The following is a 113995-nucleotide window of genomic DNA, read 5'->3' on the forward strand; positions in this document are numbered from 1 at the left end:
TGTTACCTGGTTCGTCCACAACGGGCCGGAATGGCCCCCGTTTTAAGAGACCGGGGATTCTAGAGAAAGCAAGCCTCTAGGTCAATTTCCAACCAGCGTTTCCTTTAAATAGATCTCCAGGCCCTTGGGGCGGATTCATCACACCACGCTAGATATAGAAATAAAGAAGGGAATTATTTAAAGCTTCTCTGTAAAGCTTATAAAAGCAAGGTTGCCACCTTGCTGTGGATAACCTGGCTAAGGCCTTGTAATTCGCCGTGTACAGAGAATGACAACTACAGGGGAAAGCGGTGGCAAGCCTGTGCTGCGCTGTCGGATAAGCTGTGTGTGGAATGGGTAGTTATCCACAGGCTGGTTATCCACCGAGTTTGCCCCCCACTTGTGCAACGACCTCAGACCCGGTTATCCACAGAGCTTATCCACCGACCGCCCGTCGTCTTTCCTTCTGTTAAGGCATTGATAAATCATGGGCGATCAGCAACCTGCATGTGGATAAGTGGACGCCTGATCGCTACAATGGCCGCTTGTTTTTGCCTCACCGGCTTTCAACTTAGGGGATATCCGTGTCAGTGGAACTTTGGCAGCAGTGCGTGGAGCTTTTGCGCGAAGAGCTGCCTGCCCAACAATTCAACACTTGGATCCGTCCACTACAGGTCGAAGCCGAAGGCGACGAGTTGCGCGTGTATGCACCGAACCGTTTCGTTCTCGACTGGGTCAACGAAAAGTACCTGGGCCGGGTCATGGAACTGCTCGACGAGCATGGCAATGGCATGGCGCCTGCGCTGTCCTTATTAATAGGCAGCAAACGCAGCTCGGCACCACGGGCCGCTCCTAATGCACCGCTGGCTGCTGCGGCCTCCCAGGCCCAAGCCGTAGCGGCACCGGTTAACCATGCCGCTGCGGTCCCTGCGCCTGCCCCGAGCAAGCGTAATACGCAAAAAGCGGCCGAGGTCAGCGAAGAGCCGTCCCGGGACAGCTTCGATCCAATGGCTGGCGCCAGCTCCCAGCAGGCCCCGGTGCGCGCCGAACAGCGCACGGTCCAGGTTGAAGGCGCGCTCAAACACACCAGTTACCTGAACCGGACCTTTACCTTCGAGAACTTCGTGGAAGGTAAGTCCAACCAACTGGCCCGAGCAGCCGCCTGGCAGGTCGCGGACAACCCCAAGCATGGCTATAACCCGCTCTTCCTTTATGGGGGCGTGGGCCTGGGTAAGACTCACTTGATGCACGCAGTGGGTAACCACCTATTAAAGAAGAACCCGAATGCCAAGGTTGTGTACCTGCATTCCGAGCGTTTCGTGGCCGACATGGTCAAGGCGCTGCAACTGAACGCAATCAATGAGTTCAAGCGTTTCTACCGTTCGGTGGACGCCTTGCTGATCGATGACATTCAGTTCTTCGCCCGTAAGGAGCGTTCCCAGGAAGAGTTTTTCCACACCTTCAACGCGTTGCTTGAAGGCGGGCAGCAGGTCATTCTCACCAGCGACCGCTACCCAAAAGAAATTGAAGGCCTTGAAGAACGTCTCAAATCGCGTTTCGGCTGGGGTTTGACGGTAGCCGTCGAACCACCGGAGCTGGAAACCCGGGTCGCGATCCTGATGAAGAAGGCCGACCAGGCCAAGGTAGAATTGCCTCACGACGCCGCGTTCTTCATTGCCCAGCGTATCCGCTCCAACGTGCGTGAACTTGAAGGCGCCCTCAAGCGGGTGATCGCTCACTCGCACTTCATGGGCCGCGACATCACCATCGAGCTGATTCGCGAATCCTTGAAGGATCTGTTGGCACTCCAGGACAAGCTGGTGTCTGTGGATAACATTCAGCGTACTGTGGCTGAATACTACAAAATCAAGATTTCCGATCTGCTGTCCAAACGCCGTTCGCGTTCGGTGGCTCGTCCGCGCCAGGTGGCCATGGCCTTGTCCAAGGAACTGACTAACCACAGCCTGCCGGAAATCGGAGATGTGTTTGGTGGGCGTGACCACACCACCGTGCTGCACGCCTGCCGCAAGATCAACGAACTTAAGGAATCCGACGCGGACATCCGCGAGGACTACAAGAACCTGCTGCGTACACTGACCACTTGATGACCACCAGCGCAGCTTATTAAGGCAAGGGACTAGACCATGCATTTCACCATTCAACGCGAAGCCCTGTTGAAACCCCTGCAACTGGTCGCAGGCGTCGTCGAACGCCGCCAGACCTTGCCGGTACTTTCCAACGTGCTGCTGGTTGTCGAAGGCCAGCAATTGTCGCTGACCGGTACCGACCTGGAAGTCGAGCTGGTCGGTCGTGTGCAACTTGAAGAGCCAGCCGATCCGGGTTCTATCACCGTGCCGGCGCGCAAGCTGATGGATATCTGCAAAAGCCTGCCCAACGACGCGCTGATCGACATCAAGGTCGATGAGCAGAAACTGGTGGTCAAGGCCGGTCGCAGCCGTTTCACCTTGTCGACACTGCCTGCCAACGATTTCCCGACCGTCGAAGAAGGCCCGGGTTCGCTGACGTGCAGCCTCGATCAGAGCAAACTGCGTCGCCTGATCGAACGCACCAGTTTCGCCATGGCTCAGCAGGACGTGCGTTATTACCTCAACGGCATGCTCCTGGAAGTGTCTGCCGGCGTCATCCGCGCTGTTGCCACCGACGGGCACCGTCTGGCCATGTGCTCGATGCAGGCCGATATCGGTCAGCCGGATCGTCACCAAGTGATTGTGCCGCGTAAAGGCATCCTGGAACTGGCTCGCCTGCTGACCGAGCCGGACGGCAACGTCAGCATCGTGCTGGGCCAGCACCACATACGCGCCACCACCGGTGAGTTCACCTTCACCTCGAAACTGGTGGACGGCAAGTTCCCTGATTACGAGCGTGTGCTGCCTAAAGGCGGTGACAAGCTGGTATTGGGCGATCGTCAGGCACTGCGCGAAGCTTTCAGCCGTACCGCGATCCTCTCCAACGAGAAGTACCGTGGCATCCGTCTGCAACTGGCCAATGGTCAGCTGAAGATCCAGGCGAACAACCCGGAGCAGGAAGAAGCGGAAGAAGAAGTGGGCGTTGAATACAACGGTGGCTCCCTGGAAATCGGCTTCAACGTCAGCTACCTGCTCGACGTATTGGGTGTGATGACCACTGAGCAAGTGCGTCTGATCCTGTCCGACTCCAACAGCAGTGCGCTGGTGCAGGAGTCCGATAACGACGATTCGGCTTACGTTGTCATGCCGATGCGTCTGTAATCATGTTCAGCAGAAGCTAGATGTCCTTAAGTCGCGTCTCGGTCACCGCGGTGCGCAATCTGCACCCGGTGACCTTCTCCCCTTCCCCCCGCATCAATATCCTTTACGGCGCCAACGGCAGCGGCAAAACCAGCGTCCTGGAAGCCGTTCACCTGCTGGGGCTTGCTCGTTCGTTTCGCAGCGCCCGCCTGTTACCGGTTATCCAGTACGACCAATTGGCGTGCACGGTGTTCGGGCAGGTGGAACTGGCAGAAGGGGGCCACAGTGCCCTGGGAATTTCACGAGACCGACAAGGCGAGTTCCAAATTCGCATCGATGGGCAGAACGCCCGCAGTGCCGCGCAGCTGGCGGAGATCCTGCCATTGCAGTTGATCAACCCGGACAGCTTTCGTCTGCTGGAAGGGGCGCCGAAGATTCGTCGGCAATTTCTCGACTGGGGCGTGTTCCACGTGGAACCGCGTTTCATGGGGACTTGGCAGCGCTTGCAGAAGGCGCTGCGCCAGCGAAACTCTTGGCTGCGACATGGTACACTTGACGCCGTTTCGCAAGCGGTTTGGGACAGGGAACTGTGCCAGGCCAGCGCTGAAATAGATGAATACCGCCGCGCTTATATCAAAGCCTTGAAACCGGTCTTCGAGCAGACCTTGAGCGAGTTGGTTGAGCTTGAGGGCCTGACGCTCAGCTATTACCGAGGCTGGGATAAAGACCGGGAATTGAGCACCGTACTGGCTGGCTCACTGCAGCGGGACCAGCAGATGGGCCATACCCAGGCTGGACCACAACGCGCTGACTTGCGTCTCAGATTGGGCGCACATAACGCCGCGGACATCTTGTCCCGGGGGCAGCAGAAGTTGGTGGTGTGTGCCTTGCGTATCGCCCAGGGGCATCTGGTCAGCCAGGCCCGGCGCGGTCAGTGTATTTATCTGGTGGATGACCTGCCGTCCGAACTGGACGAAGCCCACCGTCGCGCGCTGTGCCGCTTGCTGGAAGACTTACGCTGCCAGGTTTTTATCACCTGTGTAGACCACGAATTATTGAGGGAAGGCTGGCAGACGGAAACGCCAGTCGCTCTGTTCCACGTGGAACAGGGCCGTATCACCCAGACCCACGACCATCGGGAGTGAAGGCATTGAGCGAAGAAAATACGTACGACTCAACGAGCATTAAAGTGCTGAAAGGCCTGGATGCCGTACGCAAACGTCCCGGTATGTACATTGGTGACACCGACGATGGCAGCGGCCTGCACCACATGGTGTTCGAGGTGGTCGACAACTCCATCGACGAGGCCCTCGCCGGCCATTGCGACGACATCAGCATCATCATCCACCCGGATGAGTCCATCACCGTTCGCGACAACGGCCGTGGCATCCCGGTAGACGTACACAAAGAGGAAGGCGTTTCCGCCGCCGAGGTCATCATGACCGTCCTCCACGCTGGCGGTAAGTTCGACGATAACTCCTACAAGGTCTCCGGCGGTCTGCACGGCGTCGGTGTGTCGGTGGTGAACGCACTGTCCGAACAGCTTGTTCTCACGGTTCGCCGCAGTGGCAAGATCTGGGAACAGACTTACGTCCACGGCGTGCCGCAGGCACCGATGGCGATCGTTGGCGACAGCGAAAGCACCGGCACCCAGATCCACTTCAAGGCTTCCAGCGAAACCTTCAAGAACATCCACTTCAGCTGGGACATCCTGGCCAAGCGGATTCGTGAGCTGTCCTTCCTCAACTCTGGTGTCGGCATCGTCCTCAAGGACGAGCGCAGCGGTAAGGAAGAGCTGTTCAAGTACGAAGGTGGCCTGCGTGCGTTCGTTGAGTACCTGAACACCAACAAGACTCCGGTCAACCAGGTGTTCCACTTCAACGTCCAGCGTGAAGACGGCATCGGCGTGGAAATCGCACTGCAGTGGAACGACAGCTTCAACGAGAACCTGTTGTGCTTCACCAACAACATTCCGCAGCGCGATGGTGGTACTCACCTGGTGGGCTTCCGTTCCGCGCTGACCCGTAACCTGAACAACTACATCGAACAGGAAGGCTTGGCGAAGAAGCACAAAGTCGCCACCACCGGTGACGATGCCCGTGAAGGCCTGACCGCGATTATCTCGGTGAAGGTGCCGGATCCGAAGTTCAGCTCCCAGACCAAAGACAAGCTGGTTTCTTCCGAAGTGAAGACTGCGGTCGAGCAGGAAATGGGCAAGTTCTTCTCCGACTTCCTGCTGGAAAACCCGAACGAAGCCAAGCTGGTGGTCGGCAAGATGATCGACGCCGCCCGTGCCCGTGAAGCGGCGCGCAAGGCCCGTGAGATGACCCGCCGCAAAGGTGCGCTGGACATCGCCGGCCTGCCGGGCAAACTGGCCGACTGCCAGGAAAAGGACCCTGCCCTGTCCGAGCTGTACCTGGTGGAAGGTGACTCTGCTGGCGGTTCCGCCAAGCAGGGTCGCAACCGTCGTACCCAGGCCATCCTGCCGCTCAAGGGCAAGATCCTGAACGTCGAGAAGGCGCGCTTCGACAAGATGATTTCCTCGCAGGAAGTCGGCACCTTGATCACTGCGCTGGGCTGCGGCATCGGCCGCGAAGAGTACAACATCGAAAAGTTGCGTTATCACAACATCATCATCATGACCGATGCTGACGTCGACGGTTCGCACATCCGCACCCTGCTGCTGACGTTCTTCTTCCGTCAGTTGCCGGAGCTGATCGAGCGCGGCTACATCTACATCGCACAGCCACCGCTGTACAAGGTCAAGAAAGGCAAGCAAGAGCAATACATCAAAGACGACGACGCCATGGAAGAGTACATGACGCAGTCGGCCCTGGAGGATGCGAGCCTGCACCTGAACGAAGAAGCCCCAGGCATCTCCGGCGAAGCCCTTGAGCGCCTGGTCAACGATTTCCGCCTGGTAATGAAGACTCTCAAGCGCCTGTCGCGCCTGTACCCACAGGAACTGACCGAGCACTTCATCTACCTGCCGGCGGTCAGCCTGGAGCAATTGTCCGATCACGCAGCGATGCAGGATTGGCTGGCCCAGTACGAAGTTCGCCTGCGCACTGTCGAGAAGTCCGGCCTGGTCTATAAAGCCAGCCTGCGCGAAGACCGTGAACGTAACGTCTGGCTGCCAGAGGTCGAACTGATCTCCCACGGCCTGTCGAACTACGTCACCTTCAACCGCGACTTCTTCGGCAGCAACGACTATAAGACCGTCGTTTCCCTTGGCGCGCAACTGAGCACGCTGCTGGACGAAGGCGCGTATATCCAACGTGGCGAGCGCAAGAAGGCCGTGACCGAGTTCAAGGAAGCCCTTGAATGGTTGATGGCCGAAAGTACCAAGCGCCACACCATCCAGCGCTATAAAGGTCTGGGTGAAATGAACCCGGATCAGCTGTGGGAAACCACCATGGACCCAAGCTCGCGCCGGATGCTGAAAGTTACCATCGAAGACGCCATTGGCGCGGACCAGATCTTCAACACCCTGATGGGTGATGCGGTCGAGCCACGTCGTGACTTCATCGAGAGCAATGCGTTGGCGGTGTCTAACCTGGATTTCTGATCCAGCCACCCTGCCCCAACGAAAAAGGCCAACGCACATGCGTTGGCCTTTTTTTATGCGTGTGTCTGAATAGGGATCTAACCCCAGGCGGCTGACTCAGGTCGTATAGTCGGCATTGATGCGGATATAGCCTTCCGACAGGTCGCAACCGTAAACAGTGAAGCGGCCTTGCGCGATGTTCAGATCGACCGAGATCAACACCTCATTGCCTTGCAGGTAACCCTTCACCGCTTGCAGCCCTGCTTCGTCCAACTGTCGCGGGTAGGCCTCGGTCTCGCCAAAAACGATCCTGACCTTGTCCGGGTCAATGTCCTGTTCCGCCTCACACTTGCCAATCGCCATGGCCACACGCCCCCAGTTAGGGTCTGCACCGTGCACGGCGGTCTTGACCAGTGGCGAATTGACGATGGCCTTTGCCACGCGTTTGGCCTGGGCGTCGTCGCGTGCGCCGGTGACCTGGACCTCCAGTGCTTTGCTCGCCCCTTCGCCATCGGATGCGATCATGCGCACAAGACTAAGGGCAATGTCGTACAGGGCCTGTTCGAATTCGGCCAGGTCCACTTCACCGGCCAAGCCGTTGGCCAGGATGGCGGCAGAGTCGCTGGTGGACGTGTCGGTGTCGATGCTCAGGGCATTGAAGGTTTTGTCGATCACGCGACGAAATAGCGCATCCAGCGTCTCGGGCGCAATCTTGGCGTCGGTGAAGAAGAAAGTCAGTAGGGTCGCCATATTCGGCTCGATCATGCCCACGCCCTTGGCAATGCCCACCAGGCAGGCGTCGCCAACCTTGCGTGCAGCGTGCTTGGTGCGGGTGTCGGTAGTCATGATCGCCGACGCGCAGCGCTGGAAGTCGGCAACGTGCAAGGCAGGCACGTCCGACATAAAGGCGCGGATTTTCTCCATCGGGTACTGGCGCCCGATCACGCCGGTGGAGGCGATCACCAGTTCCTGTGGGTCGACCCCTACCGCCCGGGCGATACCCGAGCGAACCTCTTCGGCGTTGGCCAGGCCTTGGGGGCCGGTGGCGACGTTCGCGTTGCGGGCGATCACCACGATACCCCGCGCCGTATCACGCTTGGCGACTTCGCGGGATAAGGTCACGCTTGGGCCCGCGAATCGGGACTGGGTGAACATGGCGCTGATGCTGGCAGGCACCTGCGAGATGACCGCGATGAAATCGTCACGGTCGTCCTTGATGCCCAGGTTGGCAATGATGTTGCTGAAGCCTTTCGGCTGGATGTGCAGGTTGTTCATGTCAGGTCCTTCAGAGAAGTGATGCTTCCTTTGCCATGTGACGATCGGCGAGTTGCCTGCGCAGGCGCGCGATGCGGCTTTTCAATCGGCGTCAACGTTATCCGTTCGAGCGCAGCGATGCCAGCCAGAACACCGATCGGTTTCCCTAACTCGCCACCGACGCCTCACTCCCCGCCGCCACCCTCTCCAACCGATACCCATACCCATAAATCGTCAGCAACTGCCAACCTCGGTCCGCGGTCAGCCCAAGCTTATTGCGCAGGCGATAGATATGGGTGTCGAGCGGTCGGGACGAGGTCATTTCCTCGTGGGTCCAGAAGCGTTCGTAGAAATACTCCCGGGACAGCGGGCGGCCCAGGTTGGCGAACAGGCAGCGGGCCAGGCGGTATTCCCGTTCGGTCAGGCTGATGGGGATACCGGCGCGGGTGACGGTCAGTTCGGCGTCGTCGAACTCCAGATCGTTGAACACCAGCACGTCAGTGGCCGGCGCACGCTGCAGGTTATGGCGGCGCAGCACAGCGGTGACCCGGGCCTTGAGTTCGTTGGGCCGAAAGGGTTTGCTCACGTAGTCGTCGGCCCCGGCGTTGAGGGCCTGGACGATGTCGTGCTCGCCGTCGCGGCTGGTGAGCATGATGGCGGCGGGCGGTGATTCCATGTGCTCGCGCGTCCAGCGCAGCAGCGACAGGCCGCTGAGATCGGGCAATTGCCAGTCGAGGATCAACAGGTCGAAGGTTTCCCGGCGCAGTTGTCGCAACAGGTCTTCACCTCGTTCAAAACTGTGCAAGGTCCAGGCTTGCTCGCCCTTGCCGGGGATTTGTTGCAGTGTCTGTTCCACCCGGCGCAGTTCGGCCGGTTCGTCATCCAGTATGGCGACACGCATGGGACGCGATTCCTTGATCTCGGGAGTAACGGACATCTCAGGTGGCCATGCAGTGCAATGGCCCCTGTCGCTGGCTGCGACAATACCGGCTCACGGCGCCGAGGGAAAGGCAGCAGCACGCCAGCCAGCGAGTCCGCTATAGTCTTGGGCTTTCAGCCGGCGGTTTGACGCGTTACCCGTGAAAAAGATCCCTGCTTCCCATCTTCAGTCAGAGTGCTTATGAGCAACCAGCGTCGCCGTGAAAGCCGTGAACCGACCCAGGTCCAACGATTGTTTCGACAATTGGTGCGGGAGTGGTTGTGGATAAGTTTGCTGCTATTACCGCTGACGGCCCTGTTGTCGTTCAGTGCCCAGGCCACTCCCAACGGGCCAGGTGCAGCATTATTGTCGGTGTGTCTGGTGGCTTGCGTGTTGGGATTGTTGCTGCTGCGCCCGCGCCTGGCGTTATGGACGACGGTGGGTGGAATGAGCCTGGCCCTGTTGGCCAGCGTTTTGTTGGGCGCGCGAGGCTGGTGGTGGTCGCCGATGGCCAGTGTCATGGGCATGCTGTTTGGCTACCTGATCTGGAACTGGCGGCGCCTGAGCGTGGTGCTGGCCTATTTCGGCTGGGAGCTGGCGCGACTGGACTCGGAGCCTAAGGTGTTCCCGGAACGTCGCCGTGCCCCGTACACCGGCAGTGACCGCTTGCAGGGCCAGATCATGGCGCTGGAACAAGCCATGAGTCGAACGCGCGACACCCGCCGTTTCATCGCCGATGGCCTGGAATACCTGCCCGTGGCGACAATGATCAGCGACCCCCAAGGCAAGCTGTTGCTCGGTAACCGCAAGGCCCGTGATCTTTTCGGCCATGGCCTGGCCGGTGGCGATGTGCTGGAACATCTCACGCAACTGGGTTATCCGGGGTTGGCGCGTGGCGTCCAGCATCGGTTATCCACATTGCCTTTGGTGGAGTTTCGCGACACACGGGAGCGCAGCTTGCGCCTGGAACGAGCGGCCCTATTGCCTGTTGACGGTGATGCGCCGATTGGCTGGCTGTTGAGCCTTACCGATTTGAGCGCGGAGCGTGAAGCCGAGGAGCAGCGCAGTGTCATGCTGCGTTTCCTGTCCCATGATTTGCGCGCGCCCCACTCGGCGATCCTTGCGTTGCTCGATGTGCAGCGGCATGAGGCGGGCGCGAATAATTCGGTGTTTGACCAGATCGAACGTCAGGTACGTCGCGCCTTGGAGTTGACCGATGGCTTCGTGCAATTGGCTAAGGCTGAATCCGAAACCTATCAGTTCCAGCCGACGTTGTTCGACATGCTGGTTCTGGACGTGGTCGACCAGGCACTGCCCATTGCTCAGGCAAAGCGCATTCAATTGACGCACGAAATAGACAATGAAGAGGCCATGGTCAGGGCGGATCAATCCTTGTTGACCCGGGCGCTGTTCAATCTGCTGGAGAACGCCATCAAATACAGCGCGCCTGACACCCGCATTTCGCTGCAAGTTCGTTGCGCGCAGGGCTGGTTGACCTGTGATGTGGCGGACCAGGGCAAAGGTATAGGCGCCGAGGAGCTACCGGACTTGTTCAGCCAGTACCGGCGGTTTTCATCAGCTCACGGAGTGGATGGGATCGGCTTGGGTTTGTCGATGGTCAAGGCGGTGGTGGACCGTCATGACGGGCAGATCGAATGCCGCAGCGTGGTCGGTCAGGGCACAACCTTCAGCTTGCGATTTCCGTTGCTGGAAGAATAAAAGATCGCAGCCTGTAGGTGCTGCCGAAGGCCGCGATCTAGGCGCTATAAAAACTTATGCACCTTTCCGAGCGTTTTATGTGTTTATGAAATATGTATAAAAAACATATACCTACAACATAAAAGCAACGGTTTCAGGAAAAACGGTACACAGGTTATCCACAGATCTCAAACAGCGAGTTTGTCCGGGGCGGCCGGTGCTGCAGGAAGAGAACCCATCTCCCGTTGGGTCTGTTCATTCCAGGCTTGTACACGATCGTTGAGCTCGGCAATGGCGCGTGGCCCGGTCCCCTCGGCATACATCGGCGCGCCGATCACCACGGTGATAACGCCCGGTGTTCTGAACCAGCCAGCCTTGGGCCAGAATTTGCCGGCATTGTGTGCAATCGGCAGCACGGGAAGATCAGCATTCACCGCCAATGCCGAACCGCTGCGGGAGAATTTGCCGACTGTCCCATAAGGAACTCGGGTGCCTTCGGGGAAGATCAGCACCCAGACGTTATCCTTGAGCAGTTCGTCGCCCTTCTTCGCCACCTGCTTGAGCGCCGCCTTGGGGTTGTCGCGATCGATGGCGATCGGACGCAGCATGGCCATTGCCCAACCGAAGAACGGCACGAACAACAGTTCACGCTTGAGCACTTGGCTCAACGGTTCGAAATAGGCCGAGAGAAAGAACGTCTCCCAGGTGCTCTGGTGGTTGGACTGGATCACACAAGGCCGGTCAGGCACGTTTTCAGCACCTTTGACTTCATAGTTGATGCCCAGGAACACCTTGCTCAACCACAGTGCGCAACGACACCAGTACACATTGATGAAACGGTAGCGCGCCTTGAACGGCAAGAAAGGCGCGATAAAAAAACTCAGGGAGCACCACAGCAAGGAACTGGTGCCCAACAGCAGGTAAAAGAGGAAGGTTCTGATGGCCTGCAATATCGACATAGCGGCATTTACCGTTGCGGGCAATGCCCGCCTGTTCAAGCGCTTCCCGAACAATCCTTGATCAGGTTGTCTTGGGAGCTCTAGTTGTGGATAAGTTCAGCGGCAATCGCCGCCAAGTCGTCAAAAATCAAGGTGCCCACCGGCAGGGTCTTGCCCAAAGTCTTTTCGCCTTTCCCGGTCTTTACTAAAACTGGCTGACAATCGACGGCCTTGGCCGCCTCCAGGTCACCGAGGCTGTCGCCAACGAACCATACGCCCGCCAGTGCCACGTCGTAATGCGCGGCGATGGTTTTCAACATGCCCGGCTTGGGCTTGCGGCAATCGCAACCTTCATCCGGCCCATGTGGACAATAGACGATCAGCCCGACTTCACCGCCCTGCTCGGCCACCAATTCGCGTAAGCGCTCATGCATGGCCTCGAGCACCGCGATGCCGTAGTAACCACGGGCAATGCCCGACTGGTTGGTGGCGACCGCCACCGTCCAGCCGGCCTTGCTCAACTGCGCGATGGCTTCGATCGAACCGGGGAGCGGCAACCACTCCTCGACCGATTTGATGTAAGCGTCGGAGTCGTGATTGATCACCCCGTCCCGATCGAGAATCAGCAGTTTCAAGGTTTACCCCAGCAGCGAAATATCGGCGACGCCGAGGAACAAACCGCGCAGACGCGCCAGCAGCGCGTAACGGTTGGCCCGTACGTTGGCATCTTCGGCATTGACCATCACCGCTTCGAAAAACGCATCCACTGGTTCACGCAGTGCCGCCAGGCGCGCCAGGGTTTCGTTGTACTGACGGGCTGCCGCCATCGGCTGGACCGCCTGGTCAGCCTGCTGGATCGCCGAATACAGGGAGAACTCATTGGCGTTGTCGAAGTACTTGGCTTCGACGGTGGCCGCGATATTGCCTTCGGCCTTGCTCAGCAGGTTCGACACACGCTTGTTCACCGCCGCCAGGGCTGCGGCTTGCGGCAGTTGGCGGAAAGCCTGCACCGCTTGTACGCGCTGGTCGAAGTCCAGGGCCGAACCCGGCTTCAGGGCACGTACCGACAGATAGGTCGCGACATCGACGCCTTCGTCTTCATAACGCGCACGCAGGCGGTCGAAGATGAATTCCAGCACCGCATCGGCCAGGCCTGCTGCCTTGACCTTGCTGCCGAACGCATTGACGGCGAACGCCACGGCGTCGTTCAGGTCCAGATCCAGTTGTTTGTCGATCAGGATCCGCAGCACACCCAACGCCGCACGACGCAAGGCGTACGGGTCTTTGCTGCCGGTGGGCAGCATGCCGATGCCGAAGATGCCGACCAGGGTGTCGAGCTTGTCGGCGATGGCCACGGCCGCACCGGTCAGGGTGGTCGGCAGTTCAGCGCCGGCACCGCGCGGCATGTACTGCTCGTTCAGCGCCAGGGCCACGTCTTGCGGCTCGCCGTCGTTGAGGGCGTAGTAGTAACCGGCGACACCTTGCATCTCCGGGAACTCACCGACCATTTCGGTCGACAGGTCGCACTTGGACAGGATGCCAGCACGGGCCGCGCGCTGGGCGTCACCACCGATGCGTGGGGCGATGAACGCGGCCAGTTTCGAAACGCGCTCGGCCTTGTCGTAGACGCTGCCGAGTTTTTCCTGGAACACCACGTTTTTCAGACGCTCGTTGAAACTTTCCAGGGGCTGTTTCTTGTCTTGCTTGAAGAAGAACTCGGCGTCGGTCAGGCGCGGGCGAACGACTTTCTCGTTACCGGCGATGATCTGCTGCGGGTCCTTGCTCTCGATGTTGGCGACCGTGATGAAGCGCGGCAGCAACTTGCCTTCGGCGTCCAGCAGGCAGAAGTACTTCTGGTTGTCCTGCATGGTGGTGATCAGTGCTTCCTGCGGCACTTCAAGGAAACGTTCCTCGAACGAGCACACCAGCGGCACCGGCCATTCCACCAGCGCCGTCACTTCGTCCAACAGGTTTGGCGGCACAATGGCGGTGCCTTCCTGTTGGGTGGCCAGCTCTTCGGTGCGCTTGCTGATCAGCTCGCGGCGCTCGGTGGCATCGGCCAGTACGTAGGCGGCACGCAGGTCGGCCAGGTAGTTGGCCGGCGAAGTGATGCGTACGCTTTGCGGATGATGGAAGCGGTGCCCACGGGAATCGCGACCGGCCTTCTGGGCCAGGATCGTGCAGTCGATGACCTGGTCACCGAGCAGCATCACCAGCCATTGGGTCGGGCGCACGAACTCTTCCTTGCGCGCGGCCCAGCGCATGCGCTTGGGAATCGGCAAGTCATTGAGGGAGTCTTCGACGATGGTCGGCAGCAGGCTGGCGGTCGGCTTGCCCTTGATGCTCTGGCTGTAGCGCAGCTTCGGCCCGCTCTGGTCGATTTCGCTCAGGTCCACGCCACACTTCTTGGCGAAACCGAGGGCGGCTTGGGTCGGGTTGCCGTCGGCATCGAACGCGGCCTGGCGTGGCGGGCCGTCGAGGTTGATGCTGCGGTCCGGCTGCTGGGTCGCCAGGGCGGTGATCAGCACGGCCAGGCGGCGCGGCGCGGCATAGACGTGCTTGGCTTCGAAGTTCAGGCCAGCGGCTTGCAGGCCTTTCTCGATACCGGCCAGGAATGCATCGGCCAGGGTGTTCAGGGCTTTGGGTGGCAGTTCTTCGGTGCCCAGTTCAACCAGAAAATCTTGAGCACTCATTGTGCAGCCTCCAGCTTAGCCAACACTTCATCACGCAGGTCCGGGGTCGCCATCGGGAAGCCCAGCTTGGCACGGGCCAGCAGGTAGGCTTGCGCAACGGAACGCGCCAGGGTGCGCACACGCAGGATGTATTGCTGGCGCGCGGTCACGGAAATCGCCCGGCGTGCATCCAGCAGGTTGAAGGTATGGGACGCCTTCAACACCATTTCATAGCTCGGCAGTGGCAGCGGCTGATCCAGTTCGATCAGGCGCTTGGCTTCGCTTTCATAGAAATCGAACAGTTCGAACAGCTTCTCGACGTTGGCGTGTTCGAAGTTGTAGGTCGATTGCTCCACTTCGTTCTGGTGGAACACATCGCCATAAGTCACTTTGCCGAATGGGCCGTCAGCCCACACCAGGTCATAGACCGAATCCACGCCCTGCAGGTACATGGCCAGGCGTTCCAGACCGTAGGTGATCTCGCCGGTCACCGGGTAGCACTCGATGCCGCCCGCTTGCTGGAAGTAAGTGAACTGAGTCACTTCCATGCCATTGAGCCAGACTTCCCAGCCCAGGCCCCAGGCGCCCAGGGTCGGCGATTCCCAGTTGTCTTCGACGAAACGAATGTCGTGCACCAGTGGGTCCAGGCCCACGTGCTTGAGGGAGCCGAGGTACAGCTCCTGGAAATTTTCCGGGTTCGGTTTCAGCACCACCTGGAACTGGTAGTAGTGCTGCAGACGGTTCGGGTTTTCGCCGTAGCGGCCGTCAGTCGGGCGGCGGCTGGGCTGCACATAAGCGGCGTTCCAGGTTTCCGGGCCGATGGCGCGCAGAAACGTGGCAGTGTGGAAAGTGCCGGCGCCTACTTCCATATCGTAGGGCTGAAGTACCACGCAACCTTGCTCGGCCCAGTATTGCTGGAGGGCGAGGATCAAGTCTTGGAAGGTACGCACGGCTGGCGTAGGCTGGCTCACGAAATTCACCTGTTTCTTGGGCTGCGATTTAAAGAGCGGGAGTATACCCGATTCGTTCGTGCGCACGCCCCCTGGAGCCTTATGCCACGCTGCTTTTGGTGTTCCGAAGATCCTTTGTACATGGCTTATCACGATCAGGAGTGGGGCACGCCGCTGCGCGATGCGCAGGGTTTGTTCGAGTTGCTTTTGCTCGAAGGGTTCCAGGCCGGGCTGTCCTGGATCACCGTTTTGCGCAAACGCGAGCGCTACCGGCAAGTGCTGTTCGGTTTTGACGTACAGCGAGTCGCGCAGATGAGCGATGCGGAAATCGATGAGCTGATGCTTGACCCCGGCATCATCCGCAACCGCCTCAAGCTCAAGGCGGCCCGCCGTAACGCCCAGGCCTGGCTGGCCCTGGAAGATCCGGTGGCGTTCCTCTGGTCGTTCGTCGGTGATAAACCCATCATCAACCATTTCAAGAATCGCACCGAAGTGCCGGCCATCACGCCCGAGGCACTGGCGATGAGCAAAGGCTTGAAAAAAGCCGGCTTCACCTTCGTCGGCCCGACCATTTGCTACGCCTTGATGCAGGCCTCGGGGATGGTCATGGACCACACCCAGGACTGCGATCGCTACGCCGAGCTGGCAAACGGTGGTTAGAATAGCCGGCTCGCAACACGGCCCATACATTCAGGAGTGACCTGTGGATAAGTTGAAAGGCGCCTTGCTGGTTGGCGCTCTGCGGTTGTTTGCGCTGCTGCCCTGGCGCGCGGTGCAAGCGGTGGGCTCGGCCATTGGCTGGTTCATGTGGAAACTGCCCAACCGTTCCCGCGACGTGGTGCGGATCAACCTCGCCAAATGTTTTCCCGAGATGGACCCGGCCGAGCGTGAACGCCTGGTGGGCCAAAGCCTCAAGGACATCGGCAAATCCCTGACCGAAAGCGCCTGCGCCTGGATCTGGCCGGCCCAGCGTTCCATCGACCTGGTGCGTGAAGTCGAAGGGCTGGAAGTATTGAAGGAAGCGCTGGCCTCCGGCAAAGGCGTGGTGGGTATCACCAGCCACCTGGGCAACTGGGAAGTGCTCAACCACTTCTATTGCAGCCAGTGCAAACCGATCATTTTCTACCGTCCGCCCAAGCTCAAGGCGGTGGATGAGTTGCTGCGTAAACAGCGTGTGCAGTTGGGCAACAAAGTCGCCGCGTCTACCAAGGAAGGCATCCTCAGTGTCATCAAGGAAGTGCGCAAAGGTGGCCAAGTGGGCATCCCCGCCGACCCGGAACCGGCCGAGTCCGCCGGCATCTTCGTGCCCTTCTTCGCCACCCAGGCCCTGACCAGCAAGTTCGTACCGAACATGCTCGCCGGCGGCAAAGCCGTCGGCGTCTTCCTTCACGCCCTGCGCCTGCCGGACGGCTCCGGCTACAAAGTCATCCTCGAAGCCGCCCCGGACGCGATGTACAGCACCGACACCGAAACCGCCTGCGCGGCCATGAGCCAAGTGGTGGAACGCTATGTACGGGCTTACCCAAGCCAGTACATGTGGAGCATGAAACGCTTCAAGAAACGCCCGCCGGGTGAGGCGCGGTGGTATTGAAGGCCTGTTGCTTCATATGAGTGGGGCTGTAGTGAATGCAGGCTCTGTGAACACCCGAGACCCCATGTGGGAGCTGAGCTTGCTCGCGATAGCGCCCTGACAGCCACCACATAACTAACTGACTCCACCCTCCTGTGGCGAGGGGATTTATCCCCGCTGGGCTGCGAAGCAGTCCCAACCGGGCTAACGTATTCCCCCAGGCAAACCCAACGGAGGCCGAATGGATAACGGTCCAGGCAAACGCGTCATCGTCATTGGAGCGGGCATCGTAGGCGCATCCCTGGCCTACCACCTGGCGGCCAAAGGCGCGAAAGTCACGGTAGTCGAGGCCGAAGGCATCGCGTCAGGCGTGACCGGCAGCTCATTCGCCTGGATCAACACCTCACACGGCGAACCCGACCCCATCGCGCCATTGCGCGGTGCTGCCCTCCAGGAATACCACCGACTCGAAACGCAGCTCCCCGGTCTGAAGATCCAATGGAGCGGCGCCCTGTCTTACGGCGCGAGCTCAGAAGCTTCGGCAAACCGGATATCCCAATCACAGATCCGTGAGCTTGAGCCAAAACTCAGGAACCCTCCTCAATCCGCTTCGTATGCAGCAGAAGAAGGAGCACTGGACGCTGTAGCAACAACCCATGCGTTGATTGCCGGAGCCCAGGCGAGTGGTGCGAAAGTGCTCACCCAAACGCCGGTTCTCGGCTTTAGATCCCATGGCTCCACCGTGTTGGGTGTCGAAACCGCCGCGGGCGTCATCGAAGCCGATATCGTCGTATTGGCAGCCGGCACAGGCGTCGCGAAGCTAATAGACCTGCTTAAAGTTTCCCTGCCGATAGAAGCCTCCCCGGCGATTTTCATCCGCTATGAATCACAGCCCAACCTGGTACGCACCCTCATCTCGAACCCCGAAATGGAAGTGAGGCAAACCCCGGAAGGTGCGTTGCTGGCGGCCGAAGACTACCTGGACGATGCCCTGGAAAACCAACCGGCGGCGATAGCACTGCGAACGGCCAACGCCATCAAGAACGAACTCCAAGGTGTTGTCTCCCTGGATCTGCAATCGGCTCGTGTCGGATTCAGGCCCATGCCCGCCGATGGCATCCCCATCATTGGTTATCTTCCGCAGGTCGGCGGCGTCTATGTGTGCGTCATGCACCCCGGAGTGACCCTGGCGGCGATCGTGGGCCGTCTTGCCAGTGAGGAGATCATCGGCGACAAGCCATCCCCTGCCCTCAACCCCTGCCGTCCGGATCGATTTTTTCAAGCTCAGTGAGGGTCAATGGCCTAAGCTCGCCTATTCCCAAATCAGCCAAGGAAGCGTCAATGGGCATTCGAGGTAAAGACCGTCAGATCGATAACGTTGAGTTCAATGTCAGCGATATCGCGCGTAGCAAAGCCTTTTATGGAAGCGTATTCGGCTGGAGTTTCGTCGACTACGGCCCGACCTATACCGAATTCAGCGACGGTCGCCTGACCGGTGGCTTCACGACCGGTGAACCCGTGCGCCCGGGCGGCCCGTTGATCATCCTGTACGCGGATGACCTTGAGGCTACCCAACTCAGGCTCAAGGCCGCAGAGGCGACCATCAGCCGTGAAGTGTTTGCTTTCCCGGGTGGCCGACGTTTCCACTTTATCGATCCGGATGGCTATGAACTGGCCGTGTGGTCGGCTTCCTGATGATCGATTGATGACAAAGAGGCGCAAAGCCTCAATCGTGTCCATGATTAAGGGCTTGCGATGTCGGCGACGTTGGGATGGCGAAGTCAGTCCGGAGTCCGTTGGATGACCGTCCAGCCATATCGCACTTCCTCTGGTCCATTAATCAAGGAGCCACTCCCATGAACATCGACTTCACCGGCCGTCACGTCTTAGTCACCGGCTCCACCAGCGGTATCGGTTTTGCGACAGCCAAAGGCTTCCTCGAGTCCGGCGCCCAGGTGGTCATCAACGGTCGCAGCGAGAGCAGCGTCGAAGACGCGTTACAGCGCTTGGGCGCCCTTGCTTCAAGGGCCGACGGCTTTGCTGGCGATCTCAGCAACGCGTCTGGCTGCCAAGCACTGATCGCCAAGTACCCACGCTTCGATGTCGTCATCAACAACCTGGGCATTTTCAAACTGGAAGACTTTTTCGAGACGCCGGACAGCGAATGGCAGCGTTTCTTCGAAACCAACGTGATGTCGGGCGTGCGGGTTTCCAGGGCCTATGCGCCGGGCATGGTCGAGCGCGGTTGGGGGCGGATTGTGTTTGTCTCGTCGGAATCTGGCGTGAACATTCCTGCCGACATGATCCACTACGGCTTCACCAAAACCGCGCAACTTTCAATCGCTCGCGGCCTGGCCAAGCGCCTCGCCGGCACGGGCGTGACGGTGAATTCGGTGCTGCCGGGGCCGACGCTTTCCGAAGGCGTTGCGCAGATGCTCCAGGCAGACGTCGAGCGCACCGGGGACAGCCTGGAAAAGGTGGCAGCGGATTTCGTCAATCAGCACCGCAGTACCTCGATCATCCAGCGCGCGGCGCGTGTCGAGGAAGTCGCCAACATGATCATCTATGCCAGCTCGGAACAAGCCTCGGCTACCACGGGAGCGGCGCTGCGTGTTGATGGTGGTGTGGTGGATAGCATCGTTTAGGATCTTGTGACACGTTGCAAAAACGCCGCTTCCTCATGAGAGATAAGCGGCGCTTTTTCTTTTGGAAGCAACATGGGTTGATTCGACCGGCTTTCGGAACGGTGAAGGGATTGTTCAGATGACCCTGTTTTGCAGGCGATCCGAGCCACCTTCAGCTACGCGGTTTCCCATCAGTCGATCCGAGCCACCTTCGGCTACGCGGTTTCCCATCAGGCGATCCGAGCCACCTTCGGCTACGCGGTTTCCCATCAGTCGATCCGAGCCACCTTCGGCTACACGGTTTCCCATCAGTCGATCCGAGCCACCTTCGGCTACGCGGTTTCCCATCAGTCGATCCGAGCCACCTTCGGCTACACGGTTTTCAATCAGTCGATCCGAGCCACCTTCGGCTACACGGTTTTCAATCAGTCGATCCGAGCCGCCTTCGGCTACGCGTTTTTCGATCAGGCGATCCGAACCACCCTCAGCGAACGTAGGTTGAACAAAAGAAGTCGCGAACGCATTGCCGAGGGACAGTGCCAGAAGCGAGCCAACGAGAGTTTTGCTGAAAGTGTTCATGTCCTGATCCTTTTTATTCGTGAATGAAGTGAGTTAGACGGTGACGTGCAAACGGACGTCGACGTTGCCGCGTGTCGCGTTGGAGTACGGGCAAACCTGGTGAGCCGCGTCGACCAGCGCTTGAGCATCGGCTTGATCCAGACCTGGCAGGTTGATGTGCAGGTCGATGTCCAGACCGAAACCACCAGGGATCTGGCCGATGCCGACGTGTGCCGTGATCGAGGCGTCAGCAGGAATGCTGCGTTTGCTCTGGCTGGCGACAAACTTCAATGCGCCGATGAAGCAGGCCGAGTAGCCGGCTGCGAACAACTGCTCAGGGTTGGTGGCTTCACCACCGGCGCCGCCCAAGGCTTTTGGAGTGGCCAATTTCACGTCGAGAATCTTGTCGCTGGAAACAGCACGGCCATCACGGCCACCGGTGGAGGTTGCGACTGCGGTATAGAGAACGTTCATGGTGTTTCCTCTCTTGCTGATTGATTTGATCGTTTGGTTTGCGCTAAATGTTTGTGCGCTAACCAGTTGAGTTAAAGTTAACGGGCAAATAGTTTGCGCGCAAGATAAATTTTTGAAAATTTACCGATTTGTATTTAACTAGTTGATATAAAAGGAAATTTATTTTTAGGTGTCGCAGTGCTGCCTACCCGCGTGGGCCGCGAGATGAGCCAAGGGGAAGGAGGTGCTAGGGGGTATCAGCAGGGACAGCGCAGTTGCAGGCCTTCGGGGAGAGGGCGTTCATCAGCAGAATGGTGGGTTCTCGATCGTTCCCACCACGCTTCCGCCAGCCCACACATCCTTGCGCCTTTGCCTACAACAACGCCAGAACCCACCTGCTTGTACGCCCTGTCCCCGGGTTCTATTGTTTTCTGCCACTGCCCATCATCGTATTTGCCACATGAAACGGCCACGTATCAGCGATTTAAACATCAGAGTTATAGCGGTGAACGAGGCATAACATGATCCCCCATTCTATTGACGAGTTTTCCATGAAGACTTCCAAGCCCACTCCAAAGCCCTTGCTTGCAGCTCAGTACCAAGTGGAGGCCCGCCGTCTGGCTGGTTGCGCGACCAGTATTGAGCGTCAATTCTTGTCGGTTAGCCTTGACAAGGGTAAGCAGCTTGAACCGTTGGCCGAATGGCTGGTGTCAGAACCTGAGTTCTGCCGATACAAAAAGACCGCCGAATTGGCGGTCTTTTTGTTTTTTAATTCCGATTAATGATGCAAAGCCAATCCGACTAAGCAACAGCCACTCGATTCCGCCCTAGCGCCTTCGCTCGATACAGGGCCTTATCCGCATCGTTCATCAAGCTGTGAAGATCCTTATTACAGGCCTCCGTCGATGCAACGCCGAGGCTGGCTGATATGCAGTGCACGGGCTCGATCATCAAGGCTGCGATCGTATCAATGAGCCGCTCTGCAATCTGGGTGGCGACTTCGATGGAAGTGTTCGGCAGCAGAATGGCGAATTCTTCACCACCTAGCCGGCCATGGATGTCCGTTGCCCGAAACGACGAACTGATGACCTCTCCCATTTGGCGCAAAACCTGATCCCCCACCTGATGGCCGTAGGTGTCGTTGATGTGCTTGAAGTGATCCATGTCCAACATGACCGCGCATAACCCTTGCCTCTTGGCCTTACATTCGTTGTAAAGCTGCTGGGCATGCTCGAAAAAAGCCCGACGACTTTTCAGGCCAGTCAGTTCATCGGTTTGTGCGGCGCGGGTTGAAATGCTGTTCGCCTGTTCCATTTCACGGGTGAGTCGAAAGGCGATTTCCAGTGCCTGGGACATTTTGTGTGTGGCGCGGGCAGCAAATGCCGCGAACACCAAGATCGAAAGTGCCATGCCGACTTGAATCGGCGACGGTTGAAACAGCAGCCAGGCGGTGCACGGGAATAGCACCAGGCCAATGGAGACCAAAGTCATATCGCGGTAAGCCGAGTAGCAGGACACCGCGCTGACGGACATGCCGACCGTAAAGAGCATGACCAACGCCTGCGACAACAGGTCGTCCGCCGGCATGACAACGAACGCGCCACCGCCCCAAATGCTGGCGGATAACACCAGCGTGACCCAATATTTGCGCTCCCAATGTTGAGGCGTGCGCTGACTTTCGTCGCTGCGGAAATAGGCAACAAACATCGCGATACGCAACAGCGTCGAGCCGGTCAGTATGGCCAGCCACCAGAAAATAGCGCCGTGTTCAAAACGATCCCAGCACAGCCAACTCAGCATGATGGCAGCAAGGTAACTACCCAAAACCGCAGAAACGGATTGGCGAAACAGTTGCTGCAATCGGTCAGTTCGCACCTGCTCGGCTATTACAAAATCCTGGCCATTGCGCAATCTTGGGCCATCCATTTGAACCACCTGGTTATGACGCAACAAAAAAACGATTGTGGCACCCTGCCATTAGCGCAAACAACTGAATTACGCTCTTGGCCACAACCAGGTTCCAATATCTCGATTAAAACTGAACCCCGTGGCGAGAGCTTGCTCCCGCTAGGCTACAAAGCAGCCTTAACCACTGCGCGGACAAACCGCATCTTCTGTTTTACAAGGGATCGGCAATCAAGCTGGAATCAATCCGCCAAAAGAAAAACCCGACGCTTTACGTCGGGTTTTTCGTGGGGTACGACTTTTCGCTTGTCCTATCGCTTCTTCATAGCGATAGAGGTCAGCGGCCTTTGGCAGACTGCGGCCAAAAACGGCCACTCAAACGCAGCTTATTCCGACCCGCGAGTGAGTCACGGGTGCAAAAGGGATGGAGCGCAATGTTGAATGAGCGAGAGCAAGCCCGATGTGCTCATTGTTTACGGGTTACTCGACTTGCGACAGCTTGGCGTCGTCGCAACCGGCAGCACGGCACTCGCGCTCGACAGCCTTGAGTATGACGATACGTGCCTCGGTCTTCTCATTGGCACAGTCCAGGTAGAGCAGGCCATCGTTGGAACAGGCGCTGTCACGATTTTTGATCCATTGGATTTGAGCGGCTTTCACCTTTTTCTTTTGCTCCGGGTTCAGAGCACTCATCGTCTTCTTGTATTGATCGTTGATGTCCTGATCCGACTGAACCATTTTCAGCGACGCGCAATAGGTTCTGTCATAGGCGTTTCTAGGGTTATCGCAACTCATCGCAGATGCCGATGCTGATGCCATTGCCAGCAATGCCCCAACCAACAAAGACTTGATCACTCACTTCTCTCCCTGAATGCCCTCTATTCATTAGAGGTCGCGGTGGGGAATTTATCATGAGGGTTGTAGAACAATGAAGCAGATCCTATGGTTCATTCGGCCCGAACAATGGGCAAATGCTGATAGGGGTTCGGGAGCAAGTGATTGCTGAAAAGGGCTGCGTCGTTCCCGCCGTCCTCGCCGATGCGACTGCCCCGACCAAAACCGGCGCGCCAGGAACGCCTTCCTCAACCGCCCCTGCCCTCCGCCCCCCTTTTCGGACTGAAAGACAAGTAACCACCGCGTATCGAGCGAGGGGGCATCCCCGCTGGGCTGCAAAGCAGCCCCACCCACTCAGAAAATGGGCTTCTATCAGTCAGGTATCTTCATGTCTGTATTTGAGGATGGGTGCGCGCAGGGCGCCCTCGGGCGCGCCGGCTTGCTAACTCCCCGGTCTACTAACCTGCGTACAGCTACCTCCCCTTTTTTACCCTACAAAGCCATCATTTCGGACGGTTACAGGCTTTTTATATTGAAGGCCTTAAACAAAGCTTCTAAGTTCTACTTTTTTACAAAGTAAATATTCAAGTTAACAGCTCCATCAGCAGTGGGAGTACAACCTATTGTCTGATTCGCGACAGATTGTGTTGCATGTCCAGTTCCGTAGAGGAGATTGCTATCACCGTCGGTAATAACTGTACCAGGTGCCGTTGGAGCCGCCGGAGTCTTAACTGTATCCATACCAATGATACTGTCTGGCCAGGACATGGCCGAAAGAGCTAAGCAGGCGGCCTCCGGCACAAAACTGATGACCATAGCTCCCGCTGTAGAGTTCGTGCTGGGAACGGCATAAAAGCCGACTTGGCTGGTTGAGCCAAAGGGAGACGTGAAAAATCCTGCGTTGAATTGTTCTTGTGTGAAGAGGCCGGAACTATTGACGGCATCAGGTGTGAGTCCGTCAAAATTCGATTGAGGAGTGAAGTGCTGGATGATGGCGGGAACTACTGTAATAATTTCTTCTTGTGCCTTTGAAGTCTGCATTTTTCCCGAAACAACGACAAATAACATAATGGCCGCAGCGACAACAATGCCGAGGATGATTAGCCAAAGGGAAGTTTCAATCAGGGTGGCACCCCGTTGAGATTGTTTTTTCATGGGTTGCATAAAGTGAGTTCTCTCTAAAACATCACATAAATTCAGGGGCGGGCCACGTTTATACAACTTCCTGAATTGTGGACCCACCCCGATTTCAGCTATGGATTTTCGAAATAGCTGTAGGGTCCAACGGCCGGGTCATCATAGGTCCATAACGGTAACGGTGATTGAAAAACTACAATCCTCGGAAGTCTCGTATGACGTTGGGTCAACCGAAAGTACATTCTCGGCGCCAGAGAAAACACCGGACCATAGGTGACCGTGGCCTGAAAACGGGTTTTGTAGGTGTACGTGGAATATACCGCTTTCTGTATCTGCCACCTTCCAGTAAAAATTTCCCTCACATCCCGTCATAAGTCCGTCGGACTCTATGGAGAAGGTTCTCGAGTCACCGTAGGGCGCTACGTTCTGGGGGCCATAGTTAGAAGTTACTTCTCCATGCTCCATTTTTTGAGATGACGGATCGTAGGTCAGAAAGCGACGAGATAGATTATTTATCGTGCACTCCACCATGATTGCACCATCTTTTCTGCCGGGATGCGTGTGTTTTCCTTGACTCATTATCATCTCCTGAACGCGACTCAAGGGGCGACGCTAAGCACTTCCATGCAAGTACATGCGTGGCCGGTTTCAAGTAGTTACTGAACGCTGTCACCGAGTTTTGCGATGGCAGCAACGTCGAAGAGTAGTTCCAGTTGCGCGTGAACGCGTCCATCGTTTTACTTTTTTTTTGCAGCCGCCGGTGAATCAAAACGCCCGTAGCAATTGTCTTCTCCACGGAGCGGGACCAAGCCCCCGTCCACGGATTGGTCGACATTTCGAGCATAAAAAGACGGGGCTGCATTCCCACGCAGCCCCGTCTTTTTATCGCCTGTCAGATCAGAACGCCGGCAAAACCGCGCCTTTGTACTTCTCCAGAATAAAAGCCTTCACTTCCGGGCTATGCAGCGCCGCAACCAGCTTCTTCATCGCCTCACTGTCCTTATCATCCTCACGAGCCACCAGGATGTTCACATAAGGCGAGTCGCTACCTTCAATCACCAACGCATCCTTGGAAGGATCAAGCTTGGCCTCCAACGCATAGTTGGTATTGATCAACGCCAGATCCACCTGAGTCAGTACCCGCGGAATGGTCGCCGCTTCCAGTTCACGGAACTTCAGATCCTTCGGGTTCTCGGTGATGTCTTTGGTAGTCGACAGGATGTTGTTCGAATCCTTCAACTTGATCACCCCGGCCTTCGCCAGCAGCAACAGCGCACGGCCGCCGTTGGTGGCGTCGTTCGGGATGACCACGTTGGCGCCGCCTGGCAGTTCGGTAAGGGCCTTGTACTTGCTGGAGTACGCGCCCAGGGGTTCCAGGTGCACACCGGCCACGCTCACCAGGTGCGTGCCCTTGGCCTTGTTGAACTCATCCAGGTATGGCTGGTGCTGGAAGAAGTTGGCGTCCAGGCGTTTTTCAGCGACCTGTACGTTCGGCTGGATGTAGTCGGTGAAGACTTTGACCTTGAGGTCCACGCCTTCTTTGGCCAGGGCAGGTTTGACGAATTCGAGGATTTCCGCGTGCGGCACCGGCGTTGCGGCGACGGTCAGGGTGTCGGCGGCGTGGGCGGAAAACGCTGCGGCGGCAGCGAAGGCAACCAGTAGTTTCTTCATTCAGCTAACTCCTTTTGAGGCGCCTGCTCTCGGCGCCTGCCAGCGAATGGCCGGCTCATGGTTTATTGGCCGCGAGGCCTTATTTTCTAGAAAAATGTACAACCAGTTTGTCGCCCACGGTTTGCAGGACTTGGACCAGCACCAGCAGCAACACCACCGTGACCACCATGACATCGGTCTGGAAGCGCTGGTAACCGAAACGGATCGCCAGGTCGCCCAAACCACCGGCGCCGACCACACCGGCCATGGCCGTGTAGGACACCAGCGTAATCGCTGTCACCGTAATCGCGGCAAAAATGCCCGGACGGGCTTCCGGCAGCAAGGCGTTGACGATGATCTGCCGAGTCGTCGCGCCCATGGCCTGGGTCGCTTCGATGATGCCGCGATCGACTTCGCGCAAGGCGGTTTCCACCAACCGCGCGAAGAACGGCGTCGCGCCGACTACCAGCGGCGGGATCGCACCGGCCACGCCCAGCGAAGTGCCGGTAATCAATACCGTGAACGGGATCATCACGATCAACAGGATGATGAACGGCAGCGAGCGCAGGATGTTGACGACCAGCGACAGCAGCGCATAAACGCCGCGGGCTTCGAGCAACTGGCGCGGGCTGCACAGGAACAGCAGCACCCCCAGCGGCAGGCCGAGCAGCACGGTGAACAACAGCGAGCCGAACAGCATCAGGAAGGTATCGCCCGTCGCCAGCCAGATTTCCAGCCAGTCGATGTTGGAGAAAAACGAATTCAACAGGTCCATCAGCGCAGCACCTCCATGTGGACATCAGCCGCGGTGAAGCGGGCAAACGCCGCCTCCATGTCACCGCCGGTGATGGCGAGGGTCAGTTGCCCGTAGGGGGTGTCTTTGATGCGGTCGATGCGGCCGGCCAGGATGCTGTAGTCCACGCCGGTTTCCCGGGCGACGGTGCCGAGTAACGGCGCGTAGGTCGCTTCGCCCTGGAACGTCAGACGCACGATGCGCCCCGGCACGTGGGCAAAATCGTCGCGCTGTTCGCTTTCGTCGATCTGTTCGTCTTCCTGGACGAAACGCTTGGTGGTCGCGTGCTTGGGGTGCAGGAACACCTCGGCCACCGGCCCTTGCTCGACAATCACGCCGGCGTCCATCACCGCCACTTGATCGCAAACGCGGCGGATCACGTCCATTTCATGGGTGATCAACACGATGGTCAGCTTCAGTTCGCGGTTGATCTCCGCCAGCAGCTGCAGCACCGATGCGGTGGTTTGCGGGTCGAGGGCGCTGGTGGCTTCGTCGCACAGCAAAATCTTGGGCTTGGTCGCCAGGGCGCGGGCGATGCCGACGCGTTGTTTCTGGCCGCCGGACAATTGCGCCGGGTATTTCCTGGCGTGGTCGGACAAGCCCACCCGTGCCAGCAACTCGGCGACGCGCTGATCGATTTCGCTGCGGGACAATTCGCCCGCCAAGGTCAGCGGCAGCGCGACGTTGTCGGCCACGGTCTTGGAGGCCAGCAGGTTGAAGTGCTGGAAAATCATCCCGACCTGCTGCCGGAAGCGCCGCAGGCCGCTGGCGTCGAGGGCGGTGACTTCTTCGCCGTCGACGATGATCTTGCCGCCACTGGAGTCTTCCAGGCGATTGATCAGGCGCAGCAGGGTACTTTTTCCCGCACCGGAATGGCCAATCAGGCCGAAGACCTGACCGTTCTCAATCGTCAGACTGGTCGGGTGCAGGGCGGGGATATCCCTACCGGCGACCCGGTAGGTTTTATGGACGTTTTGAAACTCGATCACGTAGCGAACCTTGTGGGGCGCGTTGGAAAAGGATCAGCGGTTAGCCGGGCGCGCATTTTAGCCTGTCCGTATAGAGGTTCTTAGCATTTATTTGCGATCAGACCTGTCATTTGGCAATAACGCTATCAAAGGCCATAAAAAAGGAACACGGCCAAACGGCATCGGTCACTCATTAAGCAACTCGAAAATGCCCGGGTATCGACCTGCGGTATCGAACTCAGAGTCCTGGCCATGGCGGGGATCGCAAAGAGGAGTTATGCCTGATGAGTAACAAAAAACCCACGGTCAACAAGAGCCAACTGGCCGGGACCGATACGCTGGATCGCGGCAACACCAATACCAAGCTCGAAAGTCTGGAACAATTTCGCTCCGACGCCACCGAACAGGCCCTGCGCACCAATCAGGGTGTGAAAATCGCTGATAACCAGAACACCCTCCGGGCCGGGGCGCGCGGTCCCTCGCTGCTGGAAGACTTCATCATGCGTGAGAAAATCACGCATTTTGACCATGAACGCATCCCGGAACGTATCGTTCACGCCCGCGGCACCGGCGCCCATGGTTATTTCCAAACCTATGAAGCGCATTCGGCGCTGACCAAAGCCGGTTTCCTACAGGATCCGAGCAAAAAGACCCCGGTATTCGTGCGTTTTTCCACTGTGCAAGGGCCCCGGGGGTCCGGCGACACCGTGCGCGACGTGCGTGGCTTTGCGGTGAAGTTCTTCACTGACGAAGGCAACTTCGACTTGGTGGGCAACAACATGCCGGTGTTTTTCATCCAGGACGCGGTCAAGTTCCCCGACTTTGTCCACGCGGTGAAACCCGAGCCCCACAATGAAATTCCTACCGGCGGCTCGGCTCACGACACCTTCTGGGATTTTGTCTCGCTGGTGCCGGAATCGGCGCACATGGTGATCTGGGCGATGTCCGACAGGGCGATCCCGAAAAGCCTACGTAGCATGCAGGGCTTTGGGGTGCACACCTTCCGTATGATCAACGCCGAAGGCCGTAGCAGTTTCGTCAAGTTCCACTGGCGTCCCTCGGCAGGCACCTGCTCGCTGGTGTGGGACGAAGCCCAGAAACTGGCCGGTAAAGACACCGACTATCACCGTCGCGATCTTTGGGAGGCGATCGAGATGGGGGACTACCCGGAATGGGAATTTGGCGTACAAATCATCGCTGAAGAAGACGAGCACAAGTTCGACTTCGACCTGCTCGACCCGACCAAGCTGATCCCGGAAGAACTCGTCCCTATTACACCTTTGGGCAAGATGGTGCTGAACCGCAACCCGGACAATTTCTTTGCCGAGGTTGAGCAAGTTGCGTTCTGCCCCGGGCACATTGTGCCGGGCATCGACTTTTCCAACGACCCGTTGCTGCAAGGTCGGCTGTTTTCCTACACCGATACGCAAATCAGCCGACTCGGTGGGCCGAACTTTCATGAACTGCCGATCAACCGTGCTATCACCCCGGTGCACAACGGCCAGCGTGACGGCATGCACCGCAGCACCATCGACAAGGGGCGCACTTCCTACGAGCCGAACTCCATCGATGGCGGCTGGCCGAAGGAAACCCCGTCCGGCCCTGAGGACGGTGGCTTTGAAAGCTATCCGGAGCGCATCGACGCGTACAAGATCCGCCAGCGCAGCGAGTCGTTCGGCGATCATTTCTCCCAGGCGCGGCTGTTCTACCAGAGCATGAGCGCCCACGAGCAGGAGCACATCATCGCGGCCTACAGCTTCGAGTTGGGCAAAGTCGAGCGGGAGTTCATTCGGGCGCGGCAGGTCAATGAGATCCTCGCCAACATCGACTTGGAACTGGCGGCGCGGGTGGCGAAAAACCTCGGGTTGCCAGCTCCCACCGCCGGCACCGTCGATGTACCGAAGCCCTCGCTGGAGAAATCCCCGGCCTTGAGTCAGGCGAACCTGCTTCCCGGGGACATCAAGACCCGCAAGGTGGCGGTGCTGGTGGCCAACGGTGTCGATGGCGCGATCATCGAGGCGCTCAAAAAAGCTCTGAAGGCTGAGGGGGCTCACGCCAAGGTGCTGGGGCCGACCTCTGCGCCGGTCACCACTGCCGCCGGGAAGACGCTACCCGTGGATGCGTCGATGGAAGGGCTGCCCTCGATTGCCTTTGACGCGGTGTTCGTACCGGGCGGTGCGCAATCGATCAAGGCCTTGAGTGCCGATGGGGTGGCGTTGCATTACGTGCTGGAGGCTTACAAGCACTTGAAAGCCATCGCGCTGAATGGCGAAGCGCGGCAGTTGTTGGTGCTGTTGAAACTGGAGGCGGATGCGGGGTTGATTCCTGACGCGGATGCCAGCAAATTCCCGGCATTTTTTGCGGCGATTGCTCAGCATCGGGTGTGGGCGCGGGAGCCTAAGGCTAAGGCGATTCCGGCTTGATGAGAGTCTGAAAGAGACTCGTTGTCTGGTAGAACGCTATCGCGAGCTCGGTCCCACATGGGGTTTTGTAATCGACACAAACCACTGTGGGAGCGAGCTCGCTCGCGATGCTTTTTAAGGCTTACGAGGAGTCAGCACCATCTGCGCCGGCACGCTGCGCAAGATCTGCTTTTGCAGTTTCAGATCAAACCCGGGGTCGAGTTTTTTAACCCGCTTGGTCAGCAATGTCGCCAGCCACGGATAATCATCGGTGCGTGGCGCCTGGATGCTGACGTCACATTGGAAATTCACCACATCCGCAGCGATGGCATCCAATTGCCGACGCATTTTCTGGATATCACTGATATTGAGCGACACCGTGGTGCTTTCGGCACTGGGATCGATCACTTTGGCGACCGGTTTGGCTTCGGCGGCCTGGAGGGCGGCCTCGGCTTTTTCCAGTTCGGCCTTGCGGGCTTCGGCAATGGCGCTGTTGACCTCACCGGAGAGTGCCGGGGCCTTGGGCATCAAGGCTCGGGCGCGGCTCAGCGCGGTGGTGGCGGCGTTTACGTCGCCTTTTTGCAGGTCGATCTGGCTGCGGCGCAAGTACGCCTCGGCCAGTTGCCGTTGGTAGGGTTCCAACGACGGATCTTCGGGGGTTTGGGCCTGCAAGGCGGCCAACTGATCTTCAGCGGTGGCCAGCTCATTGCTGGCCAGGCTTTGTTCAAGCTGCGCGATGGCCGGGCCCCGGGTATCAGGGGCCTCGGTGACCGGCGGCGAACTTTGGCATGCGCCCAGTAGCAGAGAAAATGCAACAAGGAGCAGATAACGGGAGGCGAACGGCTTCATTCCTGCGACTCTCTATTTGCGCAAAAAGCGAGCAAGTCTACACCCCTCGACGAGGCAGGACAAAACTCAGCAGAAACAGCCCGGCGGCACTGACCACGATCGACGGTCCCGCCGGGGTGTCCTTGAACCACGACAACGCCAGCCCGCCGCACACCGCGAGCATGCCCAGCAGGCTCGCGCCCAGGGCCATTTGCTCCGGGGAGCGGGCGTGACGCTGTGCCGCCGCCGCCGGAATGATCAGCAATGAAGTTATCAGCAACACACCGACAATTTTCATCGCCACGGCGATGACCACGGCAATCAGCAGCATCAGCGCCAACCGCAACCCCACCACGGGCAAGCCTTCGACCCGCGCCAGTTCCTCGTGCACGGTCACGGCCAGCAAAGGCCGCCACAGCGCCACCAGTAACAGCAGCACCGCCGCGCTGCCGCCCAGGATCCACGACAGGTCGGTGGGGCTGATGGCCAACAGATCACCAAACAGGTAGGCCATCAGGTCAATCCGCACGTCATGCATGAAGCTTAGTACCACCAGCCCGAGGGACAGGGTACTGGGTGCGAGAATTCCCAGCAGCGTGTCGGACGCCAGCGGTTGGCGCTGCTGCAACGTCACCAGCAGCACCGCCAGCAACAGGCAACCCACGGTCACCGCCACCGCCGGGCTTACGTCCAGCAGAAACCCCAAGGCCACGCCGAGCAGCGCCGCGTGGGACAAGGTGTCGCCGAAATAGGCCATGCGCCGCCAGACCACGAACGAGCCCAGGGGCCCGGCCACCAGCGCGAGGGCCAGGCCTGCGAGCAGGGCGTACAACAGAAAGTCAGCCATGCTTGCAGCTATCTCCATGAACATGGGTAGAAACAGAGGAGTCGCTGACCACCGAGCCATGCAGGTCATGGGCGTGGTCATGATGGTGGTGATAAATCGCCAGGCTTTGTGCGTTCTTTCCGAACAGCTCGACGAAGGCCGGATCGCCACTGACCTGCTCCGGATGCCCGGAACAGCAAACGTGACGGTTGAGGCAGACCACTTGGTCGGTGGTGCTCATCACCAGGTGCAGATCGTGGGACACCATCAAAACGCCGCAACCGTGACGGTCGCGCAGGCGAGTGATCAGGCTGTACAGCTCGGCCTGCCCCGCGACGTCGACGCCTTGCACCGGTTCGTCGAGCACCAGCAGCTCGGGCTCGCGCAGCAGGGCGCGGGCCAGCAGCACGCGCTGCATTTCGCCACCGGAAACACTTTGCACCGGGCTGTCGATTACCTGTTCGGCGCCGACTTCGTTGAGCGCCGCCAAGGCCCGTGCGCGATCCACGCCGGGGACCAGGCGCAGGAAACGCAATACCGACAGTGGCAGAGTTGGGTCTACATGGAGTTTTTGCGGCATGTAGCCGACCCGCAGCTTCGGCTTGCGCCAGACGCTGCCGCTGTCCGGCTTGAGTAAACCGAGCACGGCGCGCACCAGGGTGGTCTTGCCGGCGCCGTTGGGGCCGATCAAGGTGACGATTTGCCCCGGCTCGACGCTCAGCTGGATGTTATCCAGCACGCTCTGCCCGGCGAACGTCACGGCCACCTGTTCGAGGCGGATCAACGCGTTGCTCATCAGGCCCCCTGGCAACCGGAACACAGGCCGACCACTTCGACGGTCTGGCTGTCGACCACGAAGCCCACGTCCTTGGCGCTGGCGACGATGGCGTCGCTGATGGACTTCTGCTCCAGCTCAATGGCGGCATGGCATACGCGGCAGATCAGGAACTGCCCCTGGTGGGCGTGCTCCGGATGGTTGCAGCCGACGAAGGCGTTCAGCGACGAGATGCGGTGCACCAGGCCGTTTTCCAGCAAAAAATCCAGCGCCCGATAGACCGTCGGCGGCGCGGCGCGGCGCCCGTCCTGTTCACTGAGCACGGCCAGGATGTCGTAGGCGCCCAGCGGCTTGTGGCTTTGCCAGACCAGTTCGAGCACGCGTCGACGCAAGGCGGTCAGGCGCAACCCCTGGCGCGCGCAGATGGCATCGGCCTCGGACAGCGCGCTGTGCACACAGTGGGAGTGATCGTGGGGACGACTGGCAAGGGGGGTAATAGGCATGGGCAGCGACGAGTTCAGTGAGAGACGTTATTATGTTACCCGTTCTCGCCTCTTCGAGTGGTCATCGTGTCCCGAATTTTTTCGCTCTTTGTCGTTTTTGTCGCAAGTTTTCTACTGATCGGCCCAGTCCAGGCCGAAGTCAAAGTCCTTACCAGCATCAAGCCATTGCAGCTGATTGCCGCAGCGGTGCAGGACGGCGTGGCGGTTCCTGAAGTGTTGCTGCCGCCTGGTGCTTCGCCGCATCACTACGCCTTGCGGCCATCCGACGTACGGAAGGTGCAATCGATGGACCTGCTCTACTGGATCGGCCCGGACATGGAAAGCTTTCTGCCGCGCGTGCTGAACGGTCGTACGCTGCCTTCTGTCGCCGTACAGGATTTGCCGGGGCTCAAGCTTCGCCACTTCGCCCAGGACAGCCAGTCTCACGCCGAGGATGACCACGACGGCGACGAGCATGATCACGACCACCGCCCCGGTTCGATCGATGCCCACTTGTGGCTGTCACCGACTAATGCACGAGTGATCGCCGCCAAAATGACGGCTGACTTGAGCGCGGCCGACCCGGCCAACGCTGCCCGTTATCAAAGCAATCTCAAGGGTTTCAACCAGCGCCTCGACGCTCTGGACGTACGCCTGAAGGCGCGCCTGGCCAGCGTCGCAGGCAAGCCGTACTTCGTGTTCCACGAAGCGTTCGATTATTTTGAGGACAATTACGGCCTCAAGCACGCCGGTGTGTTCGCCGTGGCCGCCGAAGTCCAGCCCGGTGCCCAGCACGTGGCGGCGATGCGTACGCGCTTGCAGGCGGTGGGCAAGACCTGTGTGTTCAGCGAGCCGCCCCTGCGCCCGCGCCTGGCCGAGACCCTGGTGGCTGGGTTGCCGGTGAAGTTGGCGGAGCTGGATGCACTGGGCGGCTATACCCCGGCGACGGCGCAAGGGTATGAGCAGTTGTTGGAAAAGTTGGGGAATGATTTGGCGGGGTGCCTGGAGTCGCTGTAACGCCAGACCAAACGCAGAACCCGTGGCGAGGGAGCTTGCTCCCTCGCCACAAGAGCATTCAGCTCCGCGCATGCCTGTTGTTACAGGGCGAAAGGCAACAACGCGTGAACCGTCTGCCGCTGCGCCAACCGCTGCTGGAACTCCATCGGATCGTGAATCAACACATCCTGTCCGGCGAAAGACTCGGCGGCGATCAACCGCGACAACCAGAAGCGCACGCACGCCACGCGCAGCATCGTCGGCCATAACTCGGCTTCGGCGGCGGTGAACGGTCGTAGCGCCGCATAAGCCCCCAGCAACGCCCGCGCCCGCGGGCCATCGAGCACGCCGTCGTCATCCGAACACCAGTCGTTCAAGGCGATGGCGACGTCATACAGCATCGGCCCGGAGCAGGCATTGTAGAAGTCGATCAACCCGGTCAGGTGCGTGCCTTCGAACATCGCGTTGTCGCGGAACAGATCCGCGTGGATGTTGGCCCGGGGCAGCGCCAGGATACCGACCTTCTGCCGGGCGATCTCATCCAGCGCGGCCTCAAGTAGCCGGCGGGGCTCGGCGTCGAGGTGCGACAGCAGCTTGGCGCCCTCCTCCTGCATCCAGTCCAGGCCACGATCGGTCTTGCGCTTGATCATGTTGTCCCGGGTTGCCAGGTGCAGATGCGCCAGCAACTCCCCGACCTGGGCGCAATGTTGCGCGTTGGCCTGCTTGATGTGTTTGCCCGCCAGGCGCGGTTGCAACAGCGCCGGTTTGCCCGCCAGTTCCCGCAGCGCCACGCCGTCGGTGGTGCGCAACGCGTAAGGCACCGGCAGGTCGGCGTCATGCAGCACGTCCAGCAGTTCGATGAAGAACGGCATTTCCTGCACCGGGCCACGCTCAACCAGGGTCAGGACGAATTCGCCCTGCTCCAGGCTGATGAAAAAATTGGTGTTTTCGCTGCCAGCGGCGATCCCCTGGAAATCAAGCAGGCGGCCGAGCCCATAAGAGGCGAGAAAGGTTTCCAGCTCGGGCCGAGCCAGGGGGGTGAACACAGACATGGTTAAAAACTGCTCAGTTCGGGCGCCGCGATTGAAGCGGCGCCGATTAAAGTTAGGAAACTACTTCCACTCAAAGATTTTCCAGGACGGAATTAGCATATCCGGCTGGTCCGAGCGGATGAAGTTTGCATCGGTCCCGTCTGCGCGCACCAGAAAATACGGCGGTGCGCCCTTCGGTGTGACCTTGATCGCATACAGGAAACCATTTTGGCGGTATTCCTGAATGACCTTATCCCCTTCCGTGCGAATCGTGACCTCAGGCTCTGCGGTGGGGGCATCCTCCGCGGCCATGACGGCCAATGGAACGGTTGCAAACAAGCCAGCCAGTAACAGGCGATTGAGTGTGCGCATGATAACCTTGTCCCTTTGTCGTCAACGGTCCCGCTATTCTAGCCCCGGACCCGCCGAAAAGGTTGATCCTGCTCATGAGCCAAGCACCCCTCGTCCTGGTGGACGGTTCTTCTTATCTGTACCGCGCCTTTCACGCGCTGCCACCGCTGACCACTTCCAAAGGCCTGCCGACCGGTGCGGTCAAGGGCGTGCTGAACATGCTCAAGAGCCTGCGCAAGCAGTATCCGGACAGTCCGTTCGCCGTGGTGTTCGACGCCAAGGGTGGGACGTTTCGCGATGCGCTGTACGCCGAATACAAGGCCAACCGCCCGAGCATGCCCGACGACATGCGCGTGCAGATCGAGCCGCTGCATGCCAGCGTCAAGGCCCTGGGCTTCCCGCTGCTGTGCGTGGACAACGTCGAGGCCGATGACGTGATCGGCACCCTGGCCCGCAGCAGCGCGGCGGCCGATCGTCCGGTGGTGATCTCCACCGGCGACAAAGACATGGCGCAACTGGTCGACGGGCACATTACCTTGGTCAATACCATGACCGGTAGCGCCCTGGACGTGGCTGGCGTGAAGGAGAAGTTTGGCGTCGCTCCCGAGCAGATCATCGATTATCTGGCGTTGATGGGCGATTCGTCCGACAACATCCCGGGCGTTCCGGGCATCGGGCCGAAGACCGCGTCTGGTCTGCTGGTGGGCGTCAATGGCGGTCTGACCGAGCTGTACGCACAACTGGACATCGTCGCCACGTTGCCGATCCGTGGCGCCAAGACCCTGGCCGCCAAGCTCGAAGAGCACAAGGAAATGGCTTTGCTTTCCTATGAGCTGGCGACCATCAAGACTGATGTGCCTTTGGATGTCGGCCTCGACGACCTGCAAATGGGCCAGCCGGACCACGAAAAACTCGCCGAGCTGTATACCCTGCTGGAATTCAAGAGCTGGTTCGAAGACAACCAGAGGGACGCCAAGCGCTCCGGCCAGGAGATCGTCGAAGTCAGCGACGAACAGCCGGGTGCCGCCGAGGCTAAATATGAGGTCATCCTTGATCAGGCACATTTCGATACCTGGCTGGCCAAACTCGATAAAGCGCCGCTGTTTGCCTTCGTCACCGAAACCAACGGGGGCGATGCCCAACATTCGCAGCTCGTCGGCTTGTCGTTCGCCGTTGCACCGTTTGAGGCCGCCTACATCCCGCTGACCCATTCCTACATGGGCGTGCCGGAGCAACTGGACCGCGACACGGTGCTCAAGGCCCTCAAGCCGTTGCTGGAAAACCCGAACAAGCTCAAGGTCGGCCAGCACGCCAAGTTTGAAACCAACATCCTGGCCAACTGCGCCATCGGCGGTGACCAGAACAATGGCATTTTGGTGCAAGGCATCGCCTTCGACACCATGCTCGAGTCCTACGTACTGGACTCCACGGCGACCCGTCACGACATGGACAGCCTGGCGCTCAAGTACCTGGGCCAAAGCAAGACCGATTTCCAGGACATCGCCGGCAAAGGCGTCAAACAGCTGACTTTTGACCAGATATCCCTGGAACTGGCCGGTCCTTACGCCGCTGAAGATGCCGACGTGACCTTGCGCCTGCACCAGGCCTTGCAGGAAAAACTGGCCGCCACGCCAAGCCTGGGCAAAGTGCTCACCGAAATCGAAATGCCGCTGATGCCGGTCCTGGCACGCATCGAGCGCCAGGGTGCGCTGGTCGATGCCAACCTGCTGGGCGTGCAGAGTGTCGAGTTGGGCGAGAAACTGGTGGCGCTGGAGCGTGAAGCGTTTGCCATCGCCGGCGAGGAATTCAACCTGGGCTCGCCGAAGCAGTTGGGCGTGATCCTGTATGAAAAACTCGGCTTGCCAGTGCTCAGCAAAACCGCCAAGGGCCAGGCGTCTACTGCCGAAGCGGTGCTCGCCGAACTGGCGGAGCAGGATTACCCCCTGCCCAAGGTGCTGATGCAGTACCGCTCGCTGAGCAAGCTCAAGAGCACCTACACCGATCGTCTGCCGGAGCAGATCAACAGCCGCACCGGCCGCGTCCATACCAATTACCAGCAAGCCGTCGCCGCGACCGGGCGACTGTCGTCCATCGACCCGAACCTGCAGAACATTCCGATTCGCACTGCCGAAGGCCGGCGCATTCGCCAGGCATTCGTCGCGCCCAAAGGCTACAAGCTGTTGGCGGCGGACTACTCGCAGATCGAATTGCGGATCATGGCGCACCTGGCCAAGGATGAAGGTCTGCTCCATGCGTTTCGCAATGATCTGGACGTGCACCGGGCCACGGCCGCCGAGGTATTCGGCGTTGAGCTGGAGGCCGTCACCCACGACCAGCGGCGCAGCGCCAAGGCGATCAACTTCGGCTTGATCTATGGCATGAGCGCCTTTGGCCTGGCCAAGCAGATCGGCGTTGATCGCAAGCAGTCCCAGGCTTACATCGACCGCTACTTCGCGCGCTACCCGGGTGTGCTGGCCTACATGGAGCGCACCCGCGCCCAGGCAGCCGAGCAGGGTTTCGTCGAAACCATATTCGGTCGTCGGTTGTACCTGCCGGACATCAACGCGAAAAACCCGGCCCTGCGCAAAGGCGCCGAGCGCACGGCGATCAACGCGCCGATGCAAGGCACCGCCGCCGACATCATCAAGAAAGCCATGGTGGCGGTGGACCGCTGGCTGAGCGCGTCAGGGTTGGATGCCAAAGTCATCCTGCAGGTACACGACGAATTGGTGCTGGAAGTGCGCGAGGATCTGGTCGACCAGGTGCGCGAGGAAATTCGCCAGCACATGAGCGCCGCCGCCACGCTGGATGTGCCGCTGCTGGTGGAAGTGGGTGTGGGCAATAACTGGGATGAGGCCCACTGACTCCCAAGCCCGAGGGCTTTTGTGGCGAGGGAGCTTGCTCCCGCTCGGCTGCACAGCAGTCGCAAAGGCGGGCAATGGGGTCTGCCTGGAAGAATGCTGGGGCCTGCTTCGCAGGCCAGCGGGAGCAAGCTCCCTCGCCACAGTGCATCACCGCAATTCCGGGCGCGGTGCCATTAGTTCGGAAAACGCCTAAGGCTATTTCCAAAAATAATCTGAACTAAACCGGTGAATTGCTACTCAGAGATTCTGAAAGGCTGGTGAAGCCCTTCAATGCTCCTATGTTGTGTTAAGTGTTGGCAGATATCTGGACCCCGCCCTAGCGGTCCGGAACTTGGACCCCGAACTTCCCCCTCCCCATACGAAGTCCGGGGTTTTTTTTGCCTGCGATTTGGCTTATTCCGCCTCTTCGCTGCCCTTGTCTGCCAATTCCATCCAGTCGGCCAATACAGTGTAGGCCTCTTCCAGGCCCATGCGCTTAGGCGCCGAGAACAACTGGATCGTGATCGTCTCGCCCCACCCTTTGCGAATTTCCGACTGCACTTTGAGCAGGGTGTTCTTGGCTGCGCCGTAGGTGAGCTTATCTGCCTTGGTCAGCAGGATGTGCATCGGCATGCCGCTGGCGACAGCCCAGTCGAGCATCAGCAGGTCGAAGTCGGTCATCGGATGGCGGATGTCCATCATCAGAATCAAGCCTTTCAAACTCTCGCGGCTGCCCAGGTAGGCTTCCAGATGGCGCTGCCAGTGTTGTTTGAGCGGGATCGGTACTTTCGCGTAGCCGTAACCGGGCAGGTCGACCAAACGGCGTTCTTCGTCTAGCTTGAAGAAGTTCAAGAGCTGTGTGCGACCCGGGGTTTTCGAGGTGCGCGCCAGGCTTGCATGGGTCAAGGTGTTCAGCGCGCTGGATTTGCCGGCATTGGAACGTCCGGCAAAGGCCACTTCAAAGCCTTCGTCGTCGGGGCATTGATCGACTTTGGCAGCGCTGAGCATGAAGGTGGACTGTTGGCACAGGCCAAGGATGGGGTTCTTCAGTTGCATGGGATTTCCGATGTGAGCGGCGTCGGGAATGGACGCGGCAAGCTGTGTCGTTTCCGTTTCAGTGACGCCAGTATATAATGCCGCAGATTTTGTGTGCGCTTTGTCCCAGCGTAGGATGAAGCTCACGGGAGCGACCGACCGAAATTGCGCACTAGAACGCAGCTCGCTCTCAACCCTGAAAAGGTCGTTTTATGACGAAATGGCTGCTAGCTGCCGGTGTCTTGATGCCGCTTTACAGCGCTCAGGCTACACAGGATCCGGAAGCTGTGTACAACCGTGTTTGTGGTGCCTGTCATTCCGGCCAACTCCCCATGGCGCCCCGCAAGGGCGATCAGGAAGCTTGGACGCCGAGGTTGGCGAAAGGTATGGAGACGCTGGTGCAACACGTGACCCAGGGTTTCAAGGCGATGCCGCCGCGTGGTTTGTGCATGGACTGCAGTGCCGAGGATTACCGAGCCATCATCCAGTGGATGAGCGAGTGAACCCGGTCCATAACTCTTTAACCCTTAGCCGTAGTTGGATTAGCTGATGAACAAACTGATCGTGAGTCTGCTGTTGACCTTGGGGATATCCGGTGTAGCCCACGCCGCTGGCGATGCCGCTGCCGGTCAGGCTAAAGCGGCCGTATGCGGGGCCTGCCATGGCCCGGATGGCAACAGCATGGCGCCAAACTTTCCGAAACTGGCTGGCCAGGGCGAGCGTTACCTGACCAAGCAGTTGAAGGACATCAAGGACGGCAAGCGTGTCGTGCTGGAAATGACCGGCCTGCTGAACAATCTGAACGATCAGGACCTGGCGGACATTGCGGCTTATTTCGCCAGCCAGAAGGGTAGCGTCGGCGCCGCCGATCCGAAGCTCGTGGCACGGGGCGAAGCACTGTTTCGTGGTGGCGACCTGAGCAAAGGGCTGCCAGCCTGCACCGGTTGCCACTCGCCTGACGGCAAAGGCAACGCTGCAGCCGGCTTCCCGCACCTGGGCGGCCAGCATGCCCAGTACGTTGCCAAGCAACTGACCGATTTCCGCAAGGAAGAAAGCGGCCGGACCAACGACGGCGATACCAAGCCGATGCAAAGCATCGCCAAGAAACTGAGCGATGAAGAGATCGCGGCAGTGGCCAGTTATATCCAGGGCCTGCACTAAGGCCATTGGCCGGGCGTTGCGAGGGGTGCACACCTCTTGCAACGTTAACGCTCGATTAATCTCTCGATGCGAGCATCAAAAGGGTGGCTTTGGCCGCCCTTTTTTGTGGCCGCTGCCGTTACACTAACGAACTAGAACCTGCCGCGGCCTGTCTTAAAAACAGACCTCGCGAGGTCCCCTCATTGTCCAGGAGTAAAGCATGCGTAATCTGATCATCAGCGCCGCGCTCGTCGTCGCCAGCGTATTCGGCGTGGCCGTCCAAGCCAACGCCGAGGAATCGAAGGCCCCTTACGTCGAATTGGCCAACCCCGTTCCGGTGGCGGTGCCTGGCAAGATCGAAGTGGTGGAGCTGTTCTGGTATGGCTGCCCGCATTGCTACGCTTTTGAGCCGGTTATCAATCCATGGGTCGAGAAACTGCCTAAGGATGTGAACTTCGTACGCATTCCTGCGATGTTCGGCGGCCCATGGGACGCCCACGGCCAAATGTTCCTGACCCTCGAAGCCATGGGCGTCGAGCACAAGGTTCACGCCGCCGTTTTCAACGCGATCCAGAAAGAAGGCAAAAAACTGGTCAAGAAAGAAGACATGGCTGACTTCCTCGCCACCCAAGGCGTCGATAAAGACAAGTTCCTCGCCACCTTCGACTCCTTTGCCATCCAGGGTAAGATCAAACAGGCCCGGGAGCTGGCGAAGAAGTACGAAATCACTGGCGTACCAACTATGATCGTCAACGGCAAATACCGCTTTGACATCGGCTCTGCCGGCGGTGCCGAACAAGCGCTGCAACTGGCCGACCAACTGATCGCCAAAGAGCGAGCGGCCCCCAAGGCTGCCGCCAACTAAGCGCGGCTCACGCCCATGGCCCGCTGGAGTACCGAACGCATCGTTGGTCTGCATGAACCGCAGGTCAACGAGCATCATGTCACGTCCACGGGCCTGCCTGCCGACAACCGTCTGCGGCTGCTCAGCTTCAACATCCAAGTGGGTATCAGCACCGAGCGCTACCGGCATTACCTGACCCGCGGCTGGCAACATTTGCTGCCGCACACCGGGCGCGCCGGTAACCTGCAGAAAATCGGCGACCTGTTGAAGGATTTCGACCTGGTGGCCCTGCAAGAAGCCGACGGCGGGAGCCTGAGGTCAGGCTACGTCAATCAGGTGGAACACTTGGCCCAACTGGGCGCTTTTCCCTACTGGTACCAGCAACTCAACCGTAACCTCGGTCGCCTCGGTCAACACAGCAATGGCGTGTTGAGTCGTTTGCGACCGTGGGCGATCGAAGACCATCCACTGCCGGGCCCCAAGGGGCGTGGCGCGATCCTGGCGCGTTTTGGCGAAGGTCCGGAGGCCTTGGTCGTGGTGATGATGCACCTGGCCCTCGGCGCTCGTACCCGGACCATGCAGCTGGCCTATATCCGCGAGCTGATCGGCGGATACAAGCATCAGGTGCTGATGGGCGACATGAACACCCATGCCAGCGATTTGCTGCAAACGTCGCCCCTGCGCGATCTCGGTCTGCTCGCTCCGCAACTGGAAGCGACCTTCCCCAGCTGGCGCCCGCAGCGCTGCCTGGACCATATTCTGCTGAGCCCGACCCTGACCCTCGAACGCGTCGAGGTGCTGGCCCAGCCTATCTCCGATCACCTGCCTGTCGCGGTTGAAATTCGTTTGCCGGGTTCGCTCACGGCTGACGCATTTCCCGCGCTGAGTCCTGCCCCTTGTGGATCCGATGAATGAGCGACGACGCCGACCGCTGGAGAGAGAAGTACCTCAAGAGCATTGAACAGCATGAAAAGCTCGAGCGCCGCTGGGATGCTCGGCTGGACTTGCTGCGTCGTGGCCTGGTGCGCAGTTCCCTGGCCGCCGAGGGCACTGATCGGGCAGTTGATGAATGCATGAAAGAAATGCGCGAGGTGGTGCGCACCAATGACATGGATGCCGCCCTCGCCGCCCTGTTGCCGCGCCTGGAAAAAGCCGTACTCGATTCCGAGCAGCGCCGCGAGACTCGGGTCGAGCAGATAAACACTGCGTTGACGACCCTGGTCGCACAGTTGCAGACCCTGCCGCTGCCGAAGGAAGTCAGCCGGCCACTGAAAAAGTTCTCCAAGCAGTTGGAAGACCGAGTTGGCCAGGCCCGGGAGATGCCGCTGCTGCTCAGCGAATTGAGCGGCCTGCAAGGCAAGGCACTGAGCGCGCTGGAAGCGCCCACTGAACCGAGTCGGCCCGGTCTGCTACAGCGGCTGTTTGGCGGCCAGGGCCACGAAGAAGCCGCGCCCCTGCCGCACGAAGCTACCCAGGGCGGTGTGGCGCTCATGCCAAAGCCGGCACTGCCAACGCCCGCAATACCCGAAACCGAGGCAGCATCCGTAGCACCGGCACCGGCACCAACGCCAGCCCCAGCCCCAGTCCCCGTGGTGGAGCAAGTGCCAATCGTGGAGACGCCCCCTGGACCGGTCGCCTTCATTCCGCCAATGGACGAGCCCGCTCCAACACCTGCTGCCGAAATTGTTCAGCCGATCAGCGAACCGGACGAAACAACCGAGCCGGCATCGGCCCCCGATGAACCCGCAGTACCGGTCCCTACGCTCGAGAATCCTGACGAGCTGATGCCGCAGGAGCCGCCACAGCCCCCGCCCACGACATCCAACCCCGCTGCAGAATCCGACGAGCCCCCGGTCGCCCTCGATCCGACGGTTGATGCCCATTACGCCCTGCCCGACTCACCGGAGCCGTCCTACAGCTCGGTGGCCCGGCATATTGAAGACACCCTGCTGGGCCTGCTGGGCGACCTGACCCTGCCCGAGCGTCATCGGCCCCAAGCCGAGGCCATGCGTGAGCGGCTGCGAAATGGCTTGAACTGGTACGAGTTGCTGCCGATCCTCGATGATCTGGCGGTACTCATGCTGGCAATCACCGACAGCGGCCAGCATGAGTTCGAAGCTTACCTGCAGCGGCTCAATGATCGACTTGAGTCGTTCCAGAACAGCCTGCGGGCGGCTAGCGAAGACCATGCCGACAATCTGTCGGCCTCCAGGGACATGGACACGCAGATTCGCGAACAGGTTGATGGCCTGCAAAGCAGTGTCCAGCAAGCGGATGATCTGGAGAGCCTCAAGCAAGTGCTGGAGAACCACCTCGAAGGCTTGCTCGGCACCATGGACCAGCACCAGAAGCAGCGCGATCTACGTGAGCAGGAAGTCTCGGAACGCCTCAAAAGCCTGGCCGAACGCGTCGCGCTGATGGAGCAGGATGCCCAGGTCGTGCGCGACAATCTCGAAGAACAGCGACAAAAAGCGCTGGTCGATCCACTCACCGGGTTGCCTAACCGCGCCGCCTGGTCCGAGCGCCTCGAACATGAAGTCGTCCAGTGGCAACAGCACGGTAATAGCCTGTTGCTGGCCATGCTCGACCTCGATCATTTCAAGCGAATCAACGATAACTACGGCCACCTGGCCGGTGACCGGGTGTTGAAACTCATCGCTTCGGTCCTGCGTAGACGGTTGCGAGGTGGCGACTTCATTGCCCGCTTCGGCGGGGAGGAGTTTGTCCTGTTGGTGCCCGATACGCCCCTGGCGGCTGGCGCCCAGTTGGCGGAGGCCTTGCGCGCCGCCATCGAAGTCTGCCCGTTCCATTTCAAGGGCGAGCCGGTGACGGTCACGATGTCCATAGGCATGACCGCCTTCAAACCCGGAGAACGCAGCGATCTGGTGCTCAAGAGAGCCGATCAGGCGCTCTATCGGGCAAAAAATGCCGGGCGTAACCGCGTGGAGCTGGGCTGAAAGCCAATTGTTCCATTTTGTTTAATATTGCCGCGTGAGCCAGATCATTCGCGAGGCGATACGTTACACTGTTGCATTATTCGCCAGCGCGTAACGCATTCCATCATGAAATTTTGTTCGCTCATTCTCTCCTTGCTGGTTCTGGCCGGTTGCGCGAGCGGCCCCCGGCTCGATACCCGTCACCCTTCAGTCAATCAGGACAACCGTATCCAATTCGTGGTGGTGCATTACACCTCGGCGTCCCTCGAGCGATCCCTGGCGCTGCTGACCCATGGCGAAGTCAGTGCCCATTACCTGATCGGCGACGATGAACGCGCCACTATTTATAAGCTGGTGGATGAAAACCGGCGCGCCTGGCACGCCGGGGAAAGCGAATGGGATGGACGGACCTGGCTCAACTCCAGCTCCATCGGCATTGAAATCGTCAATCCAGGTTTCATCGATACGCCCAACGGGCGCCTCTGGTACCCCTACAGCGAAGCTCAGGTCCAAGCCTTGATTGTGTTGCTCAAGGACATCACCCAGCGTAACGCGATCAACCCGCGCAACATCATCGGCCACAGCGACATCGCCCCCTTGCGCAAGCTCGACCCGGGGCCCTTGTTCCCTTGGAAGCGGTTGGCAGAAGCCGGCGTTGGCTTCTGGCCCGACGAACAGGCTGTGGCACGCCAGCAGGCCATATTCGCTGCGCAGTTGCCGAGCGCCAGTTGGTTCCAGACCGAACTGGCCCGCCTCGGCTACCCGACGCCCCAGACCGGCGAATGGGATGTGGCCACCCACCATGTGCTGGCCGCTTTCCAGATGCACTATCGGCCGAGCCGTTTCGACGGTACGCCGGACGCGCAGAGCGCGGCGATTCTGCAGGTCCTCAACCAGACAAAATAATGACGCCCGTCTGACTATCAGGGCCAAATTCAAATCAGAAGCTATAACTCATTGGTAACTTTCGGATTACCCATGATGACGGCTGCCCGCGAAACCTTGCAGAGCTGGCTCCATCGCCCTCTTTTTCTGGCGATGATGGCGGCTGCCTTGAGTACGGTGCTGTTGCTGGCGGGGAGTCTGGCTGTGGTGATGCAGCAGATCCAACAGCGTGAAAGCGATCAGATGAATGCCCAGGGCGAGCGTTTTCTGCAAAGGTTGGAGCAACTCTTCGGACAATTGCGCGAAAGTCTCGACGATCTGCGAAACCAGCCGTTGCGCGGATGCGACGATGACATGATCGCGACGTTGCGACAGGTCAGCTTCAACTACCGCTTCGTCTACGAAGCGGTGTACATCGACGGCAGCGGCGTCTGTTCCAATCGTCCGCACCAGAGCGGGTTGTCAGTGACCCGCCCGCCCGACATCCGCGGGCCGACCTACAATTACTGGCTCAACACCACCAAAGAACCCGACGAAGATCGTGCCGCATTGATGCTGGGGAGTGGCAACTTTCGGGTGGCCACTTCTCGCGGGCATTTGACCGATGTGGTCGATTTACCGCCGGGCAGCAGCTTGCTGGTCGTCCTGGATCGCGGTGAACGAGCCATTCCCGTGCTGGGGACCGACCAGTACTGGCCGCCGGCCGAGCCCTGGCCACCGAAAAGCCGCAATGCCTTGCAAGTGACGCAGAACCGGTTGATCTATCGGATGCCGACCGACAGCCCGGAATATCAACTGGTCCTGATCGCTCAGCGCAACGGTTTCCAGATTCCGGCCAATGCCTGGTGGATGCTGCCCATCAGCCTGGCACTGGGCTTGGGGATCGGGTTTCAGGTATTCCTGCTGGCGCGCCAGCGTCAGTCCATGGACGCCGAATTGCACGGCGCCATCCGGCGTGGAGAGTTGCAGGTGCTGTACCAGCCGATTTTCGACTTGAGCAGCCGCAACTGCGTCGGCGCCGAAGCCTTGCTGCGCTGGAGACGACCGGACGGTACCCTGACCAGCCCGGATTTGTTTATCCCGATGGCAGAGAACACCGGGCAGATCCGCCAGATCACCGATTTCGTGCTGCAGCGGCTGTTTGATCAATTGGGTCAGTTATTGCGGGCGAATCCGCAACTGTACATCTCGGTGAATCTGGCCGCGTGCGATGTGATGGTGCCGCGTATCGGCGAGGTGATCGCCCGCCTGCTGGCGCTGCACCGGGTGTCTGCCCGGCAGATTGCTTTCGAAGTGACCGAGCGTGGGCTGGTCGATGTATTGGTCGCCCGGGATAACCTGCAATCGCTGCGCGACGTCGGGCATCAGGTACTGATCGACGACTTCGGCACCGGTTATTGCAGCCTGGCTTATCTGCAAACCCTGCCGGTGGATTGCCTGAAAATCGACAAGGCGTTCATTGACGCCTTGGGCCACGATGCCGCCAGCAGTGGCGTGGCCCCGCACATCATTCGCATGGCCCACGCGCTGCAGCTCAAGGTGATCGCCGAAGGCATCGAGCATGAAGCCCAAGCCTCCTATTTGAGCAGCGAAGGGGTGAAGTTTGGGCAGGGTTGGTTGTTTGCCCATGCACTCAGTGCGGTGCAGCTCATCGAACTGATTACCCGCGGCCGACGCCTGCGCGGGCGACGCCTGGATGACGAAGCCTGAGCCCCTTCAGACCGCCAGTGCCATGTAGAACTGCGTACCCTGCCCCGGCCTTGAATAGACGCCCATGCGCCCGCCGTGGAGCTGGACGATCTCCTTGCACAACGCCAAGCCGAGGCCCGCGCCGCCCTTCTTGCGTCCGACCTGGACGAACGGTTCGAAAATCCGTCCCTGCTGGCTGTAGGCAATGCCTTCACCGTTGTCTTCGACACTGATGATCACCCGTTCGCCGTGGCGTCGGGCCTGCAGACGGATCTGGCCGTTGTCGCCAGTGTGACGCATGGCATTGTCGATCAGGTTATCCAGTACCCGATCCAGCTGTGCAGCGTCGGCATGCAGGTGTGGCAGCGGGCCTTGGATCGCCACGAGCAATTCGATGCCCTTGGCCTCGGCTTGCGCGGCGAACCGCAACCGGGCCGCTTCGAGTAGATCGTCGATGGAACAAGGGGCCAGGGTCAGCTTTTGCAGACCGTTCTGGTAGCGAGAGAAGTTCAGCAGGTCATTGATGAGCTGCATCAGACGCTGCATTTCTTCATTGACGGTGTTGAGCAGGTCGGCCTCGCGGGATTCTTCAGCGAAATGCACACGCTCCTGCAACAGGCCGAATGCCATGTGCATGCCGGTGACCGGGGTGCGCAGCTCATGGGAAGCGCGCAACACGAATTCACTGCGCACCCGCTCAAAAGCGCGCTGTTCGGTGACATCGTGCAGCACCATCACGGCGCCGAGGATGTGGCCCTGGGTATGGCTGACCGGTGTGAGGCTGTAAGTCAGCACCCGCGACTCGCCATCCACCTCGATGTTCAAATCGTCCGGCGCCCGCTCCTGGGTTCCGCCGCGCAGGACCAGTTGCAGTTCTTCATCCAGTTCAAGGCGTCCCAGCGCCTCGCCCAATCCCAGGCCCAGGCGCTCCTCATCCCAGCCCAATTGACGCTGGGCCACGGGGTTGAGGTGTTCCAGGTGGCCTTGGCGGTCGATCATCAGCAGGCCGTCGTCGATGCTGTCCAGTACGGCTTGCAAGCGTTGCTGGCCGGCGAGCAATTCGTCGACATTGGTAGCCTGGTGCTCACGCAGGGCCTGGGCCATGACGCCGAAGCGACGTGTCAGCAGGTTCAGCTCAGCGGCGGAGGAAACAGGTAGCGTCACCTCGAAATTGCCCTGGCCGATGTTATCTGCGGCTGCCGCCAGTGCCTCGATCGGCGCCCCGAAGCGGCGGGCGATCCCGTGGGCCGTGACGAAGCCGATGATCAATACGGCCAATCCCACCAGGCCCAGCAGTCCGGAAATCAACAACGCGCGTTCGCGGGCGCGGTTTTGGGTTTCACTGATGTTGTTCAACGCCTGCCGATAGCCCTCGATCAGGCCACTGCGCAGAACATTGAATTTTTCGGTGAGGTCCTGGATACCGGTGATTTGGGCCGGCTGCTGGCGAGACGCGGTGAAGGCTTCAAGAAAATTGATGTAGTCGGCTTTGGCCTTGGTGAAGTTCTCGACCGAGCCGGCCAGCCCCTGCTCATGGGCGATGCCCTCCTCAAGCAAACCGAAATATTGCCGCTTGGATGCCTCCAGCGCAGCCAGATCGGGTTTGTCGTCGAGCATGATCATCAACTGGTCGCCGAGCGTCTGGCGCAGCTTGAGGCCCAGGTCCAGCAGGATGAAGTTGTCGCGTACCGATTGTTCCTGGGTGTCGGCCATTTGCATCACGCTGACCAGACCCAGCACCAACCCCAGCAATGCCACGGTGATCAGGGCCGAGATGCTGAGAAACAGTCGGGTGCGCAGCTTCATCGCCAGTTTCATAAGGTGTCGCTCACAGGTTGTACTGCTTGCGTTTGCGATACAGCGTGGACGCATCGATACCCAAGGTCTTGGCCGCCTGGTCAAGGGTGTCGGCCGTGGCCAACACAGCGCCGATATGAGCCTTCTCCAGTTCATCGAGGCTCAGCGCGGCGCCGATTCGTGGCGCATTGTTAACCGGTTGCTCGGCCATGCCCAGGTGACTGATTTCGACTTTTTCCTGTGGACAGATAATGCTGGCCCGCTCGACCACGTTCCGCAGCTCCCGGATATTGCCCGGCCAGCGATAGCCTAGCAGCGCTTCGCGAGCCTCGTCGCTGAAACCCCGGGCCGGGCGCGCGTACTCCTTGACGAAACGCGCCAGGAAACGATCGGCCAGGGTCAGGATGTCTTCGGTACGCTCGCGCAGCGGTGGCAGATGCAGGGTAATGACGTTCAGGCGATACAGCAGGTCTTCGCGAAAACGCCCGTCACGCACCATGTCTTCCAGATTGAGGTTTGTGGCCGCGAGAATCCGTACATCGGCGCGGCGTGTCACCGGATCCCCTACCCGTTCATATTCCTTGTCTTGAATGAAGCGCAACAACTTTGGTTGTAACGTCAGGGGAAAATCGCCGATCTCGTCGAGAAACAGCGTGCCGCCATCAGCCTGATTGACGCGACCCAGGGTGCTCTCGCTGGCACCGGTAAACGCGCCGCGGCTGTGACCGAACAATTCGCTTTCCATCAACTCAGCGGTCAGCGATGGGCAATTGATGGTGACGCAGGATTTTTTCGCCCGCTTGCTCCAGCCGTGGATCGCCCGGGCCAACTCGCCCTTGCCGGTGCCGGACTCGCCGAGAATCAGGATGTTGGCGTCGGTGCTGGCGACCTGGCGAGCCGTTTCCAGGACGACTTTCATCGCCGGGCTGTGGGAGTCGAGGCCATCCTTGGGTTTGCGCACCTCCCCTTCGAGGGCTTCGAGCCTTGCCGATAACTGGCGCACCTCCAATTGCTTGGCGGTGGCCAGGCGCAATTGATCCGGGCTGCACGGCTTGACCAGATAATCGGCGGCGCCGGCCTGGATGGCGTCGACGGCGGTGTCGACCGCCGAGTGGGCGGTGACGATCACCACCCGCATCCAGGGCGCCTGGATACGCATTTGCGCCAGGACATCGAGCCCGTTGTCCTCGCCCAGGCGCAGGTCGAGAAAGCACAGGTCGAACACCTGGCGCTGCAGCAGGGTATCGGCCTGGGCGGCGCTGTTGGCGGTAGCGACCGTGTAGCCTTCGTCTTCCAGGCAGTAACGGAATGTACGCAGGATGGCGGACTCATCGTCTACCAGCAGAATGCGGCCTTGGTGCTCGGTGGCAGATTCCATTTTCCTACGCTCCTTAATGAATGATGATGGTTAGTGTCAGAAAAATCGGGCAAGTTGCATGGTCGTTTCTGAGGGGATATTACCCACCGAGAACCTCCCTGTAGACGTCTGACTCCTAAAAGGTTGATTTGAGTTCCTTTTTTTGTCTGACATCCGTCTCGGACGGTTCGGTTTGCTCATTCCGACATTGGTTTTCGACGGGCCATTCAAAAAAATCAAATACCCCCCCTTCGCTTCGTTCGTGCAATACGCACGACTGCCTTGAAGGCCATCGTGCAGGATGCGCCCTCAGCGTTTTACGCAGCAGATATAACTCGCTGATTTAAAACATATTTTTTCTGACAAAATTCTGGCACGACGACTGCAATGATCCGATCAACGTGGCGCTAAGGCGCCTGAACCAGATCACCACTCGGGTGGGGAGGAATTCCAGGATGAATCGTCATAGTGCCGCCCAGTTTCGAATCTCTTCCCTGCACGTCCAGCAGATTCTGTGGGCCGTGGTGGCGTTGCTGTTGACCCTTTTCGTGGGGCAGCAATTGCTGCTCTGGCATCAGAGCCAACAGCCCGAGGCACCTCTGGTGTCGGTTCAACGTGCTCCGCAAACCCATTTCAGCGCCGTCGGCAGCCTGTCGGAAATTTCCGCTTCGATGCGGATGATGGATGTCGATCAGGCACAGCCTGTGGCTGATACGCCTCGTCAGGAGCGCTGGGTGTTTTAACTTGATGGACCGGCCGTCTAGCGCGTCGGAACCATCGCTGCCAGACCCTAACTAAATAGAAAAGCGTAAGGAGAATCACCATGTTGAGCTGGGCAATTACTTTCCTGATCATTGCCATCATCGCCGCAGTACTGGGCTTCGGTGGTATCGCAGGCACCGCCACGGGCATCGCCAAAATTCTCTTTGTCGTGTTCCTGGTGATGTTCATCGCCTCCTTCTTCTTTGGCCGTCGCGGTCGAGGCTGACCATGAGCGCTTCATTTAAAGGACTGGCCGCCGCCCTGCTGTTGGGCGGCAGTGCCATGGCAATGGCTGCCAACGATGGGCAGATGCGGGCCAACCAGTTACTTGAAGCCGACCCGCAATATCGCGACACCTGGCAGCACGTTGTGAAAAAAGAAGAACGCTTGCCGGAATGGGTGATGAACCTGTCCGGCGATTCGGAGCAGATGAACGCGGTCGAGGAAGATGGCGACAAGTATCTGGTGGGCCCGTTGTGCGAAACCCAGGCGACGTGCCGCAGTAAACGCCTGATAGTCGCCTTCAGTTTTGATAAGGATGAGGCCTACGCCATGTTGGTCGAAGTCCCGGCCGGACTGCCGGCCGACAAGTCGCCGACCCGTCACGCAGACTACCGTTTCCTCGGCAAGCCTGATGAAGGTATGCAGAAACTGTTAATGGAACAACTCAAGAAAGATCCGAACTGGTACTGATGTTCGAAAACGAGAAAAGCGCCCTGCTTTTCTCTTTTGCACGGCCCGAGGAGGGTCGATGCATGACCAGGGGGCCGGGACGTTCTGACCGATCAGGGTCGGAGTGACCTACGGGCACAAGGGGTGCCTGCGAAAGGGCCGGGTCAGGTAAAAGCCGCGACGCAGGTTCGCAAAGTCACCATGGCTTGGCGAACCTGCGCAGGGCTTATGTTACAAAATGCTTGTGCCAGAGCGGCTCGCTGATTTGATCCGGGCCCGCTTGCTTGATGCGGCATATCGTCTCCCCACCCTCGATTTATCCCCCGTGCCTGGCCGTATGTCGGAGAATGCACCCACCATTTCTCCGCGGATTCGCGCTGCGACTCGCCTGCGTTGCGGCGATTGCGCACACTTGAGAAAGCAAGTCCCACTACGCTGAAATGGCCGGTTCACGGCGCTTATGCCTGCTTGAATGGCGTATTCGAAACCGCTGCGACGTGTGTTTTGTTTTTGAAATCTCATGCCGATTCGGCATAGGGTAGGCGTTTACGGCATTAGACGGCCCTCCCTTGCATCGCAATAGTTGCGCCTTTTTTCGCCCGCCAGTAAGCCGCCAATGCGCGCTCGGGGTGACCTTATACGGGGGCAGCGGCGCGAATTTATCGTCATCGGCGATCGGTTCGTGTCACTGCCCGAGTCCAACTGAAGTAAGGGTAATGATATGAAGAAGGCAAAATTAAGCCTCGCCTGGCAGATCCTCATCGGTCTGGTGCTCGGGATTGCACTGGGCGCGCTGCTTAACCATTTCAGTGCCGAGAAGGCTTGGTGGATCAGCAACGTGTTGCAACCGGCAGGCGATATCTTTATCCGTCTGATCAAGATGATCGTGATCCCGATCGTGATTTCCTCGCTGATCGTCGGCATTGCCGGGGTCGGTGATGCCAAGAAGCTCGGGCGTATCGGTCTCAAGACCATTCTCTACTTCGAAATCGTCACCACCATCGCCATCGTTGTTGGCCTGTTGCTGGCCAACTTCTTCCAGCCGGGCAGCGGTATCGACATGAGCACCCTGGGGACGGTGGATATTTCCAAGTACCAGGCCACAGCCGCCGAAGTCCAGCATGAACATGCGTTTATCCAGACCATTCTCAATCTGATCCCGTCGAACATCTTTGCAGCGGTGGCCCGTGGCGAGATGCTGCCGATCATTTTCTTCTCCGTCCTGTTCGGCCTGGGTCTGTCCAGCCTGCAATCGGACCTGCGCGAGCCGCTGGTGAAAATGTTCCAGGGCGTGTCGGAGAGTATGTTCAAGGTCACCCACATGATCATGCAGTATGCCCCGATCGGCGTGTTCGCACTGATCGCGGTGACCGTCGCCAACTTCGGTTTCGCGTCCCTGCTGCCACTGGCAAAACTGGTGATCCTGGTTTACGTCGCCATCGCCTTCTTCGCCTTCGTGGTGTTGGGCCTGATCGCCCGCCTGTTCGGCTTCTCGGTGATCAAGCTGATGCGTATCTTCAAGGATGAGCTGGTGCTGGCCTACTCCACCGCCAGCTCCGAAACCGTGCTGCCGCGCGTGATCGAGAAGATGGAAGCCTACGGCGCGCCGAAAGCCATTTGCAGCTTCGTAGTGCCTACCGGCTATTCGTTCAACCTCGACGGCTCGACTCTGTACCAAAGCATCGCGGCGATTTTCATCGCCCAGCTGTACGGCATCGACCTGTCCATCAGCCAGCAATTGCTGCTGGTGCTGACCTTGATGGTGACCTCCAAAGGCATCGCCGGCGTGCCGGGCGTGTCCTTCGTGGTGCTGCTGGCCACCTTGGGCAGTGTGGGTATTCCACTGGAAGGCCTGGCCTTCATCGCTGGTGTCGACCGGATCATGGACATGGCCCGTACCGCGCTGAACGTCATTGGTAACGCCCTGGCCGTGCTGGTCATCGCCCGCTGGGAAGGCATGTACGACGATGCCAAGGGCCAGCGCTACTGGAACTCCTTGCCACACTGGCGCAGCAAAGAGCCGCTGCCAGCGGGGGAAGTTTCCAGCCGCTGACACACATGCCCCCTGTGGGAGCTGAGCTTGCTCGCGATGGCGTTGGATCAGTCAGCATTGATGTCGGCTGACACTCCCCCATCGCGAGCAAGCTCGGCTCCCACAAGGATCTCTGTGATTCCCTGAAGCAGCAAACAAACCCCGGAGAAATCCGGGGTTTGTCGTTTCTGCCAGCCCCGCTATCATTCGCGCATCTTCCGGGGGATTTAACCGATGCTCAATGGCCTGTGGCTTGGCTTCTTTATCGTGGCAGCCGTATCGGCGCTGGCGCAGTGGTTGATCGGTGGCAATGCCGGAATCTTCGCCGCCATGGTGGAAAGCATTTTCGCCATGGCCAAGCTGTCGGTGGAGGTGATGGTCCTACTGTTCGGCACCTTGACCCTGTGGCTGGGGTTCCTGCGGATCGCCGAAAAAGCCGGCATCGTCGACTGGCTGGCCAAGGCCCTCGGCCCGCTGTTCTTGCGCTTGATGCCGGAAGTCCCGGCCGGCCATCCGGCGATTGGTCTGATCACCCTCAACTTCGCCGCCAACGGCCTGGGGCTGGATAACGCGGCCACCCCCATCGGCCTGAAGGCCATGCGCGCCCTGCAAGACCTCAACCCCAGCCCGACCATCGCCAGCAATGCGCAGATCCTGTTCCTGGTGCTCAACGCCTCGTCGCTGACACTGCTGCCGGTGACGATCTTCATGTACCGCGCCCAGCAAGGCGCGCCGGACCCGACCCTGGTGTTCCTGCCGATCCTGCTCGCCACCAGTTGCTCGACCCTGGTGGGGCTGCTGTCGGTGGCGTTCATGCAACGCCTGCGCCTCTGGGACCCGGTGGTGTTGGCCTACCTGATTCCGGGTGCGTTGGTGCTGGGTGGCTTCATGGCGCTGCTGGCGACGCTCTCGGCCACGGCCCTGGCGGGACTGTCATCGATCCTCGGCAACCTGACGCTGTTCGGCTTGATCATGCTGTTCCTGGTGGTGGGCGCCCTGCGCAAGGTCAAGGTGTATGAGGCCTTCATCGAGGGCGCCAAGGAAGGTTTCGACGTCGCCAAGAGCTTGCTGCCGTACCTGGTGGCAATGCTCTGCGCCGTGGGAGTGTTGCGAGCCTCGGGCGCGCTGGATTTTGGCCTGGACGGCATCCGGCACCTGGTGCAGTGGGCTGGCCTGGACACGCGTTTCGTCGATGCCTTGCCGACCGCGATGGTCAAGCCGTTCTCCGGCAGCGCCGCCCGGGCGATGCTGATCGAAACCATGAAAACCTCTGGAGTGGACAGCTTCCCGGCCCTGGTGGCGGCGACCATTCAGGGCAGTACCGAAACCACGTTCTATGTGTTGGCGGTGTATTTCGGCGCCGTGGGGATTCAGCGGGCGCGGCATGCGGTGGGTTGCGCGCTGCTGGCCGAATTGGCCGGGGTCCTGGGGGCGATCGGCGTTTGCTACTGGTTCTTTGGTTAACCTTGGCCCAGATCTAGGGGCGCGCCGGCGTTGCAAAACGCTGGCCTTGTTCCAGCGTCCAGTTCACCACTTCGGCTGTCAGCCGATCACTGGCCCGGCCAAAGCCTTCCACCACCGCCGGTACTTTCACGTCGTTCAACGGCTGGTGCACTTCAAAACGGCGACTGGCGAGAATACGTTGGTCGGATCCTCGCACCAGCAGCGCGTCCAGGCGAATCACCACGCTGGCCGCTGCGCCTTGGTATTCGGTTTGAAAGGCCTGTAATTGCCCGCCCAACTCGAGGTCAGCTTGCAGGTTACTGTCGGCGACACTCAACAGCCTGAGGCGTCCATCCTGGGCGAAGCCGTCGAGCAGGCGGTTGCGTAACAACTCCGGCGCCGGGTCGCTCCAGCGCGAGGCGGCGTAACTGCTGAACAGATTGCCCTGGGGAATGACCGCAATTTTCGGGCTGTTGAGGACCTCACTGGCCTGTGGGCTGGCCAGGCGCAATGACCAGCTCACCGGCGCGCCAGAGGAGACTGCGGCCTGAGTGGCGGGCAGGCGATAGATATCCGAAGGCTCGGCCTTGGGCAGGATCGAGCAACCGCCCATCAAGATAAATCCTGCCAGCAAGAGACCGGGGCGGACGAGTCGATTAAACGGTTTCATGGCGTGAACTCCTTGTCCTTGTCACTGCCGAGCAAATAGCCGCTGGGGTTGGCATCCAGGCGCCGGGAGATCCCCCGCAGGGCGCTCAGGGTTTCGCGCAGCTCACGCACGGCTGGCGCCAGGGCATTGAGGCCCTGCATGCCGTTATTCAATGAATCGCGGTTGTCGTTCAACAGTTTGTCGAGGGTTGCGGTGCTGTGAGCCAGGGACTGCATGGCCTGGCCGGCGCTGCCGAACGCCTGTTTGCCCTGGTCGTTGAGCAAGCCATTGGCATTGCGCATCAACGCCGTGGTCTGTTCCAGCGTGGCGCTGGCCTGTTTGCCGATGGACGCCAGTTGCTGCATGGCCTGGCGAATGTCGCCGCGCTGCTCGGCAATGACCCCGGTGGTTTGCTCCAGGTGTTCGAGGGTCTTGCCCAGGCGCTGGACGTTGTCCGGGGAAAACACCTCATTGGCGTTGTGCAGCAGCAGGTTGATGCTGGTCATCAAGTCGTCGCTGTTGTTCAGCAGGCGCGCAATAGGCGAGGGCGCGGCGATTATCACCGGCGGCTCACCATCGTGCCCGGTCAGCGGCGGGCTCTGGGGCGTGCCACCGCTGAGCTGGATAATCGAAGTGCCGGTGATGCCGGTCAGGGCCAATTTGGCCTGGGTGTCTTGCTTGATCGGTGTTTCACCACTCAGGCGCACCCGGGCCAGCACCCGGCGCGGGTCGTTCGGGTCCAGGCGCAGATTGACCACATCCCCGACCTTGATGCCGCTGTACTCCACCGAACTGCCCCTGGACAGCCCACTGACCGCCTCGTTGAACACCACTTCGTAATACTTGAATTCACTGTCCACGCTGGACTTGGCCAGCCACAGGCCGAACAGCAGGGCGCTGACCACCACAATGACGGTGAACAGGCCGATCAATACATGATGGGCTCGGGTTTCCATGTCAGACCTCGTTGAACTGTGTAGCGGCCGATAACGCCGCGCGGCCGCGAGGGCCATGGAAGTATTCGTGAATCCAGGCGTCGTCGGTCTCCGACACTTTGTCGATAACGTCAGCCACCAGCACTTTTTTCTGGGCCAGTACCGCCACCCGATCGGTGATGGTGTAAAGGGTGTCCAGGTCGTGGGTGACCAGAAACACGCTCAGACCCAGGGCATCGCGCAGCGTCAGGATCAATTGGTCGAACGCCGCCGCGCCGATGGGGTCGAGGCCGGCAGTGGGCTCGTCGAGAAACAGGATGTCCGGGTCCAGGGCCAGCGCACGGGCCAAGGCCGCACGCTTGATCATGCCGCCGGACAGCGAGGCGGGGTATTTATCGGCGGCCGAGAGCGGCAGCCCGGCCAGTGCCAGTTTGACGGCCGCCAGATGCTCGGCATCGGCGCGGCTGAGCCCGGCGTGTTCGATCAGCGGCAGGGCGACATTTTCTGTCACGGTCAGGGACGAAAACAGCGCGCCTTTCTGAAACAGCACGCCGAAGCGCCGTTCCACCCGCGAACGTTGCTCCTGGGACAGGCTCGGCAAGTCCTCGCCGAACACCCGCACGGAACCCTCGCTGGGCTGGTTCAAGCCGACGATGCTGCGCAACAGCACCGATTTGCCACTGCCGGAGCCGCCGACGACAGCGAGAATCTCGCCCTTGTACACGTCCAGATCGAGGTTTTCATGCACGCTCTGGCGGCCAAAGCGATTGCACAAACCACGCACTTGAATCACCGCCTCGCTGGGCGGCCGGGAAGGTTGGCTCACCATTGCATCTCCATGAAAAACAACGCGGCCACGGCATCGAGCACAATCACCACGAAAATCGATTGCACGACGCTGGACGTGGTGTGAGCCCCAACGGACTCGGCGCTGCCACTGACCTTGAAGCCTTCCAGGCAACCCACGGCCGCGATCAGGAAGGCAAAGATCGGCGCCTTGACCATCCCGACCACAAAGTGCTGCACGCCGATGTCCGACTGCAACAGCGTCAGGAACATGGCCGGGGAAATACCCAGCGACAGGGCGCACACGACACCGCCACCGATAATGCCCGAGAGCATGGCGACAAAGGTCAGCATCGGCAGCGCCACCAACAGCGCCAGCACCCGTGGCACCACCAGCAACTCGACGGGATCGAGGCCCAGGGTGCGGATCGCGTCGATTTCTTCGTTGGCCTTCATCGAGCCGATTTGCGCGGTGAACGCGCTGGCGGTGCGGCCCGCGATGAGGATCGCCGTCAACAACACGCCGAACTCGCGCAGGAACGAGAACGCCACCAAGTCCACGGTAAAAATACTGGCGCCGAAATCGGCCAGCACTGTCGCCCCGAGAAACGCGACCACCGCGCCCACCAGGAACGTCAGCAAGGCGACGATGGGCGCCGCGTCCAGGCCGGTCTGTTCGATGTGAACGACCATCGGGGTGATGCGCCAGCGCCGGGGATGAAACAGGCCACGGCCCAGGGTTTCCAGGATCAAGCCGACAAAGCCGAGTAATTGCAGGGTGTCTTGCCAGACCTTCTCCACGGCGCGACCAATGCGCGTCAGCAACTGAGTCACGACGCTGACTTTTGGCTCTTTGTCCGGTACGCAGAAGTCCGTCAGGGAGCAATAGACCGTCTGCAATAGCGCGCGCTCGGCGGCCGGCAAACTGCAATCGGGGTGTTCGGCGGATTTGCCCAGCCGCTCGGAGCCCAGCAGTTCCACCAACAACGAGGCCCCCGCGGTGTCGAGGGTACCGAGGCCGTTGAGGTCGATCAGGGTGTTATCGTCGTATTGGCCGCGCAACGAGTCGCTCAAGCGCTTGAGCTGCGTGTAGTGAGCCAGCGTCCAATCGCCGCTGACGCATAGCTTCGGCGCCGAGCCGGAGGTATCCAGTCGGGCACTGCCAGTTTGGGGGCTGGGGGTCATAAGCTCCATGCTCGTTCGGCTTGAACAGCGCTACCTAATAGCACGACCGCCATCATTTTGCTTGGGGTGCCGCAGCGCTCACATTGAACCTCAGTACACCGATCACCTGGCCATTTTCCGTCAGCACCCGCACTTGCCATTTGCCTGTCGGGTCGTCCGGGAAATTCTGTTTGTGGGTCCAGGCGCGATAGCCTTCCTTGCGCCCGCCATGAATATCCAGGGCGATCCGGTCGACTTCTTTACCGTCGAACTGCCAGACATGGTAGATCCGCTCATTGAGCCCTCGTGGTGCGTTGATGGCGGTGTAGGCGTACAGACCGGTGCCGCGAATCTGGGCCGCGCTGACTTCCTTGAGGCTGGCGCCCGGCGTGCGGTCTTCCAGTTGGGTGCTGATCGCCACTTCGGTCATCCACAGCGTGGCTGGCGGCACCCAGGAGCGCAGCACCCAGCCGGCGGCGCCAATCCCTACGGTGATGCATAAAATCGCCAGGGCGTTGCGCACGGTGCGAATCGGAAAGATCGAAGCCAGGCTCGGGAATGACAGCAGCATGGCAGTGCCCAGCGCCAGCTTGAAGCTCTGGTCGGTGGTCAGGTGCAGAATGACGGGCAGTGCGGTGAGCAGGGCGGCGAACAGCGTCAGTGTGTGCAACGCCAGGAACGCCCAGCGCCGGGGTGCCAGCCATTTGTAGTACAAAGGGTCAATGATCGAGACCAGTGCTGCCGCGGTGAGCAGGCCGGTGAAAATCAGCTGGCTGCTGTTCCAGGTGGTGGTGATGAAGAAAAACGGCAGAACGAAAAACAGGCTTTCCTGGTGAATCATCTGCGTGGCGTAACGCAACAGTGGCTGGGGAATTTCCCGTTTGAAAACCCGTGCGAACAGCCGGGTCATGCTGTTCTCCACCATCAACCAGAGCCAACTCACCAGCATCATGATCGCGATCCAGGTCGCCAGGCCCTGCTGGCGATCCACCAGCATGAAGCTGCCGAGCCCAGAGATGAAACCACCGAGCGCAATGACCCCTGGATAGCGCTTCATCAATTCAAGGAGGCGCTGGATGTAGAGCGTCAGGTTCTGCATTCGGTGGTTTCACAGTAAGTCGTAGGAAATATCCCTGACAGAGTATCGCCAGGGCAACGATGTGACGAGTGCGCTTTTGGGGCGAGGGGATTTGGCGAAACTTGGCACCGCCCTGTAGGAGCTGCCGAAGGCTGCGATCTTGTGATCTTGATCTTTCACTTGAGATTCAAGTGCCAGGGGAAAGATCACAGCCTCGTTGCACTCGTCAGCTCCTACGTCGCCGCCGCACTCGCCACACCACCAACCCGAGCAACAACAACCCCAGCAAGCCGCCCAGCCCCCAAACGAGCTCATCATCACTGAGCAACGGCTTCTCGATGCGCAGGTAACCCGGGTCCTTGAGCAGTTCGCGCAGGGCCTGGTTGGCCTGTTCCAGGCTCACCCCCTGCAAGCGCACGGCCGGGTTGGCGAAGCGACCGTCCTCATAATCACCAAGGGCCCCCCAATAGTAATCGGCCAAGGCGCTGTTGCCTTGAACCGCCCAGGTCTGATGCGCGATGGCCGCTCGCTTGATACGCATGAAACTGTCGGGGTCCAGGCCATCCTTGAGCAGTCCAGCACGCAGTTCTTCGAGCGTTTGTTCAGCTTGCGGCAAGTCTTCGCGGGCCAGGTCTGCGTTCAAGCTGAAGAAGCCGACGCCACCGAACACCTCCCGTCCCACCCACGGCCCGTAGGACAGGCCGCGGGCCAGGCGCAGCTGGCGATAGAGCGCCCAGTCCAGATAGTCCTTGAGCAGGTCAAAGGTTTCGTCGTGCTGCTGTTCCAGCACGGGCTCGGGGAACAACCAGTGCAGCTTGGCGCTGTTGCCCACCAGACCGCGGGTCAGGTTGCGCTTGGTAACCGCGCTGTATTGGATTTGCGCCAGCGCCTCGTGAACGCTGGGCTCGACCGGCTCGAGTTCGCCGTAGGTGCGTTCCAGATAGGCCGGCAGCAACCGGTCAAGATCGCCAACCACGATCAACGTCATATTGTTCGGCGCGTACCACTCCTTGTGCACCTGCTTGAGTCGGGCAAGGGTGAGGTGTTGTACTTCGGCCCGTTCCGCGCAACGCAGGCCCAATTCCACTGCCAGTTGGTTGCCTGCCTTGTTGCCCAGGTCCTGGCGGTCGAGCCAGCGTTGCAGGTGGGTGTAATGGCCGCCATCTTCGCGTTCGACCACCCGTTTGGCCGCCTCCAGGGCTTTGTCGTCGATGCGGGTGCGGGTCAACAGCGCCAGCAGCAGGTCCAGCACCTTGCGTTGATTGCTGGCTGGCGCCTCGATGACAAACGTGGTGTCGGCGTTGCTCGTGAAAGCGTTCCACTCGCCGCCCAGGGCCTGCATGCGCTCTTCGAGGCCGCCTTCGCCGCTGTCATCGACACCACTGAACAGCAAATGCTCGAGCAGGTGCGGCAGCTCCTTGTCGGCGCATTTGAAGTCATCCAGGCCGACGCCGACCACCAGGCGGATCGCCACGTGCCCGCGCTCAGTGCCGGGCTTGAGCAGCAGCTGCAAGCCGTTGGGCAGCGTATAGCCTTCGACCTGGAACCGATCCAGGGCGACCACCGGCAATGAACCGAGCAAGAGAAAGGCGAGCAACAGACAACGCATAAAGGGCTTCCTGGCGGCTTAGTGGAGGTCCATGGCGCCGGGCAGGCCGTCATCGCAAGCAAGCTCGCTCCCCATCGAATCTATGCGGTTTTTATGACAGAGGGAGCGGGTCGGCCCGCGAATGGCTTCAAGCCCAAGCCATTGTTACTGACTGATCAATGCGCCAGTCGTTCAAGGCGAATGGGTGATGTCAGAAATTTCATCAGCCGCCAGCGCACCGATCTCGGTCGTCTCCAGGACGACGTAGGCGCTGCCGCAGAACAGCGAATTGAGGCGCCGCATGTCGGCGATCAGCTCCAGGTGCAGGGAACTGGTCTCGAGGCTTTGCACGACTTTGCGCTGCAGGCGACTGACGTGGGCATGGGCCATTCGCCGTTCCTGCGCCCGGAAGCGCCGTTTCTCACGCAGCAACTGCCGGGCACTTTCCCGGTCGGCACTGAGAAACACCGACAGCCCCAGCCGCAGGTTGGCGATCAAATGGCTGTGCAGCCCGGCCAACTCTTCCAGGCCGACGTCAGAGAAGGAGCGGCGTTGTGAAGTTTTCTGTTGCTGGACCTTGCGCAGCATGCGCTCGATCAGATCGCTGGCCAGCTTCAGGTTGATCGCCAGCTCGATGATTTCCGCCCATCGACGGCTGTCCTGTTCACTGAGGTCCTCCCGGGGCATTTGCGCCATGTACAACTTGATGGCGCTGCACAGTGCCTCGACGTCATCGCTTATGCGCCGGACTTCCTGGGTGACCGCCGTCTGCTCCCCGCGCAGCACGTCCAGCATGGCTTCGAGCATGTTTTCGATCAGATCGCCGATGCGCAGGGTTTCCCGGACGGCGTTCGCCAGCGCCAGGCTTGGGGTGGCGAGGGCCGCGAGATCCAGGTGCCGGGGCGTGGCCGTGCCGTTGGTGTTCGGACGTTCCGGCAGCAGCCAGGAGCAGAGCCTGGCCATCGGCGCGACGCTGGGCAGCAGCACCAGGCAACGCACGGTGTTGTAGAGCAGGTGAAAACCGATGACCGTTTCCTGGGGGCTGAAATCCAGGCTGTCGAGCCAGCCCACCAGTGGGTCGAGTACCGGAATGATCAGCAACAGGCCAATCAGCTTGTACAGCAGGCTACCCAGCGCCACCTGGCGCCCGGCGGCGTTCTGCATGCTGGTGCTGAGGAAGGCCAGTATGCCGCTACCGATGTTGGCGCCGATCACCAGGCCGATGGCCACCGGCAGGCTGATCACTGCGGCACCGGCCAATGTCGCGGTCAACAGCACGGCTGCCAGGCTGGAATAGGAGATCATCGCGAACAGCGCGCCGACCAAGGCATCGAGCAGGATGTCGCCGGTCAGTGAGGCGAAGATCACTTTCACCCCTTGGGCGTGGGTGATGGGCGCAGCGGCTTCGACGATCAACTGCAACGCCAGGATGATCAGGCCGAGGCCGATACCGACCCGGCCCATTTGTCCGGCGCGGGTCTGTTTGCGCGACAGGAAAAAAATCACCCCGAGGAAAATCAGCAGCGGCGACAGCCACGACAGGTCCAGGGTCAGCACTCGTGCCATCAGCGCGGTGCCGACATCGGCGCCGAGCATGGTTGCCAGGGCCGGGGGCAGCGCCATCAGGCCCTGGCCGACAAACGACGTGACGAGCATGGCCGTGGCGTTGCTGCTCTGGACCATGGCCGTGACCATGATGCCGGCGACGAACGCCAACCAGCGCCTGGACATGTTCTGGCCAATGACATGGCGCAGGTTCGAGCCATAGACCCGCAGGATGCCGGTGCGGACGATGTGCGTGCCCCAGATCAGCAGGGCCACGGCGGAGAGCAAATTGAGCAGGGTCAGCATGAGGAGCCCCCTGTTAGCGTCCCAAAGGGACAAATTGACAGTGCCACATAGTTCTTTGTTGTACTTAAGCTGTAGTTGGCGAACGGTTCGAGCGCCAGCATTGCACAGCTAAAGATGGGCTTGAAACAAAACTGTCATAAAAACCGATCATCCAGGACGACAGAGATCCTGTGGGAGCGGGCTTGCTCGCGAAAGCGGTAGGTCAGTCACATTAATACCATCTGATCCACCGCCTTCGCGAGCAAGCCCGCTCCCACAGGGTTTGCATCCGGCGACTTTCCTGCGCGTATGAAAAAGGGGCTCCAAGAGCCCCTTCATTCAATGCCCGGCAGCCTTACTGGCCCGGTACATCCTTACGCAGTTTCACCGGATCCTGCTGCTTGCGCTTACGCGCCATGGCCGTGCGCATCTTGATGTTGATGGCTTCCACCGCCAGGGAGAACGCCATGGCGAAGTAGACGTAGCCTTTTGGCACGTGCACGTCGAACGACTCGGCAATCAGCACCGTACCGACCACCAGCAGGAACGACAGCGCCAGCATTTTCAGCGACGGGTGCTTGTCGATGAACTCGCTGATGGTGCCCGAGGCCAGCATCATCACCAGCACGGCGACGATAATTGCCGCCACCATCACCGGTACATGGGAGACCATGCCGACGGCGGTAATGACCGAGTCCAGGGAGAACACGATGTCGATGATCGCGATCTGGATGATGGTGTAGATGAAGTTACCACCCTTGCCCGAAGGCTCGTCGTTGGTTTCATCTTCGCCTTCCAGCGCGTGGTACATCTCCTGGGAGCTTTTCCACAACAGGAACAGGCCACCGAAGAACAGGATCAGGTCACGACCGGAGATGCCCTGGCCGAACACTTCGAACAAATCGTTGGTCAGGCGCATGACCCAGGTGATGGACAACAGCAACAGGATCCGCGTGATCATGGCCAGGGCCAGGCCGAAGATCCGGGTGCGTGCCTGCATGTGCTTGGGCATGCGGCTGACCAGGATCGAGATCATGATGATGTTATCGATGCCCAGGACAATTTCCAGGGCGGTCAAGGTAAAGAAGGCAACCCAGATTTCCGGGTTGGTCAGCCATTCCATGTGAGTTCCTTTGAGCGAGTGTTAGGCCGCGCCACCGAAGGCAGCGCAGCGGGCATTGCTTTTATAGAGTGCTGAACAGCGGAAAAATCCCCATCAGCAAGGCGGCGAACATTATGCACAGGCAAACCAGTACTGCCCACTTCAAGGTGAAGCGCTGGTGATCGCCGAACTCGATCCCGGCCAAGGCTACCAGCAGGTAAGTGGACGGCACCAGTGGGCTCAACAGGTGGACGGGCTGGCCGACGATGGAGGCACGGGCCATTTCCACTGCCGTGATGCCGTAGTGACTGGCCGCTTCGGAGAGCACCGGCAACACACCATAGTAAAACGCGTCATTGGACATGAAGAACGTGAATGGCATGCTCACCAGCGCCGTAATCACCGCCAGGTACGGGCCGAGGAAATCAGGAATCACCGCCAGCAGGCTTTTCGACATGGCATCGACCATGCCGGTGCCGGACAGGATACCAGTGAAGATACCCGCTGCGAAAATCAGACCGACCACCGCCAGCACGCTACCGGCGTGGGCCGCGACGCGGTCTTTCTGCTGTTGCAGGCAAGGGTAGTTGACGATCATCGCGATACTGAACGCCACCATGAACAGCACCGGCAGCGGCAACAGGCCAGCGATCAGGGTGCACATCAGGCCCAGGGTCAACGCACCGTTGAACCAGATCAGCTTCGGACGACGGGCGTCCGGGAACTGGGAAACGCTGATTTCGCTGTGGTCCATGTCGTCACCGACCAGGTGCAGTTCACCCAGACGGGCGCGCTCGCGCTTACCGTACATGTAGGAAATCGCCAGGATCGCCGCCACACCGGCCAGCATCGCAGGAATCATCGGAACGAAGATGTCGGACGGATCGACATGCAGTGCACTGGCCGCCCGGGCAGTCGGACCGCCCCAGGGGGTCATGTTCATCACGCCACCGGCGAGGATGATCAGGCCAGCCATGATGCGTGGGCTCATGCCGATACGGCTGTAGAGCGGCAGCATCGCGGCCACGCAGATCATGTAAGTGGTCGCGCCGTCACCATCGAGGGAAACGACGAGCGCCAGAACGGCGGTGCCGACCGAAACTTTCAGCGGGTCGCCCTTGACCAGTTTGAGGATCTTGCGCACGGCCGGGTCGAACAGGCCGGAGTCGATCATCAGGGCAAAATAGAGAATTGCGAACATCAGCATCACCCCGGTCGGGGCGAGCTTGGTGATGCCTTCGAGCATCATCGGGCCGATCTTCGGTGCAAAGCCACCGAACAGGGCGAACAGAATCGGGATGATGATCAGGGCGATCAGCGCGGACAGGCGCTTGGTCATGATCAGGAACATGAACGTGATGACCATGGCGAAGCCAAGGAAAGTCAGCATAGGAAATACTCCAGGCGTGGCGCGGCGGGCAAAGGCGAACCAGACAGGTCAGCGCAGGACGCTAAGCACGGGACGGACGGATGGAGTTGACGCGATGGGAGAGGTAGCAGCGGACATCAGAATCACCATTGTTGTTGTTAAAAGGGCCGAACGAGCTTTCAACACTCGCTTCTGGCCACCGGTCTTTTGCCGGTAGTGGGGGCGATCCTAATCGCGCAAGCTTTCAGCCAGCTTTCGCGGCTGGCGATGCTGACGGTTGGGCCAGCCTTTGTGCCGAGCGGGAGCAAGCTCCCTCGCCACAAAGGTAAGTCAGGGATTTGCTTTAAACACCGAAAGATCCAACGGCCGCACCGCGCCCATCCAGATCGCATGCTCGGTGTGGTCCACCAGGTCATCGCCGGTATCCGGGTGCATGAAAACCACCAGGCCTTTGCGATTGAGCGCCAGCCACGGCAAGACCACGCCGATGTACTGCGGATCGAACGCCAGCTGACAGCTCCAATCCGGGTGCGGGCCGACCGGGCGTTGGTGGACGCGGCCCATTTTCAGTGGGAACAGTTGCGAGGCTTCCTCGCACAGCGCCCGCGCCTGGTCGATCGTGGTCGCGTCGAAATACACGTGGGCGTGGTAGCCCTTGATCCGCTGCATCTGTGACTCCTCGAAAACAGGCCGAACCCTCTTGGTTTTCCGCAGGTCAGAGCCTTTACACGCGGGAAAAAAGGAAAACAGCCATGAAAAACGCCGAAACCCCGGTCATCAAAGTGGTGCTCTATGGTGCCATGAGCAGCCTCGGCAGTGCGTTGATGGCTGAAATGCTGCGGCGCCAGCACGAAGTCATCGCCATTCTCGATGATCTTACCGCCCTGGCTCCGCGCCCGGGCCTGCGGACCAAGACCGGAGACCTCTATGACCCGGAACGGGTCAAGCAAAGTGTCGCCGGCGCCAGCGCCGTGGTGTGTCTGCTGAACGCGCCGGGGTTGCCGATGAACAGCGAACAAGTGGAGCGCACATTGATTCCGGGGCCGGTGGAGCAAGTATTGGCGGTGGACTCGCTGATCGCCGGAATGGAAGCGGCGACTATTCCCCGGCTGTTCCTGGTCGGCGACTTTGTCGTGCTTGATGAAGAGCAGACGGACGACGATTTGCAGCGCCATGCCGCCGAAGAAGTGCTCGATGCCCTGAAGAACAGCACGTTGCAATGGACCTTGATCAATGCACCGTACGCCGTGCCAGGCCTGGGCATCGAGCATTTCAGCCAGGTCAGCACCAGCCTGGAACCCGGCATGGCCGAATCCCTGGAGCGACTGAATCGAGTGGCGGTCGGCATTGCCGATGAGCTGCACTTGAACCTGCATGTGGGGCAGCATGTCAGCTTCGTGGCCACCAACTAGCTGTGAACATCCCCCGTGGCGAGGGAGCTTGCTCCCGCTGGGCTGCGAAGCAGCCCCAAAAGACGGTTACACACTCAAGTCCCCCGCCACGGGCTCAAACAGCAATCGACGGCAACGGCAATCCCGTGAGCGATTCGGCACTGTTGGCCTGTTCTTCCATCAACCAGTCCACGAACAGCCGTATCAACACCCCGCGCCGTTTACGCTGGGGTAAGACCACGTAATAGCCCAACCGTGACAGCACCGTTTCAGCGATTGGACGACACAAGAGGCCCTGGGCCAATAAGTTATCCACAAGGTGGCGCCAGCCGATTGCCACGCCTTGGCCGCCAATCGCCGCCTGGATAAGCAAGGTGTAATTGTCGAACCGCAGCTGTCCGGGGGCGGGTGGCGAGGTGATGCCCAGCTCACGGAATACGCCACTCCAGTCGAACCAGTTGCTGCTGTTTTCTCCACGCAGATGCAGCAGCGGGAATTCCGACAAGGCTTGGGCCGGCAAGGGCAGGGGGCGCTCCTTGAGCAACAGCGGGCTGCACACCGGAAAAACTTCTTCGCTGAACAGCCAGCGACTTTCGCCCTGTTTGAAGCGTCCGTCGCCGAACAGCACGGCAACGTCGATATCCGTGCGCAGCATATTGTGGTTGCGCTCACTGGTGACGAGGCTGACGTCCACCTGCGGGTTGGCCGCGTGAAACCGGTGCAGTCGCGGCATCAGCCAATAGGCGGCGAAAGCGAAGTCCGTGGCGACCTGCAGCACCTCATGCTGATGCTGGGCGGTGATCGCGTTCAGCCCCGCGTCGATACTCTGCAAGCCGGCCTGCACCTGCTCGAACAGGATCGTCCCGGCCTCGGTCAGTTCGATGCCACGGTAGATGCGATCGAACAATCGCGTGCCCAGTTGCTCTTCCAGGCGTTTGATCTGCTGGCTGATGGCCGGTTGCGTGGTGCCCAGCTCAACCGCCGCCGCCGTAAAGCTGCGATGGCGGGCCGCTGCTTCAAAGGCACGGAACAGGTCCAGGGACAGGTCACCCAAGGCTTCATACATAAGCTGTGCTTATCCTAGTCATTACCTTGCATGGGCTTTACCCCAAAAGGTGGGGGCTACATGCTCAATCGCAGCAATGTCGCATAACTGTCTACTATGGAATGCCGCGAATACATGAAGCGCAAGAACATTCTTTTCATCATGGCCGATCAAATGGCCGCGCCAATGTTGCCGATCTACGGTCCTTCGCCTATCAAGCTGCCCAATCTGTCGCGCCTGGCCGACCAAGGCGTGGTATTCGACGCGGCTTATTGCAACAGCCCGCTCTGCGCACCGTCACGCTTCACCCTGGTGAGCGGCCAGTTGCCCAGCAAGATCGGCGCCTATGACAACGCGGCGGATTTCCCCGCAGACGTTCCGACTTATGCCCACTACCTGCGTCGCCTTGGCTACCGCACGGCGTTGTCCGGCAAGATGCACTTTTGTGGGCCGGACCAGTTGCACGGCTATGAAGAACGCCTGACCAGTGACATTTACCCGGCCGATTATGGCTGGGCCGTGAATTGGGATGAGCCCCACGTGCGGCCGAGCTGGTACCACAACATGTCTTCGGTGTTGCAGGCCGGGCCCTGCGTGCGCACCAACCAGTTGGATTTCGATGAAGAGGTGGTGTTCAAGGCCCAGCAGTACCTGTTCGACCACATCCGCGAGGACGGTGACCAGCCGTTCTGCCTGACGGTCTCCATGACCCACCCACACGACCCGTACACAATTCCCAAGGCGTTTTGGGATTTGTATGACGACAACGACATCCCGCTGCCGCAAACCCCGGCGCAAACCGAACTCGACCCGCATTCCCAACGCTTGCTGAAAGTCTACGACCTATGGGGCAAGCCGCTGCCTGTGGATAAGATTCGCGATGCTCGCCGCGCGTACTTCGGCGCCTGCAGCTATATCGACAGCAATGTCGGCAAGCTGCTGCAAACCCTGGAAGACACCGGATTGCTGGACGACACCATCATCGTGTTCTCCGGCGATCACGGGGACATGCTCGGCGAAAAAGGCCTCTGGTACAAAATGCACTGGTTCGAAATGGCCGCTCGCGTACCGTTGCTGATCAGCGCACCGGGCCAGTTCGCCAGTGGCCGGGTCAGCGCGGCGGTGTCCACCGCCGACTTGCTGCCCACCTTGGTCGAACTCGCTGGCGGCACGCTGGAGCCAGGGCTGCCCCTGGATGGCCGCTCGTTGGTGCCGCACCTGCAAGGGCAGGGCGGGCATGACGAAGTGTTCGGTGAATACATGGCCGAAGGCACCATCAGCCCATTGATGATGATTCGCCGTGGGCCGTGGAAATTCATCTACAGCGAAGATGACCCGTGCCTGCTGTTCGATGTACGCAACGACCCCAAGGAATTGGAAGATCTCAGCCAATCACCCGAGCATCAATCCCTGTTCGCCGATTTTCTCGCCGAGGCGCGGGACAAATGGGACATTCCGGCCATTCATCAACAGGTGCTCGCCAGTCAGCGACGTCGCCGTTTCGTCGCCCAGGCCCTGGCCTTGGGCACACTCAAGAGCTGGGACCACCAGCCACTGGTGGATGCCAGTCAGCAATACATGCGCAATCACATCGACCTCGACGATCTGGAGCGCAAGGCCCGTTATCCACAACCCTGCCAAAACCAATAACGTAAGGGCAAGCACATGCAAAAGTTATCCACAGTACTGACCGCTGGGCTGTTGGCATTGAGCAGTGTTTCGGCGTGGGCCGAACAGAGCTGCGAAACGGTAAAAATGGCCGACCCGGGTTGGAGTGACATCGCCGCGACCAATGCCATCACCGGTTTCCTGCTCGATGGCATGGGTTACAAGGCCAAGGTCGATACCCTCGCGGTGCCCATCACCTTCGGCGGCCTCAAGGACGGCCAGGTGGACGTGTTCCTGGGTAACTGGATGCCGGCGCAGCAGGGCTTCTATGACAAGTTCGTCGCCACCGGCGATGTCACGCAACTTGCCAAGAACCTGGACGGTACGGAGTTCACCCTGGCGGTTCCGGACTACGTCTGGGACGCGGGTGTGCATAACTTTGCCGACCTGAACAAATTTGCCGACAAGTTCGACAAAAAAATCTACGGCATCGGTTCAGGTGCCCCGGCGAACCTTTCCCTGAAAGAAATCATCAAGACCAATGATTTCGGCATGGGCGAGTGGAAACTGGTGGAGTCCAGCGAACAGGCGATGTTGGCGGAAGTCTCCCGGGCCGTGAAGAAACAGAAGTTCGTGACCTTCCTCGGCTGGACGCCGCACCCGATGAACGTGCAATTGAAAATGCACTACCTCAAGGGCGGCGAGAAGTACTTCGGCGACACCGGCAGTGTTTATACACTGACGCGCAAAGGTTATGCACAGGCGTGCCCGAACGTTGGCAAGTTGTTGACCAACCTGAGCTTCACCCAGGAAATGGAAAACAGCATCATGGCCGAGGTGGTGAACAACAAAGTCAGCAACGCCGATGCGGCCAAGGCCTGGATCAAGGCTAACCCGACGGTGTTGGATAAATGGCTGGACGGCGTGAAGACCCTCGATGGCAAGGATGCGTTGGCGGCGGTGAAAGCCAAGCTCTAGGCATAACAGCGAGCGGCTTTTGTGGCGAGGGCGCTTGCTCTCGCTGAAGCTGTAGGCGCTGCCGAAGGCTGCGATCTTTTGATCTTTCACTTGAGATTCAAGTGTCTGGGGAAAGATCGCAGCCTCGTTGCACTCGACAGCTCCTACAGTGCAGTCCAGCGGGAGCAAGCCCCCCTCGCCACGGGGGATCGTTCACCTGATACTCTTGCGCCAAACCCCACCCTTGAGGCCCCATGGCATTCCCCACTCGCCATTCACTCTTCCCTTTCCTGAGCTGGCTGCCGCGACAGACTCGGGCCAGTGTCGGCCGTGATCTGATCGTAGGCCTGAGCGGTGCGATTCTCGCGTTGCCGCAGTCTATTGCCTACGCGCTGATTGCCGGTTTGCCGCCTGAATACGGGCTGTACGCGGCGATTGTCCCTGTGCTGATCGCCTGCCTGTGGGGGTCGTCATGGCACCTGATCTGCGGTCCTACGGCGGCGATTTCCATCGTCCTGTATGCCAGCGTCAGTCCTCTGGCCGTGCCCGCCAGCGACGACTACGTGACTTTGATCCTGCTGCTGACGGTGTTGGCCGGTATTTTCCAATGGCTGCTGGGGCTGTTGCGGTTCGGTGCGCTGGTGAATTTCGTTTCGCACTCGGTGGTGCTGGGTTTCACCCTGGGGGCAGCGGTGGTGATTGCGCTGGGGCAGTTGCCGAACCTGCTGGGCCTCGACCTGCCGAACGAAGCGACGGCGTTGAAAGGTTTGCTGATGTTGCTCAGCCATATCCAGGCTGTGGATAAACCGTCATTGCTGCTGGGATTGGGGACGCTGGTGCTGGGTGTCGTGCTCAAGCGGTTGCTGCCGCGCTGGCCGAGCCTGTTGATCACATTGGTGATCAGCAGCCTGGTGGTCTGGCTGTGGCCGGCGATGTTCGGCCATGTGGCGCTGGTCAGCGCCTTTGCCGGGCGCCTGCCACCTCTCACGCCACTGCCGCTGGATCTGGAGCTGATCCTGCGCCTGCTGCCCGGTGCCGTCGCGGTGGGCATGCTCGGGCTGGTCACCAGCCTGTCTATCGCCCGTTCGCTGTCGGTACGCTCCGGGCAATTGCTCGATGCGAATCAAGAGGTGAGGGCGCAGGGGCTTTCCAACATCATTGGCGGATTTTTCTCTGGATCCTTGTCGGCCGGTTCCTTTACCCGTTCCGGCCTCAGCTATGAAGCCGGGGCGTGTTCACCCCTGGCCGGGGTGTTCTCGGCCCTATGGGTGGCACTGTTTGCGGTGGCGGGCGCGAAACTGATCGCGCACATTCCGATCCCGGCCATGGCCGGCAGTATTCTGCTGATCGCCTGGGGATTGGTGGACCATCGCGGTATCCGGGCGTTGTACCGCGTGAGCCGCGCCGAATTCGTGGTGATGAGCCTGACCTGCCTGGCTACGTTGCTGCTGGAGCTGCAAACCGCAATCTATGCCGGTGTGCTGGCCTCGCTGTTCTTTTACCTTAAGCGCACTTCACAGCCACGAGTACAACATTCCCATGAAGGGGAAGCAGACATCCTACGGGTTGGCGGCTCGATCTTTTTTGGTGCCAGTCATTACTTGCAAGTGCGCTTGCAACGGCTGCAAGCGCAGCGGGTGGTGATTGATGCCCAGCAGATCAACTTCATCGACTATTCAGGGGTGGAAATGCTCCACCAGGAAGCCCGGCGCCTGCGCAGCCAGGGGCGCAGCCTGACGTTGCGCAGGGCCCGGCCGCATGTGGTGGAGGAGTTGAAGAAGCTGGAAGGGCCGCAGAACTGCCCGATCCTTTTCGAGGACTGAAAAGCTTCAGATGAATGCAATTTGTGGCGAGGGTTTATGTGGGAGCAAAGCTTGCTCCCACAACAGCTTAAAGTGCTAGCTGACGGCGCAGTTCGGCCAGTACCGGCGCAGTGTCCGGGCGAACCCCGCGCCACAGGTAGAACGCTTCGCCCGCCTGTTCGGCCAGCATGCCCAGGCCATCCATCACCACCGCAGCGCCTTGTTCCTTTGCCCAACGGCAGAACGAGGTCGGTTCCTTGCCATACATCATGTCGTAGCAAACCGTCTTGCCGGGCTCGATCAAACTTCCAGCAACGGGCGGTACATCCCCTGACAGGCTGGCGGATGTGGCATTGATGATCAGGTCCACCGGCTCTTGCAGCCAGTCAAAACCACTGGCCGACACCGGGCCCAGGTCCGCAAACAACTCAGCCAGCAATTCGGCCTTTTCCACCGTACGATTGGCGATGATCACCGAGGCTGGCGCTTCAGCCAGCAGCGGCTCCAAGGCACCACGCACCGCACCGCCGGCCCCCAGCAACAGGATGCGCTTGCCCTTGAGGCTAAAACCCGCGTTGACGGTCAGGTCCCGAACCAGCCCGGCGCCATCGGTGTTGTCGCCCAACAGGCGACCGTCGGCCAGCTTGCTCAACGTGTTGACCGCCCCCGCCCGCTGCGCCCGCTCGGTCAGGCTGTCGGCCAGGCGGAAGGCGTCTTCCTTGAACGGCACGGTGACATTTGCCCCACGGCCCTCGCGGAAAAATTCCCGCGCGCAACCGACGAAATCATCCAGGGGCGCCAGCAGCGTGGTGTAGTCCAGCACTTGCCCGGTCTGTTCGGCGAACAGGCGGTGGATCAATGGCGACTTGCTGTGGCCGATCGGGTTACCCATTACAACGTAGTGATCCATGGAAAATCCCCGTTCAGGCTGTCGCCAGCCAATCGCGATCCTGCAGGAAGTATTCGGTCAGCCGTGCCTCTTCGCTGCCCGGTTCGGCTTTCCAGTCGTAGCCCCAGCGCACTTGCGGCGGCAGCGACATGAGGATCGACTCGGTACGCCCGCCCGATTGCAGCCCGAACAGGGTGCCGCGGTCGTAGACCAGGTTGAATTCCACGTAGCGCCCACGGCGGAACTCCTGGAATTCCCGTTGTTTGGCGGTGAACGGGTCATGCTTGCGGCGACGCATGATCGGCAGGTAGGCATCGATGTAGGCATCGCCGATAGCGCGCATGAAGGCGAAGCTGGTGTCGAAATCCCACTCGTTCAGATCGTCGAAAAACAGGCCGCCGATACCCCGGGGCTCGTTGCGATGCTTGAGATGGAAATAGCTGTCGCACCAGGCCTTGTAGCGCGGATACACCTGCGGGCCGAACGGCGCACAGGCCTGCTCGGCAATGCGATGCCAATGCACACAATCTTCCTCCACGCCGTAATAAGGCGTCAGGTCGAAGCCGCCGCCGAACCACCAGACCGGTTCTTCGCCTTCCTTTTCAGCGATGAAAAAGCGCACGTTGGCGTGGGACGTCGGCACATGGGGGTTATGCGGATGGATCACCAACGATACACCCAAGGCCTCGAAACCACGCCCGGCCAATTCCGGCCGATGGGCGCTGGCCGACGGTGGCAGGCCGCTGCCGAAGACGTGGGAAAAGTTCACGCCGCCTTTTTCGATCACCGTGCCGTGTTCGATCACCCGGGTGCGACCGCCACCACCGGCAGGCCGGGTCCAGGCATCTTCGACAAAACGAGTGCCGCCGTCCTCGGTTTCCAGGGCGGCGCAGATACGGTCTTGCAGGTCGAGCAGGTAGGCTTTCACGGCCTCGGTGCGAGTGGACATGACATCACCTTGATCAGGACTACGCTACGCGGCGTACAGTGGGCCGGTGGCAAATGGGCGCACAGGATACCACCGCACTTGCCCATGCCACAGTTGACGAAGGTCAAGCTTAGGAGTCCGATAGAAGGCTTGGTAAAAAGTCCTGCGACAAGGAGAGAGTGAAGATGGCCAAACGTATCCAGTTCAGTTCCCACGGTGGTCCCGAAGTGCTTGAGTATGTGGGTTATCAGCCTGCCGAGCCGGGCCCGCAGCAGGTGCGTGTCAGCAACAAGGCGATCGGCCTGAACTTCATCGACACCTATTACCGCAGTGGGCTTTACCCACCTCCGACGCTGCCATCAGGCCTGGGCGCCGAAGGCGCGGGTGTGGTCGAGGCGGTCGGTAGCGACGTCACGCGGTTCAAGGTGGGTGACCGGGTGGCCTATGGCAGCGGTCCGCTGGGCGCCTACAGCGATGTGCATGTGTTGCCCGAGGCCAACCTGGTGCATTTGCCCGAAACCATCAGTTTCGAACAGGCCGCCGGGGTGATGCTCAAGGGCCTGACTGTGCAGTACCTGTTGCGCCAGACGTATGAACTCAAGGGTGGCGAAACCATCCTGTTCCACGCCGCCGCCGGTGGCGTGGGCTCCTTGGCCTGTCAATGGGCCAAGGCCTTGGGCGTGAAGTTGATCGGTACCGTCAGCTCGCCGGAAAAAGCCGCCATCGCCAAGGCCCACGGCGCTTGGGAAACCATCGACTACAGCAAGGAAAACGTCGTACAGCGTGTGCTGGAGTTGACCGACGGCAAGAAAGTGCCGGTGGTGTACGACGGGGTCGGTAAGGACACCTGGCTGACCTCGCTGGACTGCGTGTCCCCCCGTGGCCTGGTGGTGAGCTTCGGCAATGCCTCCGGGGCGGTGGATGGCGTGAACCTGGGGATTCTCTCGGCCAAGGGCTCGCTGTACGTCACCCGACCGACCCTGGCGACTTACGCCAACAATGCCGAAAACCTGCAACGCATGGCCGACGAGCTGTTCGGGATGATCAGCAGCGGCAAGATCAAAGTGGATATCAACCAGCGTTATCCCCTGGCGGAAGCGGCCAAGGCCCAGGCCGAGTTGTCGGCACGGCGCACGACTGGCTCGACGATTCTCCTGCCCTGATTTAAAGGTTGCTAAAGAACCTGTGGGAGCAAGCTCGCTCCCACAGTGGTTTTGTGCAAGATGCAGAAGGTGTGTTCGGGCTCAGTCCGGCCGCACCACTTTCCCGGTCGCCAGGTCACGAATCACGCTGGGGTTCCTGCGTCCACCCAGGTTGCCACCGAGCACCAGGTCGATCTGCCCACGGAAATACTGCTCGACGCGAATCCGCGTGCGCGCTGCCGGGCGGCCCTGGGGGTTGGCCGAGGTGGACACCAGCGGCCCAACCAGTGAGCACAAATCACGTACGGTCGGGTGATCGCTAACCCGCAGTGCAACGGTGTCGTGCACGCCGGTGATCCATTCCGGCAACAGGTTCTGGTGCGGCACCAGCCAGGTATTGGGCCCCGGCCAAGTGCTGGCCATGCGGTCCATCCAGGTTTCCGGGAAGTCTTCGAACAGAAAGTCGAACTGGTGGATGTTGTCAGCCACTAGAATCAGACCCTTGTCAGGCAGCCGTGACTTGATCGCCAGCAGACGCTCCACCGCTTCCTCGTTCCACGGGTCGCAGCCCAGGCCCCAGACCGCCTCGGTTGGATAGGCAATCACCGCCCCGGCGCGAATTTCTCGCGCGGCTTGTTGCACACGCCAACTGTTGACCATGAAAGACTCTCCGCAACACAAATAAGGCTGTGCGCAGTTTACCGATCTTCCCCATAAAACCTAGCGCGCAAACCAGCGCCCGTTGTCACAGGTGGCGCGTCCTTCCATTTCCAGCTCGGTCAGCGCCGCCAGCACTTTGGGCAAGCCCCAGCCACTGGCGTCGGCCAGCGCCTCGCTGCTCAGCGGCGCGGCATGCAGCAGGCGCAGCAGCGGATGGGTCACGGGCTGAGGCTCCGAGGCCGGCGGCAACCGCTGCCAACCGCGCAGCGCTTCGAGGATGTGCTCGACGGTTTCCACCAGCGCCGCGCCGTCGCGGATCAATTGATGGCAGCCCCGGGCGCCGGGGTGATGAATCGACCCCGGAATGGCATACACCTCGCGGCCTTGTTCCGCCGCCAATCGCGCGGTGATCAGCGAACCGCTGGCGACGCTAGCCTCGACCACCAGCACTCCCAGGGACAAGCCACTGATGATCCGGTTGCGCCGTGGAAAGTTGCTGGCATGGGGTGGCGCGTCCAGGGGGAACTCCGATAACACCGCGCTGCCCTGGGCGGTCATCGCGTCCGCCAGCCGGCGATTGCGCTGTGGATAAAAATTTTCGAGCCCGGTGCCCAACACGCCGATGGTCTGCCCGCCGACGTCCAGCGCTGCTTGATGAGCCGCCGCGTCGATGCCCAGCGCCAGGCCACTGGTAATGACAAAACCGGCCCCGGCCAGGCTTCGGGAAAATGCCGCCGCGGTATCCATGCCTGGCCGCGATGCGCGGCGACTGCCGACCATCGCCAACTGTGGTTTTTCCAGGAATCCGGCGTTGCCGGCAACGAACAGCAGCGGTGGCGCATCGCTGATCTGGGCCAGCAGCGCCGGGTAGTCAGGCTGGTCCCACATCAGTAAATGCTGGTCCGAACGCTCAAGCCAGGCCAGTGCATGGGCGGCGCCGTCACGCACATCCGGGTTACGCCGGGCTTCGGCACACGCCGCCGGCAACCCCAGCGCGCGCCATGCGCTGGCCGGTGCGCTGATGGCTTTGGAGGCAGAGCCAAAGGCCTCCATGAGGGTCATGAAACGTTTGGGCCCCAGTTCCGGCAAACGGTGCAGGCGTAGACGGGCCTCCAGTTCCGCAGGGGAAACCGAAGCAGATTCAGGCAATGGCATGTGATCATCCTTGATCGTTATAAGCCCCGTTAAAACGGGAACAAGCTGTGGATAACTCTGTTGGTAACTTGTGAGAACAGCTAAGGATTACGCACCTTGTCGAGCACCGCCAACGAGCGCGAGGCGTACAGCACCAAGCCGTAGCTGAGCTTGTCGTAGGTGCGGAAAACCATCAGCAGGCCGGCCCGTTCATCCGGGATTTTCACCTGCTCGCCGGTGATGCGGTCGCGCACGGTTTCGCCGGTCTTCATCACCGCCAGCACGTTGCCTTCAGCCAGCCCGTCCCGGCGCCCCTTGTTCAGGGTAACCACATCCAGCGCACCGATCTGGGTCACGCCGCGGGGTACGTCAAGGATCAGCCCATTGATCGGCGACTTCGGCGCGCTAGGCATGAACGTCGAGTTGATCGAGCGCTCTTCGCCGCTGAACAGCCGGTCACCGAGGCGCACCTCCTGGGTGGTGCGTTGCAGGGCCAGGGTGGTGACGTCGCCTTCGGTGGCGACCACCTCGCCGCTGCCGATGTCGTCGGCGTTGACGCCCAGGAACTCCTTGGTCTCGGGGTCGGTGTAGACCTTGCCCTGGCGGAAGATACCGTACGCTGGCTGGCTCGCGTCGAATGGGCCACGGGCAAAGACCCGATCCCCCATGCCGCTGAGTACCCGTTCGGCATTGCCGGCAACGATGTACGGCGCTTTATTGAAGTCCTCGGCCTTGTCGACGATGCGGTTGCTCAACAGAAAGCTGTTGATGGCTTGCAGCGGGATGCTCGGGATGGCATCGGCCACTGGCGAGCTGCGGATGCGTGGCGACAGCTTGATGGTGCCCCGCGAGGCACCGCGATTGAGGGTCAGGCGCGGCTGGCCGTTGACGTAGACCAGTGACAGGGTGTCGCCGGGGTAAATCAGGTTGGGGTTTTCGATCTGCGGGTTGGCCTGCCAGAGCTCCGGCCATTTCCAGGGTTCGCGCAGGTATTTGCCGGAAATGTCCCACAGTGTGTCCCCCGTCACCACCGTGTATTGCTGGGGAAAACCTTCCCGAAGTTGCACTTGCCCGTGCGCGATACCGGCCGAGGCCAGGAGCAGCAGGGCGAGTAGTGATTTCCTCATGCGGTGAATCCCTTTATTATGTGCGTTCGCGTAAAACGCCAGAGCCCCCGTGGCTCGCTCCGTTTCACACAGAGCAACGTTTTACAACGGTAGCCTGCATCCCAAGACACGCCAGGCCAGCCACCCGACTTTACCTCACACGTGCATTTATCAAGCTTATGGCCATTTTGAACATTCTCGAATTTCCGGACCCGCGCCTGCGCACTATCGCCAAACCAGTGGCCGTAGTGGACGACGAAGTGCGTCAGTTGGTCGATGACATGTTTGAAACAATGTATGAAGCGCCAGGCATCGGCCTCGCCGCGACTCAGGTCAACGTGCACAAGCGTATCGTCGTGATGGACCTCTCCGAAGACCGCAGCGAGCCGCGGGTGTTCATCAACCCCGAGTTCGAAACCCTGACCGACGAGATGGGCCAATATCAGGAAGGCTGCCTTTCGGTGCCGGGCTTCTATGAAAACGTCGACCGCCCGCAGAAGGTCAAGATCAAGGCCCTGGATCGCGACGGCCAACCTTACGAACTGATCGCCGAAGGGTTGCTGGCGGTGTGCATCCAGCACGAGTGTGACCACCTCAACGGCAAGTTGTTCGTCGATTACCTGTCTACCCTCAAGCGTGACCGGATCAAGAAGAAACTGGAAAAACTTCATCGCCAGAATGCTTGATGCCCTCCTTACAAAGGCTTGCTGCGGCAAGCCTTTTTCTTTTGCGACTGCTTTGTAAATGAGAGCCTCCCATGACTGAGCCACTGCGCATCGTCTTTGCCGGCACCCCCGAGTTTGCCGCCGAACATCTCAAGGCCCTGCTCGCCAGCCCCCATGAAATCATCGCGGTCTACACCCAGCCGGATCGGCCGGCCGGTCGTGGGCAAAAACTGATGCCCAGCCCGGTCAAGCAACTGGCCCTGGAGAATGGTCTCCAGGTGTTGCAGCCGCCGACTTTGCGTGATGCCCAAGCCCAGGCCGAACTGGCGGCGCTGAAACCGGACTTGATGGTGGTGGTCGCCTACGGCCTGATCCTGCCCCAAGTGGTGCTGGACATCCCGCGCCTGGGTTGCATCAACAGCCACGCCTCGCTGCTGCCGCGCTGGCGCGGTGCGGCGCCGATCCAGCGCGCCGTGGAAGCCGGCGACGCGATGAGCGGCGTCACGGTGATGCGCATGGAAGCCGGCCTGGACACCGGGCCGATGCTGCTCAAGGTCAGTACCCCCATCAGCGTCGAAGACACCGGTGGCAGCCTGCACGACCGTCTCGCACTGATCGGCCCGCCGGCCGTGGTCCAGGCCATTGCTGGCCTGGCCGCCGGTACGCTGGAGGGCGAAGTGCAGGATGACCACCTCGCCACCTATGCGCACAAACTGAACAAGGACGAGGCGCGCATCGACTGGAGCCGTCCGGCCATCGAGCTGGAGCGCCTGGTGCGCGCCTTCTACCCATGGCCGATCTGCCACAGCACCTTGAACGGCGAAGCCCTGAAAGTGCTGGCGGCCAGCTGCGCCGAAGGGCAGGGCGCCCCCGGTGAAATCCTCGGCGCCAGCAAGGACGGCCTGGTCGTGGCCTGTGGTGAGCAGGCGTTGTGTCTGACGCGTCTGCAATTGCCCGGCGGCAAGGCGCTGAACTTCAGTGACTTGTTCAACAGCCGCCGTGAGAAATTTGCCGTAGGCACGCGCCTGGGCCAAGCGGTGGACGCCTCATGAACCCGCGTCTGGCCGCCGCCAAGGCGCTTGCTGCCGTCCTCAACGGAAAAGCCTCACTCAACAGTTCCCTGCCGACCCAGCTGGACAAGGTGGAAGACCGCGATCGCGGTTTCACCCAGGACCTGGCGTTCGGCACCGCCCGCTGGCAGCCGCGCTTGTCGGCCCTGGCGGCCAAGCTGTTGCAGAAGCCCTTCAAAGCGGCCGATGCCGACGTCGAAGCGCTGCTGTTGGTGGGGCTCTATCAGTTGCTCTACACCCGCGTTCCCGCTCACGCCGCCATTGGCGAAACCGTGGGCTGCGCCGATAAACTGAAAAAGCCCTGGGCCAAGGCCCTGCTCAATGCCGTGTTGCGCCGTGCCCAACGGGAAAGCGAAACCCTGCTGGCCGAGCTGGAACACGATCCAGTGGTGCGCACCGCCCACCCGCGCTGGTTACAGAAATCCCTGAAAGCTTTCTGGCCCGAGCAATGGGAAGCCATCTGCGCGGCCAACAATGCCCATCCACCGATGATCCTGCGGGTCAACCGCCGCCGCCATACGCGCGATGCCTACCTGGCCTTGCTCGGCGAGGCGGGCATCCCGGCCATCCCGTGCCAGTACAGCCGCGACGGTATCGTGCTGGAAACCCCCGGCGATGTGCGCGCGCTGCCGGGCTTCGCCGAGGGCTGGATCAGCGTCCAGGACGAAGCTGCCCAACTGGCCGCCGACCTGCTGGAACTGGCGCCCGGTCAACGGGTGCTGGACGCCTGCTGCGCACCGGGTGGCAAGACCTGTCACATCCTTGAGGTCGAGCCAAAACTGGCCGGCGTGGTGGCGGTGGACCTGGAAGCCAAGCGCCTGGTGCGGGTCAAGGAAAACCTCGAGCGCCTGGGCCTGGAGGCCGAACTGATCGCCGCCGATGGTCGCGACACCGCGACCTGGTGGGACGGCAAGCCGTTCCAACGTATCCTGCTGGACGCGCCGTGCTCGGCCACCGGTGTTATCCGCCGTCATCCAGACATCAAGCTCACCCGCCAGCCGGACGACATCGCCGCACTGGCGGTGCTGCAGGGTGAATTGCTCGATGCCCTGTGGCCGACCCTGGAAGTCGGCGGCATGTTGCTGTACGCCACCTGTTCGACGTTGCCGACCGAGAACACTGAAGTGATCGAAGCCTTCCTCGCTCGCACCCCGGGCGCCCGGGAGCTGGACATCGCCAGCCAGGCCGGCGTGAAGCAGCCCCATGGCCGCCAGTTGCTGGCCCAGGAGGGCGGTCATGACGGGTTCTACTACGCCAAACTGATCAAGATCGCCGCCGCACGCGGTTAAAACCGATTCGATAGGAGTGACTGGATGAAAATCATCATCCTCGGCGCAGGACAAGTCGGCGGTTCGCTGGCAGAGCATCTGGCCAGCGAAGCCAACGACATCACCGTGGTCGACACCGACGGCGACCGCCTGCGGGACTTGGGCGACCGCCTCGACATCCGTACCGTACAAGGGCGCGGCTCGCTGCCTACGGTGCTGCGCCAGGCCGGTGCCGACGACGCCGACATGCTGGTAGCCGTGACCAACAGCGATGAAACCAACATGGTCGCCTGCCAGGTCGCCCACACGTTGTTCCACACCCCGACCAAAATCGCCCGGGTGCGCGAAGCGTCCTACCTGACCCGCGCCGAACTGTTCGACAACGAAGCGATTCCGGTGGATGTGCTGATCAGCCCCGAGCAGGTGGTGACCAATTACATCAAGCGCCTGATCCAACACCCGGGCGCTTTGCAGGTGATCGACTTCGCCGAAGGCAAGGCCCAACTGGTGGCGGTCAAGGCTTACTACGGCGGGCCGCTGGTGGGTCAGCAACTGCGCCAGCTGCGCGAGCACATGCCGAATGTGGAGACCCGGGTCGCGGCGATTTTCCGACGTGACCGGCCGATCCTGCCCCAGGGCGATACGGTGATCGAAGCGGACGACGAGGTGTTCTTCATCGCCGCCAAAGCGAACATTCGCGCCGTCATGAGCGAAATGCGCCGTCTCGACGAGAACTACAAGCGCATCGTGATTGCCGGTGGCGGGCAGATCGGCGAGCGCCTGGCCGAAGCCATCGAAAGCCGCTACCAGGTCAAGATCATCGAGATGAACCCGGCACGCTGCCGCTACCTCTCGGACACCCTCGACAGCACCGTGGTGTTGCAGGGCAGTGCCTCGGACCGCGACCTGTTGATGGAAGAGAACATCGCCGACGCCGACATCTTCCTGGCCCTGACCAATGACGACGAAGCCAACATCATGTCGTCGCTATTGGCCAAGCGCCTGGGGGCGAAGAAGGTGATGACCATCATCAACAACCCGGCCTACGTCGACCTGATCCAGGGCGGTGACATCGACATCGCCATCAGCCCGCAACTGGCGACCATCGGCACCTTGCTTGCCCACGTGCGCCGCGGCGACATCGTCAGCGTGCACTCCCTGCGCCGTGGCGCGGCCGAAGCGATCGAGGCGATTGCCCACGGCGATGCCAAGTCCAGCAAAGTCATCGGCAAAGCCATCCGCGACCTCGGCCTGCCGCCAGGCACCACCATCGGCGCGATCATCCGCGACGAAGAAGTGCTGATCGCCCACGACGACACCACCATCCAGACCGGCGACCATGTGATCCTGTTCCTGGTGGATAAAAAGCACATTCGTGATGTCGAGAAGCTGTTCCATGTGGGGTTGAGCTTCTTCTGATTCAGGCTTTGCGGTGGCAGTAATGGCCCCATCGCGAGCTTGCTCGCGATAGCTATCTAGCAGCCAACTGATCAACCCCTGACACAACCGATAAGGACGCCGCCATGCTCGACTCCCTGGAAAAAATGCTCGCCAAGGGTGTGGATAACTCCCTGCTGCGCTTCGGCCTGGGCAAGGGTTACCTGGACCTCGGCGAATTCGCCCGGGCAGCCGAACACCTTCAGCACTGCGTCGAATTCGACCCCAAATATTCGGCGGCATGGAAACTGCTGGGCAAGGCCCACCAAGGCCACGGCGACCTACCGGCGGCCCGCCACGCCTGGGAACAAGGCCTCGAAGCCGCCCGAGCCCACGGCGACAAACAAGCCGAAAAAGAAATGACCGTGTTCCTCAAAAAACTGGACCGCCAGCGCTGAAAACTTTCAGCCCAGCACAGCCCCCGTGGCGAGGGAGCTTGCTCCCGCTTGAGTGCAAAGCACTCATAAAAAAGCCCACCCCCAACCCACTGCCAATCCGCTAAAAGCTCAGACGGCGCAAAAACTGTGGGAGCAAAGCTTGCTCGCGATAGCGGTAGACCAGCCAAACCCGTTGTCGACAGCCCTGCCCCAATCGCGAGCAAGCTTTGCTCCCACAAGTTTGCGGCTTAACTGGCCGGCATTCCCCGCTCATGAAAAGGGGACAGAATTATTGGCTGGAAATAAATCTGCCCTTTTTCTGAAGCGATTCACTCCGCCCCCGCTAGCCCGGCTGATTACCGATGCAATCAGGCAGGTCGGTGCCAATCGTGATCATTTCGACGGAAACTGTGGGGTGGCTGCCGAAGCCCCAAGACACAGGTCCCCCATAATTCACCAGATCGTAGATCGCGCTTTCGCCAATCAGCTGGCCGTTGCGATTATCGTACAGGCGAAAAAAGGCCGGAATCTCCCAGCGAACAAACCACTGCTGCTGCTCTGGCTCATCCGGGGGCGACTGGGGGTGAAAGAGGCCGGGCAGTAACCAAAAAGGTTTGAATTCCTGAACTCGGTAGCAGCCGTTGGGGCTGATCCTGGCGGCGCCAACGGGCTTCGCCAGAGCCTTTTCCCACCACTGTGAAACGGCCCATAGCCCCGTGCAGAACACGATTGCAATGAGGGCTAACGTTGGGAGCCGGGTTAGTTTTTTCATGTTCGCAGACCTATCGGTAACTCGCATATGAAGTTGTTCCCACTCTTGAGCCCCTGGCACTGGGCTAACGCTCAATGCGCGGTTTGACTGCCGGAATGGCAGTCACCTTACTCAAGGCAGATTTGAGACGTTGCGGGCAAGCTATTGAGGGACAGAAAAGGGGACACCCAATAGCCGGTATCAAGTCAAGGCTAACGGGTGTCCCCTTATTCCTTGAGACGGGTTGCATCGATAGCAGAGTAGAGGGTCGTCCAAGCACCTCCCTTCGTCTCGTAAAGTGGCAACCCGACTGAGCCGTGCCTATAGTCTTTGGCGCCATTTTGGCTATCGGAGGCATGGACATTGTGAAAAGGGGACTGTGTGTGTGAAAAGGGGACTGTGAAAAGGGGACAGATTTATTTGCGGCAAATAAATCTGTCCTCTTATACCCAAAAAAAAATGACCGTGTTCCTTAAAAAACTGGATTGCCAGCGCTCATAAAAATCCCACCCCGGCGGCGCGTCACTGCACCGACAAAGTTCGAGTCATAGAGCGGGTTGTGTCGACATGCCACAGGCGGCCCTGATGGTCGAAAAGCACCCATTCATTACCCACGCAACGCAGTTGCGCATGATGCAGCGGCCAGTGCAGGACGGCGCATAACCGGTCACTGTGGCGGTGGATGAAGTGCCAGCGTGCCTCATCGTCGCCGGTTGCGTAGCAGACCACCAGCCACTGCTCAAACGAGTAGATGTACAACGGATCGGTAAACTCTTGAATCAGACCGGGCAAGGGATAGCGCTTGCTCGTGCCGCCTTCGTACGCCCTCAGCATGGGATCGCTGTCGGCTTCATGCTCGATCCAGAACTCAGTGGTTCGGCCCGTCGCGTTATACACCTGCCAACTGTGTTCCTGACGCCGCGCGGGCATAGAGTCGCGGCTGAGCAATCGGCGGTCGGGCAGGCGGTAATGCCAGAGCTGGAAATTGTGTGGGGTTTCCAGCAATACGGATTCGTTGCACTCGTCATCCCGAAGGAAGGTAACCTGCCCGGGCAGATCGCCGACGTGCCAGAGTGTTTCGAACCGGCGATCCACGTCCACGACGCGCAATTGCGAGCCTCGGCCGACGGTCCAGGACGTGCCGTCGAAATTCTTGGCGAAGGCATCCAGCATCAGCACGCCCAGATCGCTGGCGCTGCGATTGACCAGATCCAGTTTGCAGATGCGCCAGACGTCGCCGCGACGCGCGAGCGCCAGCGCGACCTGTCGGCTGTGGCCCAGCACGATGGTCTGGGCGGGTACCGGAAAGTGAAAGGCCGTCTTGCCGCTAGCCTCTACCACCAACGCGCCAGCTTCGCCCAGTGCCAAAAGGTAGCGTCCGTCGGTCAAGGGCACGGCATCGCAGAGAGTCCGGTTGCCCCTTTCTGGCGCCGAGAACGACAAGGGGTCGCTTACCCGCTCAAGGCCCTGATTAAGAAGTTTGTTCTTGGGAAGGGCGCTGCCGGGCAAGTCCGCTTGTAGCAATTTGTCCTTGCTCATTTTTACCAGCGCTTGAAGCTGGTTCTGGGTGAGATGGGCGTGTGGCCCGGCCTGATCGCGGATCATCGCCCGCACGGTCGCGGCAGCCAGCCAGGCCAGCGCGGGACTGTGGGCCTTGTGGGCCAGCAGCGCCTGGGCCAACGTGGCGCGCTCCATAATCCGCTCGGGGTCGTTGCGCAGTTTTTCGACCCAGCTTTCGTATGTCGAGAGGGTGTCGGGTAGCAGGATGGCCCGTTTCACCAGTGCGCCGATGGCCAGGCTCCCTCCTGCGGCCTCGGCGGCCAACAGCCATTGTGTGGCGCGTTCGTGCTCTGCCGGCAGACTCCAGATCACGTCCACCGCCTGCAACCACAAACCTTTCTCGGTCAGAGCCAGCGCCCATTCCAGGCGCAGACGCGCGGCGGCTTCCGGCCATTTCTTTTCGAGCAAGAGGACGGCATCGGCGAACGCGTTGTCGCGCCGCGCCACTTGCAACGCTCGCTGCCAATCTCCTGCCAGGCATAGCAGGCGCACGATGGTTGAGCTGGGCACATCCCAGGCCAGCGCAAGGTCGGCCGCCTGTTGGTGGCGCTGGTGTTTTTCCAGGTAGTCGAGGGCTTCATGTCGTGCCCTCAACAGCTCGGCCAGGACAAATACAGCTTCCTCGATACGCCCCTCGCGATCCAGTCGCTCAAAGGACTGCCGGTAGACCTGCTTGAGGTGGGTTCCAAGATCTGCCTCAAACAGCATGCTGGTGCGAGGCCCCGATTGCTGGGTGAGCGTCAGATCCTGGCGCCTGTTGGGCGTGCCGAAGGCTTGACCTGCATCGCCCTGGCCGCCGCCCAGCGGGATGGCGTGGCGCAGTGCTTCTTCCAGGTCGCCATTTTCGAACATTTCCAACATGCGTTGCATGTAAGCGGCCTGCCGCTTTCCGTAAAGCGCTGACAGGCGTGAATTCTGGGTCAGGCGCGTCAGCCAGCGCCGCCATCTGGCCGGGCCACGTGGCTGGCCCGACGCCCGTGGCGGCACGCTCGGCTTCGATGGTCGGGCGGCATTGGCGGTAGTGGCAGTGGACGTGTTTCTTGCTGCCGAGAGTGTGCCATTGCGCCGCATCCAGGCACGCACGGCCATCAGTATCAGGGTGAAGAGTGCCGCGCCGATGACCGTCCAAACCAAGACACTGCCCAGATCGAATGTGGAAGGATCCACAGAGCGTGGCGGCTTGGCGCTCTCAGTCGCAGGGGTAGCGGTCGGCAACTGCGGACCGTCAAGGGACAGAAATCGGTAAAGGCCAATGCCCACGGCCAGCGCAATTAAACCTAGCAGGCCGTTTTTCAACTCGCCGGTACTATGCCGGTTGTTCGCCGGGCCTGGCGTGTGACGCGCCGCAGGTACACCAGGTGTGGCGGCCTGACGCTGGCGCTCCAGCAGGGCTTGCATCACCGCCTCCCGCTCGGGGCTAACCGGCGCAAGCGAGTCACCCAGGATTTCCCGTATGTCGGTCTGTACCGCCAGCGGATCGGCTAGCGGTTCCGGCAATACGTCCTGGCAGTCGTAGGTGTCGAGCAGCGCGTACTGGCTGACGTCGATCCATTGATCGGGGGCCAGCGCAGTGGCGTCGCGCAGGTGCAGGGCATTGACCCGGGTGCCGCGTACCAGCCAGATATCGGCGTGGGCCAGGCGCTGCATTTCTTCAGGACTCAGCCGTGCTGAGCAAAGCGCTCGACCCTGGCGGATCAGCGGCCAGCCAGCGAGCCCTTCACAAAGCATGGCGCGTGCTTTGGGAAAACGCAGCAGGTCGCCGTCGGCAAAACGATAGGCCCTGGCGTCGGTTTGCCAGTGGGTGAGTATCAACCGCGCTCGTTCCTGCTCGCTGAATCGCTCGACGGGAAGCCACAGCGCCTCGATCGGTTGATGACCGCTCAGTGCCGGACGGCGAATAATGACTGCATCAGGTCCGGACATGGGTGTCATCCTCCGACTGCGGTTGTGCCTGATTGCACATGACCTGCAACACCCTGCGCTCGTCCCGGACCGAATACACCACCAGTTCCCGAGCCTTGGTCAGGGCGCCGATCAGTCCGCTCATCGGACAAAAGCTGATTCTGGCAATGGTCTCGTTGGTGGTGAACAGCACATGTTGCTCACCCCGGCAGTACAAGGCGACGGTCTGCTGGTTGGGGCCGAGCAAGACCATGGAAAATGCCTCGTCCTCCCCAATCAGCAATCCCAGGCCTTTCCAGCCGGGTCCCAGGTCGACCTGGCTGGTCCGAAGGTCGGGGGCCACCATCTGCCACTGCTGCTGCCCGTCGACCAGGCGCATCCACGCGCAACCGTAAAAGGTTTTGTTCCAGTGCGGACTTGCCGGGAACAGTACCTGATCGATGTCGACGTCCTTCGCCGTGCCGACCACATAGCCCGTGGACTGGCTGATCCAGGGATTGATTTGGTGGACATACAATCGACCGGCATCGTGGCGCAGATAGGCCAGCATGCTGCGATCGACCTGCGCCATGCCCACCACCTTATCGGCGATCGAGTGGGTGACACCGGGCTGATGCGGGGTGGGCAGCTTGCCGTTGTCGACCACCCAGAAGGCCAGATGACCCTGGCCGTCGAGCAGGAAAACCCTGCCGTAGGTGCCGTTGTGCAACCACACCACAGGCAGCAGCGTGGCAGTGCCTGGGGGCAACTGCAGTTGGTCACGCTCGGGGCGGGCGACGGGTTTGAGGCCAGGCATGTTCCAAAAGACCAGTTGCTCGTCGAGGCTCAGGACCGCGCCGGGCATGCGGCCCGGGAACGTGATCGCCAGCGGCGTGCTGCGGTTGTTCCAGAGAGTCCGGCGAACATCGAGCGGTTTTTTCTGCCGGGGAGCCGGAAGCTTGATCACCACAAGCCCAGGCTCGTCGAGCAGTTTCAGGGCGACATGGAAGCCGCTGCTGGCAATGATCGGGGCCAGCGTCAGCGCAACCCGTGGAATGAGGGTCTTGACCGCGGTGCGAGCGATCTGTCGCGCGACGTCGAACTCGCCCTTGATCAATTGCAAGGCAAGGCGCTGGTCGGGGTTGGGCAGGGCAACTTGTCGGGTGGCCCTGTCTTGCAGCGCGACCATCAGGCTGCGGCCATCGAGGCTGTCCTGTATCTGGACCCGATGAGTGCAGGAGCGGGCGTCGGTGGCAGGCAGTCGTTGGCCGACGATCCAGCGTTCGCCGCTGTCGTAATCCTGTTCCGATAGCCAAGCGCGCCAGGTGTGCCAGTGCTCATCGCTGACGGTCTGATACGTACGGGCGTCGAGCAGTTGCTTCAAATGCACTGCGCCCTTGAACTCATGTAATTGTGGCGTGTTTTGCAGGGTCCCCCAGCGCAGCTCGGCCCCGGCTTCGCTGGCCCGGCGGGCGAGCAGGATCAGCAACGCCAGATGCACCAGTCGTGGCCCGCCCAGTTGCAGCGGGCCGGCGTCGAACAGCACAACGATCATGCGGTTGGCCTGATGAGTGCGATATTGCGGCGCCAGAAACAGGTGTTCGCCAACTGCCGCCCTGCGCAGAAATTCGTCGGGTAGCTCATCGGCCAGCAACCACTCGCTGGTCAGCAGTCGTTCATATGGGCCACGGCGTTGCAGATCGCCAAGGCCGTCGGGTTCGGGCTCGCCGCCCTGCTGCATGCCACGCAATGGACCTAGCAGCGGATTGAGGCGTACGAACAGATCCGCCAGCAATGGCAGCTGTTCGGGGGGAAACCATTGCAGCCAGTCTCTCCAGGGTTGCAGGGATTGCGGTAATTGCATCAGCGACCTGCCCACCCATCCTGAATGCGTTGCAGATGCCGGGCCGTGACGGGCAGGCATCGGTCGAGCGGCACCACTACCCTGGGTGCATGCCACAGTAGTAGTGGCGCGCGCGCGAATCTGCCGAGCAGCGCTTGCCCCATCAGATCCAGCGGTGCGTCGGGTTCCCAACTGGTGGGCAGCCAGAGACCGGGTGCGGCGGGCTCGGTGCAGGCGTAATCAATGCCCTCGACCCATGGCAGGTCATCGACATTGCCCGTGACGATCAGCACGTCACGGTTGGCAGTGGCTTGCAGGTGCGCGATCTGGTCTTCGGGCATGCGCTGCAGCCGTGCATGCAGGCGCGCCGCGACTTCGCCCCAGGCCACGGCGGCCTGCGGTTGGCCGGGCTCGCGCCGCACTCGCCAGTTCCAATCGATGGCCGTGGCGGTGACCATGTTCGTCATGCCTGGGTTGTCAGCAGATGGGCCACTTGTCCGCGCGCCTCATGCAGGCGCTGGGGGATGGTCTGGCTGTTGAAGTTGGCATCGATTTCGCGCAGCAGTGCTTCCAGCAGTGGGCTGGCAGGCGGTTCGCTACGCGCCAGGTAATCCTCTGCCGTTTCAAGCAGACGATGCAGGCGGGCCATTGGTTGCAGCGTCGCTTCCTCGACGGCACTGAACAGATGGCTGTTGCTGCATTGGGCAAAAAGATCCTGCAACACCTCGCGGCCGTGTTGTTGAATTTCCCGGGTCGGCAGCACGTAAAGCAGGGGCCAGAGATCGGCTTCGCTGGCTTCCAGATGTCCGCGCAGCAAAGCCGCCGCTGCGATCAGGCGCTGAGATTTGACGATACGTCGGTCGGAGAGCTGTATACCGGCTTCCCGCAACCGGCGGATGGCCTGGGCCAGCGCAGGCCGCATCCGTGACAAATCGACGTCCTTGAGCGCGTGGCCCAGCGTGTCGAGCTGAGTCAGCCCCAGCAGTTGCGGAACCGGGCGCTGCTCCGACTGCCAGCCGCCGGCCAGCATCGCTTCGAGCTGGTTGTCGGGTACTGCGTCCACGAACAGGTGTAGCAAAAAGCGGTCGCCGAAGGCCGCCAGCGATTCGTCGTCGGGCAGGCCGTTCGCCGCTGCGACACAGACGCGCAAGGGGCACTGGACCTGGGTGTGACCACGGCGGAAACGTCGCTCGTTGAGCACGCCAAGCAGAGTATTGAGGATTGCCGTCGAGCCCAGGAACACTTCATCCAGGAACACAATGTCGGCTTCAGGCAGCATGCCGCTGATATCGGTCTCAACCGTGCCTTCGCGCAGCTTCTTCAGGTCGACCGTGCCAAACAGTTCCGAAGGCTCGGTGAAGCGCCCTAGCAAATACTCGAAGTAGCGACCGCCCATGGACTGCGCGACTCGACGCACCACGGCGCTTTTCGCCGTGCCGGGCGGGCCCACCACCAGAATGTGCTCCTGGGCGACCGCCGCCAGTACGATCAACTCGGCCAACTGCTCGCGACCGACCAGGCCCTCGGTGGCTGCGCGAACGGCGTGACGGATCTGACTGGCGGCGAGATCGAGCGAAGCGGACATGGGGCATCTTCCTTGAATCTGGAGGGCACATCTTGCCTGAAGGAAAGGGCGAACTGGCCAGTTCATCGGCATGCGATGCGCAAGCTTGAGGCTGTATGCGTCAGTCTTCCCTTCGTTTCGTAAATGGCAACCTGACCGAGCCGTGCCTATAGTTTTTGGCGCCACATCGCTATTGGAGGCATGGACATGAGCCAGAGCATTTCGCCCGCCGCTTCAGCTGCGCGGAACACAGGCATGGTCGCCACGACCTTATGGGGCTCGGACAAAATCGCAGGTATCACGGTCGATCCAGACGGTGCGATCTGGCTTGGCGCTTATAGTCGCCTGGGGCTAGGAGGCGAAGAGGATTCAGGCTTCACCGGCAGCCTGGTCCGGTTCAATGCCAACGGTAGCCTGGACCGCGACTTCAGCGGCGACGGTAAATCCCTGCTCCCTGTGTCGCTCGATATCGAGGACGGCGGTAATGCCGCCGTGCAGCCGGGCGGGGGCTACCTGGTGGCGCGCTACGTGAAAGTAGGCGACGCCTGGGTGTCGGGCGTCAGTCGTAATTTGGCGGACGGCAGCCTCGATACGAGTTTCGGGAACGGCGGCACCGTGACAGTGCCTTTCTATTGGAATGAAGATCTAGGCCAGCAAGCGTCGTTCTCCGTGCAACGCGACGGCAGCTTCTTCGCAAGCGCTGGGTATCCCTCTGGAGAGATCTACATCGCCCGCTTCGACGCGACGGGGGCCTTGGTTTCGTCTTTCGCAGAGGCCGGGGTCCTGCACCTGCCAGCATCTGTCGGCATTCATCCCGGCGGCACGATCGACGTTTCGCTGCAAGGAGACGGGAAGGTATTGATCACGGGGCAAGATACCCTGACCCGCCTCAACCCGGACGGTACGCTGGATAGCAGCTTTGCGAACGGGGGCAGCCTGGCCTTGGATGTCCATGCAGACGCCCTCGTCATCCAGAACGACGGCAAAATCCTGCTGGCGGGCGCCACGGGCGGCGTGGCGACCGTCATCCGACTCAATGCCGACGGCTCACTCGACAGCGATTTCGGTGATCAGGGGCGGGTAAGTTGGGGCTCGGAAAGCGCTCCTTTCGCAGTCGCCGACATGATCGTGCTGGCCGACGGCAGACTATTGATTGGTGGAAGCCAAGGTACGAGCGCGGACGGCTACCTGGCCGCCTTGGTCCAGTTGAACCCCGACGGCAGCCTGGACCACAGCTTTGGCAATCCCGACGACGGCTATTACCACCTCGACGGTGGCCGCGACGATGACTTCTTGCTCGGGACCGCCTCGTTCGACGATGCGATCTTTGGCGGGGCCGGTAACGATCTGCTCGATGGCCAGCAAGGTCGCGACTTGCTGACGGGCGGTGTCGGCGCCGATACGTTCCGTTACCAGTCAGTCACCGACAGTTACCGAACCGCAACCGCGGCCCATAGCGACCGAATCACTGACTTCGACCCCGGCACCGATACGATCGACCTCGCCTCCCTGGGCTTCCTCGGGCTGGGCAATGGACATGACGGAACGCTGGCGATACGCGTCAATGAAAGCGGGACGCGGACCTACCTCAAGAGTTTCGATACCAACGCGGACGGGGAACGTTTCGAAGTGGTCTTCGACGGTAACTTGGGCCAAGCGCTGAATGAAACCAACATTCTGTTTCAGCAAGCCAGGTTGGTGGGCACAGAAGGGGACGATCGTTTACAAGGCAACGCTCGAGGCGAAATCATCGAAGGGGGCGCGGGCGATGATCGCCTTTATGGCGCGCTAGGGAATGATGTGTTGGTTGGCGGAGAGGGCCGGGACCTATTGGTGGGTGGTGGTAACAACGATGTGTTCCGCTTCGACGGACTGAGCGACAGCTACCGTACCGCCACCGAAAACCACACTGATCGCCTGATGGACTATACCGCGGGTGAAGACACGATCGACTTGTCTGCCTTGGGCTTTACCCGGCTGGGGGATGGTTATGGCGGCACGTTGGATGTGGTGGTCAATGAAGCCAAGAACCTGACTTACTTGAAGAGCTACGAAGTCGATGCGTCCGGGGCTCGATTTGAGTTGAGCTTGGTGGGGGACCACTCCGGTTACCGTGATTTGAACATCATCTTTGCCGAGCCCTCGGAAGGGGAGGCCATTCAATTAGTTGGAGTGGCTAATGACGTCTGGGTGTAAAACGCAGACCGGGTTATTCCTTGTCTTGGGCCGCATCCCTTTACTCCCAGATCACCCTCGCTTGTTGGGGGTGATCTGGGGCTGTCGGTCTTTGCCGTGGCGATGGGGGGGTCATGAAGCGGTGGTGGTTTGAGTAGGTTTACTGAAGAGAGAAAGGGGGGCGGACTGAATATCAAAAAATAAATGCGTCACTCTTTCACGTCCCAATGCCCAGCAGATCTGCGCAAAACAACACCTCAACCCTTAGGTTGAACAGAACGTAAGTACGCTCTCATATATTACTGCGTCTTGAGTTATCAGTAAGAGGCGACAGGCGCCCAGCAGAGCATGCACGGGTTGTAAATCTTCAATTTGTGCCCAGAACGCGTCGACCTTATCGCTCTCTCCGAACGGTTGAAATGCGATAGCGCTGCTAAATCTGGAGAGCCTCACCCGATCAGGCAAGCGCTCAAAAACATACCACTCATCAAAGCCCGGCGTGGGCAACTGAGCGATATCCATAATGATAGGACTGATCGCCAAGTCACCTACACGTTGCCACCCGCTAGCGATCTCAACGGCGCTAAGGTTATAGGGCCCGCTATCCGACGCAGCAATCGCCACATAACGCCCACGTACGAGCTGAGGAAGCTGGCGAATGAGGTCGCCCAGGTTAACGTCGTATCCATCGTGCCAGTCGAGAGCGCTGTAGCCCGCGTGCGCCCCGGTATGCAGTTCGGTTGTCATATATTTCCTTTGAGGATCAGCGATGACAAAAAAGGGATTTATTTTCTGAAAATAAATCTGAGAGTCATCTGGCCGGCCTCCCCACCTCACAGAGGTGGCGCAAAATTCAAGGTGCGAACTTAGACTTTTGCTGAGGAGGTCGTGATGAAATTCTGTGGCATAGACCTGCATTCGAACAACAGCATTGTAGTGCTGGCCCTAGTCCTCACGCTGTTCGGCTGCGCTACCGCGTCGGACCCGCCGAGGGGCGAGGGTGGCGATTGGCGGTCCTTCTATGTAGTGAATCATGGCCTGCATACCGGGTTGGTGATTGCGCGCCCCGATCTGCTTCAGGTGCTTCCCGCACTGGCTGAAGAATTCAGCGACGGCGACCTCGTTGAGTTCGGTTGGGGTGACGAGGATTTTTACCGAGCCCCACAGGCCACCTTGAGCCTTGCCCTGCGAGCCTTGTTCGGGTCGACGGCAACCGTGCTGCATGCGGTCAAGATTGACGGGGACCCCAGGCGGCGTTTCGCCGCAAGCGAGGTCATCGAGGTGCGGGTGACGGAGGACAGCTACCAACGACTGCTCGCGTTCGTGGCCGGGACCTTCACCCACTCAGCGACGGGCACCTTGGTGGTGCTCGGGCCTGGTCTGTATGGAGAGAGCCGGTTCTACCAGGCCGAGGGTCGCTATTCGCTGTTTTATACTTGCAATACCTGGGTCGCAGAGGCGCTGGCCGCGAGCAACTGTCCAATGTCGCCTGCAGCGGTGATTACGGCGGGGAACGTCATGTCGCAGTTGCGCCGGGCGACAGCGGTCGGTGCATCCTGCCTTGACTGAAAAGGGGGAGAATTATTTTGCTGGAAATAAATCTGTCCCCTTTTTTGTGCAGTACAATTTGAGTTTACTGGAAAACCCAAAACGGGTTTGGAAGTTTGGAGGCATGTTTTGGCAAAGAATAAACTCGGAGAGTCGCAAGTTATAGACTTTTTCTCTTCGGTATTGAGGGATCAGCTGGTCAATAAATTTGGAAGCCATTCGGAATATTTCATTGGGAATTTTTCTGGCAGTCAAGATCGTAAGTATGCAGATTTTTTTGCTGGAACTAATTCCTCGTGCGTACTTATTGAGTTTAAAGAGTTTGAACGCGAGATTCGGGATGAATACAGGAAGCCTCTCCGAGAAAAGCTATGTAAAAATCTAACGAGTAAAACGGCAGCATTATCCAGAACTACCCATTTTATTGCCTATAGAGTTTCGAGTATATGTATGGATATAAAGCTATCACCATATGTAGATGTGGTTTGCCCGAAGTGGTCAATTGGAAGCCCTCCTCTTGAGGCTATAAGCTCTAAAGCACATTATGACTTTATTGATGACTTTCTCTCAGCAAAAGAAGGTGTGGCTATTGATAAATTTTTAAAGTACGCAGGGCATCTTAACTCTACCGCTGGAGGTATTGCAGATGGGGCCAGTGCCCCCTTCAAATCAGTACTTTATAGTCGTAATACTCAAGGTAGAGTTGTAGGTACCATCTTTAATTCACTGGGCGAACTACGAAAACTAATAGATAAGGCACCGAAGATTACACAATCCTGGGAGCCGTAGCGGGTTCTTGTCTTTCATGAAATGATGACGTCATCACTCATAGTATGAGTCATTGAAGAATGAAAAAAAGTTTGAGAGTCGGGAGTCTTCAGAGAAATAAATCCGTCCCCTTATTGGTCCTAGTTTCCGCGCCCGTTTCCGTCTTGAGTTAGAGCACGTCGTTAAATGGTGGACAAGTCTTTGGCAAAACGCTCGACTTGGCTCGGGAGGACCAACAGAGAAGCATTTATCCGCCAATCGCAACCGTCATCTGACGTTGAACCCAAGTAGACGCGCAAGAAAACAAATCCTGGAAAAGCAGGATCCAGGCAGGCCGAGATCGCAAAGTCCTCGCTTTCAGAAAGCCAGTCTTTCGAGGCGCCTTCCTCAAGTTGCGCTACCGAGGCGAAGAACTCGTCAAGTAGATGCTGGTTATCCGCAGCGGAAATCCATTCTGATGTAATTTCTGCGTGCAGATCAGTACCCGCGAGTCGAGCGACAATGCAGCCAGCCCGGCCGCTAGGACACGGAATGATGGTCAGTGTCAGCCCATCCTCTTGCTTTATTTCTGCTGGCATTGCTGCACCGGTATCAGAACTGAAGTGCACGATATTACGTATGCACGAGCTGAAAATTCAAAGACGGATTAGTACGGGGAAACTGGGACAGACCACGATTTTGCGCTCACCTGTAATCGGACCGTCTCATAATCGTGGTCTGTCCCCCGTTCCTGCCGGTGTGGGAGTGGATTCGCGAAGGCGGCGGCACATTCAACATTGATGCAAGCTGACCCGCCACCTTCGCGAGCAAGCCCGCTCCCACAGGGGATCGGGGTGTTGCAGATACTGTATTCCGCAGGGGTCTCGCCTTGGCCTTATTTACGCTTGAGCATCTCCGGCAACTGCGCCACCAGTTTCTGGTTGTTCAATGGCGCACGAATAAACCCACGTTGGGTGCCGTCCGGGCCGATGACGGCCAGGTTACCGCTGTGATCAACCGTGTAGTTGGGCTTGCTGGTATCCGCCGGAATGAACGGAATGCTCACCGCATTCGCCAGTTTCTGCAGGTCTTCAACCGACGAGGCGGTCAGCCCTTTGAACTGCGGGTCGAAGTAGCCCAGGTACTGCTTGAGTTGCTTGGGCGTGTCGCGGTTGGGGTCGACGCTCACCAGTACGATCTGCAACTTATCCACAGCCTCGGGCGGCAGTTCGCTTTTGATCTGGCGCAGTTGGGCGAGGGTGGTCGGGCAGATGTCCGGGCAGAAGGTGTAGCCGAAGAACAGCAGGCTCCATTTGCCTTTCAACCCGTCCATCGCCACGGGCTGGCCGTCCTGGTCGGTCATTTTCACGTCCGGCAGGTTGCGGCTCTGGGGCAGCAGGATGATGCCGGCATCGATCAGCGCAGTCGGGTCGCCCTGGCCTCTGCCGGACAGTACTTTGTTGATGGTCAGGCCGAGGATCACAGCGATCACGGCCGCGAGGATGAAGACGGTTTTCTGGGTTCGAGTCATAGGCTCAACAGTAAGTAATGATCTACAAGCAGGGCGATGAACAGCAGGAACAAGTACCAGATAGAGTACTTGAAGGTGTTGATCGCCGCGTGCGGCCGACTGCCACGGTACAACACCACGGCCCATTGCAGGAACCTGGCGCCCAATACGAGAGCGCAGACAAGATAGAGCATCCCGCTCATCTGGATCACGAACGGCATCAGGCTCACCGCCAGCAGCACCAGGGTGTACAACAGGATATGGATCTTGGTGTAGTGCTCGCCGTGGGTCACCGGCAACATCGGGATGTCCGCCTTGGCGTATTCCTCCTTGCGGTGAATCGCCAGGGCCCAGAAATGCGGCGGGGTCCAGGCGAAGATGATCAGCACCAGCAACAGCGGTTCGGCGCTGACATGACCGGTGGCGGCCACCCAACCCAACAGCGGTGGCGCCGCACCGGCGAGGCCGCCGATGACGATGTTCTGCGGCGTCGCCCGTTTGAGGAAACCGGTGTAGACCACCGCATAGCCCAGCAACGAGGCCAGGGTCAGCCAGGCGGTCAGCGGGTTGGTGAACGCCAGCAGCATGGCCTGGCCGGCCACTGCCAGCGCCAGGGCGAAGGTCAGTGCGGCGGCCGGTGAGATGCGTCCCTCGGCCAAGGGTCGTTTGTGGGTACGGGCCATCACCGCATCGATGCGCCGGTCCACCACATGGTTGACTGCCGCCGCGCCACCGGCACACAGGGCGATCCCCAGGTTGCCGAACACCAGGACCGTCCACGGCACCCCGGCGCGGGTGGCGAGGAACATGCCGACCAGCGAGGTGATCAGCATCAGCACCACCACTTTGGGCTTGGTCAGCTCCAGATAGTCGCGCCAGATCGCCTGGTTGTGGCGTTCACCGGTCAGGGTTGCCATGGCATCTCTCCTTTTATTGTTATGGGACTGGCGCTGTGTTTATGCGGGTAGAAGCGCCAGCGCAGCGGGACGTGATGCTTGACCCGGACCAGGCTGGTACGGGCGTGATAATTGACCAGCACCAGGGTCAACAGCAGCGCGGCGCCCCCGGCGTTATGAGCGACCGCCACCGGCAACGGCAGATGGAACAGCACGTTGCTGATGCCCAGGGTGATCTGCGCCGCCAGGGCGATCAACACCAGCCCGGCCAGGCGGGTCATGCCAACCGCCTTGAGTTGCCAGGCCAGCCCCAGTAGCACCAGCGTCACCAGCAATGCGCCAATGCGATGGGTCAGGTGGATGGCTGTGCGCGCATCGCTGTCGAGCTGGCCGCCCAGGTAGTTGGGGCCGATGTGCTGGGTCAGGTGAAAGCCATTGGCGAAATCGGCTGGTGGCAGCCATTGGCCGTGGCAGGTGGGGAAATCAATGCAGGCCACCGCCGCGTAATTGGAGCTGACCCAGCCGCCCAGGGCGATCTGGCCGATCACCAGCAGCAGCCCGGCCGTCGCCCAATGTTGCAGGCGCTTGGGCACAGTCAGCGCCGGCAGTACGCCGGACAATCTCAAGGTCAGCAGAAACAGCAGGCTCAACGTCGCGAACCCGCCCAGCAAATGCCCGGTGACCACTTGCGGCCAGAGTTTCAGGGTCACGGTCCACATGCCGAACGCCGCTTGCGCAAAGACCACGGCCAGTAGAAACAGCGGCAGCTTCAAGGGTAGACCGGGGTGACGACGGTTCATCCAGGCCCGGGCGGCCAGCACGGTAATCATTAGCCCCAGGGCGCCCGCGAAGTAGCGATGGACCATTTCGTTCCAGCCCTTGTGGGCTTCCACCGGGGCGTCGGGATAATGCAACTCGGCATGGGCCAGTTGGGCTTCGCTCTTGGGCACGCTGATAAAACCGTAGCAACCGGGCCAGTCCGGGCAACCGAGGCCCGCATGGGTCAGCCGGGTGTAGGCGCCCAGCAGGACGACGATCAGTGCCAGCAACGTGGCAAACAGCGCGAGGCGAAATCCAGGTTTGGCCATGTCGATGCCCTCATCCGATGTTCGACAGTTTCAGCAGGTGGCGCAGGTCGTTGAGCAAGTCCTTGCCCTTGACCCGGGCGTCGTAGCGCAGCACCAGGTTGCTGTGGGGATCGATAATCCACAGTTGCGCGCCGCCAGAGCCCTGGGCGCCTTTCTGATAGGCCGGCAGGTCCAGTGGATAGCGTTGCAGTTGCGGGTATTCGCGCTGCAGTTGCGCGTCATAGTCCGCATCCAGCGGTTGTGCGATGGCCAGGGCGTGGCTGGCGCGACCGGCTTCGCGGCCCAGGCCGATCTGCACCTGGCGGGCCAGGTACACCAGTTGCCGGCAATCCACCGAGCATTCCTGCGGTGCGGTGACCAGGATCTGCCAGCGCTGTTCATCGGCCTGTACGCCAATTTCGGCGCGGGTCTGGCCGTTGCCGATCAGTTCGCCGTGGTAGCTGCGGCTTTCCGGCACCCAGAACTGGAATTTGTACATGCCGGTGGCGAGAATCATCGGGCCGATCACCCCGAGCACGATCAGCAGCAATTGCACGCGGCCCTTGCGACGGTTGGGCGCCTCAGACGTGTTGGTTGGATTCATGGTGCTTCCCATGGTGTCTCCCTGCGTTGTGCCATCCGAGATAAAGGAACAGGCCAAACAGCGCCGCCGCCATGGCGAACCACTGCACGGCATAACCGAGGTGTTTTTCCGGCCCCATGGCCACCACGGGCCAATCGGTCCGGTAGGCGCCGGGGCCGTTTTGTTGGCGTAACTCGTAAGTGAAACCGTTGCGGCCCAGTTCGGCCCAGAGTTTGCCCGGCTCGATGGCGGTGACCAGTCGCGGCCACGGTGCATCGGCCGGATCGGCGTGCAATTGGAACGTGGCGCCCGGTGCAACGTAGACCCAGGCTTGGAGGCTCACAGGTGCTTCAGGTGTGTTGAAGACTGGCGGGGTGCGGCGGTCGGGCCAGGGTATCCAGCCGCGATTGACCAGCAGCCACAACCCGGTTGCCTGGTCGAGAAACGGTTGCAGCAATTCGACGCCGACCTTGCCGTCGTGCTGGCGGTTGTCCAAAAGGATGCTGTGCTCGGTGTCGAACTGGCCGTGCAGGCTGACCGGTCGAAAAGCCGGATCCGGCGTTTGTTGCAACTGCGTGCTGTCCAGCGGCGGCGCCACGCGGCGCTCGGCGTAACTGTCCATGAGCACACGCTTTTGTTCGCCCCGGCTCAATTGCCAGAACCCCAGGCACACCATGACCGGCACCAGAACAGCGACCACCAGAGACGGCACGACGCCCGGCCGGAAGTGTTTCATGGCACCGTCCGAAAGCCGTCGAACGGGATAGCTATACTCACGTGCATTGCATCCCCCCGGAGTGTCCCTAATGCTAAAAGCAGCCATCGTCCTGATGCTGATTGCCACGATTGCCAGCCTGTTCAGCGGTCTGTTTTTTCTGGTCAAGGACGACAGCAGTTCCAATCGCCTGGTCATCGCCCTGGCGATTCGGGTCAGCCTGGCTGCCGCCACCGTCGGCTTGATTGCCTGGGGTTTTTTCAGCGGCCAGTTGGTCTCCCACGCGCCCTGGTAACGTTGGTTTCAGAGCACGTAGACGAAGACGAACAAGCCAATCCACACCACATCGACGAAGTGCCAGTACCAGCTCGCCGCCTCGAAGCCGAACTGGTGCTCGTTGTCGAAATGCCCGCGCATGATCCGCATCAGCATGACGAACAGGATGATCGTGCCGATGGTGACGTGGGCGCCGTGGAACCCGGTGAGCATGAAGAACGTTGCGCCGTAGACACCCGAGCCCAGGGTCAGGCCCAGTTCCTTATAGGCGTGGATGTATTCCTCGGCCTGGAAGCCCAGGAAGGCACAACCCAGCAGGACAGTGATCGCCAGCCAGATTTTCAGCGCGCCGCGATGGCCTTTTTTCAGGGCATGGTGGGCGATGGTGACGGTCACGCTGGAGCTGACCAGCAGGATGGTATTGAGCAGCGGCAAGCCCCAGGGGCTGATGACGTCCTTGGGCGCCGGAAAGAGTTTCGGGTCGGGGTTGTTCAGCAAGGGCCAGGCGAACTCGAAGCTCGGCCAGAGCATGTGCGACAGCCCCTTGGTGCCTTCACCCGCCAGGCCTGGCGCCGAGATGTTGCGCACATAGAACAGCGCACCGAAGAAGGCGATGAAGAACATTACTTCGGAAAAGATGAACCAGCTCATGCCCCAGCGGAACGAGCGGTCGAGCTGCGCACTGTAGAGCCCGGCGCGACTTTCCTTGATCACCGCGCCGAACCATCCGAACAGCATGTAGGCCACCAGCAGGCCGCCGACGAAAAAGATCAGCGGGCCATGGGATTCCGGGCGCGCCGCCTTCAGGTCGTTGAACCAGGTCGCCAGGCCATACACCGTGACGAACATCCCGACCGTGGCGATGATCGGCCATTTGCTCTGGGCCGGAACGTAATAGTGTTCGTGAGTTGCCATTTATTGTTCTCCTTATCGGGCACGCTATCGGTCAGTGTTTACAGCCACCGGTGGATGACGAGCGGTGATATCGAACAGCGTGTAGGACAGCGTCAGGTGCTTCACTTCCTTGGGCATGTCCCGGTCAACGATGAAGCGCATGGGCATTTCGATACGTTCGCCGGGTTGCAGCACTTGCTGGGTAAAACAAAAACATTCGGTCTTGTGGAAATAGGCCGCCGCGTTGCTCGGCGCGATGCTCGGCACCGCCTGGGCGCTCATCGGCCGGTTGGTGGGGTTGTGGGCGACGAAGACCATCTCGTTCACCGCCCCCGGCCGGACCACCAGTTCATCGCCCTTGGGGTAGAAGTCCCAGACCATGTCCACTGAGTTGGTCGACAGGAACTGCACGCGAACCTGCCGTGATTCATCGACGGTTTGCTCACCTTCGTACTGCCCCGCGGTCTTGCCGTTGATGCCAAACGCCTTGCACATCACGTCGTAGATCGGCACCAGGGCAAAGCCGAAGATAAACATGGCCACCACCACCATCAGCAGGCGAGTGACCAGCTTCTTCAGCGAGATCGAGTCAGCCATGGTTCTGAACCCCTACACATAACCCTGTGGGAGCGGGCTTGCTCGCGAAGCAGGCGCTGCGGTCTAACAGAAACACCGCGTCATCGTTCTTCGCGAGCAAGCCCGCTCCCACATGGGCTCCATGTGTCATCTATTTCACTTCCGGCGGCGTAGTGAAGGTGTGATACGGCGCCGGCGAAGGCACGCTCCACTCCAACCCTTCGGCCCCATCCCACGGCTTGGCCGGTGCTGGCTCGCCACCACGGATGGTCTTGATCACGATGAACAGGAAGAAGATCTGCGTGGTGCCGAACATGAATGCGCCGATGGACGAAACCATGTTGAAGTCGGCGAATTGCAGGTTGTAGTCGGGGATCCGCCGGGGCATGCCCGCCAGGCCGACGAAGTGCATCGGGAAGAACGCCAGGTTCATGCCGACGAACGACAGCCAGAAATGCAGCTTGCCGAGGGTTTCGTCATACATGTGGCCAGTCCACTTCGGCAGCCAATAGTAGGCCGAGGCGAAGATCCCGAAGATCGCGCCAGGCACCAGCACATAGTGGAAGTGCGCGACCACGAAGTAGGTGTCCTGGTACTGGAAGTCCGCCGGTGCGATGGCCAGCATCAGCCCGGAGAAACCGCCAATGGAAAACAGGATCACGAACGCCACGGCAAACAGCATCGGCGTTTCGAAGGTCAGCGAGCCTTGCCACATGGTGCTGGCCCAGTTGAACACCTTCACCCCGGTGGGCACGGCGATCAGCAGGGTGGCGTACATGAAGAACAGCTCGCCCACCAGCGGAATGCCCACCACGAACATGTGGTGCGCCCAGACGATGAACGACAGGAACGCAATGGCCGCCGTGGCGTAGACCATCGAGGTGTAGCCGAACAACGGTTTGCGTGAGAACGCCGGGATGATCGAGCTGACGGCACCGAAGGCCGGCAGGATCATGATGTACACCTCGGGGTGGCCGAAGAACCAGAACACGTGCTGGAACAGCACCGGGTCACCGCCGCCGGCGGCACTGAAGAAGCTGGTGCCGAAGTGGATGTCCATCAGCATCATCGTCACGCAGCCGGCCAGCACTGGCATTACCGCAATCAGCAGGAACGCGGTGATCAGCCAGGTCCAGACGAACAGCGGCATTTTCATCAAGGTCATGCCGGGGGCGCGCAGGTTGAGGATGGTGGCGACCACGTTGATCGCGCCCATGATCGAACTGATGCCCATCAGGTGGATGGCGAAGATGAAGAACGTCACGCTTTCCGGCGCATAGGTGGTGGACAACGGCGCGTAGAAGGTCCAACCGAAGTTCGGCCCGCCGCCGGGTGTGAACAGTGTCGACACCAGCATCAGGAACGCCGCCGGCAACAGCCAGAAGCTGAAGTTGTTCATCCGTGGCAGCGCCATGTCTGGTGCGCCGATCATCAGCGGGATCATCCAGTTGGCGAGGCCGACGAAGGCCGGCATCACCGCGCCGAAAACCATCACCAGGCCATGCATGGTGGTCATCTGATTGAAGAATTCCGGCTGCACGATCTGCAAGCCGGGCTGGAACAGCTCGGCGCGGATCACCATGGCGAACGAGCCGCCCAGCAGGAACATCGAGAACGCGAACCACAAATACAGCGTGCCGATATCCTTGTGGTTGGTGGTCAGTACCCAGCGCATCAGGCCCTTGGCGGGGCCGTGGGCGTGGTCGGCACCGGCATGACCGTGGTCATCGATCACAGCACTCATGTCCTGTCTCCTTCGAACGAGTGGGCTGGACGGCGCGGGGCGCTGAGCCCCGACCGGCTGCAGGAACAAGCATCAGGCCGGCTCATTTGCTTTCCGCCTGTTTGAGTTCCAGCACTTGTTTGGGCGTAACCATGTCGCCCTTGTTGTTGCCCCAGGCGTTACGTTCATAGGTCACGACCGCGGCGATATCGACTTCCGACAACTGCTTGCCGAATGCGGCCATGGAGGTGCCGGGTTTGCCGTGGAAGACAATGTTCAGGTGGTCAGCCACAGGCCCGGTGGCGATTTTCGAGCCCTTGAGTGCCGGGAACATCGGCGGCAGGCCCTGGCCTTCGGCCTGGTGACAGGCCACGCAGGTGGTGTGGTAGACCTTGTCACCGCGCTCGATGAGCTCCTGCTGGGTCCATTCCTTGCTGGTCAGCTCTTTAAGCTGCGCGGCCTCGGCCTTGCGCTCGCCCAGCCACTTTTCATAGTCGGGCTTGCTCTTGACCTCCACCACGATCGGCATGAACCCGTGGTCCTTGCCGCACAGCTCGGCGCACTGGCCGCGGTACAGGCCGGGCTTGTCGACGCGGGTCCAGGCTTCGTTGACGAACCCGGGAATCGCATCGCGCTTGACCGCGAAGGCCGGCACCCACCAGGAGTGGATCACGTCGGCGGAGGTCACCAAAAAGCGCACCTTGGCATCGACCGGCAGCACCAGCGGCTTGTCGACTTCCAACAGGTAATGTTCGCCCTTGGCGCTCTGGTTATGGATTTGTTCGGCGGGGGTGGCCAGGTTGCTGAAGAACTCGACGTCCTGGCCCAGGTACTTGTAGTGCCACTTCCATTGATAGCCGGTGACCTGGATATCGATGTCCGACTCGCTGGAGTCGTACATCTTGATCAGGGTGGCGGTGGCAGGAATCGCCATCAGCACCAGGATCAGGAAGGGCACGATGGTCCAGAGAATTTCGACCCGGGTGTTTTCGTGAAAATGAGCGGCATTTTGGCCGGTTGAACGGCGGTGCATGATCATCGACCAGAACATGGCGCCGAAGACGATGATGCCGATGACTACACAGATCCAGAAAATGGTCATGTGCAAGTCGAACACTGCGTTGCTGATCTGTGTCGCTCCAGGCGCCATATTCACAGTCCAGGCCGCTTGCGCCTGGCTGAAAATCGACCACAACAGGAGGCCCATCCATACGTGTGGATGTCGCGTCATTGCGGGTTCCCCTTATCGTTCTTGTTATCCCGTAGGCTTAACGCCTGCGGCAAGGGAGCGGTTACAACAGACTACGAACTCGACCGCCGTGCCTTGCTGCTTGTGCATCGGGTGTCATCAGCTAACTCCATTCAGAACCGAGTATAGACAGCGACTGCAACCTCGCAACGCGATGGCGTAAATCGTTTGAAACAGACGGGGCTTGCGCTAGAGCCCGCGAATGGAGAAGGATGCGAACTGCGTGATGGCAAATCGATATAACTGATGTCGTATCAAGGAAGAGGCAGTTATGCAAAATAGGTCTTAGGAGTGTTTTTGCGCCAGCTAAGTTATGTCTTCCCTATTTCATTGCCTTTGTTTCCTGGAGTTGTCATGAACACCGCCGCATTGCGCGAGCAGATCCAAAAAGCCCAACAACATGAAGCCGAGACCGGCCAGTTGACCCGTCAGCTGGAAGCCCAGTTGCCGAGCTTGCATGCAGCCATTCAACTGCCAGACGTTGATGCCAAGGGCGTCATGACCCGCTTTGTCACCGCTTATATCGAGCAGGTGCCCGACCTGCTGGACGCCGCCAACGAGGTGGCTCGCGAGGCCGGTATTGAATCGCAGATCAAGCCGGTGCTGAAAATCGCCGAGCAGTTTTTCCTCCAGCCACCCAAGTTGATGGAAGGTCACGTCGGCCTGGACAGCCTGTTGGATGAAGCCTACCTGGCGCACCGGCTGGTGGAGGAGGTCAACGATTTGTACATCAAGCATTTCAGCCAGCCACTGATCCCACTGGACATGACCGTCGCCAACCTGATCGCCCACCATTTGATCGGCGAACCGTTCGCCAACCAGTTGGATGAAGCCGTGCACCACGCGGTGGATGAAATGCTCGACGAAGACAGCTTTGCGCTGGAGTCGGTGGAATCGTATCGGGAAAAGCTCAACAGCCCGGACACCGGCGCTGCCTGGAAGCGCTGGCCGTGCCTGTCGCGCCAGTTGGGCGTTGGGTTGGAGCTGGATCAGCCAGCGGCTTGATCCAGCAGAAACCTAACCCCCTGTGGGAGCGGGCTTGCTCGCGAAAGCGGTGGATCAGTTAACGAACAGGTTGACTGGTGGTCTGCAATCGCGAGCAAGGCTTGCTTTCGCATTGGATCTCAGTTGTTCCTAAATTATTTGTCCTACACACGACCCGTTCGCCCCTCTTGGGTCAGATGATCGAATCAACATCCAGCATATAAGGTTTGCCAACGACGTACCCGCGAGCACCACTGACCAGTTCTATGTCAGCATTTACCGTAGGTGCCATTGCCAATTGCTCAGCGACCCTGTTCTCTGCATGTGCCCGCCAGCGGGCCAAGCTTTTTGCCAGACGTTCGGGGTGTTCCGACAAGCTTCCGTAAACGTCTTTTCCGCTGACCGATGTGGTACGCAGCGTAACCAGGCGGGCCTGCGTGGCGCGCGTCTTGTCAATCTCGTGGGTGAGCGCAATGCTAATGGGCCTTTCGCTACGTCCATTGGGGGCGCCCCGTCCTGTCAGATACCTGTTTTCGTCGCGCAACTGCTGGGTAATTCGTTCCAGTGCGTCGGCTATCCACTCATATTCGCGCCTTGTCACCAACGTGTCCCCCGACGCCTGCGCTTGATGCCAGCGTCGCAAGGTTGCCCAGCAAGCGGGGATGTAGCTAGGGACCATGAAGTGATTGCTGATGTGGAAGAGTTGAGACACTAATGCCGGACGATCCGGTAAGCCGTGCTTATGCTGGAGGGCCACTTCGCAGGCAGCGTGTTGAGTAATGGTGTCGCAACTGGGCGTCCACAGGATCGAAGACTTCTCCTGGCGGCCGAACTCCACCGGGAGGAAGTGCCGCAAAATGCCGTGGTGTGCGTAGGGCTCGCCTGTCCAGTTGGTGATACCGGCCACGAACACTGAAAGGCCAACGGGTACGTTGATAAACATCAGTGCGGTTCCTGTGCCATAAACGCCTGGCTTGGTGTTCATCCAACTGCCGGGCACGCTGGGTACCGGGTCGTTATGGTTGACCATGCGGTAGTGCACCAGGGATTGGGCATTTTTAACGAATGTGGCATCTGCGGCGCGGGGCGCGCCGTAGGTGTAGAGCTGGATGTTGTAATCGAAACCTGCTCTGCGACGCAGCATTTCCGAAAGCAAAAGTGCCACGGCTCCGCCCAGGCTGTGGCCGCAAATCAGCAGCTTTTGCCCTGTGTAGAACCTGTCCAGATAGCTTGTCACGAAGGCCGCCGCTTTTTTAGCGGCCCCATAGAACCCTTGATGCACTTGGCCGACACCTTCTTCAAATGGCACTTGTCGCGCATCGGCGTCGCGCAGGCCGTCCGGGAGCGTTTCCGAAGTGCCGCGCACTGCAATCAGGATCAATTCGTTGTTGTGGGTGATAAAAGCCTGGGTATCAGTGGCTTTCGCCCCGAGTTTGCGGTCGTCGAGAAAATGGACTTTGGCGGGATGTTCCTGATCTACGCCCAATTCTGGATTATTGACCGCGTAGAGGTTGGGGTCGAACGGCACGATCTCTAGACGTTTGGAGTAGGGCACGTCCTCGTACAATGGGTAGTAACAAGGTTTTGCTTGCTCTGGATAGAGCTTCCAGAGCTCTTCGAATTTAGCCAATGCATCCGCGAACCAGTTACCTATGCTCGGCTGTTGAGTGAAGCTTACCGGTGTTGTTATCGGCGATTTGTCAGGCATCTGGCCGAAGGGGCAATAGGTCAAGGTTGACATGAGCGCCAGTTGGTACAGGTTAAGTGCGCAGAACTCAGGTGCGGTAGACAACATAGGCCGTAAGGCCCGCAGAGGGCGAACTTCCAGCACCGTATGCTTTTGCGGCATCAGGGCCACTCCGAGCTTGCCGTGCTCGCCCATGAGCCGTGCCGGTCCCATGCTGAGTGGGTAATGGCGATACACCTCTGGCGGCAGATGCGCGACATGCCTGACCAGATGGCGTACTTCCACTTGGAAGAACTCATCGGCGCGGGCTTGCGCGGGATTTTCTCGGGTGCGGGTGGCGTTGGTGTTCAGGTAGCGTGTTTGTTCGGCGCGGACTTGCAGTTCGGTGATTTCGAGGGGGTAGCTATCTCTGCGCTGGAGCTCCGTATAGAGCTTTTCATGGGCTCGATACTTCTGATCCAAGACAAGGCTAATTGGTCCGGCGTAGTGGTTATCGACTTTGCCGATGCCTGTAGCATCCAGGTTGCCAGGGTATCGCTGACCCTCTGAATCGGTAACAAAATATGCCAGCCCAGCATATGGCTCACCCGAGCCAAACTCGTCCACGAGTTGAAAACTGGTCCATTGCCCACCCACGGGGCAGGCCAGCTTGCGACTGCTCAGCGGCGATTCCAATTCCTTTTGCAATGACAACATACGCAAATCTCCTTATTCCGTACAACCTGGGTAAATGGTGCATTTGCGCCCATCCGGCATCCGAAAGCCGCTGAAGTCTTTGTAATTGCCAAAGCAAAATGCGTATTGATCTTCAAAGTTATCGCCCATGCAGCGCTTCCAACCGTTAGGGACTTTCACCCAGGTATCCGCCATGTAGGGTCTTTCCTCTTCTGCCAACCTGATATTCATTTTCACGGTCTTACCCGGCAGTTGATCAAGGGTGTACGCCGAGAAAGGGCGACCACGTCCGGGCTCTCCCTGAGGGTTGGTTTTTTTACAATCGAGAATTTTTACGATGCGTCGCTTGCCCCCTGAAGTGCGGAACAACCACTGACATTGACCGTAAAAGGTGCTTTCACCTGCTTCGTTGAAAATGCCTTTGTACTGCGGTTCCAACTCCTCACGTATGACAACGGCTGCGGAATCTCCGCTGATGTCCCCCCAGTCATCGCCATAAGCCGAATTGATTTCGAGCCTGATGCGAGAGATCACCAATGGGCAGCCGCTAACTGTTCTGTGCAGGGCAATCTGAGAGTTCGGCTGATATTGTTTGCGCCACTCCAGGTTGTACCCGACTTCCGTATTTCTACCCCCAGGTACGGTGCAGGTTTGCCCCTTGGCTGGTACGTACACGGCAACGGCCTGATAGGCAAAATCGGGCGGCAGATCAGCGATAAAATTGAAAGTATTCGGCTGTTGGCTCACGCAACCTGTCGTTGTCGCAATGCTCAAGCCAAGGCTTATCCCCTGCAGGGCGCTCTTCATAACGGCGCTTCTCCCTGCCAAAACTCCGCTGTCAAACGCACCCGTTCAAAATGTTCGTCGGGGCTTTCGCCGGAGCGCGCCTGCCAGTGGGACGCCAGCGAATGGGCTGGCGCTTGCAGGCTCTGGGTCAGCAAAAACGCCAGCTGTTCCGGCGCCTGCCAGTTCCACACCTGCGCCTGGTTGAGCGTGGTGCGTAACCACCCGTCCGGGTCCTGCCGCTCGGCGAGTTTGGCGTAGACCTGGACATGCTCAGCTAGCAGAAAACGCCGTGCATTGATCAGACGGGTTTCCATGGTTTGCCATGGGGGAGCAGGTGCCTGTAGCCAAGGCGGCGAATCAGGTACCGGATGCTTGTCTGGGCACGGGTTATCGGTGCTTTCCCAGCCCGTACCCTGCCAATAGCACACACTGATCGCCGGCCCGAGATAGGCCGGATAGGCTTCCACAGGCAGATACTTGAGCGCCCGGGCCAATACGCGATTGTCATGGAAGCGATACAGCGCCTGATGGGGGGGCTTCCCGATGATTAATCGCTCACGCCAGTGTTCCACCAGCATGGGCAGATACCCTTTGGGAACGCTGGCAAGCCACCCCCAATGGCTGTATGGCCGCTTGAGCAGTTTGTTGATGTTTCTATCGTTGGGCTGATCGAAGGTGAAGACAAACGGGCCTGCATCATCGAGGTCAGCGACCGTGGTCTGGCCGTAGACACTCAGGTACTTATCGGGACGGCTGCTCTCCAGCAATGTCTGGCGCATCGGGCGCTCATTCTCGCAGTCCAGCACGATGCACAACGCGTGGCCGAGGCGATGCTGTTCGATCAACCATTGATGAGGGAGCGAGTGAGTCATGCGGCTGCGGCTCCTGTTGGACAGATACCTTCGCAACAGGCCTTGCAGACCGGACAGAAGTCCAATCCCACGGCTTTACTGACCGTCATCAGGGCACGCTGAGTGGGGGCGAACACTGGGGGCGGATTCAGCAGCGCAGCCAAGGAGGCTGTTGATTCAGGTTTCAATGACGAGGCTCTGGTGCCTGACAATGGGGTACCGCCGATCTGGATTTCACTGCTGCTGTGGATACCGCTGTGATCGATCACAAGGTGCTGGCCCCCTGCACTCAAACTGAGGGTTGCACCTGCCTGGAGGACCAGATGAGCACCTGCCTTGATATGCACTTGCTGGCCAGCCTCGACGACTAGCGTTTGCTCGACGCTGGTGTGGCGGTTGGCCACTCGCAGGTAGTCGTTGCCGTCGACCTGGGTTGTGCGATCGGCAGCCGTGGTCCGATGCTCTTCTGCTTGCAGTACGGTAATGCTGTTGCCCTTGATGGTTTCCCGACGCTCGTTGCCCACCACCAGACGACTGTCGTTTTCTATCTTCTGCTCCATGTCACGCTGGGCGCGCAGGTAGATCAGTTCCTGACCTGCGCGGTCTTCCAGATGCAATTCATTGAAGCCTTCGCCTGGTGAGCTGCGAGAACGGAACACCGTGCGGCTTTTGTGGGCAGGCAAGGGATAGGGCAAAGGGTTGGCGCTATTGGTCAGGCATCCGCTGATCAAGGGCTTATCGGGATCGCCTTCCATGAAGGACACCAGCACTTCCATGCCTACTCTTGGGATCGTGACACCGCCGTAGCCGTTGCCTGCCCAACTGGATGCGACGCGCAACCAGCAACTGCTGCCGTCATCGAAGTGGCCCGAGCGGTCCCAGAAAAACCTGACCTTGACCCGGCCATAGGCGTCGCAGTGAATGTCTTCGCCTTCAGGCCCCGTGACGATTGCTGTTTGGCTGCCCGATATGCGTGGTTTTTGGTAAGCCCGCTGCGAGCGAAAGATTGCATCCCAGGGCGTGGCCACGAAAGTATTGCGGTAGCCCTGATGGAAGCGGTCATTCTGTGCGTCAGTGTCGATGCTGGTACTTTCTTCCAGCACCTGCGGCTGTTTGCCTTCGTGCTGCACTTCGGTCAGCAGCCATAGATCATTCCACTCTTGGCGAGGGTGTTCACTCAATGGCAGGAAATGTCCCGTTGCCAGTTCCGGCTGATCACTCCTGCCTTCGGCCTGGCGGTAGTCGGCGCGATGGCGCTCCAGGGCCCGCCGAGTCATTAACTTGCCGCGATTTTCCTGGGTAAACCCGCCGGGAAAATCATAGGCCTCCAAGTCTGGTCGAAATTCGTCGATGTCTGGTTTACAGGCATTCTCCAGGAGAAACGTTGCCTTCTTGAAATCGTAATCACGGCGAGTGACTCGGCTGGTCCGAGTCTCCAGCCGCAGGCCAAAACGCTGGATAACCGGCTCGTCGCAAACCATACCGCTGTCGTGTTTATAAACGGTGGAGCGGTCAAGTTTTGGAAATACGGTCTGGTCATCGCCAAAGACCAGGTGGTGGCCTGAACCATCGTGCTGAAAATGATAGTGCATACCTTCTTCGTGACAGAGGCGCTCGATGAAGTGCAAGTCAGATTCGTGGTACTGCACACAGTAGTCACGCGGCGGATAATGCTCACTCAATTGGAAGCGATGAGTATCGGTGAAAATGCCATGTTCCTTAAGGATCAATGTGATGATCTGCGGAACACTGACGTGCTGAAAAATACGTTGATTGGTGCGGTGTTTCAAATAAGCCAGTTGTGGCACTAGCTGAATTTTGTAACGAGTTAAATATGTGCCGGGATCATTCTGTATAACGTGATAAATCAACCCGTGAACGCCGCGGTCTTGTTGATTTAACGCAAGAAACGCCGGCTTGTTTAACAGGCGTTCAAGATCCATATCCCTCCGTTCGCTGACGAGTTCAATATCGAATGAATAGGGTGTGCTAATGGCTTCGTATCCTTTGAAGCGCAAAACTTTGAGATCATGTTTTAGGTCGGCAATCTTGAGGCGAAAGTTAGAGCGATCAATGGTGTGGGACATCTGTTGGTCCTTGGGCTGTGGCTGTGACTCTTGGTCATATTGAAGCAGGCCTGGCGGGGGAAAATATCTATGACTGCAAAAAAAGAAAAGGATGTAGGATTTTTCTTCGGAGTAAAAGTGCGGTTGAGTATGAAACAGTTTGAAGTGATTTCCAGTGGATGGATGATGTGTCCAAACTTTACGAGAACGGCATGGTTTCGGAAGTTTCTGAGGGTGAGGTTTTTTTCGTAAAAGGAGAAATTTCCTACTTTTTTATTTGCCAAACTTTGGCATTCTTTGCGGCGTTCGGATGTTGAGTTGTGGTGTAAGTTTCTATTTGTAAGTTAATTTTTACCTTGAGTAACTATGCCTCCGAACGACCAAGTCATAAGCCAAATTTATTTACAGGATCGTGAATGTCGTATTCCGGAAAACTGTCCGCCTATTATTTGGCTCTCGCCAAATCGCCCGTTTCCAAGGAGCGTTTTGCGGGTACGGACGTCCGTTTTTCAAACGAATACGAAGCTTTGGAAAGCGAGCTGGGCAAAGCCCTGTCGATGCATGAAAGCGGTCAGGTCGACTGGCTGAAGGTCCTTGAGCAAAGTGAAGCGCTGTTGCGCACTCAGTCGAAAGATCTGCGAGTGGCAGCCTGGCTGACGTGGGCTTTGTACCAGCGTGAATCCTTCCAGGGGTTGTTAGCCGGTCTCGGTCTCTTGCAGCATTTGTGCAAAAACCACTGGTCCGAGATCTATCCAGCCAAGGCACGAACCCGTGCCGCCAGCATCAATTGGCTGATACCGCGCCTTGAGCGGGCGTTGAGCGATGATGTTGCGATCAAGGAGCAGTTACCGTTGTTCCGTCATCTGGCGCAGCAACTTGACGGTCTCGATGCCGTCTGCACCGCCCATTTGGGTGATGATGCCCCTCTGTTGTTACCGCTGTCCCGGCGATTCATCAACATGATCCAGCGCGTCACCGACAGCCAGCCACAAACCGGCCCCGTTGGGACGGTAGTGGCTCAGGTGAAGCAGGCAGCCACTCAACTGTTCACTCCCGGTGCGCCGATCGAAAACGAAAAAGAGGCCCATAAGGCCCTGCGTGCCCAGCAGGAAGGGGCGCGTCCGCTATGCGCCTGGTGGCTCAAACAAAAAGCCACTGACGTTCGCGCCCTGCGCCTCAATCGTACCTTGCTCTGGTTGGCTATCGACGTTATGCCCGAGCGCAATGCCGAACAGATAACCCTGCTGCGTGGGCTGCCGACGGACAAGCTCAAGGCGTATCAGGACACCCTCCAACAGGGCAACTACGCGGATCTGCTGGTGGAGCTCGAGATCAGCCTGGCGAAGGCCCCCTTCTGGCTCGATGGCCAGAGACTCGCCTGGGAGTGCCTGCAAGGTCTGAACGCCGAGCTGGCCATGCGGGAGGTGGAAATCCATTTTGCCTTGTTCATCCAGCGCCTGCCGGGTGTTGTCGAACTGCGTTGGCATGACGGTGCGCCGTTCGCGGACCCGGCCACCCGAGCCTGGATCGCTGCCCAGGTAATGCCTCACCTGCAAAGCCCCGGCGCCGCGCCCAGAGCCGACATTGCCGAGGACGCTACGCCTTGGGAGCTGGCGCTGGAAGAGGCTCAGTCGATACTGCGCAAAGATGGCCTCAAACCTGCCGTCCAGTTGCTCAGGCAAGGCATGCAACACGTTCACGGCGCCCGCGAGCGTTTCCTTTGGCGTTTCGCGATGGCTCGCTTGTGCTTCTCAGCCAAGAAATACGAACTCGCCAAGGTTCAGCTCGAGGCCCTCGATCAGACGCTACTACACCCGGACCTGAATGCCTGGGAGCCCGAGCTCGGGTTGCAGGTGCTGCATTTGTTGCACAACTGCTGCGAGTTGTTGCCCCAAAACCACGCCGTGCGTGATCGCAAGGAAGAGACCTACCGCAGGCTGTGTCACCTCGACCTGGAGCGGGTAATCGAATAGGCCCGCGGGCCCCAATTGCAAGGAGAAAAATCATGGCCCAAGAAGGCTCGGTCGCTCCGAAAGAGCGTATCAACGTCACTTTCAAACCCGCCACCGGTGGGGCTCAGGAAGAAATTGAGCTGCCGCTGAAACTGGTGGCGATCGGTGACTACACCCGCCGAAAAGATGAACGCAAGATCGAGGAACGTAGGCCCATCGGCATCGACAAGATGACTTTCGACGAGGTGTTGGCCAAGCAAGAACTGAGCTTGACCCTGAGCGTACCGAGCCGTCTTCAGGAGGAGCACGATACCGGGGAATTGGCCGTGCAACTGCGCCTGAACTCGATGAAGGACTTCAATCCGACGAGCCTGGTCGATCAAGTTCCAGAGCTCAAGAAATTGATGGAGCTGCGCGATGCGTTGGTAGCACTCAAGGGCCCGCTGGGCAATGCCCCGGCGTTTCGCAAAGCCATCGAAGGGGTACTCGCTGACGACGAATCCCGAAGCCGTGTGCTAGATGAGCTAGGCCTGAACACCTCAGCCATGGACGTTTGATTCACTCAGTCAAGGAAGCCGACACATGAGTACCCCTGCTGCACAGCAACAGACCCAAGACAATGGCGATTACAGCATTCTTGAAAGCATCATTGCC

At 59.8% G+C, this 113995-nt stretch carries 104 protein-coding genes (1 of these 104 cut by a window edge); 44 read left to right on the plus strand and 60 right to left on the minus strand.

All coding sequences use genetic code 11. The annotated features are described in order from the left end of the window. Positions 1 to 563 precede the first annotated feature (563 nt). From dnaA to gyrB, 4 genes are read left to right on the plus strand one after another with little or no spacing between them, the layout of a single operon-like run. A complete protein-coding gene (dnaA, locus tag EPZ47_RS00005; RefSeq protein WP_135842962.1) occupies positions 564 to 2084 on the plus strand; it encodes a chromosomal replication initiator protein DnaA in 1521 nt (506 codons plus the stop codon). 39 nt (positions 2085 to 2123) lie between these two features. After that, a complete protein-coding gene (dnaN, locus tag EPZ47_RS00010) occupies positions 2124 to 3227 on the plus strand; it encodes a DNA polymerase III subunit beta (RefSeq protein ID WP_003196145.1) in 1104 nt (367 codons plus the stop codon). Between the two features lie 20 nt (positions 3228 to 3247). After that, positions 3248 to 4351, plus strand: coding sequence for a DNA replication/repair protein RecF (gene recF, locus EPZ47_RS00015; protein ID WP_135842963.1), 1104 nt, complete (start codon positions 3248 to 3250; stop codon positions 4349 to 4351). A 5-nt stretch (positions 4352 to 4356) separates the two neighbouring features. Further along, positions 4357 to 6774, plus strand: a complete 2418-nt coding sequence (gene gyrB / locus EPZ47_RS00020) for a DNA topoisomerase (ATP-hydrolyzing) subunit B (RefSeq protein ID WP_135842964.1) — start codon at positions 4357 to 4359, stop codon at positions 6772 to 6774. Between the two features lie 96 nt (positions 6775 to 6870). Here gyrB and argJ read toward each other — a convergent pair whose 3' ends face one another. Further along, positions 6871 to 8028, minus strand: coding sequence for a bifunctional glutamate N-acetyltransferase/amino-acid acetyltransferase ArgJ (gene argJ / locus EPZ47_RS00025; RefSeq protein WP_135842965.1), 1158 nt, complete (start codon positions 8026 to 8028; stop codon positions 6871 to 6873). Between the two features lie 145 nt (positions 8029 to 8173). Continuing rightward, positions 8174 to 8908: a response regulator transcription factor gene (locus EPZ47_RS00030; RefSeq protein WP_135842966.1), complete on the minus strand. Its 735-nt coding sequence runs from the start codon at positions 8906 to 8908 to the stop codon at positions 8174 to 8176. A 219-nt stretch (positions 8909 to 9127) separates the two neighbouring features. Here EPZ47_RS00030 and EPZ47_RS00035 point away from each other — a divergent pair, with 219 nt between their 5' ends. Next, positions 9128 to 10645 (plus strand): sensor histidine kinase, encoded by a 1518-nt coding sequence (locus EPZ47_RS00035; RefSeq protein ID WP_135842967.1) that lies wholly within the window; start codon positions 9128 to 9130, stop codon positions 10643 to 10645. Positions 10646 to 10812: 167 nt separating this feature from the next. Here EPZ47_RS00035 and EPZ47_RS00040 read toward each other — a convergent pair whose 3' ends face one another. The 4 genes from EPZ47_RS00040 to glyQ all read right to left on the minus strand — a co-directional run bounded on the left by EPZ47_RS00040 (position 10813) and on the right by glyQ (position 15205). Then, positions 10813 to 11583, minus strand: a complete 771-nt coding sequence (locus EPZ47_RS00040; RefSeq protein WP_135842968.1) for a lysophospholipid acyltransferase family protein — start codon at positions 11581 to 11583, stop codon at positions 10813 to 10815. Positions 11584 to 11663: 80 nt separating this feature from the next. Continuing rightward, the gene (gene gmhB, locus EPZ47_RS00045) at positions 11664 to 12197 is read right to left on the minus strand and encodes a D-glycero-beta-D-manno-heptose 1,7-bisphosphate 7-phosphatase (RefSeq protein WP_135842969.1); all 534 of its coding nucleotides are present in this window, start codon (positions 12195 to 12197) and stop codon (positions 11664 to 11666) included. A 3-nt stretch (positions 12198 to 12200) separates the two neighbouring features. Then, positions 12201 to 14255 carry a glycine--tRNA ligase subunit beta gene (gene glyS / locus EPZ47_RS00050; RefSeq protein WP_135842970.1) on the minus strand — a complete coding sequence of 685 codons (2055 nt, stop codon included), beginning with the start codon at positions 14253 to 14255 and terminating at the stop codon, positions 12201 to 12203. Next, positions 14252 to 15205 (minus strand): glycine--tRNA ligase subunit alpha, encoded by a 954-nt coding sequence (glyQ, locus tag EPZ47_RS00055; protein WP_003177094.1) that lies wholly within the window; start codon positions 15203 to 15205, stop codon positions 14252 to 14254. The genes glyS and glyQ overlap by 4 nt, the downstream gene beginning before the upstream one ends. Positions 15206 to 15286: 81 nt before the next feature. On the opposite strand from glyQ, the gene EPZ47_RS00060 reads away from it, so the two are divergent. The 5 genes from EPZ47_RS00060 to EPZ47_RS00080 all read left to right on the plus strand — a co-directional run bounded on the left by EPZ47_RS00060 (position 15287) and on the right by EPZ47_RS00080 (position 19399). Then, positions 15287 to 15844 (plus strand): DNA-3-methyladenine glycosylase I, encoded by a 558-nt coding sequence (locus EPZ47_RS00060; RefSeq protein ID WP_135842971.1) that lies wholly within the window; start codon positions 15287 to 15289, stop codon positions 15842 to 15844. Positions 15845 to 15887: 43 nt separating this feature from the next. Beyond that, positions 15888 to 16775: a lysophospholipid acyltransferase gene (locus EPZ47_RS00065; RefSeq protein ID WP_135842972.1), complete on the plus strand. Its 888-nt coding sequence runs from the start codon at positions 15888 to 15890 to the stop codon at positions 16773 to 16775. A gap of 220 nt (positions 16776 to 16995) precedes the next feature. Next, on the plus strand, positions 16996 to 18045 hold the full coding sequence (locus tag EPZ47_RS00070) for an NAD(P)/FAD-dependent oxidoreductase (protein WP_135842973.1): 1050 nt from the start codon (positions 16996 to 16998) through the stop codon (positions 18043 to 18045). Positions 18046 to 18095: 50 nt separating this feature from the next. Further along, positions 18096 to 18449, plus strand: a complete 354-nt coding sequence (locus EPZ47_RS00075) for a VOC family protein (protein WP_135842974.1) — start codon at positions 18096 to 18098, stop codon at positions 18447 to 18449. A gap of 161 nt (positions 18450 to 18610) precedes the next feature. Then, entirely contained in the window at positions 18611 to 19399 is a 789-nt protein-coding gene (locus EPZ47_RS00080; RefSeq protein WP_135842975.1) for an SDR family NAD(P)-dependent oxidoreductase, read from the plus strand. 114 nt (positions 19400 to 19513) lie between these two features. Here EPZ47_RS00080 and EPZ47_RS30295 read toward each other — a convergent pair whose 3' ends face one another. Both EPZ47_RS30295 and EPZ47_RS00090 read right to left on the minus strand, forming a co-directional pair. Next, positions 19514 to 19957: a phage infection protein gene (locus tag EPZ47_RS30295; RefSeq protein WP_135842976.1), complete on the minus strand. Its 444-nt coding sequence runs from the start codon at positions 19955 to 19957 to the stop codon at positions 19514 to 19516. Positions 19958 to 19990: 33 nt separating this feature from the next. Continuing rightward, positions 19991 to 20410, minus strand: coding sequence for an organic hydroperoxide resistance protein (locus tag EPZ47_RS00090; RefSeq protein WP_003196182.1), 420 nt, complete (start codon positions 20408 to 20410; stop codon positions 19991 to 19993). A gap of 530 nt (positions 20411 to 20940) precedes the next feature. Between EPZ47_RS00090 and EPZ47_RS00095 the strand changes: the two genes are divergently transcribed. Further along, positions 20941 to 21171, plus strand: coding sequence for a hypothetical protein (locus tag EPZ47_RS00095; protein WP_135842977.1), 231 nt, complete (start codon positions 20941 to 20943; stop codon positions 21169 to 21171). Positions 21172 to 21190: 19 nt separating this feature from the next. On the opposite strand, the gene EPZ47_RS00100 is transcribed toward EPZ47_RS00095, so the two are convergent. The 7 genes from EPZ47_RS00100 to EPZ47_RS00130 all read right to left on the minus strand — a co-directional run bounded on the left by EPZ47_RS00100 (position 21191) and on the right by EPZ47_RS00130 (position 27697). Beyond that, positions 21191 to 22315, minus strand: coding sequence for a GGDEF domain-containing protein (locus EPZ47_RS00100; RefSeq protein ID WP_135842978.1), 1125 nt, complete (start codon positions 22313 to 22315; stop codon positions 21191 to 21193). Between the two features lie 459 nt (positions 22316 to 22774). Next, positions 22775 to 23149 carry a lysozyme inhibitor LprI family protein gene (locus EPZ47_RS00105; RefSeq protein WP_122567698.1) on the minus strand — a complete coding sequence of 125 codons (375 nt, stop codon included), beginning with the start codon at positions 23147 to 23149 and terminating at the stop codon, positions 22775 to 22777. Between the two features lie 540 nt (positions 23150 to 23689). Then, positions 23690 to 24292, minus strand: coding sequence for a hypothetical protein (locus tag EPZ47_RS00110; RefSeq protein WP_135842979.1), 603 nt, complete (start codon positions 24290 to 24292; stop codon positions 23690 to 23692). 132 nt (positions 24293 to 24424) lie between these two features. Further along, positions 24425 to 24844, minus strand: coding sequence for a hypothetical protein (locus EPZ47_RS00115; RefSeq protein WP_135842980.1), 420 nt, complete (start codon positions 24842 to 24844; stop codon positions 24425 to 24427). A gap of 318 nt (positions 24845 to 25162) precedes the next feature. After that, positions 25163 to 25936 (minus strand): MetQ/NlpA family ABC transporter substrate-binding protein, encoded by a 774-nt coding sequence (locus EPZ47_RS00120; RefSeq protein WP_135842981.1) that lies wholly within the window; start codon positions 25934 to 25936, stop codon positions 25163 to 25165. 79 nt (positions 25937 to 26015) lie between these two features. Next, entirely contained in the window at positions 26016 to 26690 is a 675-nt protein-coding gene (locus tag EPZ47_RS00125) for a methionine ABC transporter permease (protein WP_135842982.1), read from the minus strand. Continuing rightward, positions 26690 to 27697, minus strand: coding sequence for a methionine ABC transporter ATP-binding protein (locus EPZ47_RS00130; RefSeq protein ID WP_135842983.1), 1008 nt, complete (start codon positions 27695 to 27697; stop codon positions 26690 to 26692). Before EPZ47_RS00130 ends, EPZ47_RS00125 begins: the two co-directional genes overlap by 1 nt. A 263-nt stretch (positions 27698 to 27960) precedes the next feature. Between EPZ47_RS00130 and katE the strand changes: the two genes are divergently transcribed. Further along, positions 27961 to 30099, plus strand: coding sequence for a catalase HPII (gene katE, locus EPZ47_RS00135; RefSeq protein ID WP_135842984.1), 2139 nt, complete (start codon positions 27961 to 27963; stop codon positions 30097 to 30099). A 114-nt stretch (positions 30100 to 30213) separates the two neighbouring features. On the opposite strand, the gene EPZ47_RS00140 is transcribed toward katE, so the two are convergent. From EPZ47_RS00140 to zur, 4 genes are read right to left on the minus strand one after another with little or no spacing between them, the layout of a single operon-like run. Then, entirely contained in the window at positions 30214 to 30927 is a 714-nt protein-coding gene (locus EPZ47_RS00140; RefSeq protein WP_135842985.1) for a PA5502 family lipoprotein, read from the minus strand. Positions 30928 to 30964: 37 nt separating this feature from the next. Next, the gene (gene znuB, locus EPZ47_RS00145; protein WP_135842986.1) at positions 30965 to 31753 is read right to left on the minus strand and encodes a zinc ABC transporter permease subunit ZnuB; all 789 of its coding nucleotides are present in this window, start codon (positions 31751 to 31753) and stop codon (positions 30965 to 30967) included. Further along, complete coding sequence (znuC, locus tag EPZ47_RS00150; RefSeq protein ID WP_135842987.1) at positions 31746 to 32528, minus strand: zinc ABC transporter ATP-binding protein ZnuC; 783 nt, start codon at positions 32526 to 32528, stop codon at positions 31746 to 31748. Before znuC ends, znuB begins: the two co-directional genes overlap by 8 nt. Beyond that, a complete protein-coding gene (gene zur, locus EPZ47_RS00155; protein ID WP_135842988.1) occupies positions 32528 to 33010 on the minus strand; it encodes a zinc uptake transcriptional repressor Zur in 483 nt (160 codons plus the stop codon). The genes znuC and zur overlap by 1 nt, the downstream gene beginning before the upstream one ends. Before the next feature lie 66 nt (positions 33011 to 33076). Between zur and znuA the strand changes: the two genes are divergently transcribed. Continuing rightward, a complete protein-coding gene (gene znuA, locus EPZ47_RS00160) occupies positions 33077 to 34006 on the plus strand; it encodes a zinc ABC transporter substrate-binding protein ZnuA (protein ID WP_135842989.1) in 930 nt (309 codons plus the stop codon). A gap of 80 nt (positions 34007 to 34086) precedes the next feature. Here znuA and EPZ47_RS00165 read toward each other — a convergent pair whose 3' ends face one another. Beyond that, positions 34087 to 35037, minus strand: coding sequence for a homoserine kinase (locus EPZ47_RS00165; RefSeq protein WP_135842990.1), 951 nt, complete (start codon positions 35035 to 35037; stop codon positions 34087 to 34089). 60 nt (positions 35038 to 35097) lie between these two features. Beyond that, positions 35098 to 35388, minus strand: coding sequence for a DUF2782 domain-containing protein (locus EPZ47_RS00170; RefSeq protein ID WP_135842991.1), 291 nt, complete (start codon positions 35386 to 35388; stop codon positions 35098 to 35100). Between the two features lie 74 nt (positions 35389 to 35462). Between EPZ47_RS00170 and polA the strand changes: the two genes are divergently transcribed. Continuing rightward, entirely contained in the window at positions 35463 to 38231 is a 2769-nt protein-coding gene (gene polA, locus EPZ47_RS00175) for a DNA polymerase I (RefSeq protein ID WP_135842992.1), read from the plus strand. A 393-nt stretch (positions 38232 to 38624) separates the two neighbouring features. On the opposite strand, the gene yihA is transcribed toward polA, so the two are convergent. Beyond that, on the minus strand, positions 38625 to 39266 hold the full coding sequence (gene yihA / locus EPZ47_RS00180; RefSeq protein ID WP_135842993.1) for a ribosome biogenesis GTP-binding protein YihA/YsxC: 642 nt from the start codon (positions 39264 to 39266) through the stop codon (positions 38625 to 38627). Positions 39267 to 39457: 191 nt separating this feature from the next. Here yihA and EPZ47_RS00185 point away from each other — a divergent pair, with 191 nt between their 5' ends. The 7 genes from EPZ47_RS00185 to EPZ47_RS00215 all read left to right on the plus strand — a co-directional run bounded on the left by EPZ47_RS00185 (position 39458) and on the right by EPZ47_RS00215 (position 46760). Then, complete coding sequence (locus EPZ47_RS00185; protein WP_003196231.1) at positions 39458 to 39748, plus strand: c-type cytochrome; 291 nt, start codon at positions 39458 to 39460, stop codon at positions 39746 to 39748. Between the two features lie 46 nt (positions 39749 to 39794). Next, positions 39795 to 40406 (plus strand): c-type cytochrome, encoded by a 612-nt coding sequence (locus EPZ47_RS00190; RefSeq protein WP_135842994.1) that lies wholly within the window; start codon positions 39795 to 39797, stop codon positions 40404 to 40406. Positions 40407 to 40605: 199 nt separating this feature from the next. After that, a complete protein-coding gene (locus EPZ47_RS00195; RefSeq protein WP_135842995.1) occupies positions 40606 to 41250 on the plus strand; it encodes a thiol:disulfide interchange protein DsbA/DsbL in 645 nt (214 codons plus the stop codon). A gap of 15 nt (positions 41251 to 41265) precedes the next feature. Continuing rightward, positions 41266 to 42144 carry an endonuclease/exonuclease/phosphatase family protein gene (locus EPZ47_RS00200; RefSeq protein ID WP_135842996.1) on the plus strand — a complete coding sequence of 293 codons (879 nt, stop codon included), beginning with the start codon at positions 41266 to 41268 and terminating at the stop codon, positions 42142 to 42144. Beyond that, a complete protein-coding gene (locus tag EPZ47_RS00205) occupies positions 42141 to 44186 on the plus strand; it encodes a GGDEF domain-containing protein (protein WP_135842997.1) in 2046 nt (681 codons plus the stop codon). Before EPZ47_RS00200 ends, EPZ47_RS00205 begins: the two co-directional genes overlap by 4 nt. A gap of 105 nt (positions 44187 to 44291) precedes the next feature. Then, positions 44292 to 45071 (plus strand): N-acetylmuramoyl-L-alanine amidase, encoded by a 780-nt coding sequence (locus EPZ47_RS00210; RefSeq protein WP_135842998.1) that lies wholly within the window; start codon positions 44292 to 44294, stop codon positions 45069 to 45071. A gap of 75 nt (positions 45072 to 45146) precedes the next feature. Continuing rightward, on the plus strand, positions 45147 to 46760 hold the full coding sequence (locus EPZ47_RS00215; protein ID WP_135847925.1) for an EAL domain-containing protein: 1614 nt from the start codon (positions 45147 to 45149) through the stop codon (positions 46758 to 46760). A gap of 6 nt (positions 46761 to 46766) precedes the next feature. Here the strand turns inward: EPZ47_RS00215 and EPZ47_RS00220 are convergent, their stop codons facing one another. Continuing rightward, entirely contained in the window at positions 46767 to 48557 is a 1791-nt protein-coding gene (locus EPZ47_RS00220; RefSeq protein ID WP_135842999.1) for an ATP-binding protein, read from the minus strand. Positions 48558 to 48567: 10 nt separating this feature from the next. Continuing rightward, entirely contained in the window at positions 48568 to 49914 is a 1347-nt protein-coding gene (gene algB / locus EPZ47_RS00225; protein ID WP_135843000.1) for a sigma-54-dependent response regulator transcription factor AlgB, read from the minus strand. Between the two features lie 434 nt (positions 49915 to 50348). On the opposite strand from algB, the gene EPZ47_RS00230 reads away from it, so the two are divergent. The 5 genes from EPZ47_RS00230 (at position 50349) to EPZ47_RS00250 (ending at position 54823) form a co-directional block, all read left to right on the plus strand. Beyond that, positions 50349 to 50636 (plus strand): hypothetical protein, encoded by a 288-nt coding sequence (locus tag EPZ47_RS00230; protein WP_135843001.1) that lies wholly within the window; start codon positions 50349 to 50351, stop codon positions 50634 to 50636. An 80-nt stretch (positions 50637 to 50716) separates the two neighbouring features. Continuing rightward, positions 50717 to 50881, plus strand: coding sequence for a DUF1328 domain-containing protein (locus EPZ47_RS00235; RefSeq protein ID WP_003177151.1), 165 nt, complete (start codon positions 50717 to 50719; stop codon positions 50879 to 50881). Positions 50882 to 50883: 2 nt separating this feature from the next. Further along, the gene (locus EPZ47_RS00240) at positions 50884 to 51348 is read left to right on the plus strand and encodes an inhibitor of vertebrate lysozyme family protein (RefSeq protein ID WP_135843002.1); all 465 of its coding nucleotides are present in this window, start codon (positions 50884 to 50886) and stop codon (positions 51346 to 51348) included. Between the two features lie 700 nt (positions 51349 to 52048). Beyond that, positions 52049 to 53380 (plus strand): glutamate/aspartate:proton symporter GltP, encoded by a 1332-nt coding sequence (gene gltP / locus EPZ47_RS00245; protein WP_135843003.1) that lies wholly within the window; start codon positions 52049 to 52051, stop codon positions 53378 to 53380. Positions 53381 to 53593: 213 nt separating this feature from the next. Then, a complete protein-coding gene (locus tag EPZ47_RS00250; protein ID WP_135843004.1) occupies positions 53594 to 54823 on the plus strand; it encodes a nucleoside recognition domain-containing protein in 1230 nt (409 codons plus the stop codon). Positions 54824 to 54836: 13 nt separating this feature from the next. Here the strand turns inward: EPZ47_RS00250 and EPZ47_RS00255 are convergent, their stop codons facing one another. The 10 genes from EPZ47_RS00255 to EPZ47_RS00300 form a co-directional block, all read right to left on the minus strand. Further along, positions 54837 to 55472 carry an ABC-type transport auxiliary lipoprotein family protein gene (locus EPZ47_RS00255; protein WP_135843005.1) on the minus strand — a complete coding sequence of 212 codons (636 nt, stop codon included), beginning with the start codon at positions 55470 to 55472 and terminating at the stop codon, positions 54837 to 54839. After that, positions 55469 to 56407: an MlaD family protein gene (locus tag EPZ47_RS00260; RefSeq protein ID WP_135843006.1), complete on the minus strand. Its 939-nt coding sequence runs from the start codon at positions 56405 to 56407 to the stop codon at positions 55469 to 55471. Before EPZ47_RS00260 ends, EPZ47_RS00255 begins: the two co-directional genes overlap by 4 nt. Before the next feature lies 1 nt (position 56408). After that, entirely contained in the window at positions 56409 to 57215 is an 807-nt protein-coding gene (locus EPZ47_RS00265; RefSeq protein WP_178084227.1) for an ABC transporter ATP-binding protein, read from the minus strand. Beyond that, a complete protein-coding gene (locus EPZ47_RS00270; RefSeq protein ID WP_135843007.1) occupies positions 57209 to 58357 on the minus strand; it encodes an ABC transporter permease in 1149 nt (382 codons plus the stop codon). The genes EPZ47_RS00265 and EPZ47_RS00270 overlap by 7 nt, the downstream gene beginning before the upstream one ends. 52 nt (positions 58358 to 58409) lie before the next feature. After that, entirely contained in the window at positions 58410 to 59435 is a 1026-nt protein-coding gene (locus tag EPZ47_RS00275) for a DUF5924 family protein (protein WP_135843008.1), read from the minus strand. Between the two features lie 205 nt (positions 59436 to 59640). Then, positions 59641 to 61023 (minus strand): M16 family metallopeptidase, encoded by a 1383-nt coding sequence (locus tag EPZ47_RS00280; RefSeq protein WP_135843009.1) that lies wholly within the window; start codon positions 61021 to 61023, stop codon positions 59641 to 59643. 171 nt (positions 61024 to 61194) lie between these two features. Continuing rightward, a complete protein-coding gene (locus EPZ47_RS00285) occupies positions 61195 to 62853 on the minus strand; it encodes a Na/Pi cotransporter family protein (RefSeq protein WP_135843010.1) in 1659 nt (552 codons plus the stop codon). Positions 62854 to 63187: 334 nt separating this feature from the next. Then, the gene (locus EPZ47_RS00290; protein WP_135843011.1) at positions 63188 to 63955 is read right to left on the minus strand and encodes a TerC family protein; all 768 of its coding nucleotides are present in this window, start codon (positions 63953 to 63955) and stop codon (positions 63188 to 63190) included. Between the two features lie 61 nt (positions 63956 to 64016). Beyond that, entirely contained in the window at positions 64017 to 65324 is a 1308-nt protein-coding gene (locus EPZ47_RS00295) for a CitMHS family transporter (protein ID WP_135843012.1), read from the minus strand. A 309-nt stretch (positions 65325 to 65633) separates the two neighbouring features. Then, complete coding sequence (locus EPZ47_RS00300; protein WP_135843013.1) at positions 65634 to 65972, minus strand: DOPA 4,5-dioxygenase family protein; 339 nt, start codon at positions 65970 to 65972, stop codon at positions 65634 to 65636. Positions 65973 to 66055: 83 nt separating this feature from the next. On the opposite strand from EPZ47_RS00300, the gene EPZ47_RS00305 reads away from it, so the two are divergent. After that, positions 66056 to 66715, plus strand: coding sequence for an NAD(P)-dependent oxidoreductase (locus EPZ47_RS00305; RefSeq protein WP_135843014.1), 660 nt, complete (start codon positions 66056 to 66058; stop codon positions 66713 to 66715). Positions 66716 to 66809: 94 nt separating this feature from the next. On the opposite strand, the gene EPZ47_RS00315 is transcribed toward EPZ47_RS00305, so the two are convergent. Next, entirely contained in the window at positions 66810 to 67760 is a 951-nt protein-coding gene (locus EPZ47_RS00315; RefSeq protein WP_135843016.1) for a choline sulfate utilization transcriptional regulator, read from the minus strand. A gap of 114 nt (positions 67761 to 67874) precedes the next feature. On the opposite strand from EPZ47_RS00315, the gene betC reads away from it, so the two are divergent. From betC to EPZ47_RS00330, 3 genes are all read left to right on the plus strand, one after another. After that, positions 67875 to 69389: a choline-sulfatase gene (gene betC / locus EPZ47_RS00320; RefSeq protein WP_135843017.1), complete on the plus strand. Its 1515-nt coding sequence runs from the start codon at positions 67875 to 67877 to the stop codon at positions 69387 to 69389. Between the two features lie 15 nt (positions 69390 to 69404). Then, positions 69405 to 70325: a choline ABC transporter substrate-binding protein gene (choX, locus tag EPZ47_RS00325; RefSeq protein ID WP_135843018.1), complete on the plus strand. Its 921-nt coding sequence runs from the start codon at positions 69405 to 69407 to the stop codon at positions 70323 to 70325. Between the two features lie 233 nt (positions 70326 to 70558). Then, positions 70559 to 72127 carry a SulP family inorganic anion transporter gene (locus EPZ47_RS00330; RefSeq protein ID WP_135843019.1) on the plus strand — a complete coding sequence of 523 codons (1569 nt, stop codon included), beginning with the start codon at positions 70559 to 70561 and terminating at the stop codon, positions 72125 to 72127. Positions 72128 to 72194: 67 nt separating this feature from the next. On the opposite strand, the gene aroE is transcribed toward EPZ47_RS00330, so the two are convergent. Continuing rightward, positions 72195 to 73016 (minus strand): shikimate dehydrogenase, encoded by an 822-nt coding sequence (gene aroE / locus EPZ47_RS00335; RefSeq protein WP_135843020.1) that lies wholly within the window; start codon positions 73014 to 73016, stop codon positions 72195 to 72197. Between the two features lie 13 nt (positions 73017 to 73029). After that, entirely contained in the window at positions 73030 to 73944 is a 915-nt protein-coding gene (gene hemF / locus EPZ47_RS00340) for an oxygen-dependent coproporphyrinogen oxidase (RefSeq protein WP_135843021.1), read from the minus strand. A 164-nt stretch (positions 73945 to 74108) separates the two neighbouring features. Here hemF and EPZ47_RS00345 point away from each other — a divergent pair, with 164 nt between their 5' ends. Further along, positions 74109 to 75086, plus strand: coding sequence for an NADPH:quinone reductase (locus tag EPZ47_RS00345; protein WP_135843022.1), 978 nt, complete (start codon positions 74109 to 74111; stop codon positions 75084 to 75086). A gap of 81 nt (positions 75087 to 75167) precedes the next feature. On the opposite strand, the gene tsaC is transcribed toward EPZ47_RS00345, so the two are convergent. From tsaC to EPZ47_RS00360, 3 genes are all read right to left on the minus strand, one after another. Continuing rightward, complete coding sequence (gene tsaC, locus EPZ47_RS00350; RefSeq protein WP_018603585.1) at positions 75168 to 75725, minus strand: L-threonylcarbamoyladenylate synthase type 1 TsaC; 558 nt, start codon at positions 75723 to 75725, stop codon at positions 75168 to 75170. 60 nt (positions 75726 to 75785) lie between these two features. Then, complete coding sequence (gene dprA, locus EPZ47_RS00355) at positions 75786 to 76880, minus strand: DNA-processing protein DprA (RefSeq protein ID WP_135843023.1); 1095 nt, start codon at positions 76878 to 76880, stop codon at positions 75786 to 75788. An 80-nt stretch (positions 76881 to 76960) separates the two neighbouring features. Next, a complete protein-coding gene (locus tag EPZ47_RS00360) occupies positions 76961 to 77986 on the minus strand; it encodes a LysM peptidoglycan-binding domain-containing protein (protein WP_135843024.1) in 1026 nt (341 codons plus the stop codon). Between the two features lie 158 nt (positions 77987 to 78144). Between EPZ47_RS00360 and def the strand changes: the two genes are divergently transcribed. The 5 genes from def (at position 78145) to EPZ47_RS00385 (ending at position 82803) form a co-directional block, all read left to right on the plus strand. Then, entirely contained in the window at positions 78145 to 78651 is a 507-nt protein-coding gene (gene def, locus EPZ47_RS00365) for a peptide deformylase (protein ID WP_135843025.1), read from the plus strand. 71 nt (positions 78652 to 78722) lie between these two features. After that, positions 78723 to 79682: a methionyl-tRNA formyltransferase gene (fmt, locus tag EPZ47_RS00370; protein ID WP_135843026.1), complete on the plus strand. Its 960-nt coding sequence runs from the start codon at positions 78723 to 78725 to the stop codon at positions 79680 to 79682. After that, complete coding sequence (rsmB, locus tag EPZ47_RS00375; protein ID WP_135843027.1) at positions 79679 to 80989, plus strand: 16S rRNA (cytosine(967)-C(5))-methyltransferase RsmB; 1311 nt, start codon at positions 79679 to 79681, stop codon at positions 80987 to 80989. The genes fmt and rsmB overlap by 4 nt, the downstream gene beginning before the upstream one ends. A gap of 24 nt (positions 80990 to 81013) precedes the next feature. After that, a complete protein-coding gene (gene trkA / locus EPZ47_RS00380; RefSeq protein ID WP_135843028.1) occupies positions 81014 to 82387 on the plus strand; it encodes a Trk system potassium transporter TrkA in 1374 nt (457 codons plus the stop codon). Positions 82388 to 82491: 104 nt separating this feature from the next. Then, the gene (locus EPZ47_RS00385) at positions 82492 to 82803 is read left to right on the plus strand and encodes a tetratricopeptide repeat protein (protein ID WP_135843029.1); all 312 of its coding nucleotides are present in this window, start codon (positions 82492 to 82494) and stop codon (positions 82801 to 82803) included. Between the two features lie 322 nt (positions 82804 to 83125). On the opposite strand, the gene EPZ47_RS00390 is transcribed toward EPZ47_RS00385, so the two are convergent. The 5 genes from EPZ47_RS00390 to EPZ47_RS00410 form a co-directional block, all read right to left on the minus strand. Continuing rightward, positions 83126 to 83554: a hypothetical protein gene (locus EPZ47_RS00390; protein WP_178084228.1), complete on the minus strand. Its 429-nt coding sequence runs from the start codon at positions 83552 to 83554 to the stop codon at positions 83126 to 83128. A gap of 501 nt (positions 83555 to 84055) precedes the next feature. Beyond that, positions 84056 to 87016, minus strand: a complete 2961-nt coding sequence (locus EPZ47_RS00395) for a bpX6 domain-containing protein (protein WP_135843030.1) — start codon at positions 87014 to 87016, stop codon at positions 84056 to 84058. Further along, complete coding sequence (locus tag EPZ47_RS00400) at positions 87003 to 88838, minus strand: hypothetical protein (RefSeq protein WP_135843031.1); 1836 nt, start codon at positions 88836 to 88838, stop codon at positions 87003 to 87005. The genes EPZ47_RS00395 and EPZ47_RS00400 overlap by 14 nt, the downstream gene beginning before the upstream one ends. Further along, complete coding sequence (locus EPZ47_RS00405) at positions 88838 to 89284, minus strand: bpX5 domain-containing protein (protein ID WP_238346699.1); 447 nt, start codon at positions 89282 to 89284, stop codon at positions 88838 to 88840. The genes EPZ47_RS00400 and EPZ47_RS00405 overlap by 1 nt, the downstream gene beginning before the upstream one ends. Then, positions 89281 to 90402: an AAA family ATPase gene (locus EPZ47_RS00410; protein WP_135843032.1), complete on the minus strand. Its 1122-nt coding sequence runs from the start codon at positions 90400 to 90402 to the stop codon at positions 89281 to 89283. Before EPZ47_RS00410 ends, EPZ47_RS00405 begins: the two co-directional genes overlap by 4 nt. A gap of 186 nt (positions 90403 to 90588) precedes the next feature. On the opposite strand from EPZ47_RS00410, the gene EPZ47_RS00415 reads away from it, so the two are divergent. Further along, entirely contained in the window at positions 90589 to 92577 is a 1989-nt protein-coding gene (locus tag EPZ47_RS00415) for a M10 family metallopeptidase C-terminal domain-containing protein (protein ID WP_135843033.1), read from the plus strand. 243 nt (positions 92578 to 92820) lie between these two features. On the opposite strand, the gene EPZ47_RS00420 is transcribed toward EPZ47_RS00415, so the two are convergent. After that, entirely contained in the window at positions 92821 to 93303 is a 483-nt protein-coding gene (locus EPZ47_RS00420) for a hypothetical protein (RefSeq protein WP_135843034.1), read from the minus strand. Between the two features lie 144 nt (positions 93304 to 93447). Here EPZ47_RS00420 and EPZ47_RS00425 point away from each other — a divergent pair, with 144 nt between their 5' ends. Both EPZ47_RS00425 and EPZ47_RS00430 read left to right on the plus strand, forming a co-directional pair. Then, positions 93448 to 94125 (plus strand): DUF2459 domain-containing protein, encoded by a 678-nt coding sequence (locus tag EPZ47_RS00425; protein ID WP_135843035.1) that lies wholly within the window; start codon positions 93448 to 93450, stop codon positions 94123 to 94125. A gap of 108 nt (positions 94126 to 94233) precedes the next feature. Then, complete coding sequence (locus EPZ47_RS00430) at positions 94234 to 94893, plus strand: hypothetical protein (protein ID WP_135843036.1); 660 nt, start codon at positions 94234 to 94236, stop codon at positions 94891 to 94893. Positions 94894 to 95054: 161 nt separating this feature from the next. On the opposite strand, the gene EPZ47_RS00435 is transcribed toward EPZ47_RS00430, so the two are convergent. The 6 genes from EPZ47_RS00435 to EPZ47_RS00460 form a co-directional block, all read right to left on the minus strand. Continuing rightward, entirely contained in the window at positions 95055 to 95450 is a 396-nt protein-coding gene (locus EPZ47_RS00435) for a DUF6228 family protein (protein ID WP_135843037.1), read from the minus strand. 296 nt (positions 95451 to 95746) lie between these two features. Next, positions 95747 to 96382 (minus strand): SCO family protein, encoded by a 636-nt coding sequence (locus EPZ47_RS00440; RefSeq protein WP_135843038.1) that lies wholly within the window; start codon positions 96380 to 96382, stop codon positions 95747 to 95749. Further along, positions 96379 to 97278, minus strand: coding sequence for a heme o synthase (gene cyoE, locus EPZ47_RS00445; protein ID WP_135843039.1), 900 nt, complete (start codon positions 97276 to 97278; stop codon positions 96379 to 96381). Before cyoE ends, EPZ47_RS00440 begins: the two co-directional genes overlap by 4 nt. Then, the gene (locus EPZ47_RS00450; RefSeq protein ID WP_135843040.1) at positions 97266 to 98345 is read right to left on the minus strand and encodes a COX15/CtaA family protein; all 1080 of its coding nucleotides are present in this window, start codon (positions 98343 to 98345) and stop codon (positions 97266 to 97268) included. The genes cyoE and EPZ47_RS00450 overlap by 13 nt, the downstream gene beginning before the upstream one ends. A 10-nt stretch (positions 98346 to 98355) precedes the next feature. Continuing rightward, the gene (locus EPZ47_RS00455; protein ID WP_135843041.1) at positions 98356 to 98940 is read right to left on the minus strand and encodes a hypothetical protein; all 585 of its coding nucleotides are present in this window, start codon (positions 98938 to 98940) and stop codon (positions 98356 to 98358) included. Continuing rightward, positions 98906 to 99643 carry an SURF1 family protein gene (locus EPZ47_RS00460; RefSeq protein WP_135843042.1) on the minus strand — a complete coding sequence of 246 codons (738 nt, stop codon included), beginning with the start codon at positions 99641 to 99643 and terminating at the stop codon, positions 98906 to 98908. The genes EPZ47_RS00455 and EPZ47_RS00460 overlap by 35 nt, the downstream gene beginning before the upstream one ends. Positions 99644 to 99713: 70 nt before the next feature. Here EPZ47_RS00460 and EPZ47_RS00465 point away from each other — a divergent pair, with 70 nt between their 5' ends. Then, positions 99714 to 99917, plus strand: coding sequence for a twin transmembrane helix small protein (locus EPZ47_RS00465; RefSeq protein WP_014335867.1), 204 nt, complete (start codon positions 99714 to 99716; stop codon positions 99915 to 99917). Between the two features lie 8 nt (positions 99918 to 99925). Here EPZ47_RS00465 and EPZ47_RS00470 read toward each other — a convergent pair whose 3' ends face one another. From EPZ47_RS00470 to coxB, 4 genes are all read right to left on the minus strand, one after another. After that, positions 99926 to 100813, minus strand: coding sequence for a cytochrome c oxidase subunit 3 (locus EPZ47_RS00470; protein ID WP_135843043.1), 888 nt, complete (start codon positions 100811 to 100813; stop codon positions 99926 to 99928). Between the two features lie 24 nt (positions 100814 to 100837). Then, positions 100838 to 101389 carry a cytochrome c oxidase assembly protein gene (locus tag EPZ47_RS00475; RefSeq protein WP_135843044.1) on the minus strand — a complete coding sequence of 184 codons (552 nt, stop codon included), beginning with the start codon at positions 101387 to 101389 and terminating at the stop codon, positions 100838 to 100840. A gap of 130 nt (positions 101390 to 101519) precedes the next feature. After that, a complete protein-coding gene (ctaD, locus tag EPZ47_RS00480) occupies positions 101520 to 103112 on the minus strand; it encodes a cytochrome c oxidase subunit I (protein ID WP_135843045.1) in 1593 nt (530 codons plus the stop codon). Between the two features lie 82 nt (positions 103113 to 103194). After that, complete coding sequence (coxB, locus tag EPZ47_RS00485) at positions 103195 to 104322, minus strand: cytochrome c oxidase subunit II (protein WP_135843046.1); 1128 nt, start codon at positions 104320 to 104322, stop codon at positions 103195 to 103197. Positions 104323 to 104694: 372 nt separating this feature from the next. On the opposite strand from coxB, the gene EPZ47_RS00490 reads away from it, so the two are divergent. Continuing rightward, a complete protein-coding gene (locus tag EPZ47_RS00490) occupies positions 104695 to 105345 on the plus strand; it encodes a hypothetical protein (RefSeq protein ID WP_135843047.1) in 651 nt (216 codons plus the stop codon). A gap of 172 nt (positions 105346 to 105517) precedes the next feature. On the opposite strand, the gene EPZ47_RS00495 is transcribed toward EPZ47_RS00490, so the two are convergent. Genes EPZ47_RS00495 through EPZ47_RS00510 form a run of 4 tightly spaced genes read right to left on the minus strand, consistent with a single transcriptional unit; the run spans position 105518 to position 111410 of the window. Then, entirely contained in the window at positions 105518 to 107707 is a 2190-nt protein-coding gene (locus tag EPZ47_RS00495) for a lipase family protein (RefSeq protein WP_135843048.1), read from the minus strand. 12 nt (positions 107708 to 107719) lie between these two features. Further along, positions 107720 to 108493, minus strand: coding sequence for a hypothetical protein (locus EPZ47_RS00500; RefSeq protein WP_135843049.1), 774 nt, complete (start codon positions 108491 to 108493; stop codon positions 107720 to 107722). After that, positions 108490 to 109344 (minus strand): DUF4123 domain-containing protein, encoded by an 855-nt coding sequence (locus EPZ47_RS00505; RefSeq protein ID WP_135843050.1) that lies wholly within the window; start codon positions 109342 to 109344, stop codon positions 108490 to 108492. Before EPZ47_RS00505 ends, EPZ47_RS00500 begins: the two co-directional genes overlap by 4 nt. Beyond that, positions 109341 to 111410, minus strand: coding sequence for a type VI secretion system Vgr family protein (locus tag EPZ47_RS00510; RefSeq protein ID WP_135843051.1), 2070 nt, complete (start codon positions 111408 to 111410; stop codon positions 109341 to 109343). Before EPZ47_RS00510 ends, EPZ47_RS00505 begins: the two co-directional genes overlap by 4 nt. Before the next feature lie 395 nt (positions 111411 to 111805). On the opposite strand from EPZ47_RS00510, the gene tssA reads away from it, so the two are divergent. The 3 genes in view from tssA to tssC are tightly spaced (at most 32 nt apart) and all read left to right on the plus strand, a layout consistent with a single transcriptional unit that may run on beyond the window. Then, positions 111806 to 113362: a type VI secretion system protein TssA gene (gene tssA, locus EPZ47_RS00515; RefSeq protein WP_135843052.1), complete on the plus strand. Its 1557-nt coding sequence runs from the start codon at positions 111806 to 111808 to the stop codon at positions 113360 to 113362. Positions 113363 to 113394: 32 nt separating this feature from the next. Continuing rightward, positions 113395 to 113898 (plus strand): type VI secretion system contractile sheath small subunit, encoded by a 504-nt coding sequence (tssB, locus tag EPZ47_RS00520; RefSeq protein WP_135843053.1) that lies wholly within the window; start codon positions 113395 to 113397, stop codon positions 113896 to 113898. A 25-nt stretch (positions 113899 to 113923) separates the two neighbouring features. After that, positions 113924 to 113995, plus strand: the start of a protein-coding gene (tssC, locus tag EPZ47_RS00525; RefSeq protein WP_135843054.1) for a type VI secretion system contractile sheath large subunit. 1404 nt of this gene lie beyond the right edge of the window; only the first 72 of its 1476 coding nucleotides appear in the window; it begins with the start codon at positions 113924 to 113926; its stop codon lies off the right edge, out of view.

Source organism: Pseudomonas viciae (assembly GCF_004786035.1).
Taxonomy (GTDB): Bacteria; Pseudomonadota; Gammaproteobacteria; order Pseudomonadales; family Pseudomonadaceae; genus Aquipseudomonas; species Aquipseudomonas viciae.

Excerpts from the sequence above, each read along its gene's own strand:
- EPZ47_RS00305 (WP_135843014.1), top strand. The coding sequence starts at position 66,056 with ATGAAAAACGCCGAAACCCCGGTCATCAAAGTGGTGCTCTATGGTGCC.
- EPZ47_RS00090 (WP_003196182.1), bottom strand. The coding sequence starts at position 20,410 with ATGAACGTTCTCTATACCGCAGTCGCAACCTCCACCGGTGGCCGTGAT.
- EPZ47_RS00070 (WP_135842973.1), top strand. The coding sequence starts at position 16,996 with ATGGATAACGGTCCAGGCAAACGCGTCATCGTCATTGGAGCGGGCATC.
- EPZ47_RS00290 (WP_135843011.1), bottom strand. The coding sequence starts at position 63,955 with ATGGAATGGCTGACCAACCCGGAAATCTGGGTTGCCTTCTTTACCTTG.
- glyS (WP_135842970.1), bottom strand. The coding sequence starts at position 14,255 with ATGAGTGCTCAAGATTTTCTGGTTGAACTGGGCACCGAAGAACTGCCA.
- EPZ47_RS00080 (WP_135842975.1), top strand. The coding sequence starts at position 18,611 with ATGAACATCGACTTCACCGGCCGTCACGTCTTAGTCACCGGCTCCACC.
- betC (WP_135843017.1), top strand. The coding sequence starts at position 67,875 with ATGAAGCGCAAGAACATTCTTTTCATCATGGCCGATCAAATGGCCGCG.
- EPZ47_RS00120 (WP_135842981.1), bottom strand. The coding sequence starts at position 25,936 with ATGAAGAAACTACTGGTTGCCTTCGCTGCCGCCGCAGCGTTTTCCGCC.
- tssB (WP_135843053.1), top strand. The coding sequence starts at position 113,395 with ATGGCCCAAGAAGGCTCGGTCGCTCCGAAAGAGCGTATCAACGTCACT.
- EPZ47_RS00110 (WP_135842979.1), bottom strand. The coding sequence starts at position 24,292 with ATGCAACCCATGAAAAAACAATCTCAACGGGGTGCCACCCTGATTGAA.
- EPZ47_RS00115 (WP_135842980.1), bottom strand. The coding sequence starts at position 24,844 with ATGAGTCAAGGAAAACACACGCATCCCGGCAGAAAAGATGGTGCAATC.
- gltP (WP_135843003.1), top strand. The coding sequence starts at position 52,049 with ATGAAGAAGGCAAAATTAAGCCTCGCCTGGCAGATCCTCATCGGTCTG.
- EPZ47_RS00200 (WP_135842996.1), top strand. The coding sequence starts at position 41,266 with ATGGCCCGCTGGAGTACCGAACGCATCGTTGGTCTGCATGAACCGCAG.
- EPZ47_RS00440 (WP_135843038.1), bottom strand. The coding sequence starts at position 96,382 with ATGACTCGAACCCAGAAAACCGTCTTCATCCTCGCGGCCGTGATCGCT.
- polA (WP_135842992.1), top strand. The coding sequence starts at position 35,463 with ATGAGCCAAGCACCCCTCGTCCTGGTGGACGGTTCTTCTTATCTGTAC.
- EPZ47_RS00345 (WP_135843022.1), top strand. The coding sequence starts at position 74,109 with ATGGCCAAACGTATCCAGTTCAGTTCCCACGGTGGTCCCGAAGTGCTT.
- dnaN (WP_003196145.1), top strand. The coding sequence starts at position 2,124 with ATGCATTTCACCATTCAACGCGAAGCCCTGTTGAAACCCCTGCAACTG.
- cyoE (WP_135843039.1), bottom strand. The coding sequence starts at position 97,278 with ATGGCAACCCTGACCGGTGAACGCCACAACCAGGCGATCTGGCGCGAC.
- EPZ47_RS00275 (WP_135843008.1), bottom strand. The coding sequence starts at position 59,435 with ATGCAGAACCTGACGCTCTACATCCAGCGCCTCCTTGAATTGATGAAG.
- EPZ47_RS00460 (WP_135843042.1), bottom strand. The coding sequence starts at position 99,643 with ATGAAACACTTCCGGCCGGGCGTCGTGCCGTCTCTGGTGGTCGCTGTT.
- EPZ47_RS00425 (WP_135843035.1), top strand. The coding sequence starts at position 93,448 with ATGAAATTCTGTGGCATAGACCTGCATTCGAACAACAGCATTGTAGTG.
- znuC (WP_135842987.1), bottom strand. The coding sequence starts at position 32,528 with ATGAGCAACGCGTTGATCCGCCTCGAACAGGTGGCCGTGACGTTCGCC.
- EPZ47_RS00255 (WP_135843005.1), bottom strand. The coding sequence starts at position 55,472 with ATGAAACCGTTTAATCGACTCGTCCGCCCCGGTCTCTTGCTGGCAGGA.
- EPZ47_RS00395 (WP_135843030.1), bottom strand. The coding sequence starts at position 87,016 with ATGTCCGGACCTGATGCAGTCATTATTCGCCGTCCGGCACTGAGCGGT.
- ctaD (WP_135843045.1), bottom strand. The coding sequence starts at position 103,112 with ATGAGTGCTGTGATCGATGACCACGGTCATGCCGGTGCCGACCACGCC.
- EPZ47_RS00205 (WP_135842997.1), top strand. The coding sequence starts at position 42,141 with ATGAGCGACGACGCCGACCGCTGGAGAGAGAAGTACCTCAAGAGCATT.
- tsaC (WP_018603585.1), bottom strand. The coding sequence starts at position 75,725 with ATGGTCAACAGTTGGCGTGTGCAACAAGCCGCGCGAGAAATTCGCGCC.
- EPZ47_RS00390 (WP_178084228.1), bottom strand. The coding sequence starts at position 83,554 with ATGAAAAAACTAACCCGGCTCCCAACGTTAGCCCTCATTGCAATCGTG.
- EPZ47_RS00295 (WP_135843012.1), bottom strand. The coding sequence starts at position 65,324 with ATGCTGACTTTCCTTGGCTTCGCCATGGTCATCACGTTCATGTTCCTG.
- EPZ47_RS30295 (WP_135842976.1), bottom strand. The coding sequence starts at position 19,957 with ATGAACACTTTCAGCAAAACTCTCGTTGGCTCGCTTCTGGCACTGTCC.
- EPZ47_RS00220 (WP_135842999.1), bottom strand. The coding sequence starts at position 48,557 with ATGAAACTGGCGATGAAGCTGCGCACCCGACTGTTTCTCAGCATCTCG.
- EPZ47_RS00040 (WP_135842968.1), bottom strand. The coding sequence starts at position 11,583 with ATGTCGATATTGCAGGCCATCAGAACCTTCCTCTTTTACCTGCTGTTG.
- fmt (WP_135843026.1), top strand. The coding sequence starts at position 78,723 with ATGACTGAGCCACTGCGCATCGTCTTTGCCGGCACCCCCGAGTTTGCC.
- EPZ47_RS00490 (WP_135843047.1), top strand. The coding sequence starts at position 104,695 with ATGAACACCGCCGCATTGCGCGAGCAGATCCAAAAAGCCCAACAACAT.
- EPZ47_RS00060 (WP_135842971.1), top strand. The coding sequence starts at position 15,287 with ATGCCACGCTGCTTTTGGTGTTCCGAAGATCCTTTGTACATGGCTTAT.
- EPZ47_RS00315 (WP_135843016.1), bottom strand. The coding sequence starts at position 67,760 with ATGTATGAAGCCTTGGGTGACCTGTCCCTGGACCTGTTCCGTGCCTTT.
- EPZ47_RS00500 (WP_135843049.1), bottom strand. The coding sequence starts at position 108,493 with ATGAAGAGCGCCCTGCAGGGGATAAGCCTTGGCTTGAGCATTGCGACA.
- EPZ47_RS00400 (WP_135843031.1), bottom strand. The coding sequence starts at position 88,838 with ATGCAATTACCGCAATCCCTGCAACCCTGGAGAGACTGGCTGCAATGG.
- coxB (WP_135843046.1), bottom strand. The coding sequence starts at position 104,322 with ATGACGCGACATCCACACGTATGGATGGGCCTCCTGTTGTGGTCGATT.
- EPZ47_RS00495 (WP_135843048.1), bottom strand. The coding sequence starts at position 107,707 with ATGTTGTCATTGCAAAAGGAATTGGAATCGCCGCTGAGCAGTCGCAAG.
- EPZ47_RS00170 (WP_135842991.1), bottom strand. The coding sequence starts at position 35,388 with ATGCGCACACTCAATCGCCTGTTACTGGCTGGCTTGTTTGCAACCGTT.
- EPZ47_RS00330 (WP_135843019.1), top strand. The coding sequence starts at position 70,559 with ATGGCATTCCCCACTCGCCATTCACTCTTCCCTTTCCTGAGCTGGCTG.
- argJ (WP_135842965.1), bottom strand. The coding sequence starts at position 8,028 with ATGAACAACCTGCACATCCAGCCGAAAGGCTTCAGCAACATCATTGCC.
- EPZ47_RS00405 (WP_238346699.1), bottom strand. The coding sequence starts at position 89,284 with ATGACGAACATGGTCACCGCCACGGCCATCGATTGGAACTGGCGAGTG.
- EPZ47_RS00140 (WP_135842985.1), bottom strand. The coding sequence starts at position 30,927 with ATGAAGCCGTTCGCCTCCCGTTATCTGCTCCTTGTTGCATTTTCTCTG.
- EPZ47_RS00470 (WP_135843043.1), bottom strand. The coding sequence starts at position 100,813 with ATGGCAACTCACGAACACTATTACGTTCCGGCCCAGAGCAAATGGCCG.
- algB (WP_135843000.1), bottom strand. The coding sequence starts at position 49,914 with ATGGAATCTGCCACCGAGCACCAAGGCCGCATTCTGCTGGTAGACGAT.
- EPZ47_RS00185 (WP_003196231.1), top strand. The coding sequence starts at position 39,458 with ATGACGAAATGGCTGCTAGCTGCCGGTGTCTTGATGCCGCTTTACAGC.
- EPZ47_RS00030 (WP_135842966.1), bottom strand. The coding sequence starts at position 8,908 with ATGCGTGTCGCCATACTGGATGACGAACCGGCCGAACTGCGCCGGGTG.
- EPZ47_RS00435 (WP_135843037.1), bottom strand. The coding sequence starts at position 95,450 with ATGCCAGCAGAAATAAAGCAAGAGGATGGGCTGACACTGACCATCATT.
- aroE (WP_135843020.1), bottom strand. The coding sequence starts at position 73,016 with ATGGATCACTACGTTGTAATGGGTAACCCGATCGGCCACAGCAAGTCG.
- EPZ47_RS00455 (WP_135843041.1), bottom strand. The coding sequence starts at position 98,940 with ATGGGAAGCACCATGAATCCAACCAACACGTCTGAGGCGCCCAACCGT.
- EPZ47_RS00475 (WP_135843044.1), bottom strand. The coding sequence starts at position 101,389 with ATGGCTGACTCGATCTCGCTGAAGAAGCTGGTCACTCGCCTGCTGATG.
- recF (WP_135842963.1), top strand. The coding sequence starts at position 3,248 with ATGTCCTTAAGTCGCGTCTCGGTCACCGCGGTGCGCAATCTGCACCCG.
- EPZ47_RS00230 (WP_135843001.1), top strand. The coding sequence starts at position 50,349 with ATGAATCGTCATAGTGCCGCCCAGTTTCGAATCTCTTCCCTGCACGTC.
- dprA (WP_135843023.1), bottom strand. The coding sequence starts at position 76,880 with ATGCCATTGCCTGAATCTGCTTCGGTTTCCCCTGCGGAACTGGAGGCC.
- EPZ47_RS00035 (WP_135842967.1), top strand. The coding sequence starts at position 9,128 with ATGAGCAACCAGCGTCGCCGTGAAAGCCGTGAACCGACCCAGGTCCAA.
- EPZ47_RS00450 (WP_135843040.1), bottom strand. The coding sequence starts at position 98,345 with ATGGCCAAACCTGGATTTCGCCTCGCGCTGTTTGCCACGTTGCTGGCA.
- EPZ47_RS00240 (WP_135843002.1), top strand. The coding sequence starts at position 50,884 with ATGAGCGCTTCATTTAAAGGACTGGCCGCCGCCCTGCTGTTGGGCGGC.
- EPZ47_RS00235 (WP_003177151.1), top strand. The coding sequence starts at position 50,717 with ATGTTGAGCTGGGCAATTACTTTCCTGATCATTGCCATCATCGCCGCA.
- choX (WP_135843018.1), top strand. The coding sequence starts at position 69,405 with ATGCAAAAGTTATCCACAGTACTGACCGCTGGGCTGTTGGCATTGAGC.
- znuB (WP_135842986.1), bottom strand. The coding sequence starts at position 31,753 with ATGGCTGACTTTCTGTTGTACGCCCTGCTCGCAGGCCTGGCCCTCGCG.
- EPZ47_RS00270 (WP_135843007.1), bottom strand. The coding sequence starts at position 58,357 with ATGACCCCCAGCCCCCAAACTGGCAGTGCCCGACTGGATACCTCCGGC.
- hemF (WP_135843021.1), bottom strand. The coding sequence starts at position 73,944 with ATGTCCACTCGCACCGAGGCCGTGAAAGCCTACCTGCTCGACCTGCAA.
- EPZ47_RS00215 (WP_135847925.1), top strand. The coding sequence starts at position 45,147 with ATGACGGCTGCCCGCGAAACCTTGCAGAGCTGGCTCCATCGCCCTCTT.
- EPZ47_RS00195 (WP_135842995.1), top strand. The coding sequence starts at position 40,606 with ATGCGTAATCTGATCATCAGCGCCGCGCTCGTCGTCGCCAGCGTATTC.
- EPZ47_RS00190 (WP_135842994.1), top strand. The coding sequence starts at position 39,795 with ATGAACAAACTGATCGTGAGTCTGCTGTTGACCTTGGGGATATCCGGT.
- katE (WP_135842984.1), top strand. The coding sequence starts at position 27,961 with ATGAGTAACAAAAAACCCACGGTCAACAAGAGCCAACTGGCCGGGACC.
- EPZ47_RS00095 (WP_135842977.1), top strand. The coding sequence starts at position 20,941 with ATGAAGACTTCCAAGCCCACTCCAAAGCCCTTGCTTGCAGCTCAGTAC.
- EPZ47_RS00250 (WP_135843004.1), top strand. The coding sequence starts at position 53,594 with ATGCTCAATGGCCTGTGGCTTGGCTTCTTTATCGTGGCAGCCGTATCG.
- def (WP_135843025.1), top strand. The coding sequence starts at position 78,145 with ATGGCCATTTTGAACATTCTCGAATTTCCGGACCCGCGCCTGCGCACT.
- EPZ47_RS00285 (WP_135843010.1), bottom strand. The coding sequence starts at position 62,853 with ATGCTGACCCTGCTCAATTTGCTCTCCGCCGTGGCCCTGCTGATCTGG.
- tssA (WP_135843052.1), top strand. The coding sequence starts at position 111,806 with ATGTCGTATTCCGGAAAACTGTCCGCCTATTATTTGGCTCTCGCCAAA.
- EPZ47_RS00075 (WP_135842974.1), top strand. The coding sequence starts at position 18,096 with ATGGGCATTCGAGGTAAAGACCGTCAGATCGATAACGTTGAGTTCAAT.
- EPZ47_RS00465 (WP_014335867.1), top strand. The coding sequence starts at position 99,714 with ATGCTAAAAGCAGCCATCGTCCTGATGCTGATTGCCACGATTGCCAGC.
- EPZ47_RS00510 (WP_135843051.1), bottom strand. The coding sequence starts at position 111,410 with ATGTCCCACACCATTGATCGCTCTAACTTTCGCCTCAAGATTGCCGAC.
- yihA (WP_135842993.1), bottom strand. The coding sequence starts at position 39,266 with ATGCAACTGAAGAACCCCATCCTTGGCCTGTGCCAACAGTCCACCTTC.
- EPZ47_RS00300 (WP_135843013.1), bottom strand. The coding sequence starts at position 65,972 with ATGCAGCGGATCAAGGGCTACCACGCCCACGTGTATTTCGACGCGACC.
- EPZ47_RS00265 (WP_178084227.1), bottom strand. The coding sequence starts at position 57,215 with ATGGTGAGCCAACCTTCCCGGCCGCCCAGCGAGGCGGTGATTCAAGTG.
- EPZ47_RS00505 (WP_135843050.1), bottom strand. The coding sequence starts at position 109,344 with ATGACTCACTCGCTCCCTCATCAATGGTTGATCGAACAGCATCGCCTC.
- EPZ47_RS00360 (WP_135843024.1), bottom strand. The coding sequence starts at position 77,986 with ATGAGGAAATCACTACTCGCCCTGCTGCTCCTGGCCTCGGCCGGTATC.
- trkA (WP_135843028.1), top strand. The coding sequence starts at position 81,014 with ATGAAAATCATCATCCTCGGCGCAGGACAAGTCGGCGGTTCGCTGGCA.
- EPZ47_RS00125 (WP_135842982.1), bottom strand. The coding sequence starts at position 26,690 with ATGGACCTGTTGAATTCGTTTTTCTCCAACATCGACTGGCTGGAAATC.
- EPZ47_RS00210 (WP_135842998.1), top strand. The coding sequence starts at position 44,292 with ATGAAATTTTGTTCGCTCATTCTCTCCTTGCTGGTTCTGGCCGGTTGC.
- EPZ47_RS00410 (WP_135843032.1), bottom strand. The coding sequence starts at position 90,402 with ATGTCCGCTTCGCTCGATCTCGCCGCCAGTCAGATCCGTCACGCCGTT.
- EPZ47_RS00280 (WP_135843009.1), bottom strand. The coding sequence starts at position 61,023 with ATGCGTTGTCTGTTGCTCGCCTTTCTCTTGCTCGGTTCATTGCCGGTG.
- EPZ47_RS00260 (WP_135843006.1), bottom strand. The coding sequence starts at position 56,407 with ATGGAAACCCGAGCCCATCATGTATTGATCGGCCTGTTCACCGTCATT.
- EPZ47_RS00100 (WP_135842978.1), bottom strand. The coding sequence starts at position 22,315 with ATGGATGGCCCAAGATTGCGCAATGGCCAGGATTTTGTAATAGCCGAG.
- EPZ47_RS00385 (WP_135843029.1), top strand. The coding sequence starts at position 82,492 with ATGCTCGACTCCCTGGAAAAAATGCTCGCCAAGGGTGTGGATAACTCC.
- rsmB (WP_135843027.1), top strand. The coding sequence starts at position 79,679 with ATGAACCCGCGTCTGGCCGCCGCCAAGGCGCTTGCTGCCGTCCTCAAC.
- EPZ47_RS00415 (WP_135843033.1), top strand. The coding sequence starts at position 90,589 with ATGAGCCAGAGCATTTCGCCCGCCGCTTCAGCTGCGCGGAACACAGGC.
- EPZ47_RS00420 (WP_135843034.1), bottom strand. The coding sequence starts at position 93,303 with ATGACAACCGAACTGCATACCGGGGCGCACGCGGGCTACAGCGCTCTC.
- EPZ47_RS00165 (WP_135842990.1), bottom strand. The coding sequence starts at position 35,037 with ATGTCTGTGTTCACCCCCCTGGCTCGGCCCGAGCTGGAAACCTTTCTC.
- zur (WP_135842988.1), bottom strand. The coding sequence starts at position 33,010 with ATGCCTATTACCCCCCTTGCCAGTCGTCCCCACGATCACTCCCACTGT.